This window comes from Bdellovibrio sp. CKG001, from assembly GCF_055397465.1.
The window spans coordinates 1,950,189-2,062,010 of sequence record NZ_AP029173.1 but is presented as its reverse complement, the minus strand read 5'-3'; the positions used below and the strand labels follow the sequence as shown (position 1 = coordinate 2,062,010).

Annotated in this window: 111 protein-coding genes, 1 tRNA gene and 1 riboswitch (2 of these 113 running past the window's edge); of the genes, 54 read left to right on the top strand and 58 right to left on the bottom strand. The window is 49.7% G+C overall.

All coding sequences use genetic code 11. The annotated features are described in order from the left end of the window. The 5 genes from ACZ50P_RS09965 to ACZ50P_RS09945 form a co-directional block, all read right to left on the bottom strand. A protein-coding gene (locus tag ACZ50P_RS09965) for a hypothetical protein (protein ID WP_464130887.1) crosses the window boundary here: on the bottom strand, nt 1-171 show its 5' portion. 99 nt of this gene lie to the left of the window's left edge; the window shows 171 of its 270 coding nt (coding positions 1-171); the start codon lies at nt 169-171; its stop codon lies off the left edge, out of view. A gap of 22 nt (nt 172-193) precedes the next feature. Continuing rightward, complete coding sequence (locus tag ACZ50P_RS09960; protein WP_464130886.1) at nt 194-415, bottom strand: hypothetical protein; 222 nt, start codon at nt 413-415, stop codon at nt 194-196. A 118-nt stretch (nt 416-533) separates the two neighbouring features. After that, the gene (locus ACZ50P_RS09955; protein WP_464130884.1) at nt 534-968 is read right to left on the bottom strand and encodes a BON domain-containing protein; all 435 of its coding nucleotides are present in this window, start codon (nt 966-968) and stop codon (nt 534-536) included. Continuing rightward, nucleotides 934-2,541, bottom strand: coding sequence for an FAD-dependent oxidoreductase (locus ACZ50P_RS09950; protein WP_464130883.1), 1,608 nt, complete (start codon nt 2,539-2,541; stop codon nt 934-936). The genes ACZ50P_RS09955 and ACZ50P_RS09950 overlap by 35 nt, the downstream gene beginning before the upstream one ends. Further along, nucleotides 2,519-3,373, bottom strand: a complete 855-nt coding sequence (locus ACZ50P_RS09945; protein ID WP_464130882.1) for a YihY/virulence factor BrkB family protein — start codon at nt 3,371-3,373, stop codon at nt 2,519-2,521. The genes ACZ50P_RS09950 and ACZ50P_RS09945 overlap by 23 nt, the downstream gene beginning before the upstream one ends. 235 nt (nt 3,374-3,608) lie before the next feature. On the opposite strand from ACZ50P_RS09945, the gene ACZ50P_RS09940 reads away from it, so the two are divergent. Next, a complete protein-coding gene (locus ACZ50P_RS09940) occupies nt 3,609-5,105 on the top strand; it encodes an FMN-binding glutamate synthase family protein (protein WP_464117048.1) in 1,497 nt (498 codons plus the stop codon). Between the two features lie 76 nt (nt 5,106-5,181). On the opposite strand, the gene ACZ50P_RS09935 is transcribed toward ACZ50P_RS09940, so the two are convergent. Both ACZ50P_RS09935 and ACZ50P_RS09930 read right to left on the bottom strand, forming a co-directional pair. Continuing rightward, nucleotides 5,182-5,604, bottom strand: coding sequence for a hypothetical protein (locus ACZ50P_RS09935; protein WP_464117047.1), 423 nt, complete (start codon nt 5,602-5,604; stop codon nt 5,182-5,184). A 70-nt stretch (nt 5,605-5,674) separates the two neighbouring features. Continuing rightward, nucleotides 5,675-6,523, bottom strand: a complete 849-nt coding sequence (locus ACZ50P_RS09930) for an EamA family transporter (protein ID WP_464130880.1) — start codon at nt 6,521-6,523, stop codon at nt 5,675-5,677. An 82-nt stretch (nt 6,524-6,605) separates the two neighbouring features. Here ACZ50P_RS09930 and queA point away from each other — a divergent pair, with 82 nt between their 5' ends. The 8 genes from queA to ACZ50P_RS09890 all read left to right on the top strand — a co-directional run bounded on the left by queA (nt 6,606) and on the right by ACZ50P_RS09890 (nt 14,992). Beyond that, entirely contained in the window at nt 6,606-7,646 is a 1,041-nt protein-coding gene (gene queA, locus ACZ50P_RS09925) for a tRNA preQ1(34) S-adenosylmethionine ribosyltransferase-isomerase QueA (protein WP_464130878.1), read from the top strand. Nucleotides 7,647-7,663: 17 nt separating this feature from the next. Further along, a complete protein-coding gene (tgt, locus tag ACZ50P_RS09920; RefSeq protein ID WP_464117044.1) occupies nt 7,664-8,836 on the top strand; it encodes a tRNA guanosine(34) transglycosylase Tgt in 1,173 nt (390 codons plus the stop codon). A 168-nt stretch (nt 8,837-9,004) separates the two neighbouring features. Further along, nucleotides 9,005-9,349 (top strand): preprotein translocase subunit YajC, encoded by a 345-nt coding sequence (yajC, locus tag ACZ50P_RS09915; RefSeq protein WP_464117043.1) that lies wholly within the window; start codon nt 9,005-9,007, stop codon nt 9,347-9,349. Then, nucleotides 9,349-11,043: a protein translocase subunit SecD gene (gene secD / locus ACZ50P_RS09910; RefSeq protein WP_464117042.1), complete on the top strand. Its 1,695-nt coding sequence runs from the start codon at nt 9,349-9,351 to the stop codon at nt 11,041-11,043. The genes yajC and secD overlap by 1 nt, the downstream gene beginning before the upstream one ends. 9 nt (nt 11,044-11,052) lie before the next feature. After that, nucleotides 11,053-11,991, top strand: a complete 939-nt coding sequence (gene secF / locus ACZ50P_RS09905; protein ID WP_464117041.1) for a protein translocase subunit SecF — start codon at nt 11,053-11,055, stop codon at nt 11,989-11,991. Nucleotides 11,992-12,000: 9 nt separating this feature from the next. Further along, nucleotides 12,001-13,728, top strand: a complete 1,728-nt coding sequence (gene recJ / locus ACZ50P_RS09900) for a single-stranded-DNA-specific exonuclease RecJ (protein WP_464130876.1) — start codon at nt 12,001-12,003, stop codon at nt 13,726-13,728. Further along, nucleotides 13,725-14,423 (top strand): 7-cyano-7-deazaguanine synthase QueC, encoded by a 699-nt coding sequence (gene queC / locus ACZ50P_RS09895; protein ID WP_464130874.1) that lies wholly within the window; start codon nt 13,725-13,727, stop codon nt 14,421-14,423. Before recJ ends, queC begins: the two co-directional genes overlap by 4 nt. After that, complete coding sequence (locus tag ACZ50P_RS09890) at nt 14,423-14,992, top strand: DUF366 family protein (RefSeq protein WP_464130873.1); 570 nt, start codon at nt 14,423-14,425, stop codon at nt 14,990-14,992. Before queC ends, ACZ50P_RS09890 begins: the two co-directional genes overlap by 1 nt. Nucleotides 14,993-15,137: 145 nt before the next feature. Here the strand turns inward: ACZ50P_RS09890 and ACZ50P_RS09885 are convergent, their stop codons facing one another. From ACZ50P_RS09885 to ACZ50P_RS09870, 4 genes are read right to left on the bottom strand one after another with little or no spacing between them, the layout of a single operon-like run. Beyond that, complete coding sequence (locus tag ACZ50P_RS09885; protein ID WP_464130872.1) at nt 15,138-15,557, bottom strand: hypothetical protein; 420 nt, start codon at nt 15,555-15,557, stop codon at nt 15,138-15,140. Between the two features lie 10 nt (nt 15,558-15,567). Then, nucleotides 15,568-16,794 carry a TolC family protein gene (locus ACZ50P_RS09880; protein ID WP_464130870.1) on the bottom strand — a complete coding sequence of 409 codons (1,227 nt, stop codon included), beginning with the start codon at nt 16,792-16,794 and terminating at the stop codon, nt 15,568-15,570. Nucleotides 16,795-16,803: 9 nt separating this feature from the next. Further along, nucleotides 16,804-17,202, bottom strand: coding sequence for a hypothetical protein (locus tag ACZ50P_RS09875; protein ID WP_464130869.1), 399 nt, complete (start codon nt 17,200-17,202; stop codon nt 16,804-16,806). Then, a complete protein-coding gene (locus ACZ50P_RS09870; RefSeq protein ID WP_464117034.1) occupies nt 17,199-20,324 on the bottom strand; it encodes an efflux RND transporter permease subunit in 3,126 nt (1,041 codons plus the stop codon). The genes ACZ50P_RS09875 and ACZ50P_RS09870 overlap by 4 nt, the downstream gene beginning before the upstream one ends. Before the next feature lie 135 nt (nt 20,325-20,459). Here ACZ50P_RS09870 and ACZ50P_RS09865 point away from each other — a divergent pair, with 135 nt between their 5' ends. Together ACZ50P_RS09865 and ACZ50P_RS09860 are read left to right on the top strand one after the other, a co-directional pair. Further along, nucleotides 20,460-20,741 (top strand): metal-sensitive transcriptional regulator, encoded by a 282-nt coding sequence (locus tag ACZ50P_RS09865; protein ID WP_464130868.1) that lies wholly within the window; start codon nt 20,460-20,462, stop codon nt 20,739-20,741. 9 nt (nt 20,742-20,750) lie between these two features. Next, a complete protein-coding gene (locus ACZ50P_RS09860) occupies nt 20,751-22,931 on the top strand; it encodes a heavy metal translocating P-type ATPase (RefSeq protein ID WP_464130866.1) in 2,181 nt (726 codons plus the stop codon). Here the strand turns inward: ACZ50P_RS09860 and ACZ50P_RS09855 are convergent. The 3 genes from ACZ50P_RS09855 to ACZ50P_RS09845 are packed head-to-tail and all read right to left on the bottom strand — an operon-like array spanning nt 22,928 to nt 26,514. Next, nucleotides 22,928-24,517, bottom strand: a complete 1,590-nt coding sequence (locus ACZ50P_RS09855) for a hypothetical protein (RefSeq protein ID WP_464130865.1) — start codon at nt 24,515-24,517, stop codon at nt 22,928-22,930. The genes ACZ50P_RS09860 and ACZ50P_RS09855 overlap by 4 nt on opposite strands. A gap of 45 nt (nt 24,518-24,562) precedes the next feature. Further along, entirely contained in the window at nt 24,563-24,910 is a 348-nt protein-coding gene (locus tag ACZ50P_RS09850; protein ID WP_464130864.1) for a DMT family protein, read from the bottom strand. Then, the gene (locus ACZ50P_RS09845) at nt 24,907-26,514 is read right to left on the bottom strand and encodes a Na/Pi cotransporter family protein (RefSeq protein WP_464117030.1); all 1,608 of its coding nucleotides are present in this window, start codon (nt 26,512-26,514) and stop codon (nt 24,907-24,909) included. Before ACZ50P_RS09845 ends, ACZ50P_RS09850 begins: the two co-directional genes overlap by 4 nt. Nucleotides 26,515-26,687: 173 nt before the next feature. Here ACZ50P_RS09845 and ACZ50P_RS09840 point away from each other — a divergent pair, with 173 nt between their 5' ends. Beyond that, the gene (locus tag ACZ50P_RS09840) at nt 26,688-27,104 is read left to right on the top strand and encodes a (deoxy)nucleoside triphosphate pyrophosphohydrolase (RefSeq protein WP_464130862.1); all 417 of its coding nucleotides are present in this window, start codon (nt 26,688-26,690) and stop codon (nt 27,102-27,104) included. On the opposite strand, the gene ACZ50P_RS09835 is transcribed toward ACZ50P_RS09840, so the two are convergent. After that, the gene (locus ACZ50P_RS09835; RefSeq protein WP_464130861.1) at nt 27,101-27,511 is read right to left on the bottom strand and encodes a thiol-disulfide oxidoreductase DCC family protein; all 411 of its coding nucleotides are present in this window, start codon (nt 27,509-27,511) and stop codon (nt 27,101-27,103) included. The genes ACZ50P_RS09840 and ACZ50P_RS09835 overlap by 4 nt on opposite strands. A gap of 57 nt (nt 27,512-27,568) precedes the next feature. On the opposite strand from ACZ50P_RS09835, the gene ACZ50P_RS09830 reads away from it, so the two are divergent. Beyond that, on the top strand, nt 27,569-28,186 hold the full coding sequence (locus ACZ50P_RS09830; RefSeq protein ID WP_464130860.1) for an LON peptidase substrate-binding domain-containing protein: 618 nt from the start codon (nt 27,569-27,571) through the stop codon (nt 28,184-28,186). Nucleotides 28,187-28,234: 48 nt separating this feature from the next. Here the strand turns inward: ACZ50P_RS09830 and ACZ50P_RS09825 are convergent, their stop codons facing one another. Beyond that, nucleotides 28,235-29,143: a COX15/CtaA family protein gene (locus ACZ50P_RS09825; RefSeq protein ID WP_464130859.1), complete on the bottom strand. Its 909-nt coding sequence runs from the start codon at nt 29,141-29,143 to the stop codon at nt 28,235-28,237. Between the two features lie 91 nt (nt 29,144-29,234). Between ACZ50P_RS09825 and ACZ50P_RS09820 the strand changes: the two genes are divergently transcribed. The 5 genes from ACZ50P_RS09820 to ACZ50P_RS09800 all read left to right on the top strand — a co-directional run bounded on the left by ACZ50P_RS09820 (nt 29,235) and on the right by ACZ50P_RS09800 (nt 36,058). Further along, a complete protein-coding gene (locus tag ACZ50P_RS09820; protein ID WP_464130857.1) occupies nt 29,235-30,167 on the top strand; it encodes a cation diffusion facilitator family transporter in 933 nt (310 codons plus the stop codon). Nucleotides 30,168-30,401: 234 nt separating this feature from the next. After that, nucleotides 30,402-33,311 (top strand): hypothetical protein, encoded by a 2,910-nt coding sequence (locus ACZ50P_RS09815; RefSeq protein ID WP_464130856.1) that lies wholly within the window; start codon nt 30,402-30,404, stop codon nt 33,309-33,311. Then, nucleotides 33,308-33,772: a hypothetical protein gene (locus tag ACZ50P_RS09810; protein WP_464130855.1), complete on the top strand. Its 465-nt coding sequence runs from the start codon at nt 33,308-33,310 to the stop codon at nt 33,770-33,772. Before ACZ50P_RS09815 ends, ACZ50P_RS09810 begins: the two co-directional genes overlap by 4 nt. Further along, complete coding sequence (locus ACZ50P_RS09805; RefSeq protein WP_464130853.1) at nt 33,769-34,794, top strand: hypothetical protein; 1,026 nt, start codon at nt 33,769-33,771, stop codon at nt 34,792-34,794. Before ACZ50P_RS09810 ends, ACZ50P_RS09805 begins: the two co-directional genes overlap by 4 nt. A gap of 22 nt (nt 34,795-34,816) precedes the next feature. Next, complete coding sequence (locus ACZ50P_RS09800) at nt 34,817-36,058, top strand: EF-hand domain-containing protein (protein WP_464130852.1); 1,242 nt, start codon at nt 34,817-34,819, stop codon at nt 36,056-36,058. Between the two features lie 3 nt (nt 36,059-36,061). Here the strand turns inward: ACZ50P_RS09800 and ACZ50P_RS09795 are convergent, their stop codons facing one another. Beyond that, on the bottom strand, nt 36,062-36,553 hold the full coding sequence (locus ACZ50P_RS09795) for a TlpA family protein disulfide reductase (RefSeq protein WP_464130850.1): 492 nt from the start codon (nt 36,551-36,553) through the stop codon (nt 36,062-36,064). 4 nt (nt 36,554-36,557) lie between these two features. After that, the gene (locus ACZ50P_RS09790; RefSeq protein ID WP_464130848.1) at nt 36,558-37,958 is read right to left on the bottom strand and encodes an ABC1 kinase family protein; all 1,401 of its coding nucleotides are present in this window, start codon (nt 37,956-37,958) and stop codon (nt 36,558-36,560) included. Between the two features lie 48 nt (nt 37,959-38,006). On the opposite strand from ACZ50P_RS09790, the gene ACZ50P_RS09785 reads away from it, so the two are divergent. Both ACZ50P_RS09785 and ACZ50P_RS09780 read left to right on the top strand, forming a co-directional pair. Further along, the gene (locus tag ACZ50P_RS09785; protein ID WP_464130846.1) at nt 38,007-39,314 is read left to right on the top strand and encodes a cryptochrome/photolyase family protein; all 1,308 of its coding nucleotides are present in this window, start codon (nt 38,007-38,009) and stop codon (nt 39,312-39,314) included. Between the two features lie 8 nt (nt 39,315-39,322). Then, nucleotides 39,323-40,687 carry a TIGR01777 family oxidoreductase gene (locus tag ACZ50P_RS09780; protein WP_464130845.1) on the top strand — a complete coding sequence of 455 codons (1,365 nt, stop codon included), beginning with the start codon at nt 39,323-39,325 and terminating at the stop codon, nt 40,685-40,687. Between the two features lie 4 nt (nt 40,688-40,691). On the opposite strand, the gene gloB is transcribed toward ACZ50P_RS09780, so the two are convergent. Beyond that, the gene (gene gloB / locus ACZ50P_RS09775; protein ID WP_464130844.1) at nt 40,692-41,444 is read right to left on the bottom strand and encodes a hydroxyacylglutathione hydrolase; all 753 of its coding nucleotides are present in this window, start codon (nt 41,442-41,444) and stop codon (nt 40,692-40,694) included. A 130-nt stretch (nt 41,445-41,574) separates the two neighbouring features. On the opposite strand from gloB, the gene ACZ50P_RS09770 reads away from it, so the two are divergent. Continuing rightward, on the top strand, nt 41,575-42,012 hold the full coding sequence (locus ACZ50P_RS09770) for a (2Fe-2S)-binding protein (RefSeq protein WP_464130842.1): 438 nt from the start codon (nt 41,575-41,577) through the stop codon (nt 42,010-42,012). Nucleotides 42,013-42,015: 3 nt separating this feature from the next. Here ACZ50P_RS09770 and ACZ50P_RS09765 read toward each other — a convergent pair whose 3' ends face one another. Beyond that, nucleotides 42,016-42,276 (bottom strand): (2Fe-2S)-binding protein, encoded by a 261-nt coding sequence (locus ACZ50P_RS09765; protein WP_464130841.1) that lies wholly within the window; start codon nt 42,274-42,276, stop codon nt 42,016-42,018. A gap of 129 nt (nt 42,277-42,405) precedes the next feature. Between ACZ50P_RS09765 and greA the strand changes: the two genes are divergently transcribed. The 3 genes from greA to ACZ50P_RS09750 are packed head-to-tail and all read left to right on the top strand — an operon-like array spanning nt 42,406 to nt 45,680. Next, on the top strand, nt 42,406-42,894 hold the full coding sequence (gene greA / locus ACZ50P_RS09760) for a transcription elongation factor GreA (RefSeq protein WP_464130840.1): 489 nt from the start codon (nt 42,406-42,408) through the stop codon (nt 42,892-42,894). 39 nt (nt 42,895-42,933) lie between these two features. Then, nucleotides 42,934-44,883 carry an AsmA family protein gene (locus tag ACZ50P_RS09755; protein ID WP_464130838.1) on the top strand — a complete coding sequence of 650 codons (1,950 nt, stop codon included), beginning with the start codon at nt 42,934-42,936 and terminating at the stop codon, nt 44,881-44,883. Further along, nucleotides 44,880-45,680 carry a glycerophosphodiester phosphodiesterase gene (locus tag ACZ50P_RS09750; protein ID WP_464130837.1) on the top strand — a complete coding sequence of 267 codons (801 nt, stop codon included), beginning with the start codon at nt 44,880-44,882 and terminating at the stop codon, nt 45,678-45,680. Before ACZ50P_RS09755 ends, ACZ50P_RS09750 begins: the two co-directional genes overlap by 4 nt. On the opposite strand, the gene ACZ50P_RS09745 is transcribed toward ACZ50P_RS09750, so the two are convergent. The 3 genes from ACZ50P_RS09745 to ACZ50P_RS09735 all read right to left on the bottom strand — a co-directional run bounded on the left by ACZ50P_RS09745 (nt 45,640) and on the right by ACZ50P_RS09735 (nt 47,516). After that, nucleotides 45,640-46,653, bottom strand: coding sequence for an alkane 1-monooxygenase (locus ACZ50P_RS09745; protein WP_464130836.1), 1,014 nt, complete (start codon nt 46,651-46,653; stop codon nt 45,640-45,642). The two genes, ACZ50P_RS09750 and ACZ50P_RS09745, sit on opposite strands and share 41 nt — an antisense overlap. Nucleotides 46,654-46,722: 69 nt before the next feature. Beyond that, entirely contained in the window at nt 46,723-46,962 is a 240-nt protein-coding gene (locus ACZ50P_RS09740) for a Sec-independent protein translocase subunit TatA/TatB (RefSeq protein ID WP_347356616.1), read from the bottom strand. A 74-nt stretch (nt 46,963-47,036) separates the two neighbouring features. After that, nucleotides 47,037-47,516, bottom strand: coding sequence for a hypothetical protein (locus ACZ50P_RS09735; protein WP_464130834.1), 480 nt, complete (start codon nt 47,514-47,516; stop codon nt 47,037-47,039). Nucleotides 47,517-47,715: 199 nt separating this feature from the next. On the opposite strand from ACZ50P_RS09735, the gene ACZ50P_RS09730 reads away from it, so the two are divergent. Next, nucleotides 47,716-48,651, top strand: a complete 936-nt coding sequence (locus ACZ50P_RS09730; protein WP_464130833.1) for a TIGR02285 family protein — start codon at nt 47,716-47,718, stop codon at nt 48,649-48,651. Here ACZ50P_RS09730 and ACZ50P_RS09725 read toward each other — a convergent pair. From ACZ50P_RS09725 to sohB, 6 genes are read right to left on the bottom strand one after another with little or no spacing between them, the layout of a single operon-like run. Beyond that, the gene (locus tag ACZ50P_RS09725) at nt 48,623-49,837 is read right to left on the bottom strand and encodes an ABC transporter permease (RefSeq protein ID WP_464117005.1); all 1,215 of its coding nucleotides are present in this window, start codon (nt 49,835-49,837) and stop codon (nt 48,623-48,625) included. The genes ACZ50P_RS09730 and ACZ50P_RS09725 overlap by 29 nt on opposite strands. A gap of 12 nt (nt 49,838-49,849) precedes the next feature. After that, complete coding sequence (locus tag ACZ50P_RS09720; protein ID WP_464117004.1) at nt 49,850-50,821, bottom strand: ABC transporter permease; 972 nt, start codon at nt 50,819-50,821, stop codon at nt 49,850-49,852. A gap of 26 nt (nt 50,822-50,847) precedes the next feature. After that, nucleotides 50,848-52,539, bottom strand: a complete 1,692-nt coding sequence (locus ACZ50P_RS09715; RefSeq protein WP_464117003.1) for a peptide ABC transporter substrate-binding protein — start codon at nt 52,537-52,539, stop codon at nt 50,848-50,850. Between the two features lie 40 nt (nt 52,540-52,579). Next, nucleotides 52,580-53,557 (bottom strand): ABC transporter ATP-binding protein, encoded by a 978-nt coding sequence (locus tag ACZ50P_RS09710; protein ID WP_464130832.1) that lies wholly within the window; start codon nt 53,555-53,557, stop codon nt 52,580-52,582. Between the two features lie 17 nt (nt 53,558-53,574). Then, nucleotides 53,575-54,543: an ABC transporter ATP-binding protein gene (locus ACZ50P_RS09705; protein WP_464130830.1), complete on the bottom strand. Its 969-nt coding sequence runs from the start codon at nt 54,541-54,543 to the stop codon at nt 53,575-53,577. A gap of 13 nt (nt 54,544-54,556) precedes the next feature. Next, entirely contained in the window at nt 54,557-55,576 is a 1,020-nt protein-coding gene (sohB, locus tag ACZ50P_RS09700) for a protease SohB (RefSeq protein WP_464130829.1), read from the bottom strand. A 109-nt stretch (nt 55,577-55,685) separates the two neighbouring features. On the opposite strand from sohB, the gene ACZ50P_RS09695 reads away from it, so the two are divergent. Further along, a complete protein-coding gene (locus ACZ50P_RS09695) occupies nt 55,686-56,426 on the top strand; it encodes a hypothetical protein (RefSeq protein WP_464116999.1) in 741 nt (246 codons plus the stop codon). Here ACZ50P_RS09695 and ACZ50P_RS09690 read toward each other — a convergent pair. Then, nucleotides 56,423-57,133, bottom strand: coding sequence for a VC0807 family protein (locus ACZ50P_RS09690; protein ID WP_464130828.1), 711 nt, complete (start codon nt 57,131-57,133; stop codon nt 56,423-56,425). The two genes, ACZ50P_RS09695 and ACZ50P_RS09690, sit on opposite strands and share 4 nt — an antisense overlap. A gap of 95 nt (nt 57,134-57,228) precedes the next feature. Between ACZ50P_RS09690 and ACZ50P_RS09685 the strand changes: the two genes are divergently transcribed. Further along, a complete protein-coding gene (locus ACZ50P_RS09685; protein ID WP_464130827.1) occupies nt 57,229-58,944 on the top strand; it encodes an ATP-binding protein in 1,716 nt (571 codons plus the stop codon). Nucleotides 58,945-59,104: 160 nt separating this feature from the next. Continuing rightward, nucleotides 59,105-59,524 carry a hypothetical protein gene (locus ACZ50P_RS09680; RefSeq protein ID WP_464116996.1) on the top strand — a complete coding sequence of 140 codons (420 nt, stop codon included), beginning with the start codon at nt 59,105-59,107 and terminating at the stop codon, nt 59,522-59,524. Between the two features lie 94 nt (nt 59,525-59,618). Here ACZ50P_RS09680 and ACZ50P_RS09675 read toward each other — a convergent pair whose 3' ends face one another. The 6 genes from ACZ50P_RS09675 to ACZ50P_RS09650 all read right to left on the bottom strand — a co-directional run bounded on the left by ACZ50P_RS09675 (nt 59,619) and on the right by ACZ50P_RS09650 (nt 64,836). Beyond that, on the bottom strand, nt 59,619-60,725 hold the full coding sequence (locus ACZ50P_RS09675; protein WP_464130825.1) for a hypothetical protein: 1,107 nt from the start codon (nt 60,723-60,725) through the stop codon (nt 59,619-59,621). Further along, nucleotides 60,722-61,366, bottom strand: coding sequence for a hypothetical protein (locus ACZ50P_RS09670; RefSeq protein ID WP_464130824.1), 645 nt, complete (start codon nt 61,364-61,366; stop codon nt 60,722-60,724). Before ACZ50P_RS09670 ends, ACZ50P_RS09675 begins: the two co-directional genes overlap by 4 nt. Before the next feature lie 152 nt (nt 61,367-61,518). Beyond that, a complete protein-coding gene (locus tag ACZ50P_RS09665) occupies nt 61,519-61,908 on the bottom strand; it encodes a hypothetical protein (RefSeq protein ID WP_464116993.1) in 390 nt (129 codons plus the stop codon). Continuing rightward, entirely contained in the window at nt 61,905-63,329 is a 1,425-nt protein-coding gene (locus ACZ50P_RS09660) for a pre-toxin TG domain-containing protein (RefSeq protein ID WP_464130823.1), read from the bottom strand. The genes ACZ50P_RS09665 and ACZ50P_RS09660 overlap by 4 nt, the downstream gene beginning before the upstream one ends. Then, nucleotides 63,326-63,949 (bottom strand): hypothetical protein, encoded by a 624-nt coding sequence (locus ACZ50P_RS09655; protein WP_464130822.1) that lies wholly within the window; start codon nt 63,947-63,949, stop codon nt 63,326-63,328. Before ACZ50P_RS09655 ends, ACZ50P_RS09660 begins: the two co-directional genes overlap by 4 nt. Then, a complete protein-coding gene (locus ACZ50P_RS09650) occupies nt 63,949-64,836 on the bottom strand; it encodes a hypothetical protein (RefSeq protein ID WP_464130820.1) in 888 nt (295 codons plus the stop codon). The genes ACZ50P_RS09655 and ACZ50P_RS09650 overlap by 1 nt, the downstream gene beginning before the upstream one ends. 247 nt (nt 64,837-65,083) lie before the next feature. Between ACZ50P_RS09650 and mutM the strand changes: the two genes are divergently transcribed. The 6 genes from mutM to ACZ50P_RS09620 all read left to right on the top strand — a co-directional run bounded on the left by mutM (nt 65,084) and on the right by ACZ50P_RS09620 (nt 72,375). After that, nucleotides 65,084-65,896, top strand: coding sequence for a bifunctional DNA-formamidopyrimidine glycosylase/DNA-(apurinic or apyrimidinic site) lyase (mutM, locus tag ACZ50P_RS09645; RefSeq protein WP_464130819.1), 813 nt, complete (start codon nt 65,084-65,086; stop codon nt 65,894-65,896). Nucleotides 65,897-66,033: 137 nt separating this feature from the next. Beyond that, nucleotides 66,034-66,246 (top strand): acylneuraminate cytidylyltransferase, encoded by a 213-nt coding sequence (locus tag ACZ50P_RS09640; protein WP_347356590.1) that lies wholly within the window; start codon nt 66,034-66,036, stop codon nt 66,244-66,246. A gap of 224 nt (nt 66,247-66,470) precedes the next feature. Continuing rightward, nucleotides 66,471-68,921, top strand: coding sequence for an acyl-CoA dehydrogenase (locus ACZ50P_RS09635; protein WP_464130818.1), 2,451 nt, complete (start codon nt 66,471-66,473; stop codon nt 68,919-68,921). 70 nt (nt 68,922-68,991) lie between these two features. After that, complete coding sequence (locus tag ACZ50P_RS09630) at nt 68,992-70,194, top strand: DUF2252 family protein (protein ID WP_464130816.1); 1,203 nt, start codon at nt 68,992-68,994, stop codon at nt 70,192-70,194. Then, nucleotides 70,191-71,420 (top strand): chloride channel protein, encoded by a 1,230-nt coding sequence (locus ACZ50P_RS09625; protein WP_464130815.1) that lies wholly within the window; start codon nt 70,191-70,193, stop codon nt 71,418-71,420. The genes ACZ50P_RS09630 and ACZ50P_RS09625 overlap by 4 nt, the downstream gene beginning before the upstream one ends. A gap of 160 nt (nt 71,421-71,580) precedes the next feature. Next, nucleotides 71,581-72,375 carry a hypothetical protein gene (locus ACZ50P_RS09620; protein WP_464130813.1) on the top strand — a complete coding sequence of 265 codons (795 nt, stop codon included), beginning with the start codon at nt 71,581-71,583 and terminating at the stop codon, nt 72,373-72,375. Here ACZ50P_RS09620 and ACZ50P_RS09615 read toward each other — a convergent pair. Beyond that, nucleotides 72,372-73,406, bottom strand: a complete 1,035-nt coding sequence (locus ACZ50P_RS09615; RefSeq protein WP_464130811.1) for a hemolysin family protein — start codon at nt 73,404-73,406, stop codon at nt 72,372-72,374. The genes ACZ50P_RS09620 and ACZ50P_RS09615 overlap by 4 nt on opposite strands. A 196-nt stretch (nt 73,407-73,602) precedes the next feature. Continuing rightward, nucleotides 73,603-73,700, top strand: a riboswitch (purine riboswitch). Between ACZ50P_RS09615 and ACZ50P_RS09610 the strand changes: the two genes are divergently transcribed. Further along, nucleotides 73,693-74,268: a hypothetical protein gene (locus ACZ50P_RS09610; protein ID WP_464130809.1), complete on the top strand. Its 576-nt coding sequence runs from the start codon at nt 73,693-73,695 to the stop codon at nt 74,266-74,268. (Overlaps the previous riboswitch by 8 nt.) A 66-nt stretch (nt 74,269-74,334) precedes the next feature. Here the strand turns inward: ACZ50P_RS09610 and ACZ50P_RS09605 are convergent, their stop codons facing one another. Further along, nucleotides 74,335-74,760 carry a response regulator gene (locus ACZ50P_RS09605; RefSeq protein ID WP_262551933.1) on the bottom strand — a complete coding sequence of 142 codons (426 nt, stop codon included), beginning with the start codon at nt 74,758-74,760 and terminating at the stop codon, nt 74,335-74,337. Between the two features lie 183 nt (nt 74,761-74,943). Further along, entirely contained in the window at nt 74,944-76,527 is a 1,584-nt protein-coding gene (locus tag ACZ50P_RS09600; protein WP_464130807.1) for an Rnase Y domain-containing protein, read from the bottom strand. Between the two features lie 141 nt (nt 76,528-76,668). Between ACZ50P_RS09600 and ACZ50P_RS09595 the strand changes: the two genes are divergently transcribed. Both ACZ50P_RS09595 and arfB read left to right on the top strand, forming a co-directional pair. Beyond that, nucleotides 76,669-77,121 carry an OsmC family protein gene (locus ACZ50P_RS09595; RefSeq protein ID WP_464130805.1) on the top strand — a complete coding sequence of 151 codons (453 nt, stop codon included), beginning with the start codon at nt 76,669-76,671 and terminating at the stop codon, nt 77,119-77,121. Beyond that, nucleotides 77,121-77,525 carry an alternative ribosome rescue aminoacyl-tRNA hydrolase ArfB gene (gene arfB / locus ACZ50P_RS09590; protein ID WP_464116980.1) on the top strand — a complete coding sequence of 135 codons (405 nt, stop codon included), beginning with the start codon at nt 77,121-77,123 and terminating at the stop codon, nt 77,523-77,525. Before ACZ50P_RS09595 ends, arfB begins: the two co-directional genes overlap by 1 nt. Here the strand turns inward: arfB and ACZ50P_RS09585 are convergent. Beyond that, nucleotides 77,522-78,760, bottom strand: a complete 1,239-nt coding sequence (locus ACZ50P_RS09585; RefSeq protein WP_464116979.1) for an MFS transporter — start codon at nt 78,758-78,760, stop codon at nt 77,522-77,524. The genes arfB and ACZ50P_RS09585 overlap by 4 nt on opposite strands. 49 nt (nt 78,761-78,809) lie before the next feature. Here ACZ50P_RS09585 and ACZ50P_RS09580 point away from each other — a divergent pair, with 49 nt between their 5' ends. From ACZ50P_RS09580 to ACZ50P_RS09570, 3 genes are read left to right on the top strand one after another with little or no spacing between them, the layout of a single operon-like run. Beyond that, nucleotides 78,810-79,199, top strand: a complete 390-nt coding sequence (locus ACZ50P_RS09580) for a hypothetical protein (protein WP_464116978.1) — start codon at nt 78,810-78,812, stop codon at nt 79,197-79,199. An 18-nt stretch (nt 79,200-79,217) separates the two neighbouring features. Then, nucleotides 79,218-80,033, top strand: a complete 816-nt coding sequence (locus ACZ50P_RS09575; protein WP_464130803.1) for a sulfite exporter TauE/SafE family protein — start codon at nt 79,218-79,220, stop codon at nt 80,031-80,033. After that, the gene (locus ACZ50P_RS09570) at nt 80,030-80,416 is read left to right on the top strand and encodes a DUF1634 domain-containing protein (protein WP_464130801.1); all 387 of its coding nucleotides are present in this window, start codon (nt 80,030-80,032) and stop codon (nt 80,414-80,416) included. Before ACZ50P_RS09575 ends, ACZ50P_RS09570 begins: the two co-directional genes overlap by 4 nt. A 10-nt stretch (nt 80,417-80,426) precedes the next feature. Here ACZ50P_RS09570 and ACZ50P_RS09565 read toward each other — a convergent pair whose 3' ends face one another. Next, nucleotides 80,427-80,639, bottom strand: a complete 213-nt coding sequence (locus tag ACZ50P_RS09565) for a hypothetical protein (protein ID WP_464130800.1) — start codon at nt 80,637-80,639, stop codon at nt 80,427-80,429. A gap of 283 nt (nt 80,640-80,922) precedes the next feature. Between ACZ50P_RS09565 and ACZ50P_RS09560 the strand changes: the two genes are divergently transcribed. Next, nucleotides 80,923-81,357, top strand: a complete 435-nt coding sequence (locus ACZ50P_RS09560) for a DUF4442 domain-containing protein (RefSeq protein WP_464130798.1) — start codon at nt 80,923-80,925, stop codon at nt 81,355-81,357. On the opposite strand, the gene ACZ50P_RS09555 is transcribed toward ACZ50P_RS09560, so the two are convergent. After that, nucleotides 81,343-82,341 carry an NAD(P)H-dependent flavin oxidoreductase gene (locus ACZ50P_RS09555; protein ID WP_464130797.1) on the bottom strand — a complete coding sequence of 333 codons (999 nt, stop codon included), beginning with the start codon at nt 82,339-82,341 and terminating at the stop codon, nt 81,343-81,345. The genes ACZ50P_RS09560 and ACZ50P_RS09555 overlap by 15 nt on opposite strands. Before the next feature lie 60 nt (nt 82,342-82,401). Beyond that, nucleotides 82,402-83,028: a TetR/AcrR family transcriptional regulator gene (locus ACZ50P_RS09550; RefSeq protein WP_464116972.1), complete on the bottom strand. Its 627-nt coding sequence runs from the start codon at nt 83,026-83,028 to the stop codon at nt 82,402-82,404. A gap of 589 nt (nt 83,029-83,617) precedes the next feature. Here ACZ50P_RS09550 and ACZ50P_RS09545 point away from each other — a divergent pair. Continuing rightward, nucleotides 83,618-84,133, top strand: coding sequence for a helix-turn-helix domain-containing protein (locus ACZ50P_RS09545; protein ID WP_464116971.1), 516 nt, complete (start codon nt 83,618-83,620; stop codon nt 84,131-84,133). 9 nt (nt 84,134-84,142) lie between these two features. Here ACZ50P_RS09545 and ACZ50P_RS09540 read toward each other — a convergent pair whose 3' ends face one another. Beyond that, nucleotides 84,143-85,114: a universal stress protein gene (locus ACZ50P_RS09540; protein ID WP_464130796.1), complete on the bottom strand. Its 972-nt coding sequence runs from the start codon at nt 85,112-85,114 to the stop codon at nt 84,143-84,145. A gap of 155 nt (nt 85,115-85,269) precedes the next feature. Next, nucleotides 85,270-86,817, bottom strand: a complete 1,548-nt coding sequence (locus ACZ50P_RS09535) for an MFS transporter (protein ID WP_464116969.1) — start codon at nt 86,815-86,817, stop codon at nt 85,270-85,272. A gap of 476 nt (nt 86,818-87,293) precedes the next feature. On the opposite strand from ACZ50P_RS09535, the gene ACZ50P_RS09530 reads away from it, so the two are divergent. Then, a complete protein-coding gene (locus ACZ50P_RS09530; RefSeq protein ID WP_464130795.1) occupies nt 87,294-88,910 on the top strand; it encodes a fumarate hydratase in 1,617 nt (538 codons plus the stop codon). A gap of 57 nt (nt 88,911-88,967) precedes the next feature. Here ACZ50P_RS09530 and ACZ50P_RS09525 read toward each other — a convergent pair whose 3' ends face one another. From ACZ50P_RS09525 to ACZ50P_RS09510, 4 genes are read right to left on the bottom strand one after another with little or no spacing between them, the layout of a single operon-like run. Then, nucleotides 88,968-89,996 (bottom strand): AI-2E family transporter, encoded by a 1,029-nt coding sequence (locus ACZ50P_RS09525; RefSeq protein ID WP_464116967.1) that lies wholly within the window; start codon nt 89,994-89,996, stop codon nt 88,968-88,970. A gap of 6 nt (nt 89,997-90,002) precedes the next feature. After that, nucleotides 90,003-90,773, bottom strand: a complete 771-nt coding sequence (locus ACZ50P_RS09520) for a nitroreductase family protein (protein ID WP_464116966.1) — start codon at nt 90,771-90,773, stop codon at nt 90,003-90,005. 5 nt (nt 90,774-90,778) lie between these two features. Next, nucleotides 90,779-91,111: a hypothetical protein gene (locus tag ACZ50P_RS09515; protein ID WP_464116965.1), complete on the bottom strand. Its 333-nt coding sequence runs from the start codon at nt 91,109-91,111 to the stop codon at nt 90,779-90,781. A 55-nt stretch (nt 91,112-91,166) separates the two neighbouring features. Further along, nucleotides 91,167-91,829, bottom strand: coding sequence for a PilZ domain-containing protein (locus ACZ50P_RS09510; RefSeq protein WP_464116964.1), 663 nt, complete (start codon nt 91,827-91,829; stop codon nt 91,167-91,169). Nucleotides 91,830-92,083: 254 nt separating this feature from the next. Here ACZ50P_RS09510 and ACZ50P_RS09505 point away from each other — a divergent pair, with 254 nt between their 5' ends. Next, nucleotides 92,084-93,874, top strand: a complete 1,791-nt coding sequence (locus ACZ50P_RS09505) for an SLC13 family permease (protein WP_464130793.1) — start codon at nt 92,084-92,086, stop codon at nt 93,872-93,874. Here the strand turns inward: ACZ50P_RS09505 and lon are convergent. The 3 genes from lon to ACZ50P_RS09490 form a co-directional block, all read right to left on the bottom strand. Then, a complete protein-coding gene (gene lon, locus ACZ50P_RS09500) occupies nt 93,849-96,230 on the bottom strand; it encodes an endopeptidase La (protein WP_464130791.1) in 2,382 nt (793 codons plus the stop codon). The two genes, ACZ50P_RS09505 and lon, sit on opposite strands and share 26 nt — an antisense overlap. A gap of 196 nt (nt 96,231-96,426) precedes the next feature. Next, nucleotides 96,427-97,770 carry a sensor histidine kinase gene (locus ACZ50P_RS09495; RefSeq protein WP_464130789.1) on the bottom strand — a complete coding sequence of 448 codons (1,344 nt, stop codon included), beginning with the start codon at nt 97,768-97,770 and terminating at the stop codon, nt 96,427-96,429. 101 nt (nt 97,771-97,871) lie between these two features. After that, nucleotides 97,872-98,759 (bottom strand): 3'-5' exonuclease, encoded by an 888-nt coding sequence (locus ACZ50P_RS09490; protein ID WP_464130788.1) that lies wholly within the window; start codon nt 98,757-98,759, stop codon nt 97,872-97,874. Between the two features lie 167 nt (nt 98,760-98,926). On the opposite strand from ACZ50P_RS09490, the gene ACZ50P_RS09485 reads away from it, so the two are divergent. Next, on the top strand, nt 98,927-99,424 hold the full coding sequence (locus ACZ50P_RS09485; protein ID WP_464130786.1) for a transposase: 498 nt from the start codon (nt 98,927-98,929) through the stop codon (nt 99,422-99,424). Nucleotides 99,425-99,457: 33 nt separating this feature from the next. Further along, a complete protein-coding gene (locus ACZ50P_RS09480; protein WP_464121373.1) occupies nt 99,458-100,210 on the top strand; it encodes a YoaK family protein in 753 nt (250 codons plus the stop codon). Here the strand turns inward: ACZ50P_RS09480 and ACZ50P_RS09475 are convergent. From ACZ50P_RS09475 to ACZ50P_RS09465, 3 genes are all read right to left on the bottom strand, one after another. Next, nucleotides 100,204-100,410, bottom strand: coding sequence for a SlyX family protein (locus ACZ50P_RS09475; protein ID WP_464121372.1), 207 nt, complete (start codon nt 100,408-100,410; stop codon nt 100,204-100,206). The genes ACZ50P_RS09480 and ACZ50P_RS09475 overlap by 7 nt on opposite strands. 117 nt (nt 100,411-100,527) lie before the next feature. After that, nucleotides 100,528-101,031: a hypothetical protein gene (locus ACZ50P_RS09470; RefSeq protein ID WP_464130785.1), complete on the bottom strand. Its 504-nt coding sequence runs from the start codon at nt 101,029-101,031 to the stop codon at nt 100,528-100,530. A gap of 12 nt (nt 101,032-101,043) precedes the next feature. After that, the gene (locus tag ACZ50P_RS09465; protein WP_464130784.1) at nt 101,044-101,931 is read right to left on the bottom strand and encodes a hypothetical protein; all 888 of its coding nucleotides are present in this window, start codon (nt 101,929-101,931) and stop codon (nt 101,044-101,046) included. A gap of 136 nt (nt 101,932-102,067) precedes the next feature. Here ACZ50P_RS09465 and ACZ50P_RS09460 point away from each other — a divergent pair. After that, a tRNA-Met gene (locus tag ACZ50P_RS09460) sits at nt 102,068-102,144 on the top strand. Nucleotides 102,145-102,268: 124 nt separating this feature from the next. Here ACZ50P_RS09460 and ACZ50P_RS09455 read toward each other — a convergent pair. Then, complete coding sequence (locus ACZ50P_RS09455) at nt 102,269-102,571, bottom strand: hypothetical protein (RefSeq protein ID WP_464121369.1); 303 nt, start codon at nt 102,569-102,571, stop codon at nt 102,269-102,271. Nucleotides 102,572-102,672: 101 nt separating this feature from the next. On the opposite strand from ACZ50P_RS09455, the gene ACZ50P_RS09450 reads away from it, so the two are divergent. The 3 genes from ACZ50P_RS09450 (at nt 102,673) to ACZ50P_RS09440 (ending at nt 106,867) form a co-directional block, all read left to right on the top strand. Beyond that, a complete protein-coding gene (locus tag ACZ50P_RS09450; protein WP_464130782.1) occupies nt 102,673-103,500 on the top strand; it encodes a LysR family transcriptional regulator in 828 nt (275 codons plus the stop codon). Between the two features lie 164 nt (nt 103,501-103,664). Next, nucleotides 103,665-104,783 carry a calcium:cation antiporter gene (locus ACZ50P_RS09445; RefSeq protein WP_464130780.1) on the top strand — a complete coding sequence of 373 codons (1,119 nt, stop codon included), beginning with the start codon at nt 103,665-103,667 and terminating at the stop codon, nt 104,781-104,783. A gap of 134 nt (nt 104,784-104,917) precedes the next feature. Further along, nucleotides 104,918-106,867, top strand: a complete 1,950-nt coding sequence (locus ACZ50P_RS09440) for a methionine--tRNA ligase (protein WP_464130779.1) — start codon at nt 104,918-104,920, stop codon at nt 106,865-106,867. Nucleotides 106,868-106,968: 101 nt separating this feature from the next. On the opposite strand, the gene ACZ50P_RS09435 is transcribed toward ACZ50P_RS09440, so the two are convergent. Further along, nucleotides 106,969-107,253 carry a hypothetical protein gene (locus ACZ50P_RS09435; RefSeq protein WP_464130778.1) on the bottom strand — a complete coding sequence of 95 codons (285 nt, stop codon included), beginning with the start codon at nt 107,251-107,253 and terminating at the stop codon, nt 106,969-106,971. A 12-nt stretch (nt 107,254-107,265) separates the two neighbouring features. Continuing rightward, nucleotides 107,266-108,315 (bottom strand): oxygen-dependent tRNA uridine(34) hydroxylase TrhO, encoded by a 1,050-nt coding sequence (trhO, locus tag ACZ50P_RS09430; protein ID WP_464121363.1) that lies wholly within the window; start codon nt 108,313-108,315, stop codon nt 107,266-107,268. 154 nt (nt 108,316-108,469) lie between these two features. Between trhO and ACZ50P_RS09425 the strand changes: the two genes are divergently transcribed. The 4 genes from ACZ50P_RS09425 to ACZ50P_RS09410 all read left to right on the top strand — a co-directional run. Further along, complete coding sequence (locus ACZ50P_RS09425) at nt 108,470-109,087, top strand: hypothetical protein (protein WP_464130776.1); 618 nt, start codon at nt 108,470-108,472, stop codon at nt 109,085-109,087. 72 nt (nt 109,088-109,159) lie between these two features. Then, nucleotides 109,160-110,767, top strand: a complete 1,608-nt coding sequence (locus ACZ50P_RS09420) for a peptide chain release factor 3 (protein ID WP_464121361.1) — start codon at nt 109,160-109,162, stop codon at nt 110,765-110,767. 9 nt (nt 110,768-110,776) lie between these two features. Further along, on the top strand, nt 110,777-111,694 hold the full coding sequence (locus ACZ50P_RS09415) for an ABC transporter ATP-binding protein (protein WP_464130775.1): 918 nt from the start codon (nt 110,777-110,779) through the stop codon (nt 111,692-111,694). After that, nucleotides 111,691-111,822 carry the 5' end (the start) of an ABC transporter permease gene (locus tag ACZ50P_RS09410; protein ID WP_464130773.1) on the top strand. Its footprint extends 642 nt past the window's final position, so only the first 132 of its 774 coding nucleotides appear in the window; the start codon lies at nt 111,691-111,693; the stop codon falls past the right edge of the window. The genes ACZ50P_RS09415 and ACZ50P_RS09410 overlap by 4 nt, the downstream gene beginning before the upstream one ends.

Here is a 111,822-nt window from a genome sequence, read left to right as displayed (position 1 = left end):
GATTCGCTCCTGGCGGCGTTCGATGTCGTTTTGGCCCTCCAGCAAAGTGTTTTGAGACGTGCGTGGTGGAGGACCGGCTGGACGCCGTTCTTGCGGACCTCGGGGTTGTGCCTGAAGATGACTTAAAGGCACCAACAGAGCCGCAGTGAGTATGATCAAGCTGAGTTTCATATTGCCCCCTTTGAGCTTTTAATTAGTGTCTGCTCTTGTTGACCAGATACGCCGTCAACGCTCCAATGCCGGCGATGCCCACCGCTCCCAGGATGACCTGATAAGGGTGTTGGATGGCGTAGTCTTTGCCGCTGCTATACAACGACGCGGCCCGGGATTGGATAGTTGAGGATGCAGCTGAGGAAGGGTTTTTCTGTTTGGGTGTGCCAAAGTAGGTGGGCACATTTTCTCGATAGTTGGCCATGGGGTCCTCCTTTTTTCTTTTGGTCTCATTGTCGCTCTGTCAGAGCGTAAAGCCTATGCCTGGTTTTTGATGTTGTTAGAGACCACAAAAGAACTGGGACCTTGGTAGGTCCCGTTCTCTACTTTCGTTTGAAGTGCAGGTCGTTATGTATGTCTTTCACCCCGGCGCACCGGGCGACCTGCTCTTCAATAAAGCGTTTCATCTTTCGTGATGGAACCTCACCGCGCAAGGTGACCTCGCCGTTGACCACCACAACTTCCACATCGGCCGTAGGCAGTTCTGCTTCCAGATTCAGCTTGTCGTGCAATTCATTTTCAATAAGTCGGTCGCTTTTTTCTTCATCCTTGGACGAGGTCGAAACAAATCGAGCATCTTCAAAGGCTGGTCGGTAACTTTCTGCACAGCCGGGCTTTTCCTGCCGCAATCGAGCCACATCAAGTTCGCTGGAGCGCAGCTCCTTCTGTGAATCCGTGTCGTTATAGCAGTGAATGCCTTTTTCCTGCGTGGGTCGTTTGTTTTTATATCGCGGAGTCGCGTTCTTTACGGGTTTCATGTTCGTTCCTTTCCTCGGTGGCGTGCTCCGAAGGTTGGGGTTGAGAGGACGCTTTGGGAACGGCGCTCTTTAAGTCGGAGATCGCCGGTCCATTAAGAACTTCGCCAGTGCAACTGAAGCGTGAACCATGGCAGGGACAGTCCCAGGTTTTTTCTGCCGCATTCCAGTGGACGATGCCCCCCAGGTGCGGGCAGACCGCGTTCATGGTGTAGGTTTTGTTTTCTTTGTCGGTGTATATGGCAAAGGTTCGGGGGCCCTGATGCAGCAGACGGCCTTCACCCGGTTTGCTGGTGCTGTTTTTCAACTCCCGTCTCAGGTGAATGCGATCTTTGTATTGCACCAGGGCGTTCATGTTGTCGCGCAAAGCTTTTCCCAGGCTGCGCATACGAAAGCGCGACGGCGAATAAATCTCGGCCCAGTCATTGGGTGTTTCCTGGATCAGATCGCGCAGAATCATGGCGCTCAGGGTTCCATGGGTCAGGCCGTGACCCGAGTCTGCGCAGGCTATATAAGTGTTGCGATCGCCGGGATTTTTTCCAATGTAAGCCAGTCCATCCAGAGGCTCGATGATTTGTCCCGACCACTGAAGGGTCATCGGTCCTGAAATTCCCAGATTGAAAAGCGCCCAGTCATGTAAAGTTTCAAAGATGCTTTCCGGATGATCTTCTTGGCCGACGCGATGATCTTCGCCGCCGATCAGCAGAAGATCCAGCCCCTCCTTGAAGTCCGGGACTTTGCGAAGGTAATGGTAGGGTTTGGTCGTGTCCCACATCAGAATGTCGGGGAAGCTGTCGCTGGGCACCTCGATGCCAATCACATAGCTGCGAAAGGCTTTTTCCTTGCTGTGGATTTGAACCCGGTCGTTCACAGGGACGTTGGTGGCGACGACGATCTTTTTGGCATAGACACAGTATCCTGCCGTGGTCTTTGCATAGGTCAGGGGGGTGTCTTTAAACTCAATTGCCGGAGACTCCGTGTAGATCTCTCCACCCATTTTCTGGATGGCCTGGAGCAGTCCCAGAACATATTTCTGACTGTGGATGCGGGCCTGACGTGGAAAGCGCAAGGCCGGTCCGAAGTCGGCGAAGTGTGCCGGAGAAACCTGCAGCTCCACATCGTGAAGCCCCAGTCTGCGCGCGGCTTGGGCTTCCTGCTTAAGATATTCTTTGTTGGTCTCAGGGCTTAAGTACAAATACCCATCCAGCCGCCTGAAGTCGCAGTGGATGCTCTCTTCCTGAATGATTTTTTCTATCAAGTCGATGGCGTCCGAGTGACTGGCCACAGCTTTTCTGGCCGCCTCTTCGCCCAGGGATTCGATCAGGTTTGACAGCCCCTCGTCCAGAATGTTGGACAAGTGCCCGCTGGTGCGGGAGGTTTCATTGTTGCCCAGTGTGTCCCTCTCTAAAATCACGACCTTGAATCCGTTTTTAAGAAGCAAATAGGCGGTGGTCAGGCCGCTGATGCCGGCGCCGACAATGCAGACGTCTGTGGAGCAGTCTCTGCGTAGGGGCGTAAACGGCGGCAGGGTCTGAGACTGCCAGTATGAGGGATTAATTTGGTGATGAGTCTGCATGGGAGATCTCCTTTCTCCAGACATAAATTGTATGTCCGCCTATAAAAACAATCAGTGTCGAGTAGTAGACCCACGCCAGCAGCACGACGATCGAGCCTGCGGCGCCATAAGCCGACGTGATAGAACTGCTTCCCAGGTAAAGGCCGACAAGCTCCTTGCCGACGACAAATAAAACGGCGGTGATGACTCCGGCATAGGTGGCGTCCCGCACAGGAAAGCGAGGGACGGGAAGAAAGTGAAAGATGCCAGTGAAAAGTACGATGTAAAGAAGCAGGGAAAAGACGATATTCAGCAGGAACGCCCCTTTTCCGTCGTTGATCAGTCCGATGCGCACGATGGTGTTTAAAATTGTAGAGACGATCAGCGACACCATCATCGCAAAGATAAAAGCAAAGGCCAGTCCGATGTGGAACAGGCGATTTTTAAGATAGGCCAGGGTGGCCTTCAGGATGCTGAGATCCTCGGGCTCTTCTTTGTTTCCCATGATCAGGGTCAGAGCCGAGCGCATTTCCCCAAATATCAAACCGGAAGACAGGATCAATGTGACGCTGCCGACAATTCCTGCCATGGAAATAAGGTCGGTTCTTTCTTTGGCGTTTTGCACGACCGCTTCAACCGCACCCGCCGCCACGGGGCCGACAAGGTTGTTCACCTCGCGCAGGAAGGCTTGTTGCAGTTCCAGGCCGATCTTGGAAACCAGAGTCAGAGAGATCATGATCAAGGGCGCTAATGAAAAACAGGTGTAAAAGGCCACCGATGCCGCCCAAGTCATGGTGTGGCATTCAGTGAACCTGTCTGCAAAGGTGACTACGAAATTTTTCGCTTTCGCCATGAAAGACCTCATTCTTATTATTCAGTCCTTCAAACGTCGGTGAAAGGTAAAAGTCCGTGCAAAAATACACCGTTTTACTGCTGGCGGAGTGTGAGTTTTCCTCTAACATAATATTGGAACAGGACCAGGGACGCTCCGGGTCTTTCCCTTTTGCCTTTTCAGTCCAGTTGGACTAGATTCGCTGTTTGATCAGGTCGATAATTGTCGACAAACAGGGATTTTTAGAGGGACTGAGATGAGAAGAGAGTTTTACGCAGCCTTTGTCGTCTGCTTGATTATGAACTTGGTTTTTTATTTGTATTGGCCGCCGGGACTGTATTCTTTGTTCTTCTTTGTTCCGTTCTTCCTTTTGGGCTTCCGCGACATTGTTCAAAAACGTCATGCGATCAAATCCAACTTCCCTGTGTTTGGGCATTTCCGTTATATTCTGGAATCCATCCGACCTGAAATAAATCAATACTTTATCGAATCCAACACCGACGGCAAACCCTTCAGCCGCGAACAGCGTTCCGTGGTGTATCAGCGTGCAAAAAAGGTTCTTGATACCGTGCCTTTTGGAACTCAGCATAACGTGTACGAACAAGGGTATGAGTTCGTCACGCACTCACTTTACCCTAAACACGTGGATCGCAAAGAGCTGCGTGTGACTGTGGGAAGCGATCTTTGTAAACAGCCTTACTCCATGTCCCTGCTGAACATTTCTGCGATGAGCTTTGGATCCCTGTCCAAAGCCAGCATTCTGGCTTTAAACGGAGGCGCCAAAGACGGGAACTTTGCCCATAATACGGGCGAAGGGGGGATTTCGCCTTACCACCTTGAGCCGGGTGGGGACTTGATCTGGCAGATCGGTACGGGGTACTTCGGTTGCCGCACCCACGATGGTGATTTTGATCCGGAACTTTTCAAGAAAAATGCAAGTCATCCCCAGGTCAAGATGATTGAGTTGAAGCTGTCCCAAGGGGCGAAGCCGGGCCACGGGGGAATGCTTTCAGGTAAGAAGGTGACCCAGGAAATCGCCGATATCCGTAACGTGCCTTTGGGGAAAGACGTGATCTCGCCGCCGGGCCACAAAGCGTTCTCGGACTCTCACGGCATGTTGGATTTTGTGACTCAGCTGCGCGATCTTTCCGGTGGAAAACCGGTGGGCATCAAGTTGTGTCTGGGGCATCGTCATGAATTCGAAGAGCTTGTGAATCTGATGGTGGCTGAAAACCGTTACCCTGACTTTATCGTGGTGGATGGGGCTGAGGGCGGAACCGGAGCGGCTCCGCTGGAGTTCACCAATTATATCGGGATGCCGGGGATGGATGCCCTGGTGATCGTGGTCGACACACTGAAAAAAGCCGGCCTGAAGGATAAAATCAAAGTGATTGCCACCGGAAAAATCACCACGGCTTTTGATATCATCAAGTTACTGTGTATCGGGGCGGATGCGACTTATGCTGCGCGCTCGATGTTGCTGGCTTTAGGTTGTATCCAGGCCCTTCGCTGCAACAACAACAAGTGCCCGACAGGTGTGGCGACACAGGACCCGGCGCTGGTGAAGGGGTTGCACATCCCAACCAAGCGAGTGCGTGTTAAAAACTTCCATCAGGAAACTTTGGAAACAGTTGCACACATGATCGGAGCCATGGGGGTTGCTCACCACTCGGAGCTGGATCGTTCTTTGTTGCACAAACGTGTTGAAGAGGACCGTATCGCGACTTACGCCCAATTGTATCCGGGTCTGTAGACGTCTTAGCGGAATCTGCAATAAAAAAGGAGAAGCTTCAGGCTTCTCCTTTTTTATTGCAAAATGCCGGAGGGGCTTACATGCACTTGAATTTCATCTCAACGTTATAGCCTTTACCCAGGACGCCATCAGCCACAGCTCCACCCAGGCCCACGATGCCGCCGACGTTGGATTCATTTTTCCCACCCATCACATAAGTGGTGCCGCCCAGAATTTTTGCCGCCGTGCTGGCTTTTTTTGCCATCTTATAATCTTTTTCGTCCAGATCACCCTGGTACTGAGAATTTTCGTTCACGAAAGCAGCAGTCATATTGCGCTCTTTGCAGAAGCTGTTGGCTTGACGAATGGCTTCGCGGGAACCTGCTTCTTTATCATCAGTGGCAATGACCACGCGGTGAACACCATCGGCTCCGGCACGAACATCCGGATGATGTGCGCAAGCGGCGACGAACAGGGTGGCAACAGAGATAAGACCCAAACGAAGATACGTATGATTCATAATATTTCCTTTTGTGTTGAACAGCATCGAGTATAGAAAATCTCGAAAAAGCTGTGCAGTCCAGAATATTTCACAGGCTCAGCAGCAGCGCGCCTAAGCCGATTGTGCAGGCTCCGATGAGCTGAGTCCGGGATAAAGATTCTTTCAGGAAGAAAGAAAACACCACCGCAAAAAAGATCGAAGAATTTCTGAGTGAGATGGCAAAGCCTGGTGCTGAGATTCTTAAGCCGTACAAGAAAATCAAAAAGGAGGCCGTGGCAAAGGTTCCCGTGATCAAAACGCGGCAGGGGTGCGTTCGGAGTGTGCCTAAGACACGCTCTATCGGCCCCGTGCGAATTCCAAATAACAAAAATGGCAAGGACACCACCATGGCGACGAGAAACAGCGGCATGGGTTCGGCTTTCTGACTGAGGGCTTCGTGGTAGCAAAGGTGATAGCCCGCGATAAAAAGGGCGCTTAAGAAGGACCAGATATCACTCCGAAGACCTGCAACTCCGCTTTGTCGCAGGTCTTGGAAGTTAATCGTCAGAATTCCGGTTAAAACCAGGACTGCCCCCATGATTTGTCCAAGGCTGGCCTGTTCTCCCAGAAACAGACTGGAATAAGCCCACACCAGCACCATGGCTCCGCCGCGCATAATGGCATAGGACTTCCCCAGGCCGGAAGTGCGCAGGGCTTTGGAAAGAGTCAGAAAATAAAGCCCCTCAAACACCCCTGACAGAACTGCGATCGCCAAGATCTGTGGGGCCGGGAACTGAAGCTTCTGCCCGGATATAAACATGGAGGAGGCGGTCAGGAGCCCGCTGAGAAGGATTGTGAGAAAAAGAAAGCTTTCCTTGTCTTTGGAGGCTTTGGCCAGCGCGTTCCAGGCGGCATGAAGCAGGGCAGAGAGTAAAAGCAACAAGGGTCCAAGAGTCATGGACCTGTTTTAGACCCATTCCGGGGAAAAGCACCAGAAAAAAGCTGCCGTGGTGCAACAGACTATGGTATCACGGCCACCTATGAAATTAACGGATTTGGACTTCACTTTTCCAGAGGAGCTCATCGCCACAGTTCCGCAGCGGCCTTCCCGTGTGATGTGGGTGGCGGCCGGTGCTGCTGAGCCCGAAGAAATCACTATTCAGGATCTTTTGGTGCGCATCCCGGCGGGCGATGTGTTGGTGGTGAACAACACGCGCGTGCTGAAACGCCGCGTGTTTTCCGGCGATGTTGAAATTCTTTTTCTGAAGCAGTTGAACGCGACCGACTGGGAAGTTTTGTTCCCGTCCAAGAAGTTCAAGGTCGGGGCAAGTCTGGAGCTGCCTTTGGGCGTGCAGATGACTTTGCTGGAAAAAGGGCGCCCGCAAAAAGTCGCTTTAAGTCAGGAAGTCAGCGAAGACTACTTCCAGAAAGTGGCGGAGTTGCCGCTGCCTCCGTACATTCAAAAAGCCCGGGAGCAGCGTCATACCGTGGATGCGGATGAGTCCTGGTATCAGACGGCCTGGAATAAAACTCCTGGCAGTTTTGCGGCTCCCACAGCCAGTTTGCATTTTACCCAGAACGATATTCAGGCCCTGGTGGAGCGAGGTGTGCAGGTGGTGGAAGTCACGTTGCACGTGGGGCTGGGGACCTTCCTGCCAGTCACGGCCGAAGATCTGAATGATCATGATATGCACGAAGAATATGTCGAGGTTTCTGCCGCCACCTGGGATGTTGTGCAAAAGGCAAAGGCGCAGGGTCGTCATGTATGGTCTTTGGGCACCACCACAACACGGTCATTGGAAAGCGCTGCCTTGGGGTTGCTGGGGCCGGCATCCGCGGAAGGCTATAAAGGTTTTACCAAGCTTTTGATCCAGCCTGGGTATGAGTTTAAGGTGGTGGACGGTCTTTTGACGAACTTCCATCAACCGCAGTCCACGTTGGTGGCGCTAGTGGCGGGATTTGCCTCTTTGGACCGAGTAAAAGCTTGCTATCAATGGGCCATTGAGCGAAAGTTCCGGCTCTTTTCCTATGGCGATTTGACGGTATGGACTTCTCCGTCGATCGATAAAGTTTGGAAATAATGATGAAGGATGAAGTTATGTTGGACGGAAGTAAGACAAGCGTGGGTGCAAACAGCACTTCGACAGATGCAACAATGAGTCTTGGTGAATTCAAGGTTCACGCCACCGATGGGAATGCCCGTCGTGCGACGTTGATGACGGCGCACGGCCCGGTGCAAACGCCGGTGTTTATGGCTGTGGGGACTAAAGCCACGGTCAAGGCGATGACGCCGGAAGAGCTGAAAGAATGCGGCACTCAGGTTGTTTTGGGGAACACCTATCACTTGCACTTGCGTCCTGGTGAAAAGACCATCGCGCGCATGGGGGGCCTGCATAAGTTCATGAACTGGCATGGTCCGATCCTGACAGACTCTGGTGGCTTCCAGGTGTTTTCTTTGTCCCAGCTTCGCAATATGACCGAAGAAGGTGTGGAATTCCGTTCGCATTTGGATGGGGCGAAGCACTTTATTTCCCCGGAAAAGAGCATGGAGATCCAAATGGATCTGGGCTCTGACATCATCATGGCCTTTGATGAATGTTTGAAGTATCCGGCGACCGATGAAGAGATTGAAAAATCCATGGCTTTGACTTACCGCTGGTTGTTGCGCTCCAAAGCGGCAATGACTCGCAAAGAAAGTTTGCTGTTCGGGATTGTGCAGGGGGGATTAAGCCTGAAGCATCGCCTGAAGAGCATGGAGCAGATCTGCTCTGTGGATTTGCCGGGGTATGCGCTGGGCGGATTCAGCGTTGGGGAGCCGATGCACCTGATGCATGCGTTGTTGCCTGAAGTGGCACCGAAGATGCCGGCCAATAAGCCGCGTTATTTGATGGGTGTGGGGACGCCGACGGATCTGATCATTGCGATTGATTCAGGTATTGATATGTTCGACTGCGTCATGCCTACAAGAGTGGCACGTAACGGGACTATCTACACTTGGAATGGCAAGGTCAGCATCAAGCGCAGCGAGTACAAAGAAGATCCATCACCGCTGGATCCGGAATGCGATTGTTACACTTGTAAGAACTATACCAAGTCTTACCTGCGTCACATGTTTATGAGTGGAGAAATCCTAGGGTCTCGCCTGAACACCATTCACAATATTCATTTCTATATGAAGGTGATGGAAAAGGCGCGCGAAGCCATCGCGGAAGGACGCTGGGCAGAGTATAGAGACTTCTGCTTAACACGCTTCGCCAAGAAAGATTCCTAAGCGGCGGCAGCCGGCAGTGCTTCCGCGCGTGCGGCGCGGAAGCTGGAGCAGGGCCCTCCGCCTCGCATTCGAACCTTTTTGAGCGAGTTACTACTAAAGTATTGATTCTTCCCAAGAATAATGCTGAATTTTAACGTCAGCTTGAAATGAAAGTTTATGGAGGAATCAATGTTATACGGACTTCTAGTATCCACAGCTCATGCCCAAACAGCAGCTTCTGGCGGCGGTCAGCCCTCAGCATTTGAAATGTTTGTGCCGTTCATCTTTATCTTTGTTATCTTCTATTTTCTTATCATTCGCCCTCAATCCAAGCGCCAGAAAGAACACCAAAAGTTCTTGAATGAAATCAAAAGAGGCGACGAGGTTGTTACTTCCTCTGGTATTTTGGGGCGTGTGGAAGGCATCAACGATCAGTTTGTGACTTTGGAAATTGCAGACGGCGTGAAAGTTAAAATGCTTCGCAGCCAAATCGCGACATCTCAGAAAGCAGCAACTCAAGAGGAAAAGAAATAATGGAAGGTCTTCGCTGGAGAACGTTTGTAGCAGTGCTGGGCGTAGCCGCATCTATCGTGTGGGTACTACCGAACTTGGTCAATCTGGACAAGGTGTCCTGGTGGCCATCTAAGCAAAAATTGAATTACGGTCTGGATATCCAGGGTGGTTTGCACCTTGTTATGGGTGTCGATGTTGACGGTGTGGTGAAAGAATCCACAACTCGTTTGATCGCTTCCATGAAGTCTGAGTTGACCAAAGATACGGTGCCTTTCACAGATATTAAGTCTGAAAAGCCTGAAACAGGATCTGTCGAGATCGTGGTTGCCAATGCGGCTGACAAAGCCAAAGTTGAAAAATTCCTGGCTGATAAGTATTCCACTGTTCTTCAAGTGGTTGGTACGACAGACACAGGTGTGACTGCTCGTTACTTCGACAGCTATCTGAATGACTATAAAAATCGCGTGATTCAGCAGTCTATCGAAACAATCCGTAACCGTATTGATGAGTTCGGTGTGGCAGAGCCTTCTATTTCTCAACAAGGTGCCAATCGTATCCTGATTCAGCTTCCGGGTATGGCGGATGCGGAAAAAGCCAAACAGTTGATCAATACAACTGCGAAACTTGATTTCATGATCGTTTCCACGGAGTTGAGCTCGCAACAGCTTCAGGTGATGGTTGCTGAAGCTGAAAAAGCAGGCAACTTCAATATGGAAAACACCAAGTATTCTGATTATGTGACTCGTATCAACGAAGCGTTGAAGGGCAAACTTCCTGAAAAAACGGTTGTGTACTTCGAAAAGGCTCCGAATGCGACCACGATCGATGCGGGTGCAATTCCTTATCTGCTAAGAACAGACACAGATCTGGGCGGCGGAGCCTTGGATGACGCGTTTGTGGGGTATGATCAGTATGGTTCTCCGCAGGTATCTTTGCAGTTCAATACTGCGGGTGCTGCGAAGTTTGCGGATCTGACCGGTAACAACGTTGGTAAGCAAATGGCGATTGTTCTGGATAAAATCGTAAAATCCGCACCAAGCATCCGTGATCGTATCGCGGGTGGTTCTGCGGTGATCACTTTAGGTGGTGGCCGTGACCGCAACGGAATGATGGACGAGGCAAAAATGATCTCTACATCTCTTCGTGCCGGTGCTTTGCCAGCTTCTTTGGAGCAGCTTGAAGAGCGTCGTGTGGGTCCTACTTTGGGTGCCGATGCGATTGATAAAGCGAAGTTGGGTTCCTACGTGGGTGCCGCGATCATCATTTTGTTCATGATGATTTACTACAAGTCCATGGGTGTTGTGGCTTCTGTGGCTTTGGGATTGAATATCTTGGGTATCTTCGCCTTGTTGACAACATTTGGTGCGACTCTGACATTGCCGGGTATTGCGGGTATCGCTTTGACCGTCGGCTTTGCGGTTGACGCCAACGTGCTGATCAATGAACGGATCCGCGAGGAATTGCGACTGGGTCACAGTATCAAGGTGGCGGTTCAGGAAGGTTATCACCGTGCGATGTCAGCGATCATCGATGCCAACGTGACGACAGCGGCAACAGCCGTGGTTCTTTTGTACTTCGGTACAGGTCCAGTGCGTGGTTTCGCTGTGACATTGTTGATCGGTATCGTCACGTCCATGTTCGCGAACGTGTTCGTGTCCAAAGTGATCGTGGATACTATGGTGAATAAATTCAACTTCAAGAAGTTGTCGGTTTAGTAGGTGAGTATGGCTAACAATAAAACAGAATCTTTTGGCCGTTTTGATTTCGTAGGTAAGGCTTGGTTCTTCGGTGGGGTCTCTTTGATCCTGGTGATCGCTTCTTTGATTTATCTGGCGGTTCACGGGATCAGCTATGGTATTGACTTTAAGGGTGGTACCGAGATCCAGGTTAAGTTTGACCAGGGTGTGACAATTGATCAGGTTCGTGACTCTGTTGCGGGCTTGGATTTGGGTGAAGTGGGCGTTCAGTCCTTCGGTGAAGGCAATGAGTTCATCATCCGCTTCCAGGGTCGTGAAGGTAAGACGGATAAGGAAACCAATGAAATTCTGAATGCGGATCTTGCGAAAGTTCGCACCATTATTTCTGAAAAGTTTGTAGCTTCCAACCCGGATGTGCGCCGTATCGACACCGTGGGACCTCAAGTGGGTGCCGAGTTGAAGCGTAATGGTTTGCTAGCGGTTTTCTATTGCTTGCTGGTGATCTTGATCTACGTGGCTCTTCGCTTCGATTACAAGTTCGCTCCGGGTGCGGTTCTGTGCTTGTTCCACGATGCGGTGATCACTTTGGCGGTCTTCGTTCTTGTGGGTAAAGAAGTTAACGTGTCTATTTTGGCTGCGATCATGACGCTGATTGGTTTCTCTCTGAATGACACCATCGTCGTGTTTGACCGTATTCGTGAGATCGATACAAGAAGCCACGATAAAGGTTTCAAGTTCGTGATCAACAAGTCCATCAACGAAATGTTGGTGCGTACTTTGATTACGTCCGGAACCACCTTTATTTCCGCTTTGTGTTTGTACATCTTTGCGGATGGAACGGTTGAAGATATCGCCTTCGCTATCTGCGTGGGTATCTTCTTCGGTACTTACTCCTCTATCTATGTGGCAGCTCCTTTCGTTCTTTTGATGGATAAATTCCAGTTCAAAAAAGCCAAAGCTGCATAAGGGATTTTGATGAACCCTTTGTGGACGCTGCGAGAATCTGAGATTCAACCCAAGGTCCCCTCGAAAGTCGAGGGGCAGTGGCCCGAACTCATTGGAAAGGTTCTTGCGGCGCGAGGGTTCGCGTCCTCTTCAGAAGTTGAAAAACTTCTTTTCCCCAAGCTCGCTGATTTGAAAGATCCTCTTGTCTTAAAGGGGATGTCTCAAGCTCTTGAGCGTCTGGGTAGTGCCTATCTGAATAAAGAAAAAATCTGCATCTATGCTGACTTTGATCTGGACGGAACGTCGGGATTGGCGCTGCTTAAGACGGGTATGCTCGCGTTGGGTTTTCCGGACGTTTTGCACTATCAACCCAAGCGTCTGGCGGAAGGTTACGGCTTCCATGCTCATGCGGTGGAGGAACTGCACAAGCAGGGGGTGAGTTTAATCATCACCGTGGATGTGGGAATCACCGCGCATGCGGCGATTGATAAAGCCAATGAGCTGGGCGTGGATGTCATCCTGACAGACCATCATTTGCCAGCAGAGACCATTCCCAATGCCTTCGTTGTTGTGAATCCCAATCAGGGCGACTGTCCTTCGGGATTGGGTTATCTGTGCGGGGCTGGGGTGGCGTTCTATCTGGTGCGAGGCCTTAAACGTTACTTCCATGATCATCCGCAACTGCCTAAAAACAATTGGGATTTAAAAGAGGTTCTGGATTACTTTACCATTGGGACTTTGACCGACATGGTGCCGCTTGTGGATGACAATCGTGTGTTGGTGAAACACGGCTTGGTAAAGCTGGCTGAAACCAAAAGGGCCGGACTTCGAGCACTTCTTGAAGAATTAGATCTGATCAATCGCCCCCTAACCAGTCAGGATGTGGCGATTCGTTTTGCGCCGAAACTGAATGCTCTTTCTCGTATGGAATCCGGCATTCTTCCGATTGATATATTCTTGTTGGAAGATCCAAGCCAAGCCCGCGATATGGTTCGACAAGTCATGAAGAATAACTCCACGCGGGTGCAGCTTCAGGGGGATGCCGAGGCAGAAGCTCAAGAAATGCTTAAAGACTGGCCTCACCAGGATTTCGTCTTTGTGGCTTCGAAAAACTTCCATCGTGGGGTTTTGGGATTGATCGCGACCAAGCTGACTCAAGTGTATAATAAACCAGCCTTTGTCGGATCCGTGGGTGATGACGGTATGATCGTGGGTAGCGCCAGACTTCCGCAGGGACAGGAAGCCTGCCTGGTTGAAGCGATGTCTTCGGCTCAAGAGTTGCTCAGTCGTTTCGGTGGGCATTCGGCAGCGGCCGGATTTGAAGTGGCCGAGTCCCGGGTGGCTGGTTTTATTGGCAGGCTTGCGGATCATTTCGCAGACTTGCGTGAAAAGCCGAAGCCCTTGGAAATCTTCTATGACGTCGAGGCGGGGTTAAGCGAAGTCAGCGAAAGTCTGATGAAGTGGTATGACTTCGTGGGACCGTTTGGGGCGGGGTTTTCGATTCCATTGATTCATTTTTCTAATATTCAGGTTTTGTCCAAACGTGAACTTAAGGGCGGGCATCTTCGTTTGAAGATTGCCGACGCGGATGGGGGAGCTTCGGCGGAGGCTTTGTTGTTCACCCCGACCCCTAGACAATTGACTTCTTTGACTGTGGTTCCGGGCTTTTACCATGTTTTGGGCGAGCTTCAGTGGAACTATTTTGCGGGACAAAAAACAGTACAGATTCTTATTCGTGATTTAAAGGCAGCGACATGAAAAAAACAAAAAAGGTCGTGGTGCTTTTGTCGGCGGGCCTGGACTCGACGGTGAATGCCTACGAGGCGATGAAGCATCATCATGAAATCGTTTTGGCTTTGACCTTTAACTATGGCCAGCGAGCGGCCCAGAAGGAAATCGAGCACTCTGCGAAAATTGCCCGGCATCTGGGGGTTCCTCACAAAGTGGTCGAGCTTCCCTGGTTTAAGGATTTCAATAAGTCCTCGTTGCTGGTGGAAAGTCAGGAAGTTCCAACCGGAGCTGCGGTTGAAATTGATAATTTACAAAAATCAGAGGAAACAGCAAAGTCCGTGTGGGTGCCTAACCGCAATGGAATTTTTTTGAACATTGCCGCCGCTTACGCTGAGGCGCTGGGGGCGGACGCGGTGATTCCGGGATTCAACGCTGAAGAGGCTGCGACTTTTCCGGATAATTCCCGCGAGTTCTTAGAGCAGGCAACGAAGGCTTTGCATTATTCCACCTCCAATCATGTGACGGTGGGATGTTATACGGCTCACCTGACAAAGCCTGCGATTGTCCGTTTGGGGCAGGGGTTGAAAATCCCATGGGAGCTGATCTGGCCGTGTTATTTCTCTGGCGAAAAGTGGTGTGGCCAGTGTGAGTCCTGCCTGCGTTCCAAGCGTGCGTTTGCTTCTGCCAATATTGATGTGAAACATCTTTTTAAGGAGCCCTAGTGGAAACCCATTTCATTGAAAAGAAATTTGCCTACGATGGTTCTCAACTTCGTTCCTTGTTTGCGTATCTGGATCATGGGGTGTTGGGACCTTCGATTGTGTCCTGGGTGGGGCCGTGCTCGATTCCGTTCAGCCATATGGTGGATGGGGAAGATCTTTTGGCTAATGCCGTGATTCAGGGTGAAGAAATGCTTCATTTTATCATCGAGGTCTTTGATCGGGATTTGTTCTCGGGCGTTTCGTTGCAGCGGTTGTTTGCAGCGATTGCGAAAGACTATGTGCAGGCTCATGGCAAAGGTCTTTTGACAGGGAAGGAGCTGCATCGTTCGGGTGATGATATTTATCTGGACGAGAAAAAACTGAGCATCAGTATCGCCACCAAGTCCCCGGTATCGGTGATGGTGCACTTTGCGATGAACGTCACCAATAAAGGCACACCGGTGGAAACCCTGTGTTTCGAGGATCTGCAACTAGACCCACGCAGAGTGGCCGAAGACCTGATGACTCATTTCAAAAAGGAATTTATCTCCATCGTCACCGCCACCCAGAAAGTCCGCCCCGTCCCTTAAAAGGTGCCTGGTTGTTTTTTCTGGCTACGTCGCATCAGGTGGCGTTCTGGTTATAAAAAAAGCCCACAGTGCTTGTGCATGTGGGCTTTTTTAGTTTTTATTGGCTACTGCTGCGCTGTAGCCAGAAAAAACAACCAGGCACCTTTTAGTGGTGGTGGTGGCCTTCGGATTTTTTGCTGGTTTCTTTAAATGGTTTTAACGGAAGCTTGTAAACGGCTTCGTTACCGATGGCTTTTTCTCTTGTGGCCTGAACAATCAAGGTTGTTTTGACTGGGACTTTGCCGTCAGGGATGCAGTGGAAGTGGTTGCCGTCCATTACGCTGCATGTGTATTTCACTTCCGCTTTATTGTTTTTTGCGGTGACTTTGACTTCTGAATTTTGAGTTGTCGGATTTTCAAAGTTCATATCCAAAAGATAGATATGCGCGCTTTGGTCTTTACCCACGATCAATTCTGTGTGGAATGCCCCCGGCATTTGAATGTGGCCACCGTGAGGACCCGGCTTGTCTTCGCCGTGTGCCCAGGACAGAGATGGAAGAAGGATCAGTGTTGTTAGTAGTTTCATTTTAGATCTCCTATTTTGTAAGTTCATCAAATTTCAATTTTAAAACGGCCAGTTCTTTTTGCACTTCGATCAGTCGGGTCTTGTTGTCGAAAAGACTGTTGGTGGCATTGGCAAGATCCGAAGAGTTTTTAACCCCACGGCGATACTCGGACAATGTCAGATCATAGTATTTCTGGGTCAGAGCCTGACGTCTTTCCAGAAGTTGCTGCAACTGTAGAAGCTCGGAAGCCTTGTGACTAAGGCTTTGCACCTGCGTTTGCAGTTGTTGTGAAATATTGGATTTGATGAGCGCTTCGGATTCTTCCAGCGAGGTTGCGGATTTGGTTTTGTTCCAGGATTCAAAGCCCGAGAAGAATGTCCAGGTCATCAACAGGGACAGACGGGATTCGTTACCCTGCAATGGATCCTCGTATTGTGGAATGATCCGTCCGTACTGGGCATTCAGATCCACTGTTGGTAGGAATTCCGCCATGCTCTGGCGTCGACGCAGGCGTGCATTTTCTTCCTGCAGGTTCTGTTTCATAATACTTGGATTGCGCGAAAGATCCGTCACGCTGAAGTCAGCTTTGCTCAGGCGTGGAAAGGTGTCTTTGGCGGACACAGTCACCGGGGTTTCACTGTTAAGAAATGTCTTGAGTTCATCCAAGGCAATCTGCAAATCCGTCTTGTGCGCTTCGATTTCTGCTGAAAGAGTGCTTTCTTCCAGATCCAGTTCTATGGCGTCCACGTTCGAGGTCAGACCGGCATTGATCTTTTTTGCCGCCATCGCTCTTTGGTTTTTCAGGAACTGCAACTTCTCTGTATCAAAGGAAATAAACTGACTGTTCAGCAGGGCCTTGTAATAGACCTCACCCAGTTCGCGCTGCAGGCGGCGGGAGGTGATCTCATGATCCAGTTCTGCCATGCTGTATTCGCGGTCAGCGATGCTGCGATTTTGCCAGTCCTGGCCTCCGCGGAAGATATTCCAGGTTCCGTTCAGATAGCCTACATATCCGTCATCACTGTCATGCAGGGTCTTTTCTTTCGCATAACCGGCCGAGGCTGAAAGTTCGGGTAGGAGGGCACCCCAGGTGCTTTGCGCCTGAGCTTTTTGGGCCTGCATTTTGGCTTGGCTTGCGCGCAACTCGTGGTTGTTTTCCGTCAGTTGTTTTTGCAACTGGGAAAGTCCCGACGAGGCTTCAGCCATCGCCGAGAAAGAAATCAATAGACTTGCAAAAGCCCAGGACCGGAAAGACATGGGATCTCCTTATTTTTCAACCAGGAACTTGAAGGTGTCTGTTTTGCCTTCGTATTCAGCTTTGATCTCTAGGTTCACACGGTGAGAACCCTGGAAGTCCACTTCCGTGTTGAAAGCTTTTTCCACCTGGGTCAGTTTCAACGGTTGGGATTTGCCTTTCGGGGATTTCGCCGTGCCGCTGATTTTTAATTTGGTCATATCAATGGTTTCCCCTTCGTGAGCGCGCGGGAACAACTGTACTTTGTTTTCGATCGCCAGCATTTCCATATTCATCAGTTTTCCGGCTTTGGGGATGCCACCATGCATGGCCTTCAAGCTGCCAGGTACCTGGTCATGACCTTCGTGGGCCAAAGAGGCAGATGCAAAGAGAGACAAAACCAAGGCGGCTGCCAAAGATGTCAGTTTCATAAAAGGACTCCTTCTTTATTGCTTTCTTCAATGGATTTTAAAGCGGACTTCTTACCAAAATGATAGAAGATCGCCGGGGTGACGTACATGTCAAGCAGTGTGCTGCTAAGCAGACCGCCCACAATCACAATGGCGACAGGATGCAGGATCTCGCGGCCCGGAGCATCGGGTGACATCGCCAAAGGCAGAAGTCCCAGAATTGCCGTCAGGGCTGTCATCAGAACTGGAACCAAGCGCTCTAAGGATCCGCGGATCACCATGGCTTTGGTAAAGGATTCGCCCTCATGTTTCATCAGGTGCAGGTAATGAGACAACATCATGATGCCGTTTCGGGATGCAATACCACACAATGTGATAAAGGCGACAAGACTGGCAATGCTTAATGTTCCGCCGGTCAGATAGATGGCAAAGATCCCCCCGATAAAGGCCATGGGAATATTCAGCATGATCTGTATCGAAATGAAGGTGGACTTGAAGTGCGCAAGCAGTATCAAGAAGATGGTGATGACAGACAAGGCTCCTAACAGAATCATCAGTTGTGAAGCCTGTTGCTGGCTTTCAAACTGTCCTCCGTAAACCACATAATACCCTGGCGGAAGTTTTACTTTTTCCTCAATGTTCTTTTTGATGTCGGTCATAATGGCATCCAAAGATCTGTCAGCGGAGTTCGCCTGAACCACAATTCGTCTTTGGGCGTTTTCTCTTTGAATGATATTAGGTCCGGTGGATTCATAGACGTCGGCCACCTTTTCCACGGTGATACGGCTGCCGTCAGGCATAATCTTGACCGGTGTCTTTTTTATCAGTTCCAAATCCGTGCGGGATTTGTCATCAAAGCGCATAAAGACGTCGACGGTTTTCTGTCCCTCAAGAATTTGTCCCACGACTTCACCCTGCAGGGCTTTTTCTAAAAGTTGGGCCAGATCTCCAACTGTGATGCCATAGCGGGAAGCTTCTTCACGCAGCAAGTGGATTTTCACCTGTGGAATCAGGACCTGCTGCTCGACTTGAAGGTCCACCAGGCCGGGAACGTCTTTGATGGCCTGATAGACTTCAGCGCCCTTAGCTCTTAAAGTTGGCAGTTCTGGGCCGAAAACCTTGATGGCTATCTGTGCGCGAACCCCTGAAAGCAAGTGATCCAGGCGGTGGGAGATAGGCTGTCCGATATTGATGCCCACATCTGGAAGCACTTCCAGATTTTTGCGGATTTCCTCAAGAACCACGCCGCGTGGGCGGCCTTCTTCCTTGAAGTCCACTTCGACTTCGGACGTATTCACGCCTTCGGCATGTTCATCCAGCTCAGCGCGTCCGGTACGGCGGGATACGGTCGTGACTTCCGGTGTCTGTAAAACGATGAGTTCTGCCTGGGAACCGATCTTGTTGGATTCTTCAAGTGAGATGCCCGGCTTGGCGACGATGGTGATCGTTGCAGAGCCTTCGTTGAAGTGGGGCAGGAAGTCTCTTCCAAGGATTGCGGACAGAGTAATAGCTGCCACCAGCAGCAGTGAAGAAAAGATTAGAATCGGTTTGGGGCGATCCAAGGTTTTTTCCAAAAGACGCGCCTGATGTTTTTTCAAGAATCGAACAATCGGGCCGTCCTTGTGTTCAAGCAGTTCACCTTTAGAAAGGAAGTAAGAGCAAAGAGCCGGTGTGACGGTCAAAGAAACAACCATCGAAGCCAGCAAAGACACGATATAGGAGATCCCCAGTGGAACAAACAGACGGCCTTCAATGCCACTCATGCTAAACAGCGGAACAAAGACCAGCACCACGATCAAAGTGGCGATGACGATAGAGTTCCGAACCTCTGAAGAGGCTTCATAGATGACAACCAGCGGATTTCGCGGGTTGGGCAGGGTTTTGTTTTCGCGCAACCGGCGATAGACGTTTTCAACATCGACAATGGCATCGTCCACCAACTCACCAATAGCAATCGCCAAGCCGCCCAAAGTCATGGTGTTGACCGAAAGGCCAAACATCTTAAAGACAATCGCAGTCAGGACAAACGAAAGGGGAATGGCTGTCATCGTGATGGCGGTGGTTCGGAAGTTCATCAGGAACAAAAACAGAACCACCAGCACCAGCAAGACCCCGTCGCGCAGAGCCATTTTCACATTGTCGATGGCATGCTCGATGAACAGGGATTGTTTGAACAAATTAGGCTGAAGCTCTACGCCCGCTGGAAGAGAGGATTGAAACTGCTTCAGAGCTTCGTCAATCTTTTCGGTCAAGTCCAGAGTGCTGGCGCCGGGTTGCTTTTGAATACTTAAGATGACACCGGGTTTGCCATTGACGCTACCATCACCGCGTTTGGTCTGAGGACCTTCGACAACTTCCGCAATGTCCTTCACCAGAACCGGACGCCCCAGGTGCATGCCGACCACCGAGTTCATGATTTCTTCTTTTTCTTTTACTCCGCCGATATTACGGATCAGGAACTCTTGACCCTCCAGATCAATGAAACCTCCGGTGGAGTTTACACTGACATCGGACAGATTGTGTTCGATCTCATCCATGGTCAGTTGCAGCTTTTGGATCTTTTCGGCAGAGATCAGAATCTGGAACTGGCGAACGCCGCCACCGATGGAGATGACTTGAGAAACACCCGGGATGCTCATCAGGCGAGGACGCAGTGTCCAGTCTGCCAGAGTTCTTAATTCCATTCCCGAGACCTTATTGTCCGGCGAACTTAAACCTACAAATTGAATCTCACCCATGATGGAAGATATCGGCCCTAAGACAGGCGAGATATTCTTGGGCAGCTTTTCTTTGGCAAGAGCGATTTTTTCCTGAACCATCTGGCGGTTGCGATAGATATCCGTGTCCCACGCGAACTCGACATAGATGACGCTTAAGCCCACACCGGAAGACGAGCGCACTCTTTCAACTCCCGGCAGGCCATTGAGAGCGGTCTCCAAGGGGAAGGTTACCAGGGTTTCCACCTCTTCTGGCGCCATGCCATGGGCTTCGGTCATGATGTTGACTGTGGGGCGATTTAAATCGGGGAACACATCCACGGGCAAGTGGACCAGGGCCCAGCCGCCATAAGCAATAGCCAGGGCCGCCAAAGCAACCACAATGAGACGATGAGTTAGGGAATACTTAATAATTCTATCCAGCATAAATCCTCTTGCTACGCCGTACTAGGGGGCGATCTGAGGGTTTGTGACAAAATGAGGAAAAATATTTTTTATCAACACCCTCTTGAAATACATACCCTAGGGGGGTATACACTGGAACCGAATTCGAGGTGTGTCATGAAAAAAGATTCCCCCCAGCATCCCGATCACAGCGAGCATTTAAAGCGTTTAAACCGCGTTCGTGGTCAGTTGGATGGGGTTCAGAAGATGATCGAAGAGCGTCGCTATTGTCCCGACATCGTCTTTCAGATCCGGGCCGCCGCCAAAGCCCTGCAGGCCGTGGAAAACGAGATCATGAAAACCCATGTGCATGGCTGCGTTAAAACGGCGATCAAGTCCCGAGATGAAAAAGAAGTGGCAAAAAAGATCGACGAGATCATGAAACTCGTCAGTAAGTAGTAGGTTGTTATGGAAAAAGTAGCTGTGCAGGATACCACCGAGTTGCAACTTATTGGCATGTCCTGTGTCAACTGTGCCGGTAAAATTGAAAAAAGTCTGAATGCTCTTCCCGGGGTCAGGGCCTCTGTGAATTTTGCCACGGAGAAAGCCCATGTGGACTTCGGTGACAGCCCTTTAAAAGTCGAAAATCTGATTAAGACCATTCAGGATCTTGGCTACCAGGCGTTTGAGGTCAACTCAGAGGTGGATACGCAAAAAGCCAAAGAAGAGGCGATCGCTGAATACCGCAAGGAACTTCGTTTATTTGTGATCTCAGCGATTCTCACCTTGCCATTCCTTATTGAGATGGTGGCGATGTTTACCGGCGCCGGACATGAGATGATGCCTCGCTGGCTGCAGTGGATTTTGGCGACCCCGGTTCAATTCTGGGTCGGATGGCGTTTTTATCGTGGGTCCTACTTTGCTTTGCGATCAGGAAGTGCCAACATGGACGTGTTGGTGGCTTTAGGTACGACGATGGCTTACGGCCTGAGTGCCGTGATCACCTTGCTGAACTGGCATCATCATCACGTTTACTTTGAAGCCAGCACCGCCGTTATTACCTTGATTCTGCTTGGAAAACTGATGGAAAGTCGCGCCAAGGGTAAGACGTCCGAAGCCGTGGAAGGCCTGCTGCGTTTGCAGCCGAAACAGGCCCTTGTGGAGCGCCATGGGGAGATTGTCCAGATTGATATTACCGATCTGGTTGCGGGTGACATTGTGGTTGTAAAAAACGGCGAATCCATCCCGGTGGACGGCCTGGTGATCGAAGGGGTGTCCACGGTGGATGAATCCATGCTGACGGGTGAAAGTCTGCCGGTGCAAAAGGGTGTGGATGATCGTGTTTATGCAGCGACGCTGAATCAGGATGGCAGCTTGCGTATCAAGGCCACTGGTGTGGGCGCAAAAACCCAGTTGGCTCAGATCATTAAAATTGTCACGACGGCTCAAGGGTCCAAGGCTCCGATTCAGCGTTTGGCAGATAAGATTTCCAGTGTGTTTGTTCCGGTGGTTGTTGGGATTAGTGTGCTGACGTTTGTGGGCACTTGGCTTTGGACGGGGGATCTGACCGCCGCCTTTATTTCCTCTGTCTCTGTTTTGGTTATCGCTTGTCCTTGTGCTTTGGGGTTGGCAACGCCGACGGCTGTGGTTGTGGGGATTGGCAAGGGCGCGCAAGCTGGTGTCTTGTTCCGTGATGCCAAAGCTCTGGAGCTGGCGGAAAAAATTGATGTTCTGGTTTTGGATAAAACCGGCACAATCACGGAAGGAAAGCCTGTTGTGACCGAGGTTCACGTGACAGCAGGTCAGGATAAAAATGAAGTTCTGCGTTGGGCTGCCAGTTTGGAAATGGGTTCTTCGCATCCCTTGGCTCATGCCGTTGTTGAAGAAGCCAAGAAAAAAGGATTGGAGCTTCAAACCGTTCAGAGATTTAACAACGTCGTCGGTCAGGGCGTTGAAGGACGCATTGAAAATCGCAACCTGAAGCTCGGGAAAACCAGCTGGGTGGCCGCACCGTATTCTTTGGATCAGAAGCTGTTGAGCGAGCTTGAAGGCAAGGGGCAAACCCTGATGGCTTTGGCCGATGATGAGCGGGTCTTGGGTTATATCGCGGTGGCGGATCGTATACGTGAAAGTTCCAAAGAGGCCATTGCTGAAATTCAAAAGCGCGGTGTGAAAGTGATGATGCTGACGGGGGATAATGAGGGCACGGCTCGCGAGATTTCCCGCCAGGCCGGAATCACTGACTTTAAGCACAGCGTGAAGCCGGCAGATAAAGCCAATGTGATTGTGACCTTGAAACGCCAGAAAAAGCGAGTGGCGATGGTTGGCGACGGGATTAACGATGCTCCGGCTTTGGCGATGGCGGATGTCAGTTTCTCCATGTCATCAGGGACGGATATCGCCATTGAAACGGCCGATGTAACACTGATGAAGAATGATCTGATGTCAGTGGCCCATGCGATTGAGCTGTCTCATTTGACGCTGAAAAAGATTCGTCAGAATTTGTTCTTTGCCTTTATCTACAACGTGTTGGGAATTCCTCTGGCATCTTTGGGAATGCTCAATCCGGTCATCGCGGGGGCGGCAATGGCCATGAGTTCCGTGTCCGTGGTCAGCAATTCTTTGCTGCTAAAGCGCAAGAAGATCTAAGAGGATTTGTTTTTGATATAGGCTTCGCGCAACCAAAGACGGATGTGTTTTAGATAGTAATCTTTCATGCCGAAGAAGACGAAGTGGTTGAGGTAATGATCGCCACCCCCTTTGTCTTTTTCGGTGTAGTTCACAGTGCCTATAATTTCAGGCGTTTCAAGTTCCTCCGGGCGCCACAAAATAAATTCCCGGAAGGCTCCGATGCTCATCTCACGGTAATACTTCAAAATAAGACCGGCTTCCGAGATCTGGGTGATTTCAACCGGATTGGCCACTTTTAAAGGATTGTTATCCTTTTGCTGGGCGATTGTCACCTCAGCTTTATTGGCCAGGTCCGTGTGGGTTTTTAAAAGTTTTTTGGTGATATAGGTTTTGTCCAGTGGAGTAAAGAAGACTTCCTTGGCCCACGAAGAAAGACCTTTGACTTCGTCAACCTGCAAACGTTTTTTACTGACAAGGTACAATTCAGGGGCGGTCTTCATTTCCATCCCATGGGCTTTGCAGCGGTCCTTAAGGTATTGCTGCAGTTGTTCCCATTTTTTCTGCTTATCAATTTCAAACAATTCGTAGTTGGCAAAAAGGATGTCGAATTCAACAGGCAGTGTCTGACGATTTGGCGTTTCTTTGTCGGCTAGATCTGAAAGCAACTGTCCATAGTTGGAATAAGTGTAAACTTCCGAGTTGGCGAAGCGTTCGCTAAGAAAAGTTTTCTGATCCAGGGACAGCGGGACATCTTCGTCCATGATCAGGATGCGCTTCTTCACGCCGGATGCCTGCAGAAGTGAATCCGCAGTATGGGATTTGTTCTGCAGGATATTACGACGAATCTGGCTAATCTGCTGATTGTCGGCACCGAAGAAAAGAAACTCACAAAGATACTGGTCCGGACTGACCTCTTTGCAGGAACTGCAGAAGGCCAAGAGTGATTTTTTGCTGTCTGTGGTGAAAGAATCACTATAGTACTTCGTCAAAGCGCCAATGCGGATGGCGTGATTGTTTAAAGTGGTGAAGCCAATTTCGGAAATACTGTTGAGCGTGACTTCCTTAAGCATCTCGATTGTGGAGTTGATCTGCATTGAAGCCACAGCAGTCGAAGTGACCGGGTGGTGTCCGGTGAGTGCATATTCCAGGTGTTGTCTTAGGATAAGCTTGTCGAACGGTTTAAAGATGAGGTTGTTGATGATGCGCTCTTCAGCCAGGCTGATGTCAAAGTCAGGACTGTCAAACGCCGTCAGAATCAACGCTGTCGGCTCTTGTTCAGAGCACATTTTTTTACGCAGGAAGAAGTCACGCGCCCGCTTGATCAAGCCGATATTTTGAACGCCCATGAATTCGTTTTTCGCAATCACCAGACGTAATTGGTGCGAATTCGAGGATTCAATAGCCGGACCTGTGTCGTCTTTGTAGGGGCGCCCCCCGGCAGCCAATGCCAGGGCTCCTTCTGAGACAGCCACTTTCAACCACTCATGGAATTCTGAAAGACTGTGAAAAAAGCGAATAGCAAGCTTGGGATCTATGTTTTTTAGGGTCTCAAATAGATCTTTTTGAGTGCGTTCATCATCTTCTAGGACATAAATGAACTTCATATTGATATTATATCCTGAAATGAGCCAAATAGGGGAAGCAGTTTTTTAAGGTGTCCGAAATATAAAATAAACGGCCCCGATCAAACAAAGCCCTGCCCATAGGTAGTCCAGCTTCAGGGACTGTTTCATATAGAGAACCGAGAACCCCGCAAACACCACCATGGTGATGACTTCCTGGATGATCTTCAGTTGCGGCAGAGAGTAGTAATTCGATCCCAGGCGGTTGGCGGGAACCTGAAAGACATACTCGAAAAAGGCCACGCCCCAGCTGATCAGAATGACAAGCCACAAAGCCGAAGCTTTTAAAGTCTTCAGATGCCCATACCATGCAAAAGTCATAAAGATGTTGGAAATGATCAAAAGGCCAATCGGGGTGTAGGCATTGTTCATCATGCTTGGGACCTCTGGTTGTAGGCGTGGTTGCATAGCAAGCTGGCAATACGGCGATATTCACTGAGCAAATCCAGGTGAATAGAGCTGGTGTTGATGGACGTGTTCAGTCCTCTGTTCAGACGACTGATGTGATTTTCGCGCAGGGAAATTTCGGTCTTGGCCAGGTCGCGCTTCAACTGAATAGCGGCTTCAGCCAGATCCTTGTTCTGGTAGGCATTGATAGCCATGGCGGCGACTTTAACCACTTGTTCATGCATCTGGCGGATTTCAGCCCAGCCTTCGTCAGAGAACTCCAGTTTCAGGGCATTTTTCTTAATCGCCAAAGCCAGGATGTTGATGTCGATGGCATCCGCGGCTCGCTCCAGATCGCTTAAGAACATGATCATGTTCATGACATTTTGATGAACCACGGTCGTGGATTTGTTGGCGTGATCCAGCAGGAACATCTTGGTTTCACGATAAAGGAAATCCACCTTATTATCGCGATCTTTGATGGAGTCAAAGTCCTTGGGATCGTTTGTTTCAAACAGGCGTATGGAGTCCTTGATCATGCCCAGAACAATGTCCGCCGTTCGCATGATCTCACGATTGGCATAGGAAATGGCCAGAGCCGAACTTTGGTAGTTATTCATGTTCACGAACTCAGTGCCAAACTCTTCGCTGGCGGCTTTCGGGAACATCTTTTCAATCATCTCCGCCCCTTTATTGATGAATGGGAAGAAGATGATCGAGGATAATACGTTAAAGATCAAATGTGCGTTGGCGATGGAGCGTGCGACCGTGGTGTCAAAGGTCAGCATGAAGTCGATAAAGATCTGGGTGAACGGGTAGAAGATCACCACGCTGATGGTTTTATAGAAGAAATGTGCCCAGGCCACCTGGCGGCCGATGTAGTTTCCTCCCGCAGCGGCGATCAAGGCAACAGAAGTGGTCCCGATGTTGGCGCCATACACCCATAGCATGGCATCATAGAATGTGATGGCTTTCACCATCGCCAAACTCATCGCCAGACCAATGGTCACCGCACTGCTTTGAACAAAGGCGCAGAACACCACGGAAATCAAAAGCGAATAGCCAGGATTGTCGCGCACGCTTTGGAAAATTTCAGTCATCATCGGGTTTTCAGCAAAGTGATGAGATGAAATCGAGATCAGCTTCATTCCAAAGAACAAAAGTCCAAAGCCCATAAAGACCAAAGAAAGATTCTTGAAGATGGTCTTCTTGGCTTTAAAGTAAAAGGCAAAGGCGATAGCAAACACCGGCAGCGCGTACTGAGTCAGATCCAAAGAGATCAGCTGTACCGTCAAGGTAGTTCCCACCGCAGTCCCGATGATGACCCCCATCACCTGACGAAGGTTTACGACGCGGGCTGAACCCAATCCCACCAGCATGGTCGTCACCGCACCTGAACTTTGCATCAAAGTGGTAAGCACAACCCCGGTCAGGATGGCCAAAAACTTACTTTGCGAGAGGTGATTTAAAAGGCCGGTGATTTTCCCGGCCATGATCTTTTCTAAAGAGGAGGAGGCCAGACTCATTCCGTAAAGGAACAGGGCAACCCCGCTGATAAGAAGTATAAAGTATGAATTGCCCGAATCGATCATGCTGCGTATTTCCGTAAGTCGTGTGAGCTGTGGGGCCCCAAAAGCTCTTACTGTAACAACACTGTCAGGAATTAGGAAGCCCCAATACTGTGCGTGAACCTTCTTAGGTTAAAACAATTCTTTAAAAAACTCAAAATACAGCTATATACTTAAGTCCTACAAAAGGAATACTCATGACCAGGAAGCAGGAGCCCGTCCTTGTGGTGGCGGCAGTGATTCAGCGAGATGGTGATCCCACCGGGCGGATCTTGGTGGTGCGCCGAGGACCCGATCAGTCCGGAGCCGGTTTTTGGGAGTTCCCCGGGGGCAAGGTCGAGCCGTCGGAGTCTCCGGAGCAGGCCTTGATTCGTGAAATACAAGAGGAACTGTCCCTTTCTATTCGCGTGAAGGAACTTGTCGGGGAAGAAGACTACGCTTATCCGACCAAGCTGATTCGTCTGCGTGTTTATCGGGCCTTGGTGCGTGGGGATGAAGAATTGCGTCTGACAGAGCACGATGCCTTTAAGTGGCAGACGCTGGAAGAAGTGCAGGTCGAGGAGCTGTCGGCGGCGGACAGGCCCTTTGTCGCCAGGCTGAGGGGTCTTCTTTAGGGCAGAAGATAAGATCGTTCCGCAGGGGTGGGCAGTCGGCAGAACTCGCGCTCTCCGAACCAGGCATAGCGATTTTTTGCGATAACTTTGTATAGGAAGTCACGCAAAGGTCCAGGGATCAACCAAGCTAAAGCGAACAGTTTGTAGATTCCACCCAAGTTGGTGAGGATTTTCAGAATCGCGGCGGAACGGTAGTGAAGTTTGCCTGACTCAAAGTAGATCACCGTATCAAGTTTGGAGCGATCCTCAGGGGGCAGAATTGATTCCGCAGTGGTTCCCTGAAGTGGGGCAAATAGGAAAGTGTGCTTTTGGTCGCGGCTGATCACAGCATCGACAAAACCGTTACAAAGATGGCAGACACCATCAAAAAAGACCACATTTCGATTTGTCACATCCACCTTTTCCATAGCAATTACAGCCTACAGTCCTTATAATAGATTATCAAGCCGAGGAGTCTTGTTCACATGGAAGTATTTCTTTTTCCACTGGTCAACGTGACATTATTCCCACGAACCACGAAGCCCTTGAATATTTTCGAGCCTCGCTACCTTTCCATGATCAAGGAAGCGGTTGCGACCCAGACTCCGGTGGCTGTGGGGTTTATTGAAGACCCCTCCAAGGTTGTGCCGGTCAAGCCGGGCGACAAGGTTCCTTTTGTGCGCGAGGTGGCCGGTTATGGCTATGTTCAGATCGTTGAAGAGCGATTGAACGGAACTCTTTTGATCTTTATCCAGGGGCAAGGCAAGTTACGGCTTGGCAAGGTCTTGGATCGAGGAACGCCATACATGGTCTGTGAAGGGCAGATCATCCCTGAAAAGACCGTGTTGGAGCCAAGTCTTCGTCTTGAATTAAATTCCCTGCATAAAATTCTGACCCGCTGGATTCAAACCCATATACCCGACCCCGCACAAAGAGACCTTTTCATGCGCAATCTGACTCATCCCGAAGAGATCGTGGGAAGTTTTGCCTCTTACCTGGTGCGCGACTACGATCTGCAGCAGATGGTTTTAGAGTACGACGACCTGAATGAAAAGATTCACTTCCTGCATCGACTGATGGAATCCAACGAGCTCACGACATAGAGGCTGTTTAAAAAGGCCCAATCGACTGCGTTGTTTTTTGAACAACCTTTAGTTTTGGCTCTTTGTCCTGATCAAGTAGACCCATTGGAGCATCACGACCCAGATGCCGTGAGCCAGCGCCAAGTGAACGATCTTCATCCAGACCGGGGCGTGCAGCAGCAATGTGGCAATACCGAAAATAATTCCGAAAATTAAAAGGACACTCATCTGCAGCGAGCGTTTTTGAATCTCGGCCAGTTCAGCAGTTTGTGCTTTCAGCCAGAAGTAAAGTGCCAGACCGCCACCGCCCAAAAGCGCGAACAGTGGATGCAGGCCCCGGATGCGAATCAGGAAGTGGGATTCGCTTGAGAAATCCGCCATGAATCCCTCCCACAGGTTGTCTGTGGGGAAAAGAGAGTTCGACAAAGAAGCCCAGGCGCCCGTAATCCCGATAGCCACAATAATCCATGGGAAGAAACGATAGACTTGTTTGGGTGACGAGGATTTATGAGCTTCGGTTGATGAAAGGGCCGCGACGGCAACCAGTGCAACGGCACCGGTCAACATGAAGGAATTCACCTGGTGCAGGGCCATCACAAAGGCGCGATAAGGAGTATCGTTGGTGGTGACCAGTTTGAAAAGCACCAGCTTGGCGCCCAACAAAGCTTCCGTGATTGTGAAGATCAAGGTTGCCACCGCCGCTTTGCGTGCAAAGTGACCGGGCTGATAAAGCTTGCGGGCCACCCACCAGAAGTAAATCACCACCAGACCATAGACACCAGACATCAGGCGATGTCCATATTCAACCCAGGTCTTTCCACGCTCAGCCTCGGGGATCAGGCGCCCATGGCACAAGGGCCAGGTGTCACCACAACCATCACCCGAGTGGGAAATGCGCACCCATGCTCCCCAGAGAATCACGAGTATTGTGTAAATAAGAAGGCTAAATGCAAATTTCTTGTATTGAGAGCGTGTCATAGGCTTTTGGAACTATCATGAGGCCCGGGATCGGTCAAATCTATACAGGGGCGCCATTGACTTCAGCGTCCGGGAAAGCGTTAAATGAGCTATGTCAGAATCTAAAAGCGCCCATCATCATCACTCCCACAGTCATGGACATCACCATCATCATTCCCACGGGGCGGCCGTTGGCAGAATGAGCTTTGCACTGGTCTTAAACTTAAGCTTTGCGTTGATAGAGCTTGTCGGCGGCCTTTGGACAAACAGTGTGGCTATTTTAAGTGATGCCCTTCATGACTTCGGCGACGCGCTGGCGATGTTGTTGGCGATCATTCTTGAGAAGGTCTCGCACAAACAAAGCGATGGGCAGTTCTCGTATGGCTATCGCCGTTTTTCCACCTTGGGGGCGGTGCTCACGGGAATGATTCTTGTTGTAGGTTCAATTTATATTTTGATCGAGGCGGTGCCACGTCTTTTCGCCCCTGAGCAGCCGCACGCTGACGGGATGATTTTGCTGGCTCTGTTAGGTGTGGGTGTTAATGGCTATGCTGCCTACCGCGTGTCCAAGGGGACGTCTTTGAACGAAAAGATGCTGATGTGGCATATGATAGAGGACGTCCTGGGATGGATCATGGTTTTGATCGGGGCGGTGGTGATGAAGTTCTTTGATGTGCCCCAATTGGATGCGGGGATGGCCATCGCTCTGGCGTGCTGGATTCTGTATAACGTTGTTCGCAACCTTGGCGAAGCGATGAAGGTGTTTCTGATGGCGTCCCCCAGTCAGATCAAGGTGGAGGATGTCGAAGCTGCGATCCTGAAAGTGGAAAAGGTCGAAGGAGTGCATCATGGACATTTGTGGTCTCTGGATGGAGAGCGGCACGTATTCACCGGTCACGTTGTTCTGGCGGGTGATGTTGGTTTGGTTGAAATAGAAAAAATTAAGAATCAAATTAAAAAAATGGTGAAGGAGTTTGGCATTATCGAAGCCACCATCGAAACCGAACTTTCCGGAGCCCCGTGCGCGGATCCGGAGCATCATTGAGATCTCGAGAGAGCTTTTCCGTTAAACTGTCTCATAGTGAATCACGCCCCTTCTTCAGGGCGTGATTTTTTATTTCCAAAAATGGAACACTCAGATCGAACACGTTCTGGGTGCCTGCCTAGAGTGTTTCATCTCTGCACAGTGAACATTTCAAATCAATTATTGAATGCCGGATAACTCAAAAATCCCGGGTAATTGCCGATAAGTAGCCTAGGAAAAAATAAGGAATCATTTATGGTAAAATCGGTACGTAATAAGAGGGGTAACGTCCTTCTGCAGATACTTGCGGCAACGGCAGTGATGAGTACGTCGTTTTACTTCCTTACCAACTACGTCATTGGTCAGAAGCAGCAGGTCGTGAAGACTAAAAATATGGTAAGCCTTCGTTTTGCCATGAATAGTACTCTGGATTATGTGATTTTTGGTGTGAGACAGAAGTACTGCTTCACGGATGACAATCTTCTTTTAAACAGTCCGTCAGATCAATGCAATCTGGCGCATCAGGGCAGTGTCGAGCGTCTGATCATGTCAGTTGAGCAGGAAAATTTCATTCGTCAGCTGATTGCCAATGGAACCAACGTCGGTCCTGTGGATAAAAATAATATCCGTCTGGCGCAAATCAACCGCTATGTTCAAGCCAGTGCGGTGACCGCAAGTCACCCGCTGTTTCCGGTTTTGAATGCCTTAAAGGATGTAAAGACTGAGGATGGTGGCTCCGTGAAGGTCGATGGTGTTGCCGTGACCTTAAAACGGGATGACAGTCCCTATCTTCCACGTTCTGGGCGCGAAGTTTACATGCGTATCACGGTGGCCTTAAAAACCGGAGCCAAGGCGTCAGAGCCGATTCGACTGGGTTCAACACCGTTGGTGTTGTCGTCTTCTATTGTCATCTATCCACGCGAAGTGGGATCTTTTGCGCTTCTGGTGCCTAACGATCTTCATTTGGACAAGTCCTGGGATTATAGTGTTCCACGCGGGGATGTTGCTCTTCACATGTTCAGCAATCGTGGAGAGCTTTCTGGCAGTCAGGGATTGGTCTTCCAAAGTCCGGTCTTTGTGAATCGCAATATTCATTTGCCTGTGGACGATGCTTCCGAAAAGGCCTCTCCAGACTCTATTCGCTACAGTCCTGTGACCTTCGCGGACCGCGTTTATTTGGGGAATGGCTGGATTTATTCCAACAACAAAATGTATTCGCCACGCTCTGCCGGTGGGTCTTTGGATCGCTATTGGTCTGATGCCCGTACATTCGGAGGCTTCCTGAAGGGTATTGAAAACGACGGGGGGCTTGATTTGGGTCTTTCCTACTTTGCCAAGCTGATGAGTGGCACCCCTCCGGATCCAAATTTAATGCGACAGTGTATCGATCGTGGGAATCAGCTTGCTTCCAAAAATATGCTTTACGAATCAGAGCTGACGGGTCGTCTGACCTCGCAGTGGACCAATGACTTTGACTATCGATTGGCTTTGTCTCAGGGGAATAAGTTTGTTCCTCAGGATAATGCTTCCACGATCGAGTATTTCAACTGGGGTAATGGTACAGCCAAAGCTGACGCAAAACAGGCTGACGGTGTGGTCAAAGTATCTTTGATTCTGGGAACCCGGGCCGTGGAAGGGCAGCTGGATCGTGACGGGAAGCTGACGATGAAGGCTCCGGTGGGATCTCAGGAGTACTATAATAAGTTTATCACCGCAGTGAATGACACGAAAAAGATCTACGACCAGGCCTTAAAAACCTATGACACCTATGAGTCGGAGCTGGATGGCTATCGTGCGGATTTAAAGACAGCTCAAACGGCCTTGGCCGCGGAAGAAAGCAAGCCGGTTAAGCCTACCAAAGCTCCAGCCAGCACAACAGAAACTTCCGGCACCACCACGACCGTTGAAAAAACAGTTTCAACGGAAACAACAGTGGACAGCGGAAGCACTTCGACCAGTACATCCAACAAATATCAGGATCCGGATAAAATCGAAAGTCTTGAAAAAGAGATCGCAGAGCTGAAGAAGATCATCAGTACTTATAACAACACGACACTGCCTGGTCAGAAGGCAAAGATCGACACGGCTTTGTATAACTATGATAAAGCCCGTTCCGAGAAGAACGCCTACGAGACCCTGGTGGCCAACCCACCGGTGGTGGTGGTTGATGTGGATCCGGTTTACAGCATGACCGGTCGTTTGCAGACGGATCGTTTGAATATCAATGTTAAGTTTTCGAACGTGAAAAGTCTGATTGATGCCAACGGGAACTATGTGGATCCTGTATTGCGCTTCCAGGCTTATGACAACACTTTCTATAACAGTAAGCCTGTCACCAATGACGGAGGCAACAAGGATCTGGTGCGCTATCTGAACTTCAAAGTGGCCTCCAGCCGTACTCAGATTGAAGCTCCTTACAGAGTCTCAGAATCTGCGAACTCTTCGGCGTTAGTTGATTTCAAAGAAAGCTCCGTGGATTTTGACACTCTGGATGCTCAGTGTGAAGCGGCCCGTAACTCCAAGCCTTCGCAGTCCTTCGGTAGTGCGGGCTGGGATGTCAGCTTTGCGCCGGGCACTCGCAGCTCCTGGAACTTTGCCGGCTTGCCTTCCTCGAAATTGGGCTCTGATCCAATTCTGAATGAGATTGTTTTTGATAATGCCAACAGAAGCAATGCGGTCTTTAATGTGCGCTCGATTGTGGGTAAGTGCACGATCAAAGCCAACTCCAGCTTCGTGACGGGCTTCTATACCTGTGATGAATTGCTGATCGAGGCACGAAACACACCGTTACGAATTATCGGAACATTTATCGTCGGAAATATGAAGATTCACCCGACAGCCCTGAAAGCCGGTATCACTTGGAGCGCCATTTATCATCCTCAGGCGACCAAGGAGCTGCGTGCGGCGAACATCCTGAAGTCGTTCTCGGGTAAAAACTGTAACGACGAAAGTGGAGAGCCCATCTGGCATCCAATCCCATCCGTGCAAGAGGTTGCGGATCGCCGTGGTTGTAACACCATCAGCCTGCGGGCCAAAGCGGATCCATTCCAGTGGACTTCCGTGGACCCGGATTGTGGTTTGATGGCAGGGGCTTCCAATACAACCTGTAAACGACGTTTGGTTCGTTTCTTCGTGGTTGAACAGTCGCGGGAGGCTGGTCTATGAGAAAAATGACAGGAATGATTCAGAACAATCAAGGTCAGACCTTGGTGGAAGCCCTGGTGGGTTTCGGTCTGATTGTCATCGTCGGTTTTGCCTTCACGGGTGGAATGGTGTCGTTGCGCAACACCACGCGCAGCACAGTGGAGCTGTCCTCCACGGATAAACAGATCAATGACATTGCAGAAAACATCAAGTCCGGGGTTGAAAACTACCAGGTCAATTTCGACTACAAGGAAGGGGCCTCTTCCGCTTTGGCACCGGATACATTGCCAATGGCTTGGGATAACGGAATCTCTGTACCAAAAGAAGAATGTGAAACCTGCGCCGGTCGGTACGGTTTCACCATTCAGCCTTATGAGAACTATCGTGGATTGTATAAGGTGACTTTACGCATGACTCATACTTCATGGAAGGAAAAGAACGAGCCTTTCCGTGATTATATTTTTGTGGTGAGTGCAAAATGATGAAGTTTAACAAACGCGGTTTTACCGCAGTCGAAATGATGATTGGGATTGGTCTGGTCGCCATGCTGACGACCATCATGGTCACCACGCAGTTGTTTGTGACTAAAGACCAATTGAAGTTGAAAAACCAACTGGAAGAGTCCATTGACACCAATTTGGCGGAGCGGATTCTGTTCATGGACTTCAACGGCATTGATCCGTCTTATAATAATCTGACCTTAAGAGACGACAACAAGCTTTTATTCTTTGACTACTATCCGGATCTTCCCGCCAACAGCGTTCCCGGACGTCTGGATCGCAGCATTCAGTTGGGCCTAGGTAAGGGAAGCACCCGCAAGGAGATGGTGGTCCTGGTTCAGGATGTCAAAGCCGGCCCGCTGGCCAACTATGATCCAGTGGCGGCCTATGAAGTGGGAAAAGCGCCGGATGACTTCAATACCGCAGCCACTTTGCAATTCCAGGGTCTTAATAGAAATCACTGGGTGTCGAATCTTTACAAGGCATCAAATCCTGACTTCTGGACCAATGGTCGCATGTTGATGCTGGACACACCAGCCCGTCTGCGCCCGGTGGATACTGCCGGAAATGTGAACATGAAGGTGGCGCCGCGCAGCCCGGTCTTTGTCGGTATGATTAAAAATGATGCCGTGGTGAATGATGCCACCATTCGTGAAATGATTGATATGCGCAATCCTCAGTCCAATGTATTGATGGACAGCGTGGATACGTTCCTGCGACGGGCTCCATCCATTGGCGGGGGCCAGGCGATTGTTCGTCTGCGTCCGGTGCGCATGGTTCGCTATTATGTGGAACCGGAAAAGGATGAATCCCTTGAAGGGACACCGGCAAAACTTTTCAAGCAAACTTATGAAAGTGGGCGATGGTCCGCGCCGATGTTGCTGGCGGATAAAATTGAATCCTTGCAGCTGAAAAGGGATTCCGTTTTAAAGCGCATGATTTATTTCAAAATTATTAAGTCACAGAAGAAATCCACCACGGGACAGCAGACGGCAGGTCTGTAATTCCGGGGTGTAAGGGGGATTTATGAGGTACGTAAAAATTTGGGGGATCGTGGCGATTTCTGCGTTGAGTTTCTCAACACAGGCCGCCGACAAAGACTTCCCTATGGCAGTAAACAGTGTCAGTTCGGGGGATTCGGTGACATCCGCCCCGGCGTCCGGAATGGTCACGCGCTCCGGTAAAAGCTCCACTGTTATCAAGATCAATAATTCCTGCTTTGCCACCAATCTGCGCGGGGTTGGGAATCCTTTGGCTGCCAGTGCTATTGTCAATGCAAGCCTGGTTGTCTCCATCGGGGGCAAGGATTATCCAATTTCTGTGAAGTACCCAGCTTTGGTGGTGCGACCGGAAGGCATGGCGATGGCAGGCAAGATTCAAGAGATTGACTCTTCCAACGTCTCTATTCCCAATGGAGGCAAGGCGGCCATCTTCGGAAACTCTGTCATTCTGAATACACCGATTCCAACGGGTGTGACGGTGGATGCTGCCGGGAATGTCACTATTCCTGCCAATGGAGATATTTATCTGAAGAGCTATAGTTTCTCGCAGACGGTGCAAAACTGTAACGGTGGTGCCGTCTATGGTGGCTATGGATACTCCTCGTATATCCCGACTTATCCTTGTGGTGATTATATGGGTAAATCCGGTGCGGTCTCCGCATCCTTCGGAGGTATCTCTGTTTCCTCGGATAAATCCAATGTTGAAATCAACGTGGCCTTCCCAGGGGAAACCGGTTTCTGTGGCGGTTACTGGTCGCCATTGATGGTGTTCTTCGATGACGGTCGTCCCGAGTTTAAAAACACCAGCGATTTCCCGCTGAATCCTTTTGGCAAGACTCATTGGCCGGATGCAGGTTCTCCAGGCTGGTTCGTGGCTTTGGATCGGGACAAGTCTGGGATGATTGACAAAAAAGACGAGCTGTTTGGTGACAATGCCAGCGCCGAAAACGGCTTTGAAGTTCTGAAGAAGATGGACACCAACAAAGATGGTGTGATTGATCATCGTGACAAAGATTTCAAGAAACTGGTGATTTGGAATGATAAAAATGGTGATGGTATTTCCCAGAAGGAAGAAGTTGAAAAACTTCATAAACGCATTGTTAAAGTGTCTTTGAAATACCAGGAAAACATTGTGACTCCTTTGGGGCCTCATGCAGAAGCGCGCGAAACCGCGGACTTCTGGTTTAAGGAAAAAGGTAAAGTCAAAAAAGGTAAAATTGTCGATATCTGGCTGGCGCCGGTGGAAACCCGTCTGAGTCAGAAGTAAGACTTATTTCAGAAGTTCCTGAATCTGTTTTTCCAAAGCCTGTGTGTCCTTGGCATCAAACCCCCGATGCATGGCCACAGGCTTTAGTTTTTTATTGAAGACATACAGCGTGGGCAGGGCCTTGACCTGAAAGTCGGCAACGGCCGATTTGTCCTGGTCAAAGAAAAGTGGAAATGAAACCGGCATGGCTTTTAAAAAAGCATCCCTCTCGGCGATGTCATCGTCTTCATTGATGCCAATAACCACCAGCCCTTTGCTTTTGTACTTTTCATAAAGCTTGCTGTAGTGGGGAAGTGCTTCCTTACAGGGACTGCACCATGAGGCCCAGAAGTCCACAAGCACAACCTTGCCGTGAAGGTCCTTCAAACTCGAGATATCGTGGGAGTTGAGTTTGACCGTTGGAAGTTTCTTAAATTCAAATTCAGGAACAGAGGTTTTCGCCAGAGCCGGGCTGCCCGCCGCAAAAAGGAAAAAGGCCAGAAAGAGCGCTTTCATAAAGCTAAGGTATCCTCTCAATATATTTTAACAGCAGGTCGCGGCCGCGAATCTTGGCTCGTAAGACCGCCAGAAAGATGAAAACTCCGCCGGTTTTACGATCCAGAAAAATAATTTCGCGTGGAGGTGAGCGGAAATGGAAACCCCGGATGATTTGAAAGACTTTTTTGGAAAGTCTTTGCGGCAAAGTGGTGTTCTTCCAGTCGTAAGTGCCATCCACATCAATCTGTCCTTCGCTGTTGCGAGGGTCCGAATATTCAATAAAGGGCTCGACAGTTTCAAAGCAGAATTCCTCAAAAAGCCTTTTGAGCTCGGGGTCATCATTGTCGCGAATAAAACGCAGATCGCGGGCGGCCTGGAGGAAAAGATCTCTTTCGTTTAACAAAGACCCTTTGACCATACGACGGTAAGGGGTCAGGAAATCCAGGTCATAGGCGCGGGTCGCCCCGAAATCAAAAAGAACCAATTGGTCCCGGCCTTGGGGGTCAATGCGGATGCGATAGTTTCCGGCATGAGGGTCTGTCTGCACCACGCCCCAGTCAAAAACCTCTTTGAAGTAGAGATCCAAAAAGTTCAATGCCAGTCGGTTGCGGCGCTCTTGTGGCAGGCTTTGAATTAACGTGTCGTCGGCGCGCAGGCCGCGTTCAAAGGAAGTGGCCAGAATCTTGGGACCTGAAAATTCACGTAAAACCCGGGGGACGATATAGCGGGTATCACCGGCCAGGCGTTCATAGAACTGCTCGGTCAGTTGGGCTTCCAATTCGTAGTCTGTCTCTTGTATCAGCATTTCACGAACTTCAGCAAAGATTGGATCCATGTTGAAGTCCTTAGGGAGCAGCTTCAGGGTGCCCAGCAGCGTGCGTATGGCGCGCAGGTCACTGTCGATGGCCCGGTCCACATTGGGGTACTGTATTTTCAGAACAATACTTTCACCCGTGGCCTTGATACGAGCCCGGTGGACCTGTCCCATGGAGGCGGAAGCCAAGGCTTCTTTTTCAATCTCTAAAAGGTCTCGTTTTTCCGGGGGAAGATGTTTATTCAGGCTGGGTTCAATGGCCTCCCAGGAAAGAGGCGGGGAGTCATGTTGCAGAGACTTTAAAAGCTGATTGGCTTCCGGTGGCAGAAAATGCTCACCATACATGGATAGCATCTGGCCGGCCTTCATCAGGCTGCCTTTGAGTTCACCCAGTTCGGAACTGATATTCAGGGCTTGATTCTGCAGTAGCTGCTTCCAGTTGTCTTCTTTACTTTCTTTACTTTTCAGAGCGGTGGTCACACCGTGCTGAGCAATAGAGGCCCCGGCCTGAAGCGTGAGTTTCGCCAAGGAGAGGCTGCGAGAGAAAACAGACGACTTAATTCGTTCGATCTGCTTATTTTGTTTTTTGGCAGACTTTTTGTCGTCCATAGGATGTCAATTTACCTTAAGTCGCTGGAATGTTAAACTTTTATTCCTATGTCAAAAATCACATTGTTTTGGTTTCGCCGGGATCTTCGTCTTGATGACAATGCGGGTCTTTATCATGCCCTGAAAGAACAGCAGGACGTATTGCCTCTGTTTATCTTTGACACTGAGATCCTCAGTAAGCTCGACGATGCGGCGGACCCGCGTGTGACTTTCATTTATGACACCGTGTCAGATCTTAAGATGCAGCTGCAGAAAAAAACTTCGGATTTGCTAGTGCGCCATGGCAGTCCATTAGAGGTGTTGCGGGCGTTAGCCGCAGAGCACTCGATCAAGGCCATCTACGCCAATCACGACTATGAACCTGCCGCGCGCAAGCGCGATGAGAAGGTCGCAGCCTGGGCGCGAGAGCAAAAGATTGAATTTAAAACATTCAAAGATCAGACCCTGTTTGAAAAGGACGAGATTCTGACCGACAGCGGGAAGCCCTACACGGTGTACACTCCTTATAAGAACAAAGTCCTTAAGAAGCTGAATGGCTTTTATCTGAAGTCCTATCCCAATGAACTTTATGAAAGCAGCTTCTTGAAGGTTCGTAAGGGCGAGCCGATGATTGCCTTGCAGGAACTGGGCTTTGTTAGAACCAAGATTGAATTCCCGTCGTTGGAGCTTTCTACAAAAATGCTGAAATCCTATGCCAAGGAACGGGACTTTCCGGCCAACAGCAAAGGGACTTCGCACCTGGGGTTACATTTGCGTTTCGGAACCGTCAGCGTGCGTGAGCTGGCTCGCGAAGGACAAAAGCACTCCGACGTTTGGTTGAGTGAGTTGATCTGGCGTGATTTCTTTATGCAGATTCTATGGCACTATCCCCAGGTGGAAACACACAGCTTCCGTCCGGAGTATGACAAGATTGCCTGGCGCCGGGCCCCCAAGGATTTCCAGCGCTGGTGTGACGGTCAAACCGGTTATCCTCTGGTGGATGCGGGTATGCGAGAACTCAATGCCACGGGCTACATGCACAACCGGGTGCGGATGGTGGTGGCAAGTTTTCTGTGCAAACATCTGCTGATTCACTGGCGTGAAGGCGAAAGATACTTTGCCAAAAAACTTTTGGATTATGATCTGGCTGCCAACAATGGTAACTGGCAGTGGGCGGCGGGTTCGGGCTGTGATGCGGCTCCTTACTTCCGAATCTTCAATCCTTCCGCCCAACTGGACAAGTTTGATCCAAAAGGCGAGTATGTGAAGAAGTGGGTTCCTGAATGGGGAACTGCCCAGTATCCTGAACCGATGGTGGATCACAACGAAGCTCGTGGGCGCTGCCTGCAGGCTTTCACTCAAGTATTGAAAAAATAGGGGAAGTTATGCGCATTCTTATCACTGGAGCCACTGGACTTATTGGTCGAGAGCTGGGAAAGATTCTGGCTGAAAAAGGACATGAACTTTTTGTCGTGAGTCGGAGTGCGCAGAAAGCCAAAGAGCTTTTGCCTTTTCCCTGTGAGGTCCTTGAGGGGGATTTGAGTCACGCACCTTTGCAGGACGCCCGTCTGGAGCAGATGGAGGCCGTGATTAATCTGATGGGTGAATCCATCGCCGGCAGTCGCTGGACAGAGGAAAAAAAGAAAAAGATCTATGAGTCCCGGGTCACTGCCACGAAAAATCTGGTGCAGTCTTTGCCGAAGACACTGAAGGTGTTTGTTTCGGGATCAGCGATTGGCTTTTATGGTGACAGTGGATCTGAAGTGCTGACTGAGGACGGAGTGGCAGGTCAGGATTTCCTGGCCAAGCTTTGCAAAGAATGGGAGGCTGCCGCGGCCCGGGCTCCTGGTCGCACGGTCTTCATTCGTACCGGAGTGGTTTTAGCGCGTCAGGGTGGGGCTCTGGATCAGATGCTTTTCCCCTTCCGTAGCGGGGTGGGCGGCGTTCTGGGCTCGGGCGAGCAGTGGATGAGTTGGATTCACATCAAGGACATTGTGGGACTGTTCTTGTTGGCTTTGGAAAACCCTCAGGCGCACGGACCGATGAATGGTGTGGCTCCGTTCCCAGTGACCAATCGTGATTTTTCCCAAGCGCTGGCGCACGCGGTGGGGGCTCGTCTGGGGCCGGCGGTCCCGATGTTCGCACTGAATCTTCTTTTTGGCGAGATGGCCCAGGTGCTGGTGTCTTCGAGCCGAGGATGTGCCGACAAGGCTCGGGAGTGGGGTTATAAGTTTCAGTACGAAAATCTGGCCGAGGCTTTGGGGGAAATATGCGCCCCGTTCAAGCAAGGTGAGGAGGTCTTTGTGGCCGAGCAGTTTGTGCCTCTGCCTCCGGAAAAACTTTTCCCGTTTTTCAAAGAGGCACACAATCTGGAGAAGATCACTCCACCGACATTGAATTTTGAAATTGAAGGAATGTCGACCCCGGAAATTGGCCAGGGGACACATATCGATTATCGTCTGAAAATTCATGGCGTGCCGGCCAAATGGAAGACCGAGATCGATGAGTGGCAACCGCCGTTTAAGTTCGTCGACAATCAGCTTAAAGGCCCCTATCGACTTTGGCATCATACGCACGAGTTCCGGCCTTTCTGTGGGGGAACTCTGATGGTGGATCGGGTGCGCTACCGTTTGCCGATGGGATACCTGGGCTGGCTGATGGCCAGTCGCTTTGTTCGTAAGGATGTGGAGAATATCTTCGCCTTCCGTCGCAAGTTCATTGCCTCAGAGGGCTTTAACAATCACCTTTAGTATCTTAGAATCGATTGCGCAGATCCCTTAAATAACGGAACTGCGCCACGTCCCGGGCCAGCAGAAAAGGATTGGCTGTGACTTCGATGCCAAGCTTCAGGGGCACGCTGGGAAGTTGGTGGCTGCGTTTGTTGTGCAGCTCAGTGGCATAGGCTTCCAGGGGCATTGCCTTTCCTGATAGCGGGCTGTTGTTATCTGCAGAGAGACTTCGGCAGAACTGCAGATTGCTTTGCGTGTATTCATGGGAGCAGTAAATCAGGCTCTCAGGCGGAAGGGCCTTGATTCTTTGCAGACTGTGAAAGGCTTCTTCATAACTTCCCTCAAAAAGTCGGCCGCAGCCCAGACCGAAAATCACATCACCTGAAAACAACCACTTGTGTTCTGAGTTCCAGTAAGCAATGTGCCCCAGTGTGTGGCCGGGAAGCTCCAGGACCTGGAAGGAAAACGGCGGCAGGGTGACGATATCGCCTTCCCGCAGATAATGATCGGCAAAGGGAATCTGGGTTTTGTTTTTCACGGGTGCATAGACGGGACAAGGGAAGCGTGTTTTCAGGGCATGAACGCCACCGATATGGTCAGCGTGATGATGAGTCAGAAGAATGCCCGCCAGAGTCAGATCGTGTTTTAATAAGAAATTCTCTGCGGAGGAGCTTTCACCGGGATCCACCACGACGGCCGACTGCAGATCTTCATTGATGAGCACAAAAATGTAGTTGTCGTCAAAAATGGGAAGAAGCTCGACTCGTGTGTTGTGCATGGGGGAAATCCTTTGTCTTCAGGGTAGTGTCCCAGTTTCGGGCGTTGGCGACAAGACCAAGGTGTGTACTTGTGTACCTGCATAACTGGTCTTGGGGGGCCGGGTCCAATACTATATCATATGTGTTTATATGAAGATCAAAGTTGAGTTGGACGGACGGGATTTTATCGAAGTGGAATGTCAGGGGGAAGACCCCCAGGCTCCCGGTGCCGTGGAGAAGGTTTCAATCATGGGTTGCTCGCAGTTTATGGATATGATGCAGACAATGAGAAAGCACTTCGGTGCGGATCTTAAAAAGTGGCCGTTGCCTGAAGGGCGGGACCACTCCAGTCTGCTATTGCGGGAAATGATTTTGAAACTGCGTGGAGAATGGGTGTTTCCGTATCAGGACGAGGAATTGTGTCACTGTCGATCTGTGGCGGCGCACACGGTGGACCAAGCTGTCATCGCCGGGGCTCACACCACCGAAGTGGTCAGTCGTCAGACCAATGCCAGCACCAATTGCGGAACGTGCCGTCCGGAAGTGCAAAAGATCATCGATTTCCGTCTGGGCAAAAAAACAGCTTAAAACTTATTCGTCTTTCTTGGGCAGAGGCGCTTTGCCTGTCAGATCCTCAACGATTTTTTCGGGGAAGGTGCCGGTCTTTAGGAAGTGTTCCAGGAGGGGCCCCAGTTTTCTGCGGCAGGATCCGCCACAGGGACCCACCCCGGCCGAAGTGGTATCAAAAATATCGTTCAGAGTCGTAGCGCCATTGCGGATAGCCTGCTCAATGGTCTCGCGGCTGACATTGTTGCATCGGCAGATGATTTCGTTTTTTTTCTTGGCACCCATAGACTCATTGTAATGCCCCGCATCCGAAAAGGGTACCCGAGAAGCCGCGACACTGCTAAGCGTCATAGATACATTGAAAAGAGCCCAAGAATCCGGTACAACATGTGTCCTTCTAACACTGGAGCTGAAATGGCTAATGGTACACCTGATAAACTTCCTATGACTATCCGCGGAAAAGCTTTGCTAGATGCTGAGCTTAAGAAGCTGTTGTTGGAAGAAAGACCCTCTGTGATCTTGGCTATCGAAGAAGCTCGTGCTCAAGGGGATATTTCTGAGAACGCAGAATACGAGTCTGCAAAAGAACGCCAGGCGATGATTGAAGGTCGTATTGCTGAAATTCAAGGCAAACTGGCCGGCGCTGATGTAATCGACACCTCCGCCATCAAGGCAGATCGCATTGTCTTTGGGGCTTTTGTTAAGATCGTTGATACCGAAACTGAGGAAGAGTTCTCTTACCAGATCGTGGGCGTTGACGAAGCGGACGTTAAAAAGGGCATGATCTCCATCTTGTCTCCTTTGGCGCGTGCTTTGATCGGCAAAAAAGACGGTGACACTGTGACCGTGCAAAGCCCTAAGGGCGATAAAGAATTCGAAATCATCTCCTTCGAATACAAGTAATCTCTTGTCGGTCCATGTCCTTCTCTGTGAGAATGAGACATGGACTCGCGCAGACGTTTATCCGATCGACATCTTATTGCTGAACAGCCGGGAATGACCATTCTACTGACTGGTTTGATCCTGGCTTTTTTTCTGGGTTACACGACCAAGTCCCTGTTGTCGCCGTCGCGGATTGCTGCTCGCATTGAAAAAGCGGCCAGCCATATTCACAAAGACGTCAAAGTCAGTTTTTCCTCGGCTTCCTTGAGTTTAAGTAACGGAATCCTTCCGCGCTTTGCCGTGATCATCTCCAATGTGAAAATGGAAGCCACTGAAACCTGCTGGGGTTCCCCGGTGATGGAAATTGACGAGCTTCGTTTGCCGCTTTCATTTGTCAGTCTGCTTCGTGGCGGAGCGCCGGTGCGCACGGTGGAGGCCAATACCATGGCACTGACCCTGCGCTCAGATCCCACAAATTGTGCTCCTGAGGAATCAGAAAAGGTGAAGCTGGCTCCAGCTCCGCGCCCGGCCGTGACACTGTCGCCGTCCGAACAAAGTAAAAAATATCGCAATGACATTCGTGGTGTGTTCATTCGCACCTTGCGTATTTCTTCGGAAAAACATCCCCAATACTCCACGGAACTGATGAATTTCGCTGTGAAGGTGAAGTCCTTTGAACCGAAGGTCATCGAAGTAACCGCAAAAAGTCATCTTTTGAAGGACCGTCAGGTCGGGGATTATCTTTCCCACGCAAACTTGTATTTGCAGTACAAAGAGTCCCCGGAAGCGGCGGTGCAGGCGCATTTCTTCGGCAACTGGCGCGAAGGGCATTACAGTGTGATCGCCAATTACAACCTGGGGGATCAGTTGCTGGCGATGGAAACAGATCTGAAGCATATTCCCCTGAGTCAGATTCTGGCCATTTTGCAGAAGTATGATCTGGCCTCTAAGGATCTTAATGGTCGCCAGGTGTGGCTTTCCACGAAGGCGCGATTCTCCGCACCCCTGGATCAAATCCGCACATCTCCACTGGAGGTCCGGGACCTGAAAATGGAGGGCGACCTCGGAGAAATGTATGTCGAGCGCATCAACATCTCCTCGCTGGAGCCTTTGCAGTACGATCCCATTCGTATTGATATTAAGAAATTGGATGTTGAAAAACTGCTGGTGTTGCTGAATCGTCCGAAAGAAACGGGCATTCTGGGAAGTCTTGGGACTTTTGCCGGTCGGGCTGAAATCGTGTCGGACCAGAAAATGCGCATGACGGGTGAACATACGGGTCTGGAGTTTGTCTTTTCCAACAAAGGTCAGCGTGAACTGCAGGTGATCGAGACCATGACAGGTGACGTGACTTTGGAAAAGGACCTATGGACTTTCCAGATCAAACGTGTGGAACCAAGAGGCGGTGTCTTTGTCGGTGATGTTCGCTTCCGTGCGGATCGGGATTTTAAAGAGCTTGAAGTGAAATCCCATATTGATGAGTTGTCGTTGGCACCACCGGTGCAGAAGTTGATGACTCACGGGGGAAGCATTGGCCTTCTCAGTATGGACGGGGACTTGCGCCTGAAAGATGGAAAGATTCAGGCCCTGAAAGGACTTGTGCGTCTGCACTCGATGGATGTGGAGGGCGTCAGTCTTGGAAAAACCAAAGCCAACTTCGACTGGGTCCGCAACGAAGTCCTTCTGAATACGCAGATTCAATCCATGAAAGTGGGGCCACAGTCGCCGACAGCGCAGGTTTTAAAACAGGTGACGTTGAATTCTTGGTGGAAGTCCGGCGACCTGTCTTTGCAGTCCGTCAGTGGTGTCATGCAGTCTGATAACTTCAAACATCTTACATGGAAGCAGTTCCAGGGGCACGTCGGCAAAGCGGGCCGCTTGATGACCGAGGGGGCCTGGGATGACAACGCCGAGTTGAAGGGGACAGTGACGGTCAAAGAAGGAAAGATTCGCCGGCATTGGCAGATTCAGGGAAATCGTGAACAGCCCGTGTTTGTGGAAGAAAAATGACGGCACTGATACTGACGTTTTTTTTGCTGGGATTTTTTTTGTATCGCCATTGGACGTGGAAGGCTGTGCCCTGGCCTGAGACAGCTTTGCGACCTCCGCCGGTGCAGGCTCATCGTGGATACTGGCAAGACGGCGCGCAGGAAAATACTTTATCTGCCTTTGAAGCTGCCAAAGCCCAGGGTTTTGAAATGTTTGAACTCGATGTGCGCCTTTCTGCCGAGGCAATCCCTGTAGTGTTTCACGATGCGGATCTGCGGCGATTGGGAAAGCAGCGGACAGACCGTGTGTCCGATTCCACTGTTGAACACTTGAAAGTCTGGGCGCAAGTTTGCACTCTGGAAGAGGTGTTGACCTCGTCGCAAGTGCCTCGTTTTATCAATATCGAGCTGAAATCCAACTCTGTCTGGCAAGGTCCGCTGGAAGAGGCAGTGGCTGCGCTGGTGCGCAAGCATGGGTGTGAGTCGCGAGTTCTTTTTTCCAGCTTCAATCCACTTGCTTTGTGGAGGATGAAACGTCTGCTGCCCACAGTGCCCCGGGCGCTGCTGGCCACGGGTGAAGATGATCCGGAAAACAAGATTTATCTGCGCCAGATGTGGCTGGCCCCTTATATTGGTGTTCATGCTCTTCATCTGGATCACAACTATGTAAAACCGGACGCGGTCACACGCTGGAAAAAACGTCAGGTGCCGGTGGCCCTGTGGACCGTGAATGATCCCGACGAGGTTCGGAAGTATCTGCAGGCGGGTGCGATCAGTGTTATTTCTGATTCTGTGGTAAGCGTGGATTCATCACTTTAAAAAATGCAGGCGGGACAAAGGCCAGTAAAGCCATGGCGGAATATCCATAGGGCAGTCGTGGAGCCTGGGGTTGTTGTTGCAACTCCGGGAAGGGCAAGGTGGCCTTCAGATGATGATGGGAGTGATAGCCCAGATTGATCAGGCTGTAATTTGTCCAGCGGTGATAGCTGTCCCACGAATGATGAGCCTTGAGCCCTTCATACATGCCGTTGTCCCGCAGGGCTCGCTGTAAGCCGTAATGTTCGATATAGTCGGCTGTTTGCAACAACAGAATTCCCACAAGGCTTTGTCCCATCCAGAAGATCAGGGCCATTTTTCCGTACAACGCATACACGGCCACGGTCACCAGTGTCTGCAGCAGCAGGTACCAGAAAACCCGGTGTTTGGGGACGTGCCCCCATCCTTTGTTGCGCAGGCGACGAAACTCAAAAGCAAAAGAACCTGCCAGGCCTCCGAAGAAAGAGCGCAGATGATAACTGTAGATCCATTCATTCCTGCGTGCCGATGCGGGATCCAAAGGGGTGGCGACATTCTTATGATGGCCAAAGACGTGTTCGATGGCGTAGTGCCCGAAGTTGGATAAAACCAAAAGCCCGACACCCAGGCCGCGCATTTGTTGTTCACGCCGGTGAATCAGTTCATGAGCGGTGTTGATGCCCAGCACACCGCTGTAGGCGCCAAAAGAAAGAATCAGTCCGATCAGTTCGAAAGTGGAAGCTTTCATCGAATGAATGACGCCGACAAAAAGAAAAAGGCACATGAAGGGGAGTGCTGACACCAGCAGAGCGTCGGCCCATTTGGAGGGCGGGCGAAGTTCCGGGGTCTGTGTCTCAGGGCCTTGCCAGTTGTCTATCACGGGATGAAGGACAAACAGAAGAACGACACCGAGATAGGTCCAAGCGCCACCAAGGCTTGCGCCCAGCAGACAGCCCAGGGCCATCAGATAAGAAAGACTGTAACGGGAATAAAACAAAAAAGCCTTCATGGTTCTAAGTAAAAGCTTAGCACCTTGAAGGCTTTAAAGACGAGCACCAAAGTTCAATTAAGAATTATGTGTTTCGTTTTGTTTTTGTGTCTGACCCACATTTTGTTTGTTTTGGTGGGACACTTGCTGGTTGTCATGGATATCTTTAGCGTCCACGTCGATTTCGTTCAGACCTTGTTTGAAGCCACGGATGGCTTTACCCATAGACTGACCCAATTGAGGCAGGCGGCTTGGGCCGAAGAAGATCAAAAAGATAACAGCAAGAAGAAGAATGTGTGTAAGGCTAAACTCACCCATGGGGGTCCTCCCGAATGTCTTAAAGTGTACACTTTTTAGACCTGTCCGGGAGGAAAATCAATGCCTGTCTAGGGTTATTCCACTGGCATTTCGATTATTTCGACCTGATCTGCATCCGCGGCCTCTTTTTCCAGGGCATCAGAGCTTTCCTCAGTACCGACAGCAACCACCTTGGTTCCTTCAGAGACCGTCTGGACCGGCATAGCGTCGTCAGAGGCTACAGGAGCCTTGCCAGGAAGTTGTTTGGCGATACCTTTGGCAGCCACGGGGGCCTTTTGCACCTTTGCAGCAGGGGCGGTCTGGGCTTTTTTAGGACCGACGGAGCCCATTTTCTTTAGCTCTTGGTCGTACTTGGCCTTCAGGTCAGCCAGTTCCTTTTGATAATTTTTTCGGATTTCATCGACCTGGCTGTTACGTGCTTCGGTGATACAGGATGAATAGGTCTGCAATGCGATCTCTTTGGCTTGAGCACGACAAGTCAGCTCTGCAGAGGACTGTGGCAGTGCAGATAAAGAAAAGAAGATTGTGGCGAAGAAAGATAATATCGTTTTCATATCAACCCCATTTTAACAAGTTTCCTTATAACAAGATCCATGCCGCCTCTGAGCCCCACCTAATCGGGTTTGGTTCAGGAGTCCTTGTGTTTTTTACACCGTTGAACAGTCTTTTGTCGGCAGGTCCAAGACCTCGGCTTGGTAAATTACATGCTGGGGGGTGAAGGGCGCAGGAGTAACCTATTGTCAGGGTGTTGATGTGAAGAGTGTCATTGTTCTTCTTCTAGTATTAGGCTGTTTTGTCGAGTTCCTCTGGGCTCAGACATCTGCGCTTAAAGGGGACATGCGTGTGGCAATTCCCTGGGCGGTTACGGATTGGGAACCCTTCTTTATTCTCAAAGGTCCCAACAAGGAATCAGGGCGTGCAGACCGGCTAAAAAAGATTCTGGCGGAACGCATGGTGAACTATCAGTTCGTGGATTTGTATGCAGACATGCCCCGCACGCTGGAGCTATGGAAAAGAAATAAGAACGTCTGCTCTGGCGTGGCCTTGAAAACGCCTGAACGCGAAAAATGGGCGTATTTCACAGCTTTGTCTTATCAGGTGCCTCACAGCTACGTGATTCTGACGGCGCGGGCAGATCTGTTAAACGAGCTTCCCAATGAACCCTCTTTGCAGGAGATACTGAACAACAAAAAGTGGAAAGGTGTGTTTGTAAAAAACAGATCTTATGGCGAACAGATAGATTCAATTTTGAAAAAAGCGGCGGAATCTTCGTCAATTTTTATAGAACCGACTCCCGAGGGGTATGTGCCAATCCTGCGTATGATAAAAAAACGTCGCTATGATTACAGCATTGAATATGAGGCGGTGGTGAGTGCTTTCAATGAAAGAAATTACCAACAAAAACCGCTGCTGATGAAGAATATCAAGGAATCCCATCCGGCTGTGACATTCTATCTGGCATGCACGAAGAATGAATGGGGGCGAAACGTGGTTTTAAAAGCGGATGAGGTTTTGCAGAGTCTGGCCAGCACCCGCGGATATCAGGCTGCCATTGAGTCCTGGTTGGACCCTGAAACCTTGAAGGCGAACAGGAAAATTTTAGAGGAGTTTTATCAAAGAAGAGCCAAGGGACCGTGGACCACGGTCCCTGAGAAAAGTCTTAGCGGCGGATCGCCTTTGGATCAATAGCATCCTGCAAACCATCCCCCAGATAGTTGAAGCTGACGGTGGTCAGGAAGATCAAAAGACCCGGAAGAATTGCCAGGAACGGAGCTTGATAAATCAGTTCCTGCGCGTTGTTCAGCATGTTCCCCCAGCTTGGGGTTGGTGGCATGATTCCCAGACCCAGGAAGCTTAATGCCGCCTCAAATAAAATGGATTCACCAACTCCAAGGGTGATGGCCACCAACATCGGCGCAATCACGTTCGGGAACATGTGGCGCACAATAATAGTGCTGTCCTTGGCACCCAAAGTGCGGGCCGCCAAAACGAACTCACGTTCGCGAATAGATAAGATGCTTCCACGCACCAGGCGAGCCACGGACATCCACGAGAACAAACACAAGATGATGATCATCTTAAAGATGCTTTCGTTCGAAGTACTGATAATGGCCTTCAGCCACGGGATCTTGGACATGTCGATAGCTGCAATCACGATCAGAACCGGAATGTGGGGCAGAGACAAAAGGGCATCTGTCACACGCATCAAAACAGTATCTACGAGGCCACCATAGAATCCGGCAATACTGCCGATCAAAAGACCGATCAAAGCCGAAGCAATAGCCACCAGGACACCCACGCCCATGGACACGCGAGTGCCATAGACCAGACGGATAAAGACATCACGTCCCAATTCATCGGTGCCGAACAGGTGGAAGGTTTCAAAGGTTTTAAATAAAGACACAAGTCCAGCGGCCTCTTTCAAAGACAGGGACTGCAGGGCCGCAATGGCCTCTTTGGTTTCTTTGGCACCCAGCTCATAGATCGCATCGGCCTCAGCCACCGCGACGATTTCTTTTTCAACCAATGCCTTTTGAACAGCATCGGCCACTTCGGGATTTTCAGTGATGAATTTCTCGATCTCTGTTTCACGCACATCCTGACCGACCTGGGCTGTGGTGAATGGAGCCAGATAACGATTCCCCACGTTTTGGGCATCCGGATCAATGTCAGTGATGCTTTGGATGGTTCCGGCAAAGATGGCAATCAGCATAAACACAGTGATGATCACCGCGCCTGCCACAGCCAGTTTGTGGTCCATGAACTGCGTCAGGACCATTTTCCACATCGGCTGGGCTTTTTCCAGCTCGGCCCGATCTTTGGAAGACAACTGATTGGTTTCGATATCAACTTCGTTCATCGTCATTTCGCTCATATACAACAGATCCTATTGGTAAGAGATGCGTGGATCCGCAAAACCGTAAAGGATGTCAGCAACCAGATTCATCAACAAAACCATGCTTACCGAGATCACAAATGAAATCATCGCCACATTATAGTCATTACCGATAATGGAGTCATAAACCAGCTTGCCGACCCCTTGGTAAGCAAAGACGGTTTCTGTCAAGATAGCCCCAGAGAACAGGCCTGAGAAGCTCAAGGCTAGAATCGTGATCAAAGGGATCAGAGCATTGCGGAAGCCGTGCTGCCAGATCACTGTTGAGCGCGAAAGCCCTTTAGCTCGTGCGGTGCGAATAAAGTCATTGCGCATGGCTTCGAGCATCGTGGAACGCGTGAAACGGGAAAAACGTCCGATCTGTTGAATCGATAAGCTAAGAACAGGCAGGATCAGGTAAATGGAGCGGTCTTTAAGATCCGCCCAGAAACCCATGTTTTCAGCGCCAATAGTTTGAGTTCCCCCCGCAGGAAGAATAGGGAACTTCACGGCAAAAAGAATAATTAAAACAATCGCCAGCCAGAAGGACGGAATCGAGATTCCTCCGAAAGAGAAAAGATTGACCACGTAGTCGGTTTTGCTTCCTGGTTTCAGAGCAGAAAGAACCCCCAGTGGGACAGCAATGGCGATGGACAGAATCAGTGAGATGGCAGAAAGCAGGAATGTATTCCACAGACGAGGCCCCATCAGTTCCTGAACGGGAACACGATAGGTACGGCTGTAGCCCAGATCTCCCTGAAGAATGGAACCCATCCAGCTCGCATAACGCTTGTAAACGGGTTGATCCAAACCATAAAGGGATTTCAAGCGGGCCACGTCCTCAGCCGTGATCTTGGGGTTGGAGGCCACCATCATGTCCACCGGGTCACCGGGCATCAAGCTCATCAGATAGAAACACACATAGGATAGGATCACTATCACAGCGAGTGTCTGCAAAATGCGGCGGGTGATAAATGTCGTCATAACAGGGTCCTCCAGAAAGCCAGGATCTAGTTCAAGTTCCAGTCTTCGATATTGTTCGTTTCGTAGAACTGGTGTCCGGCCATTTTGTAATTCTTAAGATTCTTAGGAGTTACAGAGATGTCTGAACGGTAGTAAAGAGGCAACACAGGCACTTCCGCTGTGTACAGTTTCAGGATCTCGTGAACCAGGTCCGCACGTTTTTTCGCGTTGAACTCAAGATCCAGGGCCTCAAGGTTTTTATCCACAGTGGCATTTGTCCAACCGTGATAGTTCTGTCCGGACCAGCCATTGCTGTTGTTCGGGATGGCCTTAGAGTAAACTGTAGAACGTGGGCTGTTTTCCGGGGAGGAAACCCAGGCAAACAATGCCATGCCTTCAAATTTTCTCTTAGACATCGTGTCGCCGAAGAACACGCGTGCTGGTTCGTTCTTGATCAGAACTTCGATACCCGCTTGTTTCCATTGGTTCTGCAGGTAAACCTGAACCAACTCACGAGTTTTGTTGCCCGCAGTTGTTTGGAAAACGATGGAAAGCTTTTTGCCGTCTTTATAACGGTAGCCATCTTTGCCCATTTTCCAACCAGCAGCGTCCAGCAATTTTCCTGCTTCACGTTTGGAATAACGGTACACAGTGATGATTTTTGGATCAGCCGTGAACCATGGATCTTTCGGGGAAACATTGTGCAAAGCCACTTGCTGTTTGTTTTCAAACAGAGCCTTCACAAGGTCCTCACGATTGATGGAATACAACAACGCCTTACGAACGTTCACATCTTTCAGGATGGGATTGTCCAAACGAAGGTCGATGTGCTCATAAGTCACAGACGGCACAAAGTGAGTATCGAATGGCAGTTTTTCCGCTTTGGCTTTTTTGTCAAAGGCCAGGGCTTGGTCCAGATCCAGACCCAAAGTGGAAATCATGTCAATCGTGCCGGAACGCAGATTGGCTTCCATGGTGCCGGTGTTCGGGATCAGCTTCACGATCACTTTTTTGATGTTTGGCTGTTTGCCATAGAAGTTCGGGTTCGGGGCAAAGGCCACGTGAGAGCCCAACTTGACGTCGCTGATCACATAAGGACCGTTGTAAAGGCCCGGATTGGTCGGATTGCGAACATAGTTGGAGTTCTTCTCGTAACCTTCTTTTTGCTTGGAATACTTGTCAAAGACAGGTTTTTCCAAGTGAGTGGGAACCGGGAAGAACTGAGCCAATGTGAAGAAGTCCCATTTGGCTTTTTCATATTTGAAAGTACATTTCTTTGGGTTCTTCGGATCAATGTCGATTTTTTCAACTTGAGTCCATTGTTCTTTTTCACCCACGCTGACAGTTGGGCTGGTCGCGATGGTGTGGGAGGTGATGAAGTCCTGGCAGATCACAGGTTTGCCGTCGCCCCATTTTGCACTCTCAATGATTTCCCAGTTGGCAACGATCTTCTTTTTGCCACCTTCTTCGATGATCTTCGCAGTGCCTTTTTCCAAAGAGGGGATTTCTTTGGCTAGCTGAGTGACCCATTTACCTTCCGGAGTTAAAACCACCAGAGAGCGGCCCACCATGCGGTACATGTAAGCGGAAGCTGACATGCTCATGATCAGAGGATTCATTGTTTCAAATTCCTGAGAAATACCGATTTTTAGTTCAGCATTTGTCGGAGCTGCAACAGCCTGAGAGCTGAGGGCCAAGCCCGCTGCTACAGACAGTCCTTTGGCAAATTTCTTCAACATACTTTCTCCTTGTTGATGAAAAACATTAAAAACAAAAAAACTAAATCTGCGGGGCTTTTTCCAGCCAGCAGGATTTTTTATGGCTTCCAGTTCCTTCCAGGACCGGTGTTTTCTGCGAGCAGATGTCCATCTTATAAGGACAACGCGGATGGAAGGTGCATCCTGAAGGAGGATTGATCGGGCTTGGAACCTCGCCCCCCAAAGACTTCTTCATTTTCTTTTTGCCCTGACCCACGCGCGGGATGGCGCCGATCAAAGCCTGAGTGTAAGGATGCTGTGGGTTCTTAAACAGCTCATCACGGCTGGCGATCTCAACGATCTTACCAAGATACATCACGGCGATACGGTCACAGGTGTGCTCGATCACAGAAAGGTCGTGAGAGATAAAGACATAGGTCAGTTTGAGCTTTTCCTGAAGATCCTTCAGCAGGTTCAGAATCTGAGCCTGGATAGACACGTCCAGGGCGCTGACAGGTTCGTCACAGATAATCAGTTCAGGATTCAGCGCAATGGCGCGCGCAATACTGATGCGCTGACGTTGACCACCGGAAAATTCATGCGGGTAACGATTCACATGGGCTTTGCGCAAGCCCACCAGTTCGATCAGCTCCAGAACGCGCTGATCACGTTCAGCTGAACTTCCGACATTGTGAATATCCATCGGTTGACGGATGATCTGCCCAACGGTCATGCGTGGATCCAAGGAAGCATAAGGGTCCTGGAAGATCATCTGCATGTTTTTGCGTTTTTTGCGCAGGTCCTCACCCTTGAGTTTCAGGAAATCCTGTCCATCAAAGTTGATTTCACCGGCAGTGGGTTCGTAAAGGCGAATCAGGGTGCGGCCCAGGGTGGATTTGCCACAGCCGGATTCACCCACCAGCCCCAGAGTTTCCCCTTTGTGAACGACCAAGGAAACGTCGTCCACGGCCTTAACACTGGCCACTTCGCGCAGTAAAAGACCTTTTTTGATCGGGAAGTGCTTCTTAATATTTCTGGCTTCAAGAATGATATTATCCATCGTTCGAATTCCCAATATTAAAGAGGATTAAAGCAAGCCACTTTGTGACCTGGTCTGATTTCAACCAAAGGCGGTTTGGTGCCAGCGCATTCACTTTTCACACGTGAACAGCGATTCACAAACGGGCAACCCTTAGGCAATTCAAATGGCGCCGGAACGCTGCCTTCAATGGTCATCAGGCGCTGAACACGTTCACCAAATTTCGGGCGGGACGCAATCAGGGCTGCGGTGTAAGGGTGGCTGGGATTTAAGAACAATTCGGAAGTGTCAGCCTGTTCGCAAGTCTGTCCTCCGTACATCACCATCACGCGATCAGAGATCTCAGAGATCACACCCAGGTCGTGGGTGATAAACTGAACTGTCATATTCAGTTTTTCCTGCAGATTCTGAATCAGTTCCAGAATCTGAGCTTGAATCGTTACGTCCAAAGCTGTTGTTGGTTCGTCCGCAATCAGGAAGGTTGGATCACAAGATAGAGCCATGGCGATCATGGCCCGCTGTCTCATCCCTCCAGAGAGTTGGTGAGGGTAGGAGTTGTAACGTTCTTCCGGGGAGGGAATGCCCACCAGGCGAAGCATTTCAATGGCGCGTTCTTTGGATTCCTTGGGCCCACACTTTTTATGCTTCATGATCTGCTCGTCCATCTGGAAACCGATGGTTAGAACAGGATTCAAGGCTGTCATAGGTTCTTGGAAGATCATGGCCATTTCGCCGCCACGAACCTCTTCCATATCAGCTTCAGAGATTTTCAGGATGTCGCGTCCATTCAGGAGGACCTGGCCTCCGGTGACGCGGCCGGGGTGTTCGATCAAACGCATCAAAGAATAAGAGGTGACCGATTTGCCGCATCCGGATTCGCCCACGATCCCCAAAGTCTGTCCTTTATGGATTTCGTAGCTGACATTATTCACAGCGCGAACAGGACCGGCCTTGGTGGAAAAGGTTGTTTCGAGGCTTTTTACTTCAAGTAATGGTTGAATTGACATTGCTTAAGTCCTCTTAAAGAAAGCGTCTGGCTTCAAGTTCTTCAATTGCCGACAAGGCGCCTTTGCGCAAGGCGCGACCCAGAACGCCGGACAATTTATCGCTCAGGCTTTGGTGGTGTTCAAATTTTACTTTAACTACCTGATGCTTGTCTGCAAGACCCAAAAGGTAATCATCGCTGGTGCGGATTTCATCCACCAAGCCTTTACCCAGGGCCTGTTCGCCGTACCAGTATTCTCCGGTGGCCACTTCAGAAAGGTTCAGTTGAGGGCGGAAGCGGCTGACAAAGCTTTTGAACAAAGCGTGGGTGTCTTCCAGTTGTTGTTTGAACTTTTCTTCACCCTTTTCAGTGATTTCGCCCAAAAGGCTGACAGTTCTCTTGAATTCGCCGGCGGTGTATTCTTTATAGTCGACATCATGTTTTTTCAGCAGGCGATGCAGGTTTGGAAGCTGAGCCACAACACCAATAGAGCCCACAATCGCAAACGGCGCGCACAGGATCTTGTTGGCAGTGACCGACATCAGGTAGCCGCCGCTGGCAGCCACTTTATCCACACAAACTGTTAATGGAATGTTCTTTTCACGAATGCGCAGAAGCTGGGATGCGGCCAGGCCATAGCCGTGCACCACGCCGCCGGGGCTTTCCACGCGCACGACCACTTCATCTTGAGGCGTTGCCAGGGTCAGAACCGCAGTGACCTCTTCACGCAGGTTTTCAACGGCAGAGGCTTTGATGTCGCCTTCGAAATCGATCACGAAGATCTTTTTGTCGCCGTCACTGGACTTGGATTCATGGGCTTTGCGTTCTTCCTTCAGCTTTTTTTTCAGCTCTTTACGTTCGGACTTGGTGACCGTGTGAGCCTTCAGCATGTGGCGGAAGTTTTTATAGCGCTTGTGCAGAAGTTCGATTTGGATTTCGGATTTATGGCTGGCTTTGGCGGCAATCAAAGCAATCACCAGAATCACTGCCAAAATGGCAAATAGAATCAGAAATGTCTGTGCTGCGAAAACCCCGATGCTCTGCAATGCGTCCATAGTACTCCTTAGAGACAAAGGTGTACGTTATTCATGATTTAGCCAAAGGTCGAGCATCTTTTTTGTTTGCTCAAAAAAAAGCGGGGAGCCTGATAGACTGGCAGAAGGAATGAACTCTTCAGCTCGTCAGACCTTTATTTTGGTTTTGCTCCTTTTAAGCTCCGCCGCCTTTGGCGAGAGTGCTGAAGAAACACGTCTTAAAGGTTTTGCTCAGCATCATAACTCTCAAGAACGCTTTGAAAAGGCCCGCCAACAGGGTGAAAGAGCCTATTTGGAAGAGGAAGAGCAGTGGGAAAATCAAAAGGACCGCGCTTTGGCCGAATATAAGAGGACCAAGAAAGCTGAAACCATCTCTGACGAGGGCCCCGAGGCCAAGGCTGATGCGGTTGCTAAGAAAAAGTTTGATGACGCTTATGAGCAAGAGCGTCTGAGATACATCGAGCAAAAGAGCAAACAAAGGATTGTCACGCGGGGGGAAAATCTTCCTACGGAGGCTCAGGAGTTGGGTCTTCTGGAGGATCGCCCTCGATATGATTACCGCAAGCGCGCCATGTACGGGGCAAAGCCCAAATATGGCCGGGTCACCCCGGGAAGCTCCAGTTCGTCAGGATCGTCTTCATCTTCTTATGGAGGGGGAAGTTCTTTCCCACCACCGCCCACCTTTGATGATTTCGGCGGGGATGGGGGCTACGTGCCAGCGCCTAATGTTGACGATTTTGGTGGCGATATTCCACCACCTCCACCACCGCCTCCGTTTGGCGACGACTTTGGGGGTGGCTTTGGTGGAGACGGGGATTTCCCGCCACCTCCTCCGCCACCACCGCCTTTTGAAGGCGGCACGGACTTCTAACTTTCCTTTAGCAGCTCTTCGGTGCTGAGGCCCGAGTGCTGCTTGATGCCTCTCATCAGGTACCAGAAAATTCCCAGCAGAAAGAGCATGGAGGGAACCATGATGATGGCCATCGACCATGTGGTCATCTGCGCAATCTGCTCATTCAAAAGTGTAGATTGTGCATCCGTGGTTAGAGTTGGATCAATTTCAGTAAAGATTTTGCGCGCCAAAACAAAGTTGCATACGGCACTGAAAGCAAATGAAAGAGACAGCCAGATGGTGGCCTTTTTCATGTGATCATGGAAGTCTTTCTGTTTGCCGTTGGCCTTTAGGCGCTCTTCCAGAAGGTCCACTTTCATCAGAGCCGGATTCAGGAACAGAGTTTCAATGAAGGGTTTTTTGGTAAAGGCAGAGCCCATCACAAAGAGGCCCACCAGAGCGGGGAATGCCGCCTCTTTGACCGCAAACCAGAAGCCGTTAAGTCCCAGCAGAGCCAAACCTCCGGTGAGAAGGACATTCAGTAATCCCAGGGCCGAAAAGGCGTTGAACTTCTTCCTTTTAATAAGGTCATAGGCCCCATAGCCCAAAGGGAATGCCAGCGCCAGGATCAGGGCCCAGAATGGACCAATGAATTTGCTTAATTTATTTAAAATCAAGACAGGCAGTACGATGTTGAAGATAATATTTAAAAGGCCGTTCTCTTTAGGTGGTTCCTGTTTTGACATGCTTAGCATCCTTGTCGGCTTCTGCTAAAAAGGCAAGTCGGCGCTGTGCGCAAAGAGACGTTGCTCTTGGTCCAAGGAGCAGGGACAATTTTTAGATGTCTTTGATTTTAATCTACCTTTCGACGGCGATCAGCTTTCTTGTAAGCACCTTGTATGCGGCGAGGACTTGGTCCTATCGTCGTTCCTATCTGCATCGGCTGGTTTTTGTGATCGAAGTGGGTTATGCCATGTGGGCGTTTTCATTGATCAGCACGATGGCGGTCGATGATATGCAGTTTAAAATTTTCATGACCCATTTTCGGATGTTAGCTTTGCCATTGATGTTTCCGGCGTGGCTCTTGCTGGTTGCAGCCTTGTTCTTTTCCGAACTCTCCGCAAAGTTTCGCCGCTGGTGGCGTTGGATATTTTTGTTCCCCGTCCTTGTTATCGGGGCCAATGCCGCAGGCCTGATGGGGGTCCCGGGTGTGGCTCCGCTGTTTTACAGTGATTTTCATGAGCTTCCGGCCTTTCAAGGATTGGTGGGGTTTACCCGTGGCCCCCTGATTCGCGCCACTTTTGTTTATAGTGCTTTATGTATTGTTCTTGCCTTTTCCATCGCGGCCTATGCGGCCATTGTTTTGCGTGGGGCTCGCCGCCGGTATGCAACGGCGTTGGTGGCGGTAAGTCTTTGGCCCCTGGTTTTGGAGGCTGGCATTTTGCTGGCTTCGCCGGATATGCCGTGGCGGCAATTAAAAGTAATGGGTTTGTGGCCCTTTATTCTTGCCATTCACTATGCGGCAACTCGTGTTGATGTTTTTGAAATCACTTCCTTGGCGCAGCAAAGAGTTTTTGAGGGCCTGCCGGGGCCGGTTGTGATTCTGAACACACGCAGTGAGTACTGGGGTAGCAACATGGCGGCCGAAAAAATCCTGGGCCTGCAGAAGCGCTGGCGGGGGCGCCCGGCGCAAGAAATTCCAGTGTTGGCGGAAATTCTGGCAAGTGACGGAAAGTACCAGTCTGAGGGCTTCAGTTATCAGGTTTTAAAACACACCTTGGAATCGCAGCACGGCGAAAACCGCGCGCATATTCTGCAATTGAACGACGTAACTGAGTTGGAGGAAAGCAACAAGGTGCTGCGTGAACTGAATGAAGAGATTCTGAGGATGCACCGTTTTAATAAACGAGTTCAAACGGTTCTGGCACATGATCTGACCGGGGCGTTGGTAGGGACGCAGATGCTTCTTAAAGATGCGGTCCGCCAGATTTCGGGAGACGAGGCCGGGAGATCGCAGTCTTCTTTAGGCAAAGTGCATGAAGCCCACGAGGTTTCACTGGAGCTTTTGCGAAATATCCTGACCTGGAGTTTCGAGGAGGAGAGCAAAGGCGGAGTCGAGCTGGGGGCTCGAATCAAAGCCGTTGTTCGTCATCTGGTGCCGCAGATGTTGCAGCGAAATGTGGATCTGGGCGTTCAGTTGCCTGAGCAGGAGGTTTGGCTTTGGGGTTCGGCGCGCGTGGTGGATGCGATCGTTCGCAATTTGTTGTCCAATGCCATCAAGTTCAGTCCCGACAAGGCTCAGGTTCTGATTGCCGCCCGGACAGAGGGGGCTTTTGCGGTTCTGATGATTCAGGATGAAGGGGCGGGAATATCTTCGGATCTGCTGGCTCGGCTGTCGGATTCGGGTGAATCGGTGTCCTCGGAAGATGGCTTCGGTGTGGGTCTGAAATTCACCCGGGACTTCGTGCGGCAGATGGACGGGATCTTGAGTTTTGAAGTAAACTCGCCAGTTGGCACGCGGGTCCTGGTCAAACTTCCGCTCTTCGTCCGGGCTTAAGCGGGGATGCTTCTGTAGATTCTGAAGTCTCTATCGCGATTCTGAGTCTTTCGTCGTTGTTACCGTTTGCCTGAGGCGTTCAATGGCGTGCTGGAGGCGACGGTCGTCATTATGAAGACCTTTCTTGCCGGAAGCCTGTTGAATCAGTCTTTCTAAGCTGGTGTTTTGTTGGCGGTCACGCCCTTGGTCACCGGAGCCTCCGCAGCACGGTGGGAACCAGTCTGATGACTATGTTCGTGGTGAAGTGCGCTCTTGGGAGCGTGTCGGCGAGTTCACAGCTCCGAAAGGCTTCCCTCAGAGATTCAGTATCAACTTGGACACTCTTCGCGCCGTCAAGGAAGTGCGTTTTGCCGTTGATGATGGTGAGGTCCGCGTAACTCGCGTAACTGGAGAGACCGCTTCGGGCGCTCTTGTGAATCTGTCGCAACTTGAAGGGGATTTCTCCGGCGGGACATCCTACTCTCGCAGAGTCCACGGACAATACGCAATTCGTCTGCAAAGAATCGAGCTGGAAATCGTGAGCAAAAACCTAAGAGGCTCCCGCGCAAAAGTGGAAGTCTTTGTTGGGTACACTCGTTAAAGCCTAAAGGTTCCAGGTGCTTATTTGGGTCTACGCAGCGTCAATTGCTGCGCAAGAGGCCCACATCAATAAGTGCCTGGAGTCTTGGATCCGCCTAAGGCCTATGGCCGACGAAAAAGCCAAGCTCGTTCATTATGCGCAAAATCTCGGGGGCCATTTTGGGAAGGGTGTCCTGACAGGTATGCTCGGTCAGTTCCGTCAGGTTTTGCTGACTTTCCTGTAAAGACATTTCCGCAAAGACAATATCCTCACCACCATTTTCCATTTCTACGCGGGCCTTTAAAAGAGCGGACAGTTCTTTTGCGATCAATCTTTCGCAGCGATAAATGCGCGCCCGGCTGGAGGCTTTGATTCGTAAAGCAACGATCCGGTCTTCATTGAGGGATTGAATGTTTTGTAGAATCACGCTGTGAATTTTTTTGAATCCGTCCTCCGCCACGGCGAGTATTTGTCTCATGTTTTCACGCATTTCCGGAGAAACTCCGGTGGCCGTGATAATAAAACGGCCTTGAAAATTCACAATGCGATTCATGGTCTGCATTTGTGTATAGAACAGGTTTTTATGAAGCAGCGCACTTTTCAAACACTCTTTGGGATTGGGAACCAGAATGTCGTCGACACCATAGCACTGCGATTTGATCAGGACAGAGTTTTGATTGATTAAAGCTGTCAGTGCCTCGGATCTTGCAATCAGTATCGTAAAGGCGGCCTTTTCTTTTTCATACTCCGCCAGAATCATTTCGGAAGTGGTTTTTTCAATAGCTGTGATTTCAGCAATCATTTTTGCTGTTTCCAAAGCGTAGGTTTTTGAAATCAAAGCCGCGCTCATGCCTTGAGCCAGAACGCCCAGTTGCACAAGGGCGCCGATTGCCGGTCCCACCGCAGGAATCAGGGTGACGGCGTTGGCAACGGCTTGGGAGAAGGCCTGGTATCGCTCACTTTCGGATTCGGCTTCGTTGTATTGTTTTACGTTGTCGACCAGATTAACTGCAGCCAGAACTGTTGAAACCTGGCCCGAAAGATCTTGAGCCAGGGCTTTCCCAGCATATTCTTCCAGTTCTTTGATGACGGTGGACCGCACATAGCTTTCCAGATACTGCCGGGTCATGGCTTCCAGGACCGATTGCAGAGCCGAATTTTCTGCGGCCGAGGCCTGAACTGAAATCAGAAGGGCAGTCAGGCCGACAAGAATTTTCTTCATTTGATACTCACGGAAAAAATATTGGCTTTGGAAAGAACCTTCAGGTGGCCAAGGCCGGTGACCATTCCAGCATCCAGATTCAATGTCGGTGGCAAGGCGCGACCGCCTGGAATCTTGGCTCCTTGAAGAGTGATGTTGTTTTTCCCTTCAACCCAAAATATTTTGGAAGTAAGTGTGATGCGATTGCTGCCTTGTTGGGATTGGGTGGGAATGAATTCCAAAATGGCGGAATCCAAAATGATCGTATTGGCAGTGATGTTCAGGGCGTTGTGGGCGATCTGGTGGCGGCCGCAGATTTTGAGAGTATCCACATTCAAATTGGCCGGTACACTTTCAATATCCGTGCTTTCGTTGCAGCCGATGGAAACAAAGTCCTCATTTGAACTTAATGAAAGAAGACGGGTCGGGGATTTAAACAGGGACAAATGTTTCCCCGTGGCCGCTTCCTGTTCAAACTCCACAGAGATTTGCTGGGGAAGATGAATAGAGGTTCCATTAAATTCAGAGTGTTGAACGGTCACAAGACCTGAGAAGCCCATTTGTGGTTTCGAGTAGGATTTTTTAATATCGTTGATTTCTTCGGGTGTCGGCGCGCAAGCAGCCAGTGTTAAGCAGAAAAGGGAAACTAGGTATTTGTTCATGGGAAGCTCCTTTGTGGTGTCCGGTCTTATTGCAAGGGGCGGACACAAAGGAGAGTCTGGGGGAGTGGCGGCAAAGTCTAATAAAAACAATAGCTTAAATTAAAGACTGAGGGGTTTGCTGCGTCCTCAGTCTTGGAATTCGGACAGGATTTTTAGAATCCCGGGGTTTTGCCACCCATGAATTTATCATAGGCTTGAATATAGTCCCGGGACAGGGGGCCGATATGGGGCGTGATCCAGGTATGTTCAAAGGTTTGATTGGAAATGGCATTGGCGAAAGTTTCCAGAATATCCTGATAAACTATCTCGCACAGGTCCCCTTGAGATTCGTCCTGAATCAAAGTTTCGATTTCTGCCATCAATAGGTCCCAACGTGTTTGTTCGGGATGACCCATTAGAACACTCAGGGCAAAATAGACCCACAGCCGCTCCGGCATTTCGATTTGCTCTTGCACAGCTTGATCCATCAACTCGTGCAGGGGTTCTTGCCCTTTTTTAAGATGTGCTAAAACTAATTCTACCCATTCGTTGTTGGTTTTCATAAACGCCCCTCCAAGGCATCACGAAGCTCCAGAATCATATTCTCAACCGCTACGCGATCACTGGCCACTGCTTCTGGATTATTCTTTAGCCAGTTTTCAAAATAGACAAGGCTGTCTTGTCCTTTTTGTGTGTGAAATCTGCCCTTGACGGGGATATTTTCAATACGCTCCAAGCGAATGGCCGCAGCAGTACTGCCATTGCCAATGGTGGAAGTGTTTTTCCAGTACCAGTCATTGACAAATTTCCCTAGTCGGGAGTCCACTATCAATGGACGATTCATAGATTTTCGGAGGTCCCGAATATAACGTTCATAGGCAGCGCGACTTTGTGGAACATTACGCTCGATATGATGAACTACGGCTTCGGTTTTAGTGGCCGCGCGCATGAAGTCCAGATTTTTAATTTTGTTGAGGATCTTAAGACCTTTTCCAACTTTGGAACCAAAGCCGAAGCTCAAGGCTCCAAGCACTGCGAAGGTGCGGTCAAAACTGTCCAGCATATTCCCATTGACCAGATTTTTTCCAGTGAAGGCCTCGTAAACATCGCGCAGAGGTCCGGTGATGGGATCAAGGCCGATAGCCAGGTCCGCAAAGACTTCCGAATATTTTCTGAAGGCCTCGGCTGATTCAGCATCGCCCATTGTTGAAGCTTGGTCAGACTGGCGCACCAGACGAAGACCCCAGTCCCGGGATTCACGGCGGGCAGGATCACTGGTGCGAACCGAGCGCAGGATACTTTCAATGTTCTGCAGTTCGCTCACTAAAGTCGGATCTGGTGAGGTGTACTGAAAGTTTGTTGTTGGCAGCGTGTTTTCGGACAAAGATTTCTGAAAATTCACCAAAGCCAACTCAAATTTCTCCTGGGATTGAGCCAAGGAGTTATGAAGGGCTTCATAGTTCTTGTAGGTCTGCTCTTGATTGGCTGTGATCTCCTGATTCAGTCTTGTCATTTCCGCTTCAAATTCCGGAGTGAAGATCAGACCCTTGTAGATAGCTTGAGCAATGCCGGTCTGAATAGCCGATCCCATGGCGCTATCATGCTTACTGCCGCCGCCACTACCGCCACCCTTGGAATGTGGATCTGCTTCGTCCCCACTTGGGGGACCTGTTTGAACCGGAGTGCTATTATCCCCTTGAACGACCATTTCAGGAGGTGCGCTGCGATTGACGTTGCTCCAGCGAGTTTTTCCGTCGGCATCTTTTCCCTGATAGATGGCTGTGTAATAGTGACCAGCGGAGTACAAATAATACATTTTCTGAAATTCATAGGTGTCTGCGGTTCCCCCGGGAATGGTGAATTGCATCTGGAGGGGGGTGTCGACGACATTTTCAATATCAATCACAGTGTAAGGGGCCACATGCGCAGCAAAGCTTTGCAACGGAATGGCTAAGGACAAGAAGAAGCAGATCAGGCGTTTCATGGTAAAGTTCCTAGCTTTTGTTCCAGCAGTTGCAGATCCAAATCCACAGTTTCAATTTGTAGTTGGATGTTTCTAATCATCGCCTCCAGAGTGGACTGCAGGTCTAGGGCAGTGAAGAGCAGATGTTCCGTCGCTTCGATACTCAGTTGCTCTGTCGAGATGTGTATTTGAGCGTCTTTAAGCAGAGCCTCCCAGTCAGCGGCGAAGTCGGGGTCTTGAGTGCGGCGAATTTCTATTTCTGCAGCCAACTCTTCTTTGGAGACGATGCCTTGAAAGAGCTCTTGCACCAGTGTCACCGTTTCATGGAAAGAGGCGTTTTTGTTTTGAACCAATTGCTGTTGTTCCACCAGAAAGGACCGGAATTCCTGTTGTCGGGTCTTTTCGGTGTACAGGAACTGCCTGCGCAGCTTCTGACGGTTTTTCTCAAGCTGCTGCTTGAATTCGACTTTCTTCTTTTCGTACTCCAGTTTTTTAACGGCGATGCGACCTTCGATATCCGGTAGCATCGTTCCGAAAGAGTAGGCATTGGAGTAGAATAGGATGCCGCGCTCAAGGTCTCCCATGGCGTGAGCCATATTTGTGAAAAAAATGATGAACAAAAATGCGCTCACGGTTTTCATCAGTATTGCTCCTGCTCGTACGCGTTACGGGCTGCCTGGGCATCGGCGGCGATTTCCATGACAGACAATTGTAAAGCTTGATATTCCTTCTGCAGGCCTTCGATTTGCGCGGTAGCGACTTTTGTCATGTCGACCAGAACGTCAACTTCAACGATGCGTAGGAATTCTGCCATCAGTGCCGAATGACTGCGCTGGGTGGTTTGGTGAAGATTTGCGATGTCCTGGTTGAGTTTATTCAAAGCACCTTTGTAGTCTTGTTTGTAGTTTTTTGCGAACTCAGTGGCAGGTGGAACCATTTCGCGGTCCTTGAGTGGACGACCCGTGATTTTGTTCTCCATCAGTTTTTTTCTGAACTCATTTTCTTTGAAAACGCCAGTCAAGAAGGCGCGCAGGATTTCCAACTCTGAATGCATCAATTTGGATCTCTCGTTCAGGATATTGTAGCGATTCTCGGTCAGTTTCCAGGTGTTCAGGGCCGCTTGGCGACGTTCTTGTTTGCTGGAGCTTTCATACTCCTGAACTCTTTCGGCCACGTAGCGATCGTATTCTTTTTTGGCTTCGGCTTCCGCTTCTTCCAGTTGTTTTTTTCTTAATTCTTCGCTGTAGCAGAAAGTGGCCATACACGCGTAGCCACGGCCAATGTTAGTGAAGGTTTCGGTATTGGAGTCAATCACATCGGTCAGACCGGTGGCATTGCCGACGACCGCAAAGACGTCGCGGACTCCGTTGGCGACTTCGTTGACCGTTTTCTTAACGGTTTTTTCAGCGTCTTTGACGATCTGTGGATCATCACCTTTGATAGTGGTGCCGCCGATGCTGATGCTCCAGGCAAGTGCGGTGTGGGCAGAAAGAAGAACGGCAAAACCAGTGATCAGGGCTTTTTTCATATAAAGGACCTTTCCTTTGGTAGGGTGTGTTTGTTAGAGAGCCCCTATCGCAAGGTTGGTGCCTGGTCCTTGGGGGGCGGGCTTGAATCTGAATATGTTATTAAAATCAATATGTTGCGAGCTTGCGGGGGGTGTCCGAAAAGCGGATTTTTCAGTCTGTATTCTTGGACCGAGTCTTAAAGCTTAGAACGCTCGTGGGGGATTTTATCAGAATATGATAAGATCAGACCGGCAAATGAGGTGAATCGTGCCTGAACTACCCGAAGTCGAAGTCGTCCGTCGCGGACTGGAAAGTATCTTAAAAGAGCAGCCCATCCTGGAAAAAGTGGAGTTGAAGCGTCCGGATCTGCGCGAGCCCATTCCTGCTAAAAAAATAAGCACATTAGTGGGGGAGCCGCTGACTTCTGTGGAGCGTCGGGCAAAGTATCTTCTGCTGTGGACGCCCAAAGGGGCTATGTTGTCGCATTTGGGGATGACCGGCACCTGGCGAGTGGCGAATCCGGGGGATGAGCGCCTTCATGATCATATATATCTGCATTTTTCCGGCGGCCTGCGCCTGGCTTATCGAGACCCGCGCCGCTTTGGCTGTTTTGACTTCGTCCAGAACCCTCTGGAGCATCCTAAGCTTGTGAATTTAGGGCCGGAGCCGTTGGATAAGAAGTTTACCGGGGCCGTTTTGTGGGAAAGCCTGCGCGGTAAGGACGTCGCTCTGAAGGTCGCCCTGATGGATCAGAAAGTGGTGGTAGGCGTTGGGAACATCTACGCCAGTGAGGCCTTGTTTGCGGCGGGGATTAAACCTACGCTGGCTGCAAAGAAGTTGTCTTTAGAGAAAGCGTCGGCTTTGGTGGGCGAGATTAAAAAAATTTTATCTCAATCCATCAAAGCGGGTGGATCTTCCATTAGTGATTTCGCTCAAGCCACCGGAGAAAGCGGCTATTTTCAGACGACGTTTCGGGTTTACGGTCGTGACGGAGAGCCGTGTGTGACTTGCGGGCAACAGGTAAAGTCAAAAATTCTGGGTGGTCGAAACACGTTCTGGTGTTCGCGTTGCCAAAAATAATTTTGCAAAATTTCGATTGCTAAGCGGGCCGTTTTTTGTGTAATTTAGGCCTTAGTCGAGTTTTGAAACAAAAATGCAGATCCGCTGCTGGCAATGGCGTCAGCATGGTCCGCAATAAATTAACGAAGGGATCAACAATGAAAGCAATCGTAGTAGCAGCTTTGCTTGCACTATCTTTCACAACTGGTTTTACTTGCTCTAAAAATCAACCTGAGACAGCAGCTCCTGCTGAAACAGCTCCTGCTGCAGAAGCAACTGCTACTGAAGCAGCTCCTGCTGAGGGCACTCCAGCAGCTACAGAAGCAGCTCCTGCAGCTACTGAAGCAGCTCCAGCTGGCGAAACTAAGTAATTAGTCTTAGGACTTAGTACTTAAGTTGATGAAAGCCCTCGCAAGAGGGCTTTTTTTATTTCCACCTCCGGGTGCACATTCGACAGTTTTTCCTTCTGTCACCGAAGCGTCTTTCATATTTCTCCTCATATTTTGTTTACATATAGATATCGGGCCTGAATCACTTGCGCATGCTCATATTAAAGGTTCTAATTATTGAGTATTTCAATAAAAGGAGATTCATCGTGGATTCTATCAGCTCATTCTATGGAATGTTTTTGGAGAGCTACACGGGCCTTTGGGTATTAGGCTCTGTCGTTCTTCTGTTGTTTGTGGGCTTCTTTAGCAGCCCTCTGATCGTGTGGGCGATTGCCTTGGCTGCCATTTTGGCAGGCTTCGGTGCGCCGGTTTGGTTGTTGGCAGTGTATGCAGTGCTGGCGATCATCTTCCTGATCACGCCACTGCGTGCTGCGCTGATCACCTCGGGTCTTCTGGCGTTCATGAAGAAGATGCAGTTCCTTCCGAAAATCTCTGACACGGAAAAAGCGGCTCTGGATGCCGGTGCTGTGTGGATTGAAAAAGACCTTTTCTCGGGAAATCCTAATTTCGACAATCTTTTGAAAGAAGCTTATCCGCAATTGACTGCGGAAGAACAAGCTTTCATGGATGGTCCCGTCAACAGACTGTGCGCCGTTCTGGATCACTGGAAAATTCATAAAGACAAAGACATCCCTAAAGAAGCCTGGGACATCATCAAGAAAGAAAAGTTCCTGGGTATGATCATCCCTAAAGAGTACGGCGGTCTGGGTTTCTCCGCGCTGGCACACTCTGAAGTGATCATGAAAATCTCTTCTCGTTCTTTGTCCACAGCAATCACTGTGATGGTTCCAAACTCTTTGGGGCCTGCAGAGTTGTTGGCACACTATGGAACCGAGGAGCAGAAAAACCGTTACTTGCCTCGTCTGGCAACGGGGGAAGAGATTCCGTGCTTCGGTTTGACAGAGCCGACTGCGGGTTCTGATGCCGGATCTATTACATCCACAGGGGTCTTGTTCAAAGGTCCGGATGGTAAATTGCAAATCAAATTGAACTGGAACAAACGTTGGATCACACTGGCTGCGATCTCCACAACGATTGGTCTGGCGTTCCGCCTTCGTGACCCTGAAAATCTTTTGGGTAAGGGTGAAGACGTAGGTATTACCACAGGTCTGATCCCAGCAAACACACCGGGTGTTGTTCTGGGGCGCCGTCACGATCCATTGGGCATTCCGTTCTACAACTGTCCAACTCAAGGTAAAGACGTTATCGTTGACGCAGAAGAAACCATCATTGGTGGTATCGCCAACGCTGGTAAAGGCTGGCTGATGTTGATGGAGTGTCTGGCTGCAGGTCGTGGGATCTCCTTGCCAGCACAGGCAACAGGTGGCGCGAAGTTGGCGGCGCGTGTTGTTTCCGCACACTCTTTGGTTCGTCGTCAGTTCGGTATGTCTATCGGTCGCTTCGAAGGTGTTGAAGAGCCTTTGGCGCGCATCGGGGCTGCGGCTTATCAGTTGGAAGCCATGAGAAGATACTGCCTGGGGGCGATCGATAAAGGGATCAAACCGGGCGTTATCACAGCGATGCAGAAGTACTATGCCACAGAGATGGGCCGTCAGGTGATCAACGACGCGATGGACATCATGGGTGGTGCGGGTATCTCTATGGGGCCTCGCAACGTTCTTGCTGAAATCTATATTGCAACTCCGATCGGTATCACGGTGGAAGGGGCAAACATCCTGACTCGTACTTTGATGATCTTCGGTCAAGGGGCTCTTCGTGCCCATCCGTTTGCTTACGCTGAAGTTAAAACAGCTGAAGCAGGCGACCTGAGAGGCTTCGATAAAGCCTTCTGGGGCCACATCGGTCACGTTGTGAGAAACACTTGCCGTGCGATTCTTTTATCCTGCTCTCGTGGCTTCCTGGCGTCCACTCCGGATGTTCACCCTCAGATGAAGGTTTACACTCGTCGTCTGGCTTGGACTTCTGCAACCTTTGCCCTTTTGTCTGACGTGGCAATGGGTGTTTTGGGTGGTCAGTTGAAAGCAAAACAAAAAATCACAGGTCGTTTCGCGGATATCTTGGCGAACATGTATATGGCTACTGCTTTGATTCGTCGTTTCGAGGCTGAAGGCCGTCGTGAAGAGGATCTGGCCTTTGCACACTACAACCTGAAGCGCTGTATGGCGAACATCCAGGCCGGTTTCGATGGTATCTTTGATAACCTGAAAATCCCGGGTCTTCGCTGGTTCTTCAAGGGCTGGATCGGGGCTTGGTCTCGTATCAACTCTATCGGTTCTCAGGCCTCTGACGGCTGGTCTCACGGTATTGCGTCTGCGATGCTGAAAGAGGGCGGCATCCGCGAGCGTCTGTCTGACGGTATCTATCTTCCAACAGACCGCAACGAGGCGCTGGGTCGTCTGGAGCATGCGTTCGCAGTTGTGAACAAGTCTGAAGCTGCAGAGAAGAAAGTGAAAAAAGCCATCCGCGAAGGCGTTCTTCCGAAGAAGAAAGTTCACTTGTTGCTGGATGAGGCTCGTGAAAAGAACGTCATCACTCAGGATGAGTTGAAGCTGATCCAGGAGTCCGATGCTGTTCGTTACGATGCGATCCTGGTGGATGACTTCTCTCAAGAAGAGTACATGTCCCGCCACTCTTAATCAGATTTAAAATTCTGAAAAACACAAAAACCCCCAAGATTTCTTGGGGGTTTTGTTTTATCCTGAATGTATGAAAAGAATCTTTGCTGTCGGTGTTTCTGTCTTTCTGGGATTGGCTTCGGATCTGGCCTCGGCCAAAGTGGCGGCAAGTCCTGCAACCTGGCTTCTTTCTTCTGATTTTTCAGTATCGCGCAAGCCGGCAAAGTCGGTGGATGCCACTTTGGTGAATATCTCCTTCAAAGACGACTTGATTGCTCTTTCTGAGTTTCGTCAGACCTATCAACATCTGTCAGATAAGGCTTTCCAGGAAAAATTGGAAGGCTCGCTGGAGCGGGACCTGATGTTCTTCCGGTCTTTTGTGAACACCTATTATCAGGATTTGGCACAGAATGTTTCTTCTTCCAGTCTGGTGCTTTGTTTGGGGGATGCTCATCCTGAAAATTTCGGTTTTATGAGTATCTCGGGTCAAACCGTTTATGTTTTCAATGACCTGGATGACAGCGGGGTCTGTCCTATTGAGTTCGATATACTTCGTTATTTTGCCTCTGTGGAGCTGGCGTTTCAGGATCGGGGGTTGCTGGAAAAAGCGGCCCTGGAATACAGTCAGGTTCTTTCCGGCAAAAAATTGGCAAGACATCTGGATTCGTCGTTGGTTCCAAATCTGAAAAAGCGGCGTGAAAAAATCCTGCGCAGATACACTCATGCAGGTGCTTTTAAAGAGTCTGAAGACTATGTGCTGATGTCAGAGTCCGAGAAAAAAACATGGCTGACTAATCTTAAAGATCTGCCTGTTTTTGCGAGGGTCCAATTATTAGATATCGTAAAAATACATCGCACAACCGGGGGGAGCGGGGGTTTGCAAAGATACTGGCTGCTGTCACAAAAAGACAACGTACAGGAAATTCTTGAATTGAAGGAGTTTCATAAGGCCGGAACCTCTTATGGGACTTGGGAGCAGCCGAGATGGGATGCGACCGAGCGTCTGAGTAAAATTAAGAAGTATATCTGGGGGCAGAGTCCGGAGTTTTACGATATCGCGTCAGTGGGAAATACTATCTTCCTGGTGCGGAGTCGAACGAAGGACTCTTTGGATCTTGGTGAGTTGTCCAAAAAGGAACTGGAGTCGGTGATGCTTGTGCAAGCTGGTATCCTGGCTGCGCACCACAAGCAGTTTGCCAAACAGGGGATTGCTGAGGTCGAAAAATGGATTCTTGCCAACGCCCCGAGGGTCGTTGAGCGCTATCGAAAATCGCTGCAGCAGTTGAAGCCATGATTCAACCAAGAGCAAAAAATCTTTTGAAGCGGATTATTTTAAGCGCCATCACCGGTGTGATGGCGGGGGCTGCGGCGGCAGTGTTTCTTTTTGCTTTGGATCGTGCCACTCGCTGGAGAGAGCTTCATCCGCAGATCATTTGGTTTTTGCCTCTGGCGGGATTATTGTTGGGTGTTTTTTATCACTTGTATGGACGAAGTGTTGAAAAGGGCACCGGGCTGATACTGGAGCAGATCCACGACCCGCAGAACATCATTCCTTTAAGAATGGCACCGATGATTCTTCTGGGAACGGTTTTGACTCATTTGTTTGGTGGGTCGGCGGGCCGCGAGGGGACGGCCGTGCAAATGGGCTCGTCGCTGGCGGATCAGTTGTCGCGTTTTTTTTCGATCAGTAAAGAAGAGCGAAAAGTCCTGCTGATTGCCGGAGCAGGGGCGGGTTTCAGTGCGGCGATTGGGGCCCCATGGGCAGGAGCTTTGTTTGGTTTGGAAGTGATCCAAGTGGGACGCTTGCGTCTGTTTGCTTTGGGTGAGTGTTTGATGGCCGCGTTTGTGGCGCACTTCTTCTGTCGCTGGTTGGGGGCGCCACATTCCATTTTTCCTCCGGTAACGGATTTGAATTACAGTGCGATATCTTTTGTGTGGGTGCTGGTGGCAGGATTGTGTTTTGGAATCGCAGCCAATGTCTTCATGCGATTTACTCACGCGGTGGAGTCCTTGCAAAAACGCTTTGTGAAAAGTCCGATGTGGCGCCCTTTTGTCGGCGGCGTTCTTTTGGTTTTGCTTTACTGGTGGCAGGGGAGTGATCGTTATGCGGGCCTGGGAATTCCGGTCATTCAGGAAGCTTTTCATCAATCACTGTCCTGGTGGGATCCGGTTTTAAAGGCGCTGCTGACGGGTGTGACAATTGGATCTGGATTTAAGGGCGGGGAGTTCATCCCCCTGGTGTTTATCGGCACCAGCCTGGGAAGTGCGCTGTCGGGTGTCTTACCCCTGGGGCTTCCACTGCTGGCGGCGTTGGGGTTTGCGGCGGTGTTTGGTGCTGCCGCCAATACCCCCATGGCCTGCGCGATCATGGCCTGTGAACTTTTCGGCTGGCAGATTGCGCCCTATGCTCTTCTGGCCTGCTGGGTTGCCTACTTTATGACGGGCCATCTGGGGATCTATAAAAATCAAAAGATTGTTCGTTCAAAGAAAGACCAACTTCTGAATGTGTTTCGAAGATAAAGAACGCCCGGGGATCAAGGGCCCCAGGCATTTTCGATATATGTAAGTTGGAAGTTTGGTGTCCTGAATATTGTGAAAAAGTTACCTTTTTCGATCGTCGTGTTAGATGCCGACGCGATGAAATGGTATTTTGTTTCGCATGCGGATTTTACCTTTTTTGATGTCTCTGTTCTTTTCCTGTGTGGTGGTGGCTGTTGATTTGATGGATCCAAAGAATGATCCTGATGTGCAGACCCACATCAAGCGGGGCTACTTTGAGCTTAAAGACGGTGATGGGCAGCCGGCTTCGCAAATCACAGAGGATGTGGTGCTTAGGATGCGTGATGATTTTCTGGCCTATGCAGAGCCTCGCCTGAGTGGTCAGACCCGGGACCTGACGGTGTCTGTTTCCTGGGATAATCCGTATTACACAGCCCATGCCCGCTACACAGACAAAGAGCTTTATATCGGACTGTGGGGCGGTTTTTTGCGGGCCCCCGGAATGAACACGTCGATTCTGTCTTTCACTATGTGCCATGAACTGGGACACCTGATCGGTGGCGAACCTCGACAGACCAATGATAGTGGCGAGAATATCACAGCCGAAGGGCCATCGGATTTCTTTGCGGCTTTCAAATGTGTGGCCGACTTTCTGGAGCGACACCCACAGTACCGTCCACAGATATCACTCCAAGTTCGTCAGCTCTGCCAACAGTCCAAGGCCTGCGAATTGAGTCTTGAAGCGGGTCTTCAGACTTTTCAGTTTTTACAGAAGTGGGGTTTCGCACCTTATGAGCCGGTCTCATTGACGAAGAAGGCGCCCTCCGTGGAGGAGTTTGCGCCCAACGCGTACCCCATCTATCAGTGCCGTGTGGATACGGTTGTTGCGGGGGCTATTTGTCTTCGTGATCAGAGAAATACCTGCAGTCCCCCGCCATGCTGGTGGCCTCAGGGGCGTCCGTATCCACAAAATTAGATGGGACGGCGGCGTGATTTCGACGCCAGAATTTTCTTCATCAGACCGTCATCATCCTCGTCAAAGACATCACCAATGATTTCTTCAAAGATGTCTTCCATGGTGACAAGCCCGGAGGGTGTGGTCTGGTCGTAGATGATGGCCATGTGGGATTTTTGTTCCTGCATTTTTAAAAGAATTCGGAACAAAGGCTCAAAGGACTTAAAGCGCAGAATCGGCCGGATCAGGTTCTGCCATTCCGATTCGCCATAGCGACGGGCGGTCAGAAACTCTTTGGTGTTGATCAGACCGACAATTTCGCCGTCGGATTCCAGAACGGGCAGACGCGTATGCCGTGAGTTCATGATGATCGTTTCAACGTCCTCCAGAGAATCTGATTTGCGCACGAAGATGACATCTTTCCACGGCAGCATGATTTCCCGGGCCATTTTCTTATCGGCACTGACCAGGTTCACCACGTATTGCTTGGTCTGCTGAGGAAGATCTTCAAACTCAATGTGCGCTTCTTTTTGGCCTGGATGAATCTGACCGAAGGTGAATAGCTTCAAGACGACATTGGTGGACCATTCCAGCACCGTGACGGCCGGGGCCAGAAGTTTTTCACCAAGATACAATCCCTGGGACGTCCACAGTGCAATGGATAAAGGATTGCGCAATGCCAGTGTTTTCGGGACAAGCTCGCCCACAACCACACTTAAATAAGAGATTGGCAGAACTACCATAGCAATAGCAATGGCTTCGGCAGTTTGTTCAGAGAACCTGAAGGCTTCCATCAACCAGGGACTTAACGCTTCCTCGGCGCCAGCACCACCGACGGCGGCGGCAATGGCTCCCACCAATGTGATACCAATTTGAATGACCGAAAGGGTTCTTTCCGGATTTTCTTTTAGTCTAAGCAGACGGCGGGCATTTTTGTTTGTTGGTGCCAGTCGTTTTAACTGTTGACGATTGACGGTGACGAAAGCCATTTCCGATCCGGAAAGCAGCATATTCACAAATAAGCAGGCGGCAACAACAATAAACTCAGTCACAGGAGCCTCCTTGGAACAAGGGGGCAGGGATAAAAAAGGGGTACGTTTTCGGGTAAGGGTCAGGATCCATAGGGCGATAATCTACCGTATTGCGAGCTTCTTCGCAAAGGGGCAATGCAGCCAATCTTGTGGGGTTGTGCGCGCTGTGTCGCAAAACTTGAGGACATTGTATTTGCCTTTTCTGTCTTGGCTAAGGCATGAAAGGTCCAATATCAACCGTATAAGTGACCGATAAGGGGTCGCGTTTCTACCGGACGCCGTAAATGTCCGACTATGGAGGCTTATTATGAAAAAGTTTACCTTGCTAACATCTCTGCTTCTTTTGTTGGCTTCCTCTGCTTTCGCGGATTGGGCCCAGGATTTCGAAGAACTCAAAAATATCCCTCGCAGCTATGAAGATTCAGGAGCCATCTGTGAAGAGGTGGCTCGTTTGGATATGCAAAAAGAGTTTCCCTTCCCGCAATACAAGGTGGAAGTCGGTATTGCCTATGGAGATGGTTCACGCACCATTGGAGAACTGGATATTGTGATCCTGGATCTGCAGCAGAACAAAGTGATCAAAGTTGCTGAAGTGAAGTGCTGGAAGGACATTCGTGGTGGCTTGCAAAAGGCCATGGATCAAAGAGCACGCTTCATGAAACATAACAATTCCAGCAAGCCCTTGTATTTCCGGTCCACCTCAAGTCAGCAGGTGTTTGAACGTGAATTATTCGAGGACGTGGAAGAGTTCTTCTCTATCGCCCAGAAGGGTGCGGCCTCCGCGGGGTTTGATGTGGAGCTGGCTTACACGTTGAAAGAGATGCACCAGTACCGCACGGAGATGTTGCGCTGTCAGAGTCAGGGCATCTGCGCAAAGCCGTAAGGCTTAGTTCGGGGGCTTTCGGACATCCTGCCCAAAAGCCCCTTTTGCATGCGTTCCCAAGTTCCCTTAGATAGAACGCAAAATAAAATTAAATGATCTCATCATAGAACTGAAGGCTTGGCGCTTGTTGATAAAGCCCATGTAAGTGAAGTTTCTCACCAGCGGCAGATCCAGTTCTTCTTCACTGTGACCGGTGTAAATCACCACCGGAATGGGTTTGCGAATCTTGTGAACCTTTCTTTCTGTCAGAAGGCGATCCATCAACAGGAGAGTGTCACGGCCACCCATTTGTGGCATTTGCCAGTCCAGAATCACCAAATCGAAATGTCTATTCGCAAGAAGTGGGATGGAATCTTGACCGTCGAATGCCATCGTGACATCGCATTTGTAGTGATCCAGGATGTGAGACATAAGCTTCACGGAATCCAAGCTATCATCGATCACTAGAACGCGGGGTGTGCGTTGTTTTTCGAGATTTGTTTCTAGCACCATGAGTATTCTCCCTGTTATCGGGGAGCTCACAAAAAGCGCATCTGTCACAGAGTGGGACGATTTTGCGGTAGCTCCTACTTCGATTATTTGAACCGAAGTAGATCTGAGAATCTTCTAAAAGAGCTACCATGAAGGGATTTTAATGGAAGGTCTGCAAAAATGCAGGAAGAACTCACGTACAGATTACGCAAGTTCTTTTCTGGTTTGTTCAGTGACAAGAACTTCGCGCACCACGACCACTTTAATTGATCCTGGGTAATTGCATTCCTCTTCAATGCGCGCGGCGATCTTACGGGAAAGATCCATGGCCTGTGTGTCGTCCACTTTCTTGCCATTCACCATAACGCGACACTCGCGGCCACCACTCAGCACGAAGCAATCTGTGACACCAGGGAAGCTGCGAGCAATATCCTGAAGCTCGGAGACCTTCTGGTTGTAAGATTCAATTGTGGAACGACGTGCCCCAGGACGCGCCCCTGACACCGCATCGGCTGCGATCACCAGGAAGGCGTGGTCTGTGGAAGGCTGCTCATCAAAGTGATGGGCCTTCACGGCGTGAACCACATCCGGAGCTTCTCCACGAGCAGCAATGAAGTCCGCACCAATCACGGCGTGTCCACCTTCCACTGTGTGGTCCATGGATTTACCGATATCGTGAAGCATCCCCACGCGACGGGCTTTTTTGATGTCCACACCCAGCTCCGCAGCCATCAGGCCTGCCAGCCAACCCACCTCACCGCAGTGGAAGTACTGGTTCTGCGTGAAGGAGTAGCGATAGCGCAAAGACCCCATCATCTGACGGATTTCGGCATTAAGACCTTCAAGCTTCAGCTCTTTTGCTAAAGCATCGCCATCGTGTTTGATGTTTTTGAAAAGTTCTTTCTTCTGGTTTTCAGCAATCTTCTTGATGAAATCCGGAGTGATGTTTTTCTTTTCCTTAAAGATGCGCTCCAGGGTACGGCGAGTCAGTTCGCGGCGAACAGGGTCAAAGCCGGCAACACCGACCATATCCATGCCTTCTTCCACGATAATATCGCAACCACAGGCTTCCTGAACGGCTTTGATATTGTTGCCAGCCGGATCGCAGAAGAGTTTGCGGATGTGGGCGTCGGGGAAGTTCACTGCACCGATGCCGCGCTCAGCGCAGTAAGGGCGGGCAAAACGATCAATCACCAGACTCAAGATGCGCTTGGCTTCCTGTTCGGCGTGCTCCTTGGCATCAGCTTCGGTTTCTTGGGCGATGCGGGCGGCGCGACGGCGAGATTCCTCTTCCATCTGGTTTTTCAACTGAGTTTTGAAATCTTCTGCAGAGGTCCCCAGACGCTCGGTCAGTTTTGTGACGAGCTCCTGATTCAGTGTCTTTTGGGTTTCCTTCAGCTTGTTCAGTTCCGCTTCCAGGCCCCGCAAAGCCTGCTCTTGAGTTTTTACATCGGCTTCGCGATCTTGCAGTTTCTTTTTCTCTTCCTGAACGATGGCGTCGGCTTTGGCTTTCTTTTCGTTGGCCACTTCCTGCAAGTCCTCGATGCGCCCTTCGGCCTTTAGCATCTCGGGTTCCACTTTGGTCCAAAGTTCCATTTCAATTTCCTGGATGCGTTCTTTTTCCTCCAGGTTGCGAAGCTCAACGGCTTGCTGAGCTTCATCGATAATGTCTTGGGCTTCTTCACGGGCCAGGCGCAGGGTGCGCGCTCTTAGAAACTTGTGCAAGGCCCAGCCCAAACCACCACCGGCGACAATTCCAATTATGGCTGTAGCAATCATTGCAATCATAAGGGTACTCCTAATCCCGATATTCTAACTCTCTCAAGCCACGCAAAGCAAATTTTCCGTCCCCCCAGTGGCTCTTTACTTCTGGCGTTATGGGGGGTAGGCTCACTTTCAGTGACGTTTAAGGAGGCAGAAATGGGTCATATGGCGTGTCAAACAAAGTGGACAGGGGAGATGGGCTTTGAATCGCAGATTCGCGCTCATAAGGTGACGATGGACGCAAAAGCCGATTTTGGTGGTAAGGACCAAGGACCAAGTCCTAAAGAGCTGGTTTTGGCCGGAATCTGTGGCTGCACTGGTATGGATGTGGTTTCCATCCTGAAAAAAATGAGACTCAATCTTCAGTCCTGCGATGTGAACGCAGAAACAGACACCACGGCAGGGCATCCGTCTATTTTCACCACTGTCGAGTTGCAGTTCCGCATTCAGGGGACGGATATCAAGCCGGATCAGGCGATGAAGGCGGTGAATCTTTCCATGACAAAGTACTGCGGGGTCAGTGCCATGATCGTCAAAGCGTCTCCGATTCACTATCAGGTCTTTTTAAATGATCAGAAAATCGGCGAGGGTCAGTCGCAGTTTGAGAGTCCTCAGTAATGATCACCCCGCAAATTCCTTTTGCAGAAATGGACTTCACCTATGCCCGTTCCCGCGGGCCTGGGGGGCAGAATGTGAATCGCACCAATTCGGCGGCGATTCTGCGGTGGAATTTGTTCGCGTCTCAGGTTCTTTCTGAAGAACTAAAAATACGCCTGCTGGAAAAGTTGGCGGGCCAGTTGACCGAAGACGGGGATTTGGTGATTCGCAGTGATGTTCATCGCGATCAGGATCAGAATCGTTCCGAATGTATCGCGCGTTTGCACGCCATTTTGCGCAAGGCCCTTTTTGTGCCGAAAAAACGTGTGGCCACAAGGCCCAGCAGAAGCTCGGTGCGCAAGCGCCTTGACAGCAAACGCAAGCACTCAGAAACAAAAACTCTAAGACAAAAAATTAAAGATTAAATAACGGGTTCAGCAAGGTGGGCTTTCGGCTCCTGGTCGCCGCCTTCAATCGCCTCAATTCTCCGTGACAGGAAAATAGCCACAAACGTGAAGGCAATGGCGATATATCCCACCACGGAATAGTGCTCAAGTCGGCCATCGGTGCCTGTTGTGACAATCAGTCCGGCAATATAGCTGGACACAGCCGAAGACAGCTGCTGCACGCAGCTGACAATGCTCATAAAGCTTCCACGATTCTGAGGGCGTGCCGTTCCTGAAACCAGGGCGGTGGCCGGGATCATGCGTCCTCCGGAAACAACAAAGAAGAAAGCGCAGATGGCTAGAACCACCCACAGCGGGGATTTCCCCAGATTGGTAATCACGGCATAGGGGATGAGAGTCACCAGAGCCCCCCACAGAAACACACGGTGTTTGCCGAAACGATCTGCCAGGCGGCCAATAAACGGAGAGGAAAAGATCGTGAAGGCGCCACCGATCATATACATCAGCGGCAGTTGAGCCTCGGTCAGACCGGCATTGGCCACCAGAGACGGCGACAGGAAAGGAATGATGGCAAAGTGACCGAACATCACCGAGGACATGAAGTACAGAGCGCGGCGCTGATTTTTATTTTTACCAATTCGAGTCAGGGTATTCCACAAAGGTTCTTTGTTTTGCGGTCCTTGCAGATGCATTCGCATGGACGGTATTTTAAGCCAGATGATTCCGCAAAGAATCAACGATGTTCCGCCCAGAAATAGAAACGGAGCATGCCAGTTGTATTTGTTGGCCAGGAACAGACTGAAGGGAACTCCCAGAATGGAGGCCATCGAGAAGGAAGTCATGATGACTCCCATGGCGCTGCCCCGGCGTTCATAGGTGATGGCATCACTGACAATGGAAAGAACCAGGGAGCCCAACACGCCACCGAAGACACCGGTCAGGCCGCGCGCAAAGAGCAAGAGTTCATAGTTTGGCGACAGCCCACAGGCGATGGTTCCCAATGCGAAACCGACGAAGAAAAAGAGCAGGCTGGTTTTACGGTCAAATTTATCTAAAAAGAAAGAAGCCGCAAAGCCACTGAGTCCTGCAAAGAAGGTGTATGATGACACGAGGAGTCCGAAGTGGTGCGGATTGATCGCGAACATTCGCATCAACTGCGGCCCCAGAGGCATCATGATCATGAAATCCACGATAGAGCTGAACTGGATGGAGGCCAGGATCGCGAGAAGAACTTTTTCTTGTTTGGAAAACACGGGGGTCCTTTTTGTTGACGTGTTTAAAACTTACCGATAAGCCTTGGATATGGCAACAATTTGGAAGTTTACGAAGTTTGTTCTGGTTCTGTTGATTGTAGGTGTTCTTTTGTGGGTGATTTTGGCTAATTACAGTGTCATTTTCTCCAAGACTGTAGTGGGGCAAATCACAAGTGTTGAGCGTGTGGAGATCCCGGTGGCTCTGCTGACACGTGCAGAGGGGAATATCACATCTCAGGTGTTTTCTTTTGCCATCGGCATTAAGGACACCAAAACAGGTGAAATCTACACGTCATCTTCAGAAGACCGTCAGTGGGCTGTGGCTCAGCCAGGACAGTGTGCGGAAGCCGTTTTCCTTCCATATCCACCATGGCAATTTACGAAAAAGGACACTTTCTTCGGAGCCCGTTTGGTGCGCCTGTATGAGTGTGCCCAGTAAAGGAAGTGGGCTCGTCTGATGCCTGAAATATTGCTGCTGATTACATCTGTTTCCGCCGGGTTTCTGGGAGCTCTTCTGGGGCTTGGTGGTGGGATTATCATCGTTCCGGTTTTGACTTTGGTTTATCACATCGACATTCGGTACGCGATTGCAGCAAGTTTGATTTCAATTGTGGCGACGTCCTCAGGGGCGGCGGCCAGTTATCTCAAGGACTCTTTAACCAATCTTCGTCTGGCTGTTTTTCTGGAAGTGGGCACTGTCAGTGGCGCCATCGTTGGTTTTTTGATTTCTTCTTATATCAAAGCACAGTTTTTATTCCTTCTGTTCGGGGTCTTTTTGTTCTTTTCTGCAGTGATGATGTTGCGTCGGCGCGGAGAGCATATTTCCACAGTCAACCATCCTTGGGCTGAGAAACTGAAGCTGGACGGAGAGTATCCAGAGCAGGATCACCGCATGCTTCCCTACAAGGTCCAGAATGTCCCTTTGGGTCTGTTTGCCATGTTTGGTGCGGGTGTGATGTCAGCGCTTTTGGGGATTGGCAGTGGGATCTTCAAGGTGCTGGCAATGGATGGGGCGATGAGACTGCCTATTAAGGTGTCTTCTGCGACCTCCAACTTCATGATTGGTGTGACGGCTTCTGCCAGTGCGGGGGCGTATCTGTTGCGTGGTGATGTTCGTCCTGAGATTGCTGCCCCCGTGGCTGTGGGTATTATCATAGGCTCTTTTGTGGGGGCGAAGGCCATGGTGAAAATCCCGGCCGTTCGTATTCGTCAGATTTTTGTGGTGGTGTTAAGTATTGTTTCCATCCAAATGATCATCAAGGGGTTGAGATGAGCCAGGAGTCTCCAAAAAAGGATTCTCTTCACGAGCTGGAGTTGATCATCAGTCAGATCTTAAGAGGCGGTGTTCTTTTTTCCGGTCTTTTTCTGTTGCTGGGCTGGATGTGGATGTGGTTTCGCGACGGGGACAACCTGCGAACCTTCACAACATATGAACCTCGTCCCTTGATCGAAAGTATTCATTGGGCCCTGGTGACGAATGATCGAGCCCTGATGATCTCTTTGTTTGGCTTGGTGACGCTGGTTTGTTTGCCATTGGTTCGGGTTCTGATGACTGGTATTTTGTTTGTTAAACAAAAGGATCGAGGACTTGCCATCATGGCATTTGCCGTTTTTTTGGCCCTGGTGGGAAGCTTCCTGTTGGGGATTGAAATCTAGGCTGACGCTCTTACATCAGATTCCGGGCGATATACCATGGAATAAGAATGTAGATCGTCACATCGCGGATTAAATAGTACGCAAAGAAGATCGCAAAGAACTTCCATCCATAGCGCCGAATCACACCTTTAAGTCCACTTTCGCGGAAGATCTGTTTGGCCTCACGCAAGACTTGCGGTGTCCAACGGTCCAGGAATTTAATTTTTTTCGGCGTTGGCTTCATGAATGAAAAGACCCCTCACACTTATATCCTCTCCTTTGAAGGCCAGTGTCAAGGGGTCGAGGAAAAGGCAGGAGTCCGTGAGGAAGAGGGGATGAGAACAGGAGAGTTCGGAACTGTTCACGGACATCCTGTTTGTCTTTAGTAGACTCCTTCTTTCGCGTTTTGTCAAAAAGGTCGAGGTGTCAGGTAAAAGTGCTGGTCCATCTCTGGGCTGCGGTCCTAAGATTTAAATATGAATACTAAAAATCTCAAATTCACTCTGTTTGTCCATCTATATGGTCTAATGAAAATTCCACTGGTGTTGTTTGTGAGTCCTCGCGTGGTTGAGGCTGGCGACAAAAGATTTGTGCTGAAAATTCCTCTGGGGTATCGCACGAAGAATCACCTGAACTCCATGTACTTTGGTGCTCTGGGGATCGGGGCGGAGCTTTCAATCGCGGCGGCAGCGGTGGCGGCCATCACTGAAAGTAAAATGAAGATTGATTTTGTCTTTAAGGATTTTACTGCTCAGTACTTAAAGCGTGCGGCCGGGGATGTTCACTTTATTTGTGATGAAGTGGAAGCTGTGAAGTCTTTGATTGAAGAGGCCAAGACCAATCCCGAACGCATCGAAAGAAAAATGAAGGGCTACGCCGTGGTGCCTTCGGTGAATCCAAGTGAGCCCGTCATGACCTACGAGCTCACTCTTTCTGTGCGCAATCGATCACTGAAGTCCTAAGGTGGACAGATTCTTCACGCTCTCATCATATTCGTTGATGAGTTTGGCGTAGATTTCGCGAACGCTCAGGATGTCGTCCACCAGGCCCACGGACTGGCCGGCTGTCCAGACGGTTTTCCATGTGGGTTTGCTGGCGGCTTCTTCCAGGGATTTCATTCCCATGAGATGAATCAGCGGCACCATGTATTTTTTGGTCATTTTGTTGTCCTTGAGGACTTTCATGGCCCACGGAAGTTCTGTTCCAAGTTTTTGCACATAAGGCGTGTTGATGACGGCCGCAGGTGTCCCAGACACCCGTGTGGTCATGACAATATCTTCTGGTGTCGACTTCACGATGGCCTCTTTATAAGACGCATCCACTTGTGCCTCGCGGCTAGCGATAAAGCGGGTGCCCACGCTGACGCCAGCTGCTCCCAGGGCCAGGCAGGCCGCAATCATCGAGCCATGAGCGATGCCCCCGGCGGCAATAATCGGAATCTGCAGTTCTGTTTTTAACCAGGGAATCAGTACAAGCGGAGATATCGGGCCGGCATGTCCACCAGCACCTGCACCGACGGCAATGACGCCATCAGCGCCAAGATCCTGCACCTTCAGGGCGTGCTCAAGATTGGTGACGTCGCAAAGTACTTTAGCGCCATTTTTGTGCGCATCTTGAATGACCGACTTGGGGCTTCCCAGGGAGGTGATAAAAAGGTCCACACCGTGATCCAGGGCGACCTTGATGTCCTGGGCCTGACGGGTGTTGCTTTTGTTAACGATGACATTCACGCCGATGGGCTTTTTTGTGCGGCTTTTGATGTTTTTCAATGCTTCGGCGTACTGTTCGATGGGGCGATAGTTCAGCGCGGGGAAGGTGCCAACGCCACCGGCCTCGCTGGCTTCGACAACGATGTCTGTATTGCTGACCAAAAACATGGGTGCGGCGATGATGGGGAAGTCAATTCCCATGGAATCCGTGAAACTGGTTTTGATTTTTTTTAGCATAAAAAAGCCTCCTCGCCTTGGATTAAGGATACGAGGAGGCTTCAAGGACGCAAGTCTTTTTTAAGGCTTCAGATATCTGCTGAACAGAGTGAAGACTTCTTTTTTTATTGCTTCTTCGTGTTCTGGAGACTGTGGACCCAAAAGGCCTAGTTGCAGAATGTTGTTAAAGCAGGATACGACGAACAAAGCCATCATCTCACGGTCGCGACCTGGGTAAACCGGCATGTGGGCAAGAACCGCTTTTTGGTAGTGTTCAAAGAACACGCGGCGTGTTTCCCAGTAATCCAGCATTCCCTGAACGCCCTGCAAGGCAGTTCTCAGCGGGCGGTTGTCGTGGAAGCGTGTGAAGCCGATGTCAATGAAAGCATGAATCTTTGCATCCAGGTCCGGAGATTGAAGATGAGCCAATTTTTCTTCAATGTACGCCAGATCCTTTTGCAGAAGATCGTCAATCACCGCAGCAACGATCGCTTCTTTGTTGGCAAAGAACTGATAAAGAGAACCGATGCTCACGCCGGCCATTTCAGCAATCTTGTCGGTCGTTATGGCGTGGTAGGGTTCTTGGACCAGAAGTCTTGCGCAGGATTCAACAATGCTTGCCACCGTCTCTTTGGAACGTTTTTGAACGGGGATTTTCAGCATGTACTTCTTGTCTGTATTCGTGTGAGTTTGTGGAGCTGCACCCATAGTTTCCTCCTTTTGAGGTTTGTAAACTTGGCTCGTGTTCATATTCGGTCATCGGGGATTGTAATTCAATACTAGTTCCTTAAGTATCAGAATATGATACCTAAGTCCTCTGGGGAAGTACGTCTTTACGAATTCTTAACATGAAACACAAACTATCGTCTTATTCTGGTTCGAACAGGGTAAATTAGAGATACATTACCTAATGGTAATCAAAAAGCAGTATAAATCAGAGCAAAACATTATGTTTGAGATGATTTTCGGTAGATAAGATCACTTTTTTCTGCGGAGTCACGAATTCTTTGAGAGCAAAACTTTAAAACTCGGTTCAGGATTCAGCCTAATTAATATGCAAATCCAGCATTCTTAGGTAGCAAATGGTTTGTTGTATAAGCCTCCTCCGTCGCGATGCAAAACGGGCTTTGAGGCCCATGACCTCACATTTTAAAAGGCCCTATTAAGCTGCCTAAGTATATGGGATTGCGAACAATTGTATGTTTTGTTGGATATGAGATTTTTGTCGGACTTATGATTGCGGTCATAGATTGCCGTCGCCTTTCTTTGCACAATCAAGGCAAGAACAGGGGATGTTATGGATGAACAGAGAAATTTAGAACATTTTGCCAATCTGGGAACGAAGCTGGGATTGTGCGTAAAAGACCAAGAAAAGCGCGTGTTGTTCCAGAACGACAACTCCATTCGCACCTGTGGCAACATGATGGGGCAGCAGTGTTCAAAGACCTGTATGACTTTGTATCGCACGATCGAAGAGTGTTCTGCGATTTCTGAAGGGATGAAGTTATTCAAAGCGACGGAAATTGAAGGTCACAAGGTTGACGCTTTGATTGTTAACGACGGTGATAAAATCACAACAATGCTTTATCCTTTGGATGAAAGCGAAGAAAAGTTCCAGAAGCAGGAAGCTTACTTCCGCGAGCGCGGCTTGACCAAGAGTGAAATTAGAATCATGCAGATGGTTTTACAGGGAATGACCAATGCGGCAATTTCTGAAAAGCTTTTCATTTCGAAAGCCACTTTGAAAACTCATTTGAACAATATCTACAAAAAACTTCCAGCATCCATGCGTCCGTCTCAGGTGCGTGGTTAATTTTTTAAACTAGGGGGCCGGTTCTGCGAAACGGTCCTCTTGTTTGTCATAAAAGCGACGAGTCAGCACGTACACCGGACAGCTGGATTTGCGAACGACATTTCGCGTGTAACTTCCCAGTAGTGCCGCACTGAGAGGGCCACTCTGAGCCTCCATTACAATCAGATCCACCTCGTTTTTTTCAACTGCAGCCAAGATCAGCTCGTCGACCTCCTTAAATGTGCTGTCGATAATAAACTGAGCCCGAACGCCTTCTTTTTCGGCCCAATCCACCCAGTGCTGGGCGCGATGGCTTTGGGATTCAATGGTGAGTTCTACAATCTGTTCCAGAGATAGCATTTTGCCTTTGTAGTTATAGACGTGAGGTCGTGTGTCCAGTTCAAACAAACTTTCGATCGGTCTTGGGATGGCGTGAAGCAATGTGATGCTGGCACGCAGTTTTTTTGCTAGCTCGAGCGTGTGGCGGAAATTGTCCTTTGAGTGCTCTCCAAACTCTGTTGGGAATAGAATGTTTTTTGTCGTGTGAGTGTGGGATGAGTGAGGCCCGATCACGCAGACGGGGACTTCGCTTTGCAACAGCAAGCTTTCAGCAAAACTTCCCAGCATAAAACGTTGAATCCCCTGGCGTCCGTGGCTGCCTACGACAATCAAATCTGTTTGGGTCCGGGCGGCATAATGGGACAGGGTCTCCGCGGCCCCGGCGTGGGATTGTGAGGCGTGGGGAATAACCTTGGGATCCTTCAAAAAGGGCAGATTGTAGTCTGTTAAAACTTCGCGGAAAAGAGATTCGGCTGTTTGGGAATGATCCGTGACCCAGGCAGGAACTTCGTAAGTCGGAAGGACGATTTCGTTTTCCCGTAGAAGGTACAGAGGTTCGATTTCAGCCAGAGTGGCTTTGTGGATCTGAGTCAGATAGTCCGCCATCTTTTGGTTGAGTTCTTTGTTGTCCTCAAATGCATCTAAAGCCCAGATGATTCTCATAGAACCTCCCTGCTCTTATTTTGCCTGTGCAGGGTGGGGAGGCGGCAAGGGTCTGTCCTGGGTTCTTGTTGGGAAACAAGAGCCTGTGGGGCGGTATAAAACGAAAAAAGCCCACCAAGAGGTGGGCTTTGTCATTACTTGTGTAAAACCACAAACTAAGTGGTTGTTGCTGGATCAGAGGACGAGGACATCGCCGTGGTAGTGCCACGTTTTTGTGCCTTTTCCTCGGCTTTCTCGATTTCTTCGATATACTTCTTGGTCGCCTTAGGAAGTTCATTCCACATACGCAAGGAAAGAAGAAGACCCATAATAGCAAATGGAATCAGGAACAATGGCCAGTAAGACCAGCTTTTGTGTGACAGATAACCGATGGCCAAGGACTGGATACCAGAACCCAGGTACACGCAACCATCCACAATACCGGAGGCTGTGGCTGTCATCTTTTTACCACCGAAGTCAGCCGCAGCGGTTCCGGACATCAAAGAGTGAACGCCGATAACAGTCAGGGTGATCATCACCGCGGCAATACCGACAACCGTTGGATTGCTCATCAGGTTGAAAGCCATGACGATCAAAAGAAGAATCATAATGAAGTTGTTGATGGCTGCTGGAGGTCCACGGCGGGACTGGAACATGCGGTCTGAGATGATACCGGCCATAAAGCCACCAAAGATGCCGGTCATGCACAGCAATAGACCCCAGTTTTTAATGAAGAACTGGGAGCCTTCAAAGAAGATAGCGTCTTTGTTTTTCATTTCGTGTGCAAAGACCAGGTACCATTGCATGATACCGTTACGCAAAACGCCGGAAGTGAAATCCACCAGGGCGATGGTGATCATCACTGGGTTTGTGAAGATCTTTTTTAGCATGAAACCGATGGTGATTTTAACATTGGCATCGTCATAGTCAGAGGAGGCATCGGCCGTGTCGAAGTCGCCGAAGTTCGCTTCCGCCGGAGAGTCTTTTAGAAGAACGAAGTCAATCAATGCCCAGCACAGAAGCAGGAATGCTGGAATTGCAAACACCAGCCACGTCGCATTGGTCACGCCTGTGTCGATCGCAAAGATGTGGCGGATGAAGCTTTGGAAGGCTGTTGGTTCGTGATCCAGGGTCAGCTTGGACGCTTCAACAATGGCCTGACCCCAGTCAAACGCGAAGTAAACCCCGAAGGAAATCAATGTACCAAAGATCGCACCGAAGACACCGCGTTCACGAACGTGGAACCAATAGGCTTTGACTTTGATAATGGAAACCGCGCCGTAGGACTGGAAGAACATGTTCAGCGCAAAGAGTGTGGAGTAGGCAACCACGATGTTGGTTTTCAAAGTTCCCATCATGTAAAGATAGGTCGCACCCGCCATCAAAAGATTCATGATGGAAGATCCCAAAGCGGCGATGATGATGCCTCTTTTTCCGCCGATCTTGTCGACGATGGGGCCATTGAGCAGGAAGGAAAGACCATAAGTGATTGTACCGGCTGCGAAGATGATGCCGAATTGTTCCTTGGTCATCATGTCGCCCAAGGCATTCTTGGAAACGTTCAGATTATATCGTCCCATGTAAAGGAAGGCATAGGTCATCCCTAGGGGGAACCAATTAACGAAACGACGAATCATGAACTTGCGTGAATGTCCCAGCGGATTGTTCTTGAAGTACAAGAAAATAACCGCGAACAGACAGGCGCTGACGAGTAGTAATGCCATGGAACCTCCGGTAAAATTTCGAGGAAGCTAAAGGAAAAATGAGCGATTGGCAATCTAAACAGCCTGAGTTTGCGCTGAAGTTATTTTAAGATTTGGTTAGGACGCGGGGAAACCGCGGTTCGGCGGCGATGTTAGGATTTTTTCTTTGCGGGCCCCTATGGCACACTGCAAAAAGTTCACGCTTTTCACTCGGGGATTTGTTTGTTTGGAGTTTGAGGTTATCCATAAGCAAAACTTATGGAAAATCTAAAAATTATGACTTTGTGCTTATAGGTCCAGGGCGATATGTTGGGTTTCAGAAGGAGACATCGAAAAGATCCCTTCGAACCTCGGTAGGTCCTTGACCACTCTCCAGCGAAGAGAGACCCGGTCCCAAAACCGCCGCAATCGCGGCTCACAAAGTCCCATCAAACAGCCCACCTAACACAGCCTACCGAGGCTTGCGCGCGAACACGACGCGATGCTACTTTCAATGCATGTCATTTAAATACTTCCCCCTCTACGAAAAACAAAAAGATACAACTCAATACAAAAAGATCTCTTCTGACCATGTGCGCGTGGAAAAGATGGGAGACCGTGAAATTCTGGTGGTCGAGCCGGAAGCTCTGGAATTGTTAGCCCAGGAAGCGCTGAGCGACGTGTCCCATCTGCTGCGCCCCAAACATCTGGAGAAGTTGGAAAAAATTCTACAGGACCCTGAAGCATCGGCCAATGACCGCTTCGTCGCGGTGGATTTGCTTCGCAATGCCGTGATCGCCGCACAAATGGAATTCCCTTCCTGTCAGGATACGGGAACCGCGATTGTGGTTGGGAAAAAAGGCGAGCGCGTCTTTACCGGTGTTGATGACAAGGAGTTCCTGTCCAAGGGGATTTACAACACTTATCAAAAAAGAAACCTGCGTTTCTCGCAAATGGCCCCGATATCTTTCTTTGAAGAAAAAAACACGGGCAGCAATCTTCCGGCGCAGATCGACATCTACTCGGAGCAGGGTGATGAATACAACTTCCTGTTCCTGGCGAAGGGTGGGGGCAGTGCCAACAAATCTTATCTGTATCAGAAGACCAAGGCCGTGCTGAATCCTGAAGGATTTGAAAAGTTCGTTCGCGAAACTTTGAATTCCCTGGGTACTGCTGCGTGTCCTCCGTACCATCTGGCATTCTGTGTTGGTGGAACCTCGGCGGAAGAGACCTTGAAAATTGTGAAATATGCCTCAGCGGGATATCTGGATGGTTTGCCGACGTCCGGAAACGAAGGGGGACGTGCCTATCGTGATCTTGAAATGGAAAAACAAGTCGAGCAATGGGCGCGTGAGACGGGCATTGGCGCCCAGTTTGGTGGCAAGTACTTTGTGCACGATGTGCGTGTGATTCGTCTTCCGCGACACGGCGCCAGCTGCCCGATTGGTGTGGGGGTCAGCTGTTCTGCGGACCGCAACATCAAAGGCAAGATTACTCGCGAGGGTATTTTCCTGGAGCAGTTGGAGCTTCATCCTGAGCAGTATTTGCCCAATCACCTCAAGGATGCCGGGGCGGAAGCCATTGAAATTGATTTGAACAAGCCGATGGCCGAGACCTTGAAGATTCTTTCTGCCCAGAAAGTGGCAACCCGCGTGATGTTAAACGGTCCCATGATCGTCGCACGTGATATTGCGCATGCGAAGCTGAAAGAAAAAGTCGATCGCGGAGAAGGTGTGCCGGAATACTTTAAGCAATATGCGGTTTATTATGCTGGTCCAGCAAAGACACCAAAGGGTTATGCGTCAGGCTCTTTCGGTCCGACAACCAGTGAACGTATGGACCCTTACGTGGGAACCTTCCAAAGTTTGGGGGCGTCGATGATCATGCTTGGTAAGGGAAACCGCAGCCCTCAGGTGACTGAAGCCTGCAAGCAATACGGTGGATTCTATCTGGGATCTATTGGTGGTCCTGCGGCTCGTTTGGGTAAGGAATGCATTACCAAGGTGGAGGTTTTGGACTTCCCGGAACTAGGCATGGAATCAGTGTGGAAGATCGAAGTGAAAGACTTCCCGGCCTTTATTATTGTGGATGATAAAGGAAATGATTTCTTCAAATCAGTTATTCGCAAATTGTAGAAACAAAAAAGCCTCTCAGAAATGAGAGGCTTTTTGCTGTTGCCGTTTTGATCCTGCTTACAGGTCCTTCATCAGCAAGGGTGAGATTCCCACGAAAAGATTCATGATCACCGGTCCAATGATAAGTCCGGGAAGCCCCATCATGATGATCGCTCCGACCACGCAGGTGAATCCGATGACAGGAGAGATCTTTTGTTCGCCTCCCACCATGAAGGGTTTTAATATGTTGTCGATGCTTCCCGCGATAGTGGCAACAATGAAAAGCCCGATTGCGGATCCGGTACGGTCACCGATAAAGGCCAGAAGACTTAGCAGGTATCCCACCGGGGCGGCGCCAATCACCGGAATGAAAGAAACAAAGAAGGTGACAGTGACGACCAGCCAGAAATCGCCTTCGCCAAAAATCAGACTTCCCAATCCAATCACGCAGGCCTGAATCAGTCCGATGACCAAGGTTGAAAACAGCGTCACGGAACAGCTTTTTTTGCAGATTTCAATCAGTGGTTCTGTTGCTCCCGGCTTGAGCGGGGTGAATTTCAAAGTCAGCTCCCGGATCTCCGCGGCTTTCATTAAAAGTACCATCAGTGCGATGATAAAGACAAAGCTCATCAGCAGGATGGCAGGAAGCTGCCCCAGCAGGTCCGTGGAATGCTGTAACAACCCGCTGCCGACTTTTTGCAGAATGCTTTCCATGACGTCGCGAGCGGGTCCGGCCAGGTCTGTTCCGGTCCAATCGGATAACTTTTGCAGGCCGTTCAGGGTGTAGTCTTTAAGATTGTGAACCTGCGCCACGATTTTATCGGTTTCAATGTTCTGAGGTTTGTTGATGTAGACAATGATGCGATAGATGGCCAAAGCCAGGGGAACCCAAAGCAGCAACAATCCCGCGAACAAAGTCAGCAGAGTCCAGGTTTTGCGACCCCAGCGTTTTTTGCTGAGTTTTTCAATAAAATCATTCAGTCCCAAGGCAAAGATGCCGGCAAGCACCAGCGGCGTCAGGAACGGAAAATTGATAAAGGCAAAAGCAGCGGTCAGTAGCACGAGCAGAATCAGATTCACCCATTGGTTTTTTGTAAAAGAAGTCATAGCTGGTTATACCTTTTTGATAAACAAATCCTGAGCTCCGCGGATGCGCTCGCTGTAAATCCCTTGCGGGGATCTTTTGCCGGCACTGATGATCATTGTGACGGATGCTTCTGAGGGCAGATTCAAAAGATCTTTGACGCGAACTTCATCGAAGCCCTCCATAGGGCAACTGTCAAATCCTGCGGCTCTGAAAGCCAGCATCAGATTCTCACAGGCTAGAGCCGTGGTCTTGGTCGCCCAAAGAAGATTTCCGGATCGACCAAAGGGGCCGCGGGGCATCACTCTGAAAAGGCCCAGAATCGCGACCACTAGAGATTTAAACGGAGCCAGAATATGCAAAGGACCGTTGCCATACACGAATGGCACAAGTTTGTTGTAATATGCATGGACACTTTTAGGGGTGTCCGGGCGGTTTGCAAAGTATTGCTGATTGATGTGCTGGCCGCGTTGCCACAGATCCGGTCGGGCCACGCAGGCGATTAAAGTCGGCGCGGTTCTGGCGGCTGGCTGATTCAGGCAGAAGGCTTTAAGTTTCTTAATCTTGTCTTCAGAGCGCACCCAATAGAATTCCCAAGGCTGCAGGTTTGAGGAGTTCGGGGCCAACAAGGCTAAGCGCAAACACTCCTGGACGATCTCATCTGGAATGGGCTCTTGCGTGTAGTGACGGACCGAGCGTCGGCTTTCGACGACCTTTTTAAATTCATCAAAGTTACATTCGATGGCAGGTTCTGAGTGCATTACGTTAGGGATGCCGTTAAAAATATTCTTGTCTGACATAAGTTTTAGTTTTGAACCTCACACTGCATGCGTGCATCTGTTCGGCAGTTGACCCAGGTGCCGTCATGCTGAGGCGGCAGATAACTTGGCGAGCAGAATGTGTTTGTAAAGAGCGTGTAGGTCAACGAGCGGCCACGATGGGTCATCTCACAAGCCCAGCGAGCGTCACGTTCAGCATCGCTCTCGGATCTTCTTTTGATGTCATTAAAACAAAAACTACCGCTGTTGGCATTGCAATAAGAGTTCACGGAACCATGGCCATTGACGGTGATAGTTCTTGTCATCGCAAAAGACTGCGACATAAATAAAGTCAGTGAAAGCACAATCAGTTGTTTCATAGAGAAGCCTCCGCCTCTCAATCAACGCACAGTTTAGAGGGGGAGGCAATATGTTTCAGGCCTGTGTCAGGAACTGTACGCCCAGCTCTTGGGATTGTTCGGCCTCATTCCATTTTGACCATCGGACTTGCCCTTCCACAGAGACATATTCGCCCTGTTTGTTCTGGTAGGTGAGGTTGATAAAGTCCTTCTTCGCATAAAACGGAGCCTTAATTTTAAGGCAAGAGCCGTTCAGCGAGATGTTTTCAAAAGCCCCCCCTAGAATGGGTTGAAAGCCGCGATTTTCCACGCCCAAAGGCAGCATGGAGGGACTCAGCATGGCGCGTGTATCCTGGGTTTCTCGTTTGTCCTGACGCAATTCCAGTTGGCGTCCTTCCAGATAGGCATGAATGTCCTTGGGCAGGTTGTTTTCCTCGGTTTTCCACAGAACGACAAAGTCATTGTTGTGTTTCAGGCGAATTTTCATATTGCTGGAAAGCTCATTCACAACAAAAAAGATCTTTACGTTCTGGATGCTTTTTTGAAGAAAGCTGTATAGGTCAAAGTGACGCACTTCTAAAAAAGGCAGGAAGACCACGACAATTTTATCCCCTTCATCACCGCTTAATGCGGAACGCAGATCGTATGGATTTTCAATCAGTGCGCAGCTGAGTGTCGGATCTTTTTTTAGTGCTGTGGGAATGCGACTCTGACCCGTGATAAAGACTTGTGTATTCATGCGAAAGCCCCCTTTTGTTTTTGCTTTCCCGACTGTAAAGCAAGCATTCTGCCAGCTTAGAAATGAATTAAAGGGCTCTGGCGCTGAAAGTCCCTGAACAGGTGTCTAGAGATTTCTAACAGTGTTAGGTTGAAGCTCTCATTTTGAGACTCGGCGGCCCACGACAGCGCTCGTTCTGGCCATTACAAAATCGGAGATGAGTTTGCCAAGATGAAATTTGGCTCTTGAGTCCTGGTGAACTCATAATCATCGTTATGGATTTAAATCAGATCATGTTTTTGTTCATCTTGGCCGGTGCTTTGTATCTCTTTATCAGTGAAAAGCTGAGCGTGGATTTGATTGGGATTTTGATCATCCTGGCGCTTGCCATCACCCGTGTTCTGGATCCTAAAGAGGCCTTTTCCGGTTTTGCCAGTGAGCCCGCCCTGATTGTGGCGGCGGTGTTTGTCCTGTCATCAGGTCTTACCGCCACGGGACTGACAGATGCCATCGGCAACGCTGTGGGAAAATTTGCTGGCAGAAATCAATGGCTGGCCAATCTGGTGATCATGGTGACGGTGGCGGGCCTTTCGGCCTTCACTCACCACCTGATGGTAACGGCGATGATGCTTCCGATTGTGATGCGAATGTGCCGTGAACACAATATGCCGTCATCCAGGCTGTTGATTCCGATGGCGACGGCGGCCTCTTTGGGGACCACAATGACATTGATCGGTGCTCCGGCTTTTTTGCTGGCAAACAACGTTCTTAAGCGTTCCGGCGAGCCGGGTTTGCGTCTTTTCGAGGTCACTCCTCTGGGTTCTGTGCTGGTTGGGGTGGGAGTTGTTTTTATTTTGTTAATGCTCTGGGTTCTTCCCAAGACGTCCGGACGCGATCGGCAAGACGACAAATTCAGAATTGATGAAGTCTTTACCGAGCTGATTGTCACTGAAAAATCCCAATGGCTGGGCATGGGGCTTGCTCAGTTTCAGAAGGAGAATGTCAAACGTTTTGAGATTGTGGGTGTCAAGCGCTACGGAAAACGTATTTCCACTTTGGATTCTGATTTTGTTTTGCAAGAGCAGGACATTATTTTGGTCAAGACGTCGCCAGACGAACTTTTATCTGTGGATGAGAAAACAGGATTGGCTCTTAGGACCGTAAAGAAATACGGCGAAGAGGTGCAAAGTGGGGACCCAGCGAAGAAAACCGAAGAGCCCATGATTGTGCAAGGTCTTATTTCTCCTCAGTCGCCCTTCGTTGGTAAAACCATCGGAGAGGTTGATTTTCTTCGCACCTTAGGTGTCCTGGTGATTGCGCTATGGCGAAAGGATGGTTGGATCTATCATGAAATCTCTCAGGTGCGCCTGAAAGAGGGGGATCTGATTATCTTATGGGGGTATGAAGATCAACTGGACGAGATTCATCAGAGCAGCGATTTTCTTTTACTGTTTCCCATGCAGGTTCGACCGAAGAAGAGAAACAAAGCCCCTCTTGCGGGCGTTATTATGCTGGTCTCGGTGATTATGGCAGCAACAGAAATTCTTCCGCCGCATATTTCTTTTTTAACAGGGGCTGTGATGATGGTTCTTACGAAGTGTGTGTCCTTGCGAAATGCCTATGAATCCATCGAAGTGAAAATATTCGTGATGATCGCAGGGGTGATTCCTCTGGGGCTGGCTATGGAAAACACGGGTTTGGCGGGGATCTTTGCAAAAAATCTGTCGGGCATGATTTCTCACTGGGATCCTTGGGTGATCATGCTGACGTTCTTTGTTGCCGCGGGATTGTTGACTCAGATCCTGTCGGACTCTGCCACCACGGTTCTGATTGCACCTATTGCGGTGGCCTTTGCTAAGGCGGCCAATGTCTCGCCGACGGCGGCGGTGGCGTGTGTGACCGTCGGAGCCGTTGCATCTTTTCTGACTCCGATCGGTCATCATGGGAATTTATTGATTCTGGGGCCGGGGAATTACCGCTTTGTGGATTTCCTGAAAATCGGTCTTCCCCTGACAGCCGTTATTGCCATTGTCACCAGTTTTATGTCCCTGCGTCTGTGGAACTAAGCGGAGGCGGGGGCAGCTGTTGGGGCTGATCCCAGCGTGGCAGATCCACTCCAAGGGTGATCTTTAGAACTTCGTTGACGTCTTCCACAAAATGGAAGCGCAGGTCTTTGCGAATGTCTTCCGGAATTTCTTTCAGATCCTTTTCATTTCTTCGGCACAGTAGAACTTCCTGCACGCCCGCTCGATGTGCGGCAATAACCTTTTCTTTGATTCCACCCACAGGCATGACACTGCCACGCAGTGAGATTTCACCGGTCATTGCCAGCTTTGGATCCACGGGTTTGTTCAGTAACAAGGAAGCAATTGAAGTCAGCATGGTCACGCCGGCGGAGGGCCCATCTTTCGGGATGGCTCCGGCAGGGACGTGCACGTGAATGTCCTTTTTACTGAAGTCCAAGAGTGGATTCAGGATTGGCAGGCGCGATTTCAGAAGACTCAAGGCGATCTTTGCAGATTCCTGCATCACCTCACCCAGTTGGCCGGTCAGCAGCAATTGACCTTGGCCCGGCATCTGTGCGGATTCGATGAACAGGATATCGCCACCCACTGGAGTCCAGGCAAGACCCGTCACCACTCCTGGTGGCAACAGACTGCCGATCATATCCGCTGAGAATCTCTCTGCCCCGAAAATTTCTTCCAGGTCTTTTTCTTCCACCATAAGTGGAAGAGCAGCGGCCTGGACAATTTTAAGGCTCATGTGTTTGCAGATCGTGGCGATCTTTCTTTGCAGATCACGCACTCCGGCCTCGCGGGTGTAATGGGTTAGAAGTTTTGTCAGGGCCTCGTCTGTGATACGCAGTTGACCTTCGCTCAACCCGTGTTCAACAAGCTGCTTTGGCCACAGGTGGTTGCGAGCGATTTGGCGCTTTTCATCAATTGTGTAACCGCTCAGATCAATCACCTCCATACGGTCCAGAAGCGGCAGGGGAATGCCTTCCAAAGAGTTGGCCGTGGCGATAAAGAAGACCTTCGACAGATCAAATGGTGTGTCCAGATAGTGATCTTGGAAGCTGTTGTTTTGTTCAGGGTCCAGAACCTCGAGCATGGCACTGGCAGGATCGCCCCCGAATCCGCGGGTGAGCTTGTCGATCTCATCCAGGATGAAGACGGGATCATTTTCTCCAGCCTTTTTAATGGCCGATATGATTCGCCCCGGAAGCGCGCCAATATAGGTGCGGCGGTGACCGCGGATTTCCGCATCATCACGCACGCCCCCCAAGGCGACGCGAACGTATTTTTTGCCCAAGGCTCGAGCAATACTTTTACCCAGTGAGGTTTTGCCTACGCCCGGAGGACCAATGAAAAGCAGAATGGAACCTTGATGGGACTTTCGCAGTTTCATAACTGCCAGGTGTTGCAGGATTCTTTTTTTGATCTTATCCAGACCATAGTGATCTTCATTGAGTATGCGCTCCGCCGCTTCAAGGTCAATTTCCTGCTGCGCCGAAGACTGATTCCAAGGCAAAGAAGTCATAAGCTCCAGATGAGTGCGAATCATCTGATATTCCGGAGACGCGGAATTGGAAGTTTCCAAGCGCTTCAACTGATTGCGCGCCAGATCCATCGCTTCCTGCGGCATGCCGGATTTCTCAATCTTTTCCTTGAACTTCGCGAAAAGATCTTCGCCTTCATTGTCGCCAAGTTCTTCGCGAATCACGCGCATTTGTTCGCGCAAGATGCTTTCCTTCTGATTTTGCTGGAAGCTTTCCTGAAGTTTGTCGCGGATGCCGCGCTGAATTTTCAGACGCTCTTTGAGTTCCTGAAGGCGATCCAGAAGCTTCAAGGCCCGATCTTTCAACGAAGTGATTTCAAGGACCTCTTGTTTGTCCGTAAGACTGATATCCGCATAGGCTGCACACATATTGACAAGTGTCGAAAGATCTTCAATTTCAGCAATCATCTCACGGATTTGTCTTGTATTTCCGGGTAATAAATCCAACAGATCATCGCTGAGTTGACGCAAACTTGCCAGGAGGGCTTCCTCTGTTTTCTTATCCAGTCGACTGGTATCCTCCAAAGCCTCAGTTTGAACTTGCAGATGTCCGTCGCTTTCCTGACTTTGCACAACTCGCACACGTTGGTGAGCTTTTACAAAAATATTATAACTTCCGTCGGCATCCATGCGGAAAGATTCCACTTTTGCCAAGGTTCCCACTTGATAAAGGTCTTCAATGCCACTGACGGAAGCGTTGGGATCTTTTTGCGTTAAAAGAATCACCCAATGGTTGTCGCGCAGAGCTTTTTGAAGCGCAGAAATACTTTTTTCTCGTCCAATCCGTAAAGGCATACTTATGTCGGGAAACAACACAGAATTCTTCAGAGGGATCACCGGGACGAAGCCAGATACGTAAGACACATCTACCTCATTTCCACCCGAATTAAAGGGGCTATCGAAAACATGGTGTCGATCTGAGATTCGTCAAGTCAGGTGGACGCCATATTCCTTTACACTACATGATGCGACTGTCTTTTTCCTGCGGTTCGTTGATGTTAATTCGCAAAACTTTGGGGTCCGGAATAGTGGTGAAGATAATTAATGGACTCATGTTTAATCAGGGCAGTTCCTGTTGATTTGCGTTGGCCGATTTTGGCAGCTCGATGGTGATCTCGGTGAAGAAGCCCTCTTCGCTGGAGATGCTCAAGGTGCCCCTGTTTTTTTCGATAATCTGCTTGGCGATCCAAAGTCCCAATCCGGTTCCTTCCCCGGCGGGTTTGGTTGTGTAAAACTCATCGCAGACCTTGGGAAGATGTTTCCGGGCGATGCCAGTTCCATTGTCGCGCACTATAATTCGACAGAATTCAGATTCTTGTGTCAGGGTGACCTGTATTTCAGGTGTGTAGGGTGTGCCGATCCTTCGCATTTTTTCGGTCATTGCATAGAGGGCGTTATCAATTATATTTATAAGAACGCGTTCAATCCCCGGAACATCCCAAAGACAGGCTTTAATGGCCGGAGATATGGCAATGTGTTTCTGCAAACGGGAGCGCAGCTCGGTATTGGTGATAGAGCGAAGGTGGATGTCCACAGCTTGTTCAAGCACTGCGGAAAGATCAACCCACTCGGCTTTTTGGTTGGGCTCTTGGCGTGCTTGTTTGAGCATATTAGTGATGATGTCATTGGCGCGCAAACTGTGCTGCTGAATCATGGTAGCGACTTTTTTGAATGAGTCTTTATCCAGATCCTCTGTTTGCAGAATTCCCGCCGCATTGATTATGATGTTCAGAGGATTCTTTAATTCATGAGCAATGCCAAGAGTGATGCGCCCGATGGTGGCCAGCTTTTCCTGAGAAATAAGTTGTTTTTGCGTTTGCTGGAGTGAGGCAAACGCTTGTTGTAATTCTCTTGTTCTTTCCTGAACCAATTGTTCCAGCTTTTCTTTTATGCGCAGTTGGGACTCTTCCACCGCCAGGCGCCGATACTCCGCTCCAATGCGTGCCGCAAAAAACTCCACCACTGAGGAAAGCATGATCGGATTTTTGAACGGCTTTTCATCCATGATCACCAAAAGACCAATCAGGCCCCCGTCGGTGTGCAGAAAGGGGGCCCCGATGTAAGATTCGATGCTCATTTCTCTCAGCATCTTGTCAGATGGAAAAGTCAGTTGAACTTCAGAGTTGTAGTGTTTCACGCGTGTTCCGCAGATCACTTCGTTGCAAGGGCTTTCGGCCAGGTCATAGATGACATTTGGAACAAATTTGTCCGCTGCCCACAGATAGTCCGTCTGGATGCGTTTTCGTTCCGGCTCCAGCGCGTGGCCTACCATAACACACTTTACGTTCAGGGCCGTTGCCAGCCGATGAACAAGCTCTTGGATATAGGCCTTTCCTGAAAGCAACTGGTCGACATTGTAGATGTCTTTGATAAGTTCCAGTGATCGCATCGTATCTACTTCCATACGTTGCCTCCAGCATCTTCATCTTATCATCGTCGCTAACGAAAGATCACTTAGAGGTCTGGTAGTGTTAAAAGTCACCAAAGGGTCCAGCTTATTCAGAGTCAGTTTTTAAACGCATCCACCAGTGCAATGTCGCGGGTCATGCCTCCGAAGGGGCCGACATAAACGGTCTCTTCCAGCCATTTGGTTTCATGAGGAACTTCGTCCTTAAAAATGATCTTGTGCCAGAAGCGATTGACGCTGTCCCAATTGTAGCCGCGAGTCTTTAGGTGATCCTTGGATTCAAACGGAGCCGCTGTCGCAATCACCTGGGTCATTAAACGACGGGCGTTGGTGATAAGCTCCAGTAAATAGGGTTTGTTGGTTTTTTCTTCTTCCAGACTGAGCAGATAAAGCAGGGCATCCACGTCATTGATGGCACGATGTGAATCGGTGAAGAAACCGTGATAGATATTCAGAAGCTCAAGTTTGGTGCTGGAAAAGCCCTTGGCAGCCCAGTCGATTTGTTTGTAAGAGCAAGCCCAGACTTTTTCAGTCGAGATTTTCGATTTGCGGTCAATGAACGGACGGTCGAATTTCGCGTTGTGAGCAATGATCAGCTGACATTCGCCTAAAATTTTATCCACCTCGGCCCAGTCGATCTGTTTCCCGGCCACCATTTCATCAGTGATGCCGGTTAGGTCCTGAATTTCTGCGGAGATGGGGCGACCCGGGTCCTGAAAGCTGGAATAAGACTTGGTCACAGCCAGGACTTCGCCAGAGTTTTTGTTGAAGATGAATTGGCGGATGCCGATCTCGATGATCTGATCTTCTGTCTGATTGAGGCCCGTGGTTTCCACATCCAAAATGGCGCCGAAGCGGACGATATCAGCGTTGTCGCGAACCCAGGTGGTGGTGGCATAGGCGGGGGTGTTGAGTTTGCAGTCTTCCAAGCGGCGAAGGGTGACTGTTTTTCCGTCTTCTGATTTGCCAATCCAGCGAAATGCCATCGTGAGAGCTCCTTAAATTTTCGTTCGCCATCTTAGAAAGCCGGACAAGGCAACGTCAATGCGCGGCGCTTTGCGCTGGGCTGAGGCCTTGGATGCATCCTCTTGATTTGACTTATAAATTTTAAGTTGTAGGCTTAAGTTATTATTCCCATAAGGATATTGCATCTATGATCAAGGCTGTTTTCATTGCTGTTGTTTCTGCTACCCTGTTAATCACCGCGTGTGCGCCGATGTCCTCGATGACTGCCAGTAAAAAGGACGCGGCTTTTTATGGCCGTTTTGTGAACCCTTCTGATGACGTCAGTGGTGCCTCTGATAGATTGGATCAGCTTAAGCTTCTGCAGACGGGGGCTGAGTACCCGATGCGTATGGCCCTTTTTGCCAATGGCAGGTTCTATTATCAGGTGGATAACCTGGGTGACGGGCAGGGCACATGGGATGTTACTGACGGAGTGTTGCGTTTACGAGCGATCCGTCCACTGTTTGATATGAATCTTTTTGTTTCAGGTGCCAATGACGAAAGTGACGAGACGGTGATTCGTTTTATCGATCGGCATGGATTCAATTCTGTTCGAATCGAATTGCGCGACCCGCAGGCGATGAAGCAACAGGGGATGATCCCACCGGAGTTGTCCGTGTACCGGGTGTCAGACAAAGGAATTTAGATCTAGGGTGGTTTTTCCAACGGGTGGCCAGACATGCTTTATGGAAATGAATCCATTTCCCATTATACAAGAAGTAACATCTGCATTTGGATGCTGATGGCAATGCAGGCTGGGATCCTGAATATTGGCGGCTTTATGGCCTGTCACCGCTTTGTTTCTCACGTGACCGGGTTTGCCACCTTCTTCGGGCATGAAATCAGCCAGTTTGATTTTGATATGGCTCTGGGGATGCTGGCAGTTCCGTTGTTCTTTCTGTTTGGCGCCATGATTAGTGGTTTGTTGGTTGATGTCCGTCTGAAGCTGCATAAAAAGCCAAAATACTATATCAGCTTTGGTATGATCTTTTTCCTGTCGGCGGTCGTCGCGGGTGGGGGATTGTTGGGATATTTCGGCACCTTTGGTGAGCCGCTCAGAGAGTCACGGGACTATACCCTTTTGATTTTGCTATGTTTGATCTGCGGTATTCAAAATGGCACGATCACCACGGTGTCCCGTTCGGTCATCCGCACGACACACCTGACAGGGATCACAACCGATCTGGGGATTGGTCTAAGTCGTCTTCTGAATTATCGTAAGCTTGAAAAAGAGATCGCTTTTGATGGGGAACTTAAAGCCAACCTGATGCGCTTGGGAATTATCGCCTTTTTTGGTCTGGGTTCGGTTATCGGGGGCTTTGCCTTCAGCCTCTTTGGGCACGGAGGTTTTGTGATTCCGGTGGCCACCTCCGGGGTTCTTTTCTGGACGATGTATTATTTCCAGGTCCTGGTGCCTCGGAAGAATCAATAATGCGGTGGCTTTTCGTTGCCGCGAATCTCTTCGCCGCCATCCCCCAGGGCTTCTTTTAGACGGGTGGTCAGGCCTTGTAACAGGATCTCCAGTTTATCGATGGTTTTCTGTTGTTGATAAATCACCTGGTGAAGCTCTTCCAGTTGATATTCCTGATGCGCAATCTTCGTTTCAATATTGATTAGGCGTTGTTCATCCATGGGGTCCTCGTCTGTGGAGGTTTCATACCCTAGACTTGCAAGGACGTCAAATTCAGCCGATCGAAGTTCGTTTTCCGGGCGAGCCCGCTTGAGGGTTTTATGCGATCTCTATAAATTTTATTCTGCAAAGATGTCGGCGATTCCCGTGTAGGGGGCGTTGTAGTACTTGGTTTTTGAAAAGCCGGCTTGAGATGTGATTTCAGCCAGTCGTCGGGCGCGTTCGGCGGTGTCGGCAAGAATCAACAGCAGCTCATACTTTTGCAGACCTGCACTTTCAAGCTGGGCTCGGACATCGGAGCGGGGGTGTTGCTCTTCATCCATCAGTTTCTGCCAGGGGAAGGCGATGATGGTGGATTTCAGGCGCTTTTCCTGTTGCCAGTTATCAGCCACGGCAGCTTCAGAGTCCCGTGTATCCAGAATCTGCACCTTGACCGGGGCCGAGGGAGCTCTGAGGCCCCCCAGTGAGCTGGTCCGGGCTTTGGAACTCCAGGAAAGGTGGGGAATGTTCTGAGTGAAATAGCCGCGCAGTTCTTTTTTGTTAAGAGCTTCGGGTTTAGCCACAGTGCTGGTTGTTTGACATCCACAAAGCGCAAGGAAAGAAACAAGCAGCAAAGTCTTCACACGAGATTCCTCTTAGTGGGTTTTCTTTCTTCTTTTTTCGCGTTCTTCAATATCCTTGGCGAAAAGTTTGGCCACCCAGGTGTCTTGCACGCCCACTTTGCTGCCAGACAACTGGAGCTGGGTTTTTGATCTGTATTGAGGATCATAGTTCAGGGTCTTGATGTCGATATTTTTCTTGGCAAAGAATTCGCTCATTCGCTCTGCAGTTTGGTTGGCATCAAAGGACTCTTGCTGGTTCAGCTCTTTTTCCAGTTCTTCGCAAAGAGTCTGTGTCTCGGGATCACTGGTCATTCCCACATTCTGGGAAGCCGCTTTAACCAGATGGTGCAGGTTGTAGCTTTTTTGCAGAATCTCATCGAGTTTTTCCGGGTGACGACTTAAATGGCTGCCAGCCTGGTAAAGATGGTAATAGAACAGGGCCTTTGGCAGCAGGCCTTGTTCTGTTTCTGAAGACTGCAGAACAGCAGGCACAACTTCGTTCATTCCGGGTAAACGGAAAAGATAGCGGAACACAGGGGCGGCCGTTTCCACCACGGGATCATGGTCGTTATAAAGACTTGTGATGAAAAATCTGAAGGTCGCGTTGGCAGGATCTTTCAGGAAAGTGCTTTCAGGAGCTTTGGTGATGTATTTGCAGCTTTCCGACAGAGGCCGCTCGATATTGGCAAAATCATCGCGCAACACCTGCAAAGCCATTTTCCCCGGAGACACTGTGGATGTCTGAGTTGATTCGCTGCCATTTTCTTCAGCAGCTTTACTGACAGCAGATGGGACCAGAGCATTTTTGATCTGATAAGCAGATGGAAGTCGGGAAAGTCCCCAGAGTCCCAGCGCTGTTAAAATAACAAAACAAAGTCCGAGGCTGATTGTGAGGATTTTAAGAGTATTCTTCCACTTCATGAGTGTCTCCTGTAATACAGAAGAACTGAATCATAGAATGATCCGACGGGCAATGATACGTGGTGCTATATTACATTTATCTTGAATGAAGTGTTGACCCACGCACCCTGGAGGCATATAGTCACATCTCACTCGTCGCGGGGTGGAGCAGTCTGGTAGCTCGTCGGGCTCATAACCCGAAGGCCGTAGGTTCAAATCCTGCCCCCGCAACCAATAAAGGCTCGATGGTAAACCATCGGGCCTTTTCCATTTCTGAGTGTATTCGGTCTACGTTTATGCCTCGACTCCCTACGGAACTCCAAATAACATCGAGACATCGAAGAATGTACTAATGAATTTAGCCACCGGCCCCAACAGCAACACAAATAAACGTTGCTTCGGCATGTGACAGGGCCGTACCTGGGGTCTCACTAAAAACGACTTCGGACAGTCGATTCAGCATTAAACCACCTTTTTTAGACTCAAGTTTTTCACAAATCGAAAAAGCATCAGCCCATAATGCTGCTTCTGCGGTTTTTGTGCGTCCGTAAAAGTGACTTACTGTGGCGCTAATCTTAAAAGGCTGATGGGCTTTGTATTCAGAAGCATGAGCCAAGGTAGAAATACTCAGAAACATAATTACAGAAAATACTTTATTCATTTTTTTCTCCTTTTGTAAGAGCAGTTGTAGCTGTAGGTCTATATTTCGGATATACCGAATATGCTTATATATTATTTAGGTAAACACTTATGAAATATAGAATGAAAGATATTGAAAATTTCGCCCTAACCACAGGTTGTGCAACTATGGGAGAAGCTTCTCGAAAGCTTGGGATTAGTCAGCCCGCTCTTTCAGAGTCCATACAGCGCCTTGAAAGTGATCTTGGTGCTTCCGTTTTCTATCGCTCTCGTCAGGGAATTCAACTTACACCGAGGGGGCGTCTTTTTTTAACGAAGGTCAATGACTTGCTGAGCTCCATTCAAGAGCTTGATATGGATAGAAAAGATCAAAACATATTTGGAGGACAATCGATTTCGATTGGCTGCCATGTCACAGTGGCCTCTTACTGTTTGCCGCAAGCTTTATCGACACTGCAAAAATTGGCCCCGGACTATCGCATAGAGCTTCGTCACGATCTATCTCGTATAGTGCAAGCAGAGGTTCAGCATGGACGCTTGGATGTGGGGATTGTTATTAATCCAGTTCGAGTTCCAGATTTGGTGGTGTCTCGCTTGGGCTATGATACTGTTGCAGTTTGGGAGGGGGCAAGTGTCGTTGATCCACAGACGGTTATTTGCAACTCCAATCTTTTTCAATCTCAATCGATCTTAAAAAAATGGAAACTGCGTCCGCAAAAAACCATTGAAACCGAAAGCCTGGACTTGATTTGTCGACTGACGGGCAAGGGGCTTGGATATGGAATTATTCCCACCAAAGCTGTTGAGTTGTCGGACGAAAACCTGCGGCAGGTGAAGTCGCTACCGACTTATAAGGATGAAATCGCGTTGGTTCATCGTCCTGAGTTTGGGCGCTCCCAACCTGAACGATTATTACTTGAGGCTATTCGATCTGCGGTTCAGTGTATCTAGCAGTCCTTATGGCGCATCCTGTCAGTGTGCTCTCTAAAGCTCGATGGAAAACCATCGGGCCTTTTCCTTTTTCAGCGCATTGTGATTTTTTTCTGATTTCCACTTGCCCAAGACCATTATCCACCTTTAAGGCTTAAAGGGAGCTTCACAAAGGAGATACCAGCATGATCGTGAGCGCCGCACAATTTGTCCGAAAAGGACTGGAACCCCAACATCTCATTTCATCCTTAAGTTTGATCGTCTTTTTGTTGTCCAGTGTCTTTGCGGAAGAAAATTTGTGGGTCTCGATCACCGCAGCAGTTTTTCTGGGGGTCGCTGTGATGTCCTCTGTCCACCACGCCGAAGTTATTGCCCATAAAATCGGTGAGGGTCTGGGAACTCTGGTTCTAGCTCTGTGTGTGACTATCATCGAGGTGGGGTTGATTGTTTCTTTAATGAATCAGTCGACTGAAGCCAGTGCGGAAGCCTCCGTTTTGGCTCGTGACACCGTATTTGCCGCAGTGATGATTATCACCAACGGGATGGTGTCTCTGTGCCTGATACTGGGGGGCTTGAAGTACAAAGAGCAGGAGTTCCAGGTTCAAGGTTCCAAAAGCCTGATGGTCGTGCTTATGACTCTGGCGCTGTTGGTGTTTGTGCTTCCGAACTATACCACCACGACGTCTGTGGGGACCTACAATACGCCTCAGATGATCTTCATTGGCGCCATTTGTGTTCTTTTGTATCTTCTGTTCATATTCTTCCAGACCACGACCCACAAGGCCTATTTCGAAGCAGTCGATAAGACCAGCGACATTACTCCGATTGACACAACTCACGAAATTTCTGTTGTGGATGCGTGGCTAAGTTTTATTTCTTTGTGCGTAAGTCTGGTGGCGGTGATCGGGCTTGCCAAGATGATTTCTCCATTGATTGAGCAGGGTGTGGATTACTTCGGGGCTCCGAAATCGGTGGTGGGACTTTTGATCGCAGCTATCGTTCTTCTTCCAGAAACATGGGCGGCCATCAATGCGGCCCGTGCCAATCGCCTGCAAACAAGTTTGAATCTGGCCCTGGGGTCCGGGATTGCCAGTATCGCCCTGACGATCCCGACTGTGATTGTGTTCTGTCTTTTGACGAATCAGTCTTTGATGTTGGGGCTTAGCAATAAAGACATGGTCTTTATGCTCATGACATTCATGGCGGGCATGATCACTTTGGGGACAGGGAAGGCGACGTTGCTTCAAGGGGCGGTTCACGGGGTGATTCTGCTGACTTACTTTGTGATGTCTTTTATCCCTTAGTGGGACTTTCGATGTAAAAGAGGCTGTTGATATGGTGCGCAAGCAGCCTCGGCCGTCCTAATTTCCCTCTCTGGGATAGGCTCCCGTTGCATCACTCTTTGAATTTCGATAAATTAAGTACTTTAGGGGTTAAAATGCAGCCAGGATCAAAGCCAGAAAATAAATTCTCTCCTCCAACAGATGTTAAAACCGTTCTGAATATGTTTAAGAAACCAAAAAAGGTTGTGGTGACGGCGGGGATGCCGTACGCAAACGGCCCTTTGCATCTGGGGCATCTTGCCGGGGCGCACGTGCCAGCAGACATTTATGCTCGTTGGATGCGCATGCTGATCGGGGCGGAAAACGTCCTGTTCGTGAACGGCAATGACGATCATGGTTCGACCAGTGAAGTGGCGGCGGTTCAGGCCGGAAAGACCATCCGCGAATTTATCGACACCATCCATGAAAAACAAAAAGAGACTCTGAAAAAATACTCTATTCAGACTGACGTATTTACGGGGACTTCTCGCCCGGAAACTTATCCATGGCATGAACAGTATTCTCAGGATTTCCTGCGTCGTCTGTTTGAAAATGGCATGCTGGAAAAGCGCATCACCAAGCAGTGGTATGATCCGAAGATGAGCCGCTTCCTGCAGGACCGTTTTGTACGTGGAACCTGCCCGAACTGCGGTAACACCGAAGCTTATTCGGATGAGTGTGATGCCTGCGGTACGCAGTTTGATCCAAGCACTCTGCAGAATCCGCGCAGTCAGCTGAGTGACGCCAAACCAGAGCTGAAAGACACCGCTCACTGGTGGTTGGACATGTGGAAGGTTGCAGACCCTTTGAAGGCCTGGATCGACACCAAACAAAAAGCCTGGCGCTCAGCGGTTGTCCAGGAGGTCAGCAATACGGTTCTGATTGGTTGCCGCTTTGAAAATCAATTCGAAGCAAAATACAAAGAAATCAAAGAGACTTTGCCCAAGCATAAGTCCCGTTACGTGGCGGGTAAAAAAGTGGAGTGTCTGTTTGATTCCAAGGCGGATCTTGCGCAGGCGCAGGCTGCGTTGGAGGCTGCGGGGATTCCATCGGTTGTGACAGACAAATGGGGCTATCGTCCGATCACTCGTGACGTGTCCTGGGGGATACCGGTTCCAGCCGAGCTGGATCCTGAAATGAAAGGCAAGACCTTGTATGTCTGGCCGGACTCTTTGATTGCTCCTATCGTTTTCACAAAAGTGGCTTTGGAGCAGTCAGGTCGTGACCCTGAACAGTATAAGGATTTCTGGTGTGATCCAGAGGCTACGGTGGTGCAGTTCCTGGGGCAGGACAATGTATTCTTCTATGTGATCATGCAGGGCGCGATGTGGTTGGGTCATAAGCCGAACCCTATGCAACTTCCGCATAAAGGCGATCTGCAAATGACGGAAATCTTAAGCTGTTATCACCTGATGGTGAATGGTGAAAAGATGAGCAAGTCCAAGGGGAATTTCTACACCGGGGATCAGTTGCTTGAGATGGGTTATTCCCCGGATCAGGTTCGTTACTTCCTGGCGTTGTTAAGCTTGCCAGTGAAAGCATCCAACTTTGATTTTGAACACTTTGCCGAACGCAATAAGTTCCTGGCTGGTCCTATGAACGCGGCTTTCGAAAAGCCGATTTCAGCCTGCAACTCAAAATTTAACGGTAAAGTTCCTGAAGGTAAACTGATCGGTAAAGCTGAAGCTGAAACTGTGAAGATTGTGCAAATGTATCTGCGCTCGATGCAAAAAGGCGACTATGCGATTTTGCTGGGGCAGATTGAAAACTACGCACGACAGATCAATTCATTGTTCACGCAGTACAAACCGCACGATGACCGTGCGCCGGAAGCGGAAAGAAAAGATGCTCTTTTCACCTGCTTCTATGTATTGAAGAACTTGATGATCATGCTGGCGCCATTTGTTCCGGAAACGGTGAACGAGCTTCGTAAGTCTTTGAATCTTCCAGAAAGCGTGTTGCGCGCGGAAGAGCTGGGAACAGGAATTCCTGCTGGCCACGCCATTGGTGCGAAGGGAGTTTATTTCCCGGCGGTTAAAGACGAAGGCAGCGCTGAGGCTGAATAGTCCTTGAAGTTGTTGTGTCTAAATAAAAAAAGCCCGGCTCAAGTCCGGGCTTTTTTGTGTGAACTGGGTCCCTTCTTTCAGGGGAAAGAAAGGGTATGGTATTAATGAACACCCAGAACCTTGCACGTGTTGGCTTCAACTTTAACCCATGAATCTGTCCGGCTTTGAGTTTCAAGGTTCAAGATCTCAATGCGATAGTAGATGGAATCGTCTTGTGTTTCAGCGCTGTAGATATTCAGTGTAATCATCGCATCCTGGCCATTGGCATACAGATAGTGATCATATGCCGCTTTTAGAGCTTCAGGTTGGCATTTGATGACATTGGATGCCAGGGACAGAGAGTGCGACGCAAAGATAAGAGCAAATACCGCAAAAGCTTTTTTCATACGAGGTCCTTTCTAGGGATTCTTTTTCTCAGAGACGGTTTCAGCTTCGCCTCTGGGGTTCATGGAAATATATTTGGTGCGGGTCACGCGGATCTTCGGTAGCTCGGCAGGGTCTTTTCCTTCGGCAGCCATTTTTTCGATCTCAAACGGGACCACTTGTTTTTTTCCTTTGCGCGCGGGATGTTTTTCAAGCTGATAAGCGCAGTTTTTAGAGCAGGTGTCCTTGGCATACTCAATCTTGATACAGTCTTCACAGATCAATTCGTGAGCATCACAGCGTTTACATTCAATTTTGATGGTAGAAGGCTGGCCACAGTGAGGGCACAGGCCAAACTTCGTGGTGGGCTTTAGTTCCTGATTAACAGCCACACGGTGGTCAAAGACAAAGCATTCACCTTCGAATTGGTCGTTTGGATATTCTTTGATGTAGTTCAGAATACCGCCGTCCAGTTGATAGACGTTGTTATAGCCTTTGTCCTGAAGTTCCAGAATGCCTTTTTCACAGCGGATTCCTCCGGTGCAGAAGATCAGCATTTTTTTGTCTTTAGGAATGCCCTGGGCCTCAATGTACTGAGGGAATTCCGTGAATTTTTCGATATTAGGATTCAAAGCCCCCTTAAAGGTTCCGATTTTGTACTCGTACCAGTTGCGGGTGTCGATCATGACGTAATCGGATTCTTCCTTCAGAACGCGATTCCACTCTGTTGGGGACAGGTGATGGTTCACGCCTTCCGGTGGCATCACGCCAGGGATTCCTGTTGTGACGATCTCACTGCGGATTTTAACCTTGAAGCGGCGAAACGGAGCCTTGTTAGACTCGGAATCTTTGAAGAACTGATCCGGAGAGTTGAAGTATTCGCGAATAAAGTTTTTCCAGGCAGCGAAAGACTCCAGGGAGGAGGTTGCGCAGGTGGAGTTAAACCCTTCTTCACCCAGGATCACAAGACCCTTCACATTAAGTTCTTCGGCTTTGTCTTCAAGAGCTTTTTGAATGGCCGGCAAGTCGGCTAGTTTTGTAAAACGATAGAATGCCGTAACATAATAGTTCGACGTCTCAGACATATGGTCACCTTCCATTATCCACCACCAATCTCTCGGTGGCTGTCTTGGCTCCAAACCAAGGGGAGTTAAAAAGTATGGAGGCTGTTATAGGGGCTTTTTTCTCTTGAGGCAAGAGTCCTGACCCAGTTAGCCTTAAATACGAGGGGTAATTTGTATGAAATTCTTGGTCTTTTCCGTATTGGTGAGCACTTTGACAGCATTTTCTGCCTTGGCGGAAGAGCCTATGCCCATTCCTCGTTTGGAGGGGCTGTACAATTATCAGGATGACTTTGTAGTGACCCTGATTCGTCGGGTGGAGGATATTCCCGACACAACGGCTGAAGGCAAAGCGCGGGTGAAGCAGCTTCGGAAAGAGGGGCATTCTTGTGGGCGTAAAAATCCCCAGGTGGCTCGCTGTATTAAGTCGGAAAGGCCTAATGCCCCGCTGGAAGAACTGCGGGCTCCTGTAGCCAACCTGATGCGCACTGTGGATGTGGAATTCTATCCAGGTGAAGAGCCGCCGGTGCTGAATCACAATGGGTCTAGCACCCAGGAGTGGCTTTTGCGGGATGTAGTTCGCCTGATGAAGAAGAAAGTGAATCTGTATTTTGTTGTGCGCAGCTATGAAGGGCGCATTTCATTGAGTTTCCCGGTTTCTGAGGGGCAACCCATCGGGAATCTGATCTATCATGGTGCTGATAAATTAGGCCTTCAGCTCACGGCCAGCCGTAAAGAGTCGCCCTCCGTCACGATCGGTTATGTGATGGAAGCTTATTTAAATCCGGGATTATGATTGCGGCGCGGCATTTGCTTGTAAGACGGGGTTTTTCCCCGTAAAAAGATCTTTTCACTAAGGAAGATCCAAATGCTCGCAACTCCGCAGATTCAAAAAGAAATTCAACGTCGTCGCACGTTCGCTATCATCTCGCACCCGGATGCCGGGAAGACGACATTGACCGAAAAGCTGCTCTATCACGGGGGAGTGATTCACGAGACCGGGGAAGTGAAAGGCAAGCAGGGAACCAAGGCTGTGACGTCCGACTGGATGGCGATGGAGCGAGAAAAAGGGATCTCCATCACATCTTCTGTGATGACTTTCGACTTCGACGGTTTGCGTGTGAACCTTCTGGACACCCCGGGACACAAAGACTTCTCGGAGGACACGTACCGTGTTTTGATGGCCGTGGAATCCGCGTGCATGTTGATTGACGTGGCCAAGGGTGTGGAAGAGCGTACCAAGAAACTTTACGAAGTCTGCCGCATGCGCCATATCCCGATTTTCACTTTCGTGAACAAGTTGGACCGTGAGGGGAAGGATCCTCTGACCTTGATTGATGAGGTCGAAAAAACCCTGAATATGCAGTGTTACCCGGTGACCTGGCCGTTGGGTATCGGGCAGCGCTTCCGCGGTATTTACAATCGTCTGACCAAAGAACTTTGGATCTACGATCAGCGCCGTGAGGAAGTGGAAGACTACAAAATCATTCCTTTCGAAAAAGGCAAGGACGATCAAATTTTGTACGACTATCTGGATAAGGAATCCGCCGATCAGGTTTTGGAAGAGCTGGATCTGATCGAAGGTGCGCTGCCTCCATTTGATGTGAATGAATTCTTGAGCGGAGCGATTTCGCCGGTGACGTTTGGATCTGCCAAACAGAATTTCGGGGTGGATACGTTCCTGCAGTTCTTTACGAAGTACGCTCCAGGTCCACAGCCTCGTCACACCAAAGATGGCAAGGATATGGATCCTTGCGATGCGAATTTCTCGGGCTTTGTATTTAAAATCCAGGCCAATATGGATAAACGTCACCGTGACCGTATTGCGTTCATTCGTATTTGTTCCGGCAAGTTTGAGCGTGGGATGAAAGTCAAACACTCCCGTCACGATAAGGAACTGCGCCTGTCATATGCCAGTCAGTTTATCGCTGCGGATAAAGAGACAGTCGATGATGCTTATGCCGGTGATATTGTCGGGGTGGGGGATACGGGCAATTTTGCGATCGGTGACTGTGTATATGCTTCTGGCAAAGTTCACTTTGAGGATATTCCAAAATTTGCTCCCGAGCTGTTCGGGAAACTGTCTGTCCGGGACGCTTTGAAACGTCAGAAGATGAACGAAGCCCTGATTCACTTGTCGGAAGAGGGCGCGATTCAGTTGTTCATTGATCCAATCATCGGCCCTCAGGATCCGATTATTGGGGCGGTCGGCGAGCTTCAGTTTGAAGTGTTGTTGCGTCGTCTGCTGGATGAATACAATCTGGAAGTGAAGCTGACTCGCCTGCCATACGGCGTGGCCCGCTGGCCGCGCACCGAAGATGGTAAGCCCGTCGCGGATCTCAAAGGCGGTGCAAACATGTTCCGTGATTTGCAGGACAACCCCGTTGTGCTGGTCAATCAGGAATGGGACTTGAACTGGTTGAAGCGTGAAAACCCAACAGTCGAGTTCCACACGAGCATCACTCGCGCGCGGTAAGGCGGCAGTATGATTTTACCATTGGAAATTTCCAATCTGCGCAAAACCTACAAAGGTGGCACAGTCGAGGCGGTGAAAGGTGTTTCCTTCACCGTCAAACCGGGCGAGATTTTCGGCCTTCTGGGCCCGAACGGCGCAGGTAAGACCACGATCATCTCAACGATCACAACTCTTGAAAAACCAACATCCGGAACAGTACAGGTCTTCGGCGTGGATGTTCAGAAAGATCCTCTGTTCACGAAACGCCAGATCGGGGTGGTTCACCAGGAAGTTATCACATCGGGCTTTTTTGATGTGGAAGAAATTCTGACGTTCCATTCTGGATATTATGGGCTGCGCAACAATAAAGAGCGCATTCATTTTCTTTTGGAAAAGCTGTCTTTGTTTGAGCATCGACACAAAAAAGTGAAACAGCTTTCCGGTGGGATGAAGCGGCGTCTGATGATTGCCAAAGCTTTGGTTCATAATCCGAAACTGCTTTTGCTGGATGAACCGACGGCAGGCGTGGATATTCGCCTGCGTGAAGATCTGTGGCGCTTTGTGGAAGAGCTTCGCAATGATGGGATGTCGATTCTTTTAACCACTCACTATCTGGAAGAGGCTCAGCAGCTTTGTGATCGCGTGGGAATCATCAATCTGGGCAGTCTGGTCGAGTTGGGTAACACCAAAGCCATCATTCGCCAGTACACTCTGAAAAAGATCCGTGTGATCCTGACAGAAAGGCACCCACTGCAGTCCGAATACCTGCAAGAAGTTGACGGTAAGGAGTACCTGTTTATCGTTCCTCAGAATAAGACCCTGGGGGAATTCCTGAGCGAGGTGGCAATTCCTACGGCCTTGATTCAGGATATTCACATCGAAGAGGGTAATTTGGAAGAAGCCTTCCTCAAGCTTGTCAGTAAGAAAGATGTCCAGGTGCCGCTATGACCGGATTCATTACGATCTTTCAGCGTGAAATCGCACGTTTTTTGAAAGTCATCGTGCAAACGGTGATCACTCCTTTTGTTTCCTCATTCCTGTATCTGTTGATCTTTGGTGTGTCCTTGGGCGGTCAG

Coding starts and splice junctions, on each gene's coding strand:
- ACZ50P_RS09960 (WP_464130886.1), bottom strand. CDS start 415: ATGGCCAACTATCGAGAAAATGTGCCCACCTACTTTGGCACACCCAAA.
- ACZ50P_RS09955 (WP_464130884.1), bottom strand. CDS start 968: ATGAAACCCGTAAAGAACGCGACTCCGCGATATAAAAACAAACGACCC.
- ACZ50P_RS09950 (WP_464130883.1), bottom strand. CDS start 2,541: ATGCAGACTCATCACCAAATTAATCCCTCATACTGGCAGTCTCAGACC.
- ACZ50P_RS09945 (WP_464130882.1), bottom strand. CDS start 3,373: ATGGCGAAAGCGAAAAATTTCGTAGTCACCTTTGCAGACAGGTTCACT.
- ACZ50P_RS09940 (WP_464117048.1), top strand. CDS start 3,609: ATGAGAAGAGAGTTTTACGCAGCCTTTGTCGTCTGCTTGATTATGAAC.
- ACZ50P_RS09935 (WP_464117047.1), bottom strand. CDS start 5,604: ATGAATCATACGTATCTTCGTTTGGGTCTTATCTCTGTTGCCACCCTG.
- ACZ50P_RS09930 (WP_464130880.1), bottom strand. CDS start 6,523: ATGACTCTTGGACCCTTGTTGCTTTTACTCTCTGCCCTGCTTCATGCC.
- queA (WP_464130878.1), top strand. CDS start 6,606: ATGAAATTAACGGATTTGGACTTCACTTTTCCAGAGGAGCTCATCGCC.
- tgt (WP_464117044.1), top strand. CDS start 7,664: ATGTTGGACGGAAGTAAGACAAGCGTGGGTGCAAACAGCACTTCGACA.
- yajC (WP_464117043.1), top strand. CDS start 9,005: ATGTTATACGGACTTCTAGTATCCACAGCTCATGCCCAAACAGCAGCT.
- secD (WP_464117042.1), top strand. CDS start 9,349: ATGGAAGGTCTTCGCTGGAGAACGTTTGTAGCAGTGCTGGGCGTAGCC.
- secF (WP_464117041.1), top strand. CDS start 11,053: ATGGCTAACAATAAAACAGAATCTTTTGGCCGTTTTGATTTCGTAGGT.
- recJ (WP_464130876.1), top strand. CDS start 12,001: ATGAACCCTTTGTGGACGCTGCGAGAATCTGAGATTCAACCCAAGGTC.
- queC (WP_464130874.1), top strand. CDS start 13,725: ATGAAAAAAACAAAAAAGGTCGTGGTGCTTTTGTCGGCGGGCCTGGAC.
- ACZ50P_RS09885 (WP_464130872.1), bottom strand. CDS start 15,557: ATGAAACTACTAACAACACTGATCCTTCTTCCATCTCTGTCCTGGGCA.
- ACZ50P_RS09880 (WP_464130870.1), bottom strand. CDS start 16,794: ATGTCTTTCCGGTCCTGGGCTTTTGCAAGTCTATTGATTTCTTTCTCG.
- ACZ50P_RS09875 (WP_464130869.1), bottom strand. CDS start 17,202: ATGAAACTGACATCTTTGGCAGCCGCCTTGGTTTTGTCTCTCTTTGCA.
- ACZ50P_RS09870 (WP_464117034.1), bottom strand. CDS start 20,324: ATGCTGGATAGAATTATTAAGTATTCCCTAACTCATCGTCTCATTGTG.
- ACZ50P_RS09865 (WP_464130868.1), top strand. CDS start 20,460: ATGAAAAAAGATTCCCCCCAGCATCCCGATCACAGCGAGCATTTAAAG.
- ACZ50P_RS09860 (WP_464130866.1), top strand. CDS start 20,751: ATGGAAAAAGTAGCTGTGCAGGATACCACCGAGTTGCAACTTATTGGC.
- ACZ50P_RS09855 (WP_464130865.1), bottom strand. CDS start 24,517: ATGAAGTTCATTTATGTCCTAGAAGATGATGAACGCACTCAAAAAGAT.
- ACZ50P_RS09850 (WP_464130864.1), bottom strand. CDS start 24,910: ATGATGAACAATGCCTACACCCCGATTGGCCTTTTGATCATTTCCAAC.
- ACZ50P_RS09845 (WP_464117030.1), bottom strand. CDS start 26,514: ATGATCGATTCGGGCAATTCATACTTTATACTTCTTATCAGCGGGGTT.
- ACZ50P_RS09840 (WP_464130862.1), top strand. CDS start 26,688: ATGACCAGGAAGCAGGAGCCCGTCCTTGTGGTGGCGGCAGTGATTCAG.
- ACZ50P_RS09835 (WP_464130861.1), bottom strand. CDS start 27,511: ATGGAAAAGGTGGATGTGACAAATCGAAATGTGGTCTTTTTTGATGGT.
- ACZ50P_RS09830 (WP_464130860.1), top strand. CDS start 27,569: ATGGAAGTATTTCTTTTTCCACTGGTCAACGTGACATTATTCCCACGA.
- ACZ50P_RS09825 (WP_464130859.1), bottom strand. CDS start 29,143: ATGACACGCTCTCAATACAAGAAATTTGCATTTAGCCTTCTTATTTAC.
- ACZ50P_RS09820 (WP_464130857.1), top strand. CDS start 29,235: ATGTCAGAATCTAAAAGCGCCCATCATCATCACTCCCACAGTCATGGA.
- ACZ50P_RS09815 (WP_464130856.1), top strand. CDS start 30,402: ATGGTAAAATCGGTACGTAATAAGAGGGGTAACGTCCTTCTGCAGATA.
- ACZ50P_RS09810 (WP_464130855.1), top strand. CDS start 33,308: ATGAGAAAAATGACAGGAATGATTCAGAACAATCAAGGTCAGACCTTG.
- ACZ50P_RS09805 (WP_464130853.1), top strand. CDS start 33,769: ATGATGAAGTTTAACAAACGCGGTTTTACCGCAGTCGAAATGATGATT.
- ACZ50P_RS09800 (WP_464130852.1), top strand. CDS start 34,817: ATGAGGTACGTAAAAATTTGGGGGATCGTGGCGATTTCTGCGTTGAGT.
- ACZ50P_RS09795 (WP_464130850.1), bottom strand. CDS start 36,553: ATGAAAGCGCTCTTTCTGGCCTTTTTCCTTTTTGCGGCGGGCAGCCCG.
- ACZ50P_RS09790 (WP_464130848.1), bottom strand. CDS start 37,958: ATGGACGACAAAAAGTCTGCCAAAAAACAAAATAAGCAGATCGAACGA.
- ACZ50P_RS09785 (WP_464130846.1), top strand. CDS start 38,007: ATGTCAAAAATCACATTGTTTTGGTTTCGCCGGGATCTTCGTCTTGAT.
- ACZ50P_RS09780 (WP_464130845.1), top strand. CDS start 39,323: ATGCGCATTCTTATCACTGGAGCCACTGGACTTATTGGTCGAGAGCTG.
- gloB (WP_464130844.1), bottom strand. CDS start 41,444: ATGCACAACACACGAGTCGAGCTTCTTCCCATTTTTGACGACAACTAC.
- ACZ50P_RS09770 (WP_464130842.1), top strand. CDS start 41,575: ATGAAGATCAAAGTTGAGTTGGACGGACGGGATTTTATCGAAGTGGAA.
- ACZ50P_RS09765 (WP_464130841.1), bottom strand. CDS start 42,276: ATGGGTGCCAAGAAAAAAAACGAAATCATCTGCCGATGCAACAATGTC.
- greA (WP_464130840.1), top strand. CDS start 42,406: ATGGCTAATGGTACACCTGATAAACTTCCTATGACTATCCGCGGAAAA.
- ACZ50P_RS09755 (WP_464130838.1), top strand. CDS start 42,934: ATGGACTCGCGCAGACGTTTATCCGATCGACATCTTATTGCTGAACAG.
- ACZ50P_RS09750 (WP_464130837.1), top strand. CDS start 44,880: ATGACGGCACTGATACTGACGTTTTTTTTGCTGGGATTTTTTTTGTAT.
- ACZ50P_RS09740 (WP_347356616.1), bottom strand. CDS start 46,962: ATGGGTGAGTTTAGCCTTACACACATTCTTCTTCTTGCTGTTATCTTT.
- ACZ50P_RS09735 (WP_464130834.1), bottom strand. CDS start 47,516: ATGAAAACGATATTATCTTTCTTCGCCACAATCTTCTTTTCTTTATCT.
- ACZ50P_RS09725 (WP_464117005.1), bottom strand. CDS start 49,837: ATGAGCGAAATGACGATGAACGAAGTTGATATCGAAACCAATCAGTTG.
- ACZ50P_RS09720 (WP_464117004.1), bottom strand. CDS start 50,821: ATGACGACATTTATCACCCGCCGCATTTTGCAGACACTCGCTGTGATA.
- ACZ50P_RS09715 (WP_464117003.1), bottom strand. CDS start 52,539: ATGTTGAAGAAATTTGCCAAAGGACTGTCTGTAGCAGCGGGCTTGGCC.
- ACZ50P_RS09710 (WP_464130832.1), bottom strand. CDS start 53,557: ATGGATAATATCATTCTTGAAGCCAGAAATATTAAGAAGCACTTCCCG.
- ACZ50P_RS09705 (WP_464130830.1), bottom strand. CDS start 54,543: ATGTCAATTCAACCATTACTTGAAGTAAAAAGCCTCGAAACAACCTTT.
- sohB (WP_464130829.1), bottom strand. CDS start 55,576: ATGGACGCATTGCAGAGCATCGGGGTTTTCGCAGCACAGACATTTCTG.
- ACZ50P_RS09695 (WP_464116999.1), top strand. CDS start 55,686: ATGAACTCTTCAGCTCGTCAGACCTTTATTTTGGTTTTGCTCCTTTTA.
- ACZ50P_RS09690 (WP_464130828.1), bottom strand. CDS start 57,133: ATGTCAAAACAGGAACCACCTAAAGAGAACGGCCTTTTAAATATTATC.
- ACZ50P_RS09685 (WP_464130827.1), top strand. CDS start 57,229: ATGTCTTTGATTTTAATCTACCTTTCGACGGCGATCAGCTTTCTTGTA.
- ACZ50P_RS09675 (WP_464130825.1), bottom strand. CDS start 60,725: ATGAAGAAAATTCTTGTCGGCCTGACTGCCCTTCTGATTTCAGTTCAG.
- ACZ50P_RS09670 (WP_464130824.1), bottom strand. CDS start 61,366: ATGAACAAATACCTAGTTTCCCTTTTCTGCTTAACACTGGCTGCTTGC.
- ACZ50P_RS09665 (WP_464116993.1), bottom strand. CDS start 61,908: ATGAAAACCAACAACGAATGGGTAGAATTAGTTTTAGCACATCTTAAA.
- ACZ50P_RS09660 (WP_464130823.1), bottom strand. CDS start 63,329: ATGAAACGCCTGATCTGCTTCTTCTTGTCCTTAGCCATTCCGTTGCAA.
- ACZ50P_RS09655 (WP_464130822.1), bottom strand. CDS start 63,949: ATGAAAACCGTGAGCGCATTTTTGTTCATCATTTTTTTCACAAATATG.
- ACZ50P_RS09650 (WP_464130820.1), bottom strand. CDS start 64,836: ATGAAAAAAGCCCTGATCACTGGTTTTGCCGTTCTTCTTTCTGCCCAC.
- ACZ50P_RS09640 (WP_347356590.1), top strand. CDS start 66,034: ATGAAAGCAATCGTAGTAGCAGCTTTGCTTGCACTATCTTTCACAACT.
- ACZ50P_RS09630 (WP_464130816.1), top strand. CDS start 68,992: ATGAAAAGAATCTTTGCTGTCGGTGTTTCTGTCTTTCTGGGATTGGCT.
- ACZ50P_RS09625 (WP_464130815.1), top strand. CDS start 70,191: ATGATTCAACCAAGAGCAAAAAATCTTTTGAAGCGGATTATTTTAAGC.
- ACZ50P_RS09620 (WP_464130813.1), top strand. CDS start 71,581: ATGTCTCTGTTCTTTTCCTGTGTGGTGGTGGCTGTTGATTTGATGGAT.
- ACZ50P_RS09610 (WP_464130809.1), top strand. CDS start 73,693: ATGAAAAAGTTTACCTTGCTAACATCTCTGCTTCTTTTGTTGGCTTCC.
- ACZ50P_RS09605 (WP_262551933.1), bottom strand. CDS start 74,760: ATGGTGCTAGAAACAAATCTCGAAAAACAACGCACACCCCGCGTTCTA.
- ACZ50P_RS09600 (WP_464130807.1), bottom strand. CDS start 76,527: ATGATTGCAATGATTGCTACAGCCATAATTGGAATTGTCGCCGGTGGT.
- ACZ50P_RS09595 (WP_464130805.1), top strand. CDS start 76,669: ATGGCGTGTCAAACAAAGTGGACAGGGGAGATGGGCTTTGAATCGCAG.
- arfB (WP_464116980.1), top strand. CDS start 77,121: ATGATCACCCCGCAAATTCCTTTTGCAGAAATGGACTTCACCTATGCC.
- ACZ50P_RS09580 (WP_464116978.1), top strand. CDS start 78,810: ATGGCAACAATTTGGAAGTTTACGAAGTTTGTTCTGGTTCTGTTGATT.
- ACZ50P_RS09575 (WP_464130803.1), top strand. CDS start 79,218: ATGCCTGAAATATTGCTGCTGATTACATCTGTTTCCGCCGGGTTTCTG.
- ACZ50P_RS09570 (WP_464130801.1), top strand. CDS start 80,030: ATGAGCCAGGAGTCTCCAAAAAAGGATTCTCTTCACGAGCTGGAGTTG.
- ACZ50P_RS09565 (WP_464130800.1), bottom strand. CDS start 80,639: ATGAAGCCAACGCCGAAAAAAATTAAATTCCTGGACCGTTGGACACCG.
- ACZ50P_RS09560 (WP_464130798.1), top strand. CDS start 80,923: ATGAAAATTCCACTGGTGTTGTTTGTGAGTCCTCGCGTGGTTGAGGCT.
- ACZ50P_RS09555 (WP_464130797.1), bottom strand. CDS start 82,341: ATGCTAAAAAAAATCAAAACCAGTTTCACGGATTCCATGGGAATTGAC.
- ACZ50P_RS09550 (WP_464116972.1), bottom strand. CDS start 83,028: ATGGGTGCAGCTCCACAAACTCACACGAATACAGACAAGAAGTACATG.
- ACZ50P_RS09545 (WP_464116971.1), top strand. CDS start 83,618: ATGGATGAACAGAGAAATTTAGAACATTTTGCCAATCTGGGAACGAAG.
- ACZ50P_RS09540 (WP_464130796.1), bottom strand. CDS start 85,114: ATGAGAATCATCTGGGCTTTAGATGCATTTGAGGACAACAAAGAACTC.
- ACZ50P_RS09535 (WP_464116969.1), bottom strand. CDS start 86,817: ATGGCATTACTACTCGTCAGCGCCTGTCTGTTCGCGGTTATTTTCTTG.
- ACZ50P_RS09530 (WP_464130795.1), top strand. CDS start 87,294: ATGTCATTTAAATACTTCCCCCTCTACGAAAAACAAAAAGATACAACT.
- ACZ50P_RS09525 (WP_464116967.1), bottom strand. CDS start 89,996: ATGACTTCTTTTACAAAAAACCAATGGGTGAATCTGATTCTGCTCGTG.
- ACZ50P_RS09520 (WP_464116966.1), bottom strand. CDS start 90,773: ATGTCAGACAAGAATATTTTTAACGGCATCCCTAACGTAATGCACTCA.
- ACZ50P_RS09515 (WP_464116965.1), bottom strand. CDS start 91,111: ATGAAACAACTGATTGTGCTTTCACTGACTTTATTTATGTCGCAGTCT.
- ACZ50P_RS09510 (WP_464116964.1), bottom strand. CDS start 91,829: ATGAATACACAAGTCTTTATCACGGGTCAGAGTCGCATTCCCACAGCA.
- ACZ50P_RS09505 (WP_464130793.1), top strand. CDS start 92,084: ATGGATTTAAATCAGATCATGTTTTTGTTCATCTTGGCCGGTGCTTTG.
- ACZ50P_RS09495 (WP_464130789.1), bottom strand. CDS start 97,770: ATGGAAGTAGATACGATGCGATCACTGGAACTTATCAAAGACATCTAC.
- ACZ50P_RS09490 (WP_464130788.1), bottom strand. CDS start 98,759: ATGGCATTTCGCTGGATTGGCAAATCAGAAGACGGAAAAACAGTCACC.
- ACZ50P_RS09485 (WP_464130786.1), top strand. CDS start 98,927: ATGATCAAGGCTGTTTTCATTGCTGTTGTTTCTGCTACCCTGTTAATC.
- ACZ50P_RS09480 (WP_464121373.1), top strand. CDS start 99,458: ATGCTTTATGGAAATGAATCCATTTCCCATTATACAAGAAGTAACATC.
- ACZ50P_RS09475 (WP_464121372.1), bottom strand. CDS start 100,410: ATGGATGAACAACGCCTAATCAATATTGAAACGAAGATTGCGCATCAG.
- ACZ50P_RS09465 (WP_464130784.1), bottom strand. CDS start 101,931: ATGAAGTGGAAGAATACTCTTAAAATCCTCACAATCAGCCTCGGACTT.
- ACZ50P_RS09455 (WP_464121369.1), bottom strand. CDS start 102,571: ATGAATAAAGTATTTTCTGTAATTATGTTTCTGAGTATTTCTACCTTG.
- ACZ50P_RS09450 (WP_464130782.1), top strand. CDS start 102,673: ATGAAAGATATTGAAAATTTCGCCCTAACCACAGGTTGTGCAACTATG.
- ACZ50P_RS09445 (WP_464130780.1), top strand. CDS start 103,665: ATGATCGTGAGCGCCGCACAATTTGTCCGAAAAGGACTGGAACCCCAA.
- ACZ50P_RS09440 (WP_464130779.1), top strand. CDS start 104,918: ATGCAGCCAGGATCAAAGCCAGAAAATAAATTCTCTCCTCCAACAGAT.
- ACZ50P_RS09435 (WP_464130778.1), bottom strand. CDS start 107,253: ATGAAAAAAGCTTTTGCGGTATTTGCTCTTATCTTTGCGTCGCACTCT.
- trhO (WP_464121363.1), bottom strand. CDS start 108,315: ATGTCTGAGACGTCGAACTATTATGTTACGGCATTCTATCGTTTTACA.
- ACZ50P_RS09425 (WP_464130776.1), top strand. CDS start 108,470: ATGAAATTCTTGGTCTTTTCCGTATTGGTGAGCACTTTGACAGCATTT.
- ACZ50P_RS09420 (WP_464121361.1), top strand. CDS start 109,160: ATGCTCGCAACTCCGCAGATTCAAAAAGAAATTCAACGTCGTCGCACG.
- ACZ50P_RS09415 (WP_464130775.1), top strand. CDS start 110,777: ATGATTTTACCATTGGAAATTTCCAATCTGCGCAAAACCTACAAAGGT.